This window comes from Rhizobium hidalgonense, from assembly GCF_002914525.1.
Taxonomy (GTDB): domain Bacteria; phylum Pseudomonadota; class Alphaproteobacteria; order Rhizobiales; family Rhizobiaceae; genus Rhizobium; species Rhizobium hidalgonense.
Genome location: NZ_LODW01000057.1, coordinates 1 through 87,266, shown reverse-complemented (window position 1 = coordinate 87,266; position 87,266 = coordinate 1). Strand labels below are relative to the sequence as shown.

Below are 87,266 nucleotides of genomic sequence, written 5' to 3'. Positions count from 1 at the left end.
TATCTTTTGGTGGACACTTCATGCCTCAGAGCACTGCGCTTCAGAAGGCGCACGGAAATTCGCGCTTACATCAAAGGAGAGGGCGCTTAGCGCCTCTCCCCCTGCTGCGATCTGGGATCAAGCTTGCCGGCGTGGCACTAGTCGCAGGAGATGACACTTTCATAGCGGGATCATCTCCCATCGGCAGATTGAGTGCGACGTCCCCGAGTAATGCTCGCGCTCTGAACATGAGGCCCGTCGGCAATCGCCGGCGATCTCGACCGCATCAGTCTAGGAAAGCGTCCTTGCCTTCCGCCTTGAGGCGCGTAAGGCCATCCTTCTTCTGCCGCCGCCGTTCAGCCGAGTGGGTTGCCAGTTCGTCACATCCCGATGCCGCCGACAATGTGGCTGTTCGGCCATCGCGCGACTATCGGTTCGGTTTGCCAATGAGCTGACGAACTCGTTGTGGGCATATATCCGCTGCAGTTGAGCGGATTTGAACCCACCACTCCGGCATCGGTAAGATTTTGGCTCAATGTGACGCAATGTTGACGACCGACTGTCATCACCGGGTACAAAATCATTAGGGCAAGCACATCGTCTTTTCGGGTGAACTCCGCGGCCCAGGGAAATACACGGGAGGTGGATTTGGAAGAGGCGCAGCTTCAACTCGACGGCAAACGGCAAGCAGGGCCCGCACCGACATCGAGCCTCACCAGTTGACAGATATCCTACAAGTATATAAGTAACGCACTAATCTACGACACCAGAAAGTGACCGCATGACATTGAAATCGATGAAACCGTTGACGCGCGCGCCGCTGCTGCATGTCTCCGTGCAGGAAAGTCTGCGCGCCTATATCGACGACAATGGCCTTGCGCCCGGAACCCTGCTTCCGGCGGAAGGAGAGCTTGCCACCCAGCTCGGCGTCAGCCGCAACTCGCTGAGGGAAGGCATCAAGGCATTGGAATCGCTCGGCGTGTTGGAGACGCGGCGCGGCGTCGGCATCTTCGTGAAGGCGTTTTCCTTCGAGCCGCTTCTCGACAACCTCGCCTACGGGCTCGGCGGCGCTCTGCGGCAGATCGAGGAGGTGCTCGAAATCCGGCGTACGCTTGAGGTGGGGTTGATCGGCAAGACGATCGACGTGATCGGCGAGGACGACATCGCCGAACTGCGCGCCACCGTCGGGCGAATGCGCGCCCATGCCGAGCGGGGTGAAACCTTTGCGGCCGATGACCAGCTATTCCACCGGCTGCTGTTTCGCTGCCAGGACAATGAAACGCTCGTACGGCTGATCGATGTGTTCTGGCTCGCCTTCTACAAGGCCTCGGATTTCGTCAATCTTGAAAATACCGATCCGATGGCGACATGGCGCGACCACGCGGCGATCGTCGATGCGATCGAGGCAAAAGATCTGGAGGAGGCGCGCCGGCGCCTGGATCGCCACTATGAGGGTATTGCCCGGGTGATTGCCAACAACAAGACAAATTCAAACATGGGAGGAACACATGAAAAGACTGTCTAGATTATCCGCTATCGCGCTTGCCGCCCTGCTGTCGACGGCCGCCGTTCCGGCTCTCGTCTCGGGCGTCGCCATCCAGGCCCGGGCGGCCACGCTGTCTGGCGGTTTCGATGTCGGCCCCGGCGGCTTCCAGGGCAACTTCAATCCGCTTGCCGCCACCGCCGGCTTCACCTGGCTCAGTATCTACTACGAACCGCTGATCACCTATGACGAGAAGCTGCAGAAGGTCGTAGGCGCGCTGGCAAGCTCCTACGAGGTCAGCCCGGACCAGATGACCTACACGTTCAAGCTGACGGACGCCAAATGGCATGACGGCAAACCGTTCACCGCCAAGGACGCGAAATTCACCATGGGCCTTGCGATGGATGCAAAGACCGGCTCGGTGCTCGCGGCTCGGCTGAAGGGCATATCGTCCGTCGAGACGCCGGACGATCACACTGTTGTCATCAAGCTCAGCGCCCCCAGCAGCAGTTTTCCCGACACGATGACCAAGGTGATGATGCTGCCCGAGCATGCGCTCGCCTCGATTCCGGCCGACCAGTTGGCAAAGAACACGTGGTGGTCCACCGCGCCGATCGGCACCGGGCCGTTCAAATTCACCAAATATGTCTCGGATCAGTATGTCGAACTTGCCGCAAACACCGATTATCGCGGTGGCAAACCGGCACTGGAGCGCGTCATCAATCGTTACTTCGCCAACCCGGCCGCAGCGATCGCGGCGCTGAGATCCGGCGAAATCCAGTTCACCTATGTCGATTCCAACGACGTGCCGACCTTCAAGGGCAACAAGGACTTCAAGGTCATCGAAGGTAACTCTTTCGTCGTCAACTATCTGGGCTTCAACCACGATTCCCCGCTCTGGAAGGACGTGCGCGTCCGCCAAGCGGTGATGTATGCGATCAATCGCGATGCCATCATCCAAAGCCTTTATGGCGGCGCTGCCAAGCCGGCCAACTGCGCCTATGTCGCCGAACAGCTGATACCCCAGGGCATCGACACCTATGCCTATGATCCTGAAAAGGCCAAGAAGTTGCTGAAGGACGCCGGCTGGGACGAGATCAACGGCGGCAAGCCGATCACGCTTCTGACCTATTACACCACGCCGCTTGCCACCAACGTAATTGCCGCTGTCCAGGCGATGCTTGCCCAGGTCGGCATCAACATCGTCCCGCGCGCCGTCGATGCGCCGACCTATAACAGCATCGTGCTTAATGCGACGCCGGATATCGCCCAGTTCCAGATGGTATACGCCGGGCTGCAGAACGGGCCGGATGCCGGCAGCATCAATGTCGGCCTCAACGAAAAGCAGATCCCTCCGGCCGGGCCGAACGTCGCCAGAGTGCGTATGCCCGATCTGACCAAGGCACTCGACAGCGCGCTTGCCGAGCCCGACAGCGCCAAGCGGGATGCCGCCTATCAGAACGTCTGCAAGGTGATGAACACGGAGCTGCCCTGGGCGACACTCTGGGTGGCAAACCGCTATGGCATCGTCTCGACCAAGCTGAAGGATTTTGTCTGGACGCCGGCGCCGGGCGGCGGACCTTATCAGGCCGGCCCGCAGAAATGGTCGATCGCCGAATAGGCGTTTCAGCAAAGCCTTGAGGGTGGCTTCGGCCACCCTGACAAGACGGCCAGATAGATGGGCCAACAGACGGATTGACGATGCTCCGATACAGCCTCAGACGCCTGATCATAGGAATAGGCATGCTCGTCGCCCTGAGCATGCTGATTTTCCTGCTGCTGCGCCTGACGCCCGGCGATCCGATCGATGCCTATATCGATCCGAACCTGCCGATGTCGCCATCGGATCTTGCCGATCTGCGCAGACGCCTCGGGCTCGACCAGCCGCTGCCCGTTCAGTATCTCGGCTGGCTGCAGCAGGCGCTGACTGGCAATCTCGGCTATTCGATCAAGCGTCTCGATCAGCCGGTTCTGGGCCTGGTGCTGTCGCGGATCGGCCCGACGGTACTGTTGATGGGCACCGCACTGGCCTTTGCCATCGTCCTCGGCATCGCCTGCGGGGTGATCGGCGCCGTCCGCCGGAATTCCATTGCCGATCTCTCCTTGTCGGTGGTTGCGCTTGCCGGCATTTCGAGCCCGGCATTTCTGAGCGCACTGATCGGCCTTTATATTTTCTCCGTCCGTCTGCACTGGATGCCATCGGGTGGCATGCTGACGCCGGGCGAGGAATTTTCGGTGAGCGACCTCCTCCATCATCTGATCCTGCCCGCCGCCCTTCTCTCTGTCGCGCAAGCCGCATTGATCATGCGGTACATGCGCGCTTCGCTGCTCGAAGTCCTGAACCAGGATTACGTGCGCACGGCCCGCGCCAAAGGCGTCCGCGAGTTCTGGGTCATCAGCAAACATGCCTTGCGCAACGCGCTTCTTCCGATCGTCACGCTGATCGGCTCCACCATCGGGCTTGCAATCGGCGGCGCGATCTTCATCGAGAGCGTCTTCAATTGGCCGGGCATGGGTCTTTTGCTCGTCGATGCCGTTCAGACCCGCGACTACCCCGTCATCATGGGTGCGACGCTCGTCATCGGCACCTGCGTCATCGTCGTCAATCTTCTGACCGACATCACCTATGCGGTCGTCGATCCGCGCATCAAGGTGGGCTGACCATGCTGGCACGCTCCCCAGAACATCGCAGCCCGGGGCCGCTTACCCGCGCGCTCAGTCGTTTTCTGATCAACCGCGCAGCCGTTGCCGGCGTCTGCATTGCCACTCCCATGCTGCTGGTGATCCTCTCCTATCCGCTATGGTGGGCATTCCAGCCAAACGATATCGATCTTCTGGCGATGAACAGCGGCCCGACGGCAACGCACTGGTTCGGAACCGACGGCGTCGGTCGCGATGTCTTCGCCCGCGTGCTCGAAGGCGGCCGGATTTCGCTGCTGGTCGCCGTCACGTCGACCGCGCTTTCCACCGCCATAGGTTTTCTCTTGGGGGCGATCTCGGCGCTTGGAGGCCGCTGGACGGACGCCGTCTCGATGCGCTTCGTCGATCTGGTGATGACGCTGCCGCCCGTCATCTTCTTGCTCGTGCTCGCCTCGATTGCCGGCACCGGCATCTGGCCGACAGTGCTCGTCATCTCCCTGCTCTCCTGGCCGCTGCTGGCGCGCATGATCCGCTCGCGGCTGCTGGAACTGCGTGAACGCGATTTCGTCATGGCCGCCCGTGGCATGGGTGCCGGCATCCGACATCTGCTCATGCGCCATGGCCTGCCGAACTCGATCGATATCCTCGTGGTCTATGCAACGCTGCAGATTGCCAATGCCATTCTGCTCGAGGCGGGGCTGTCCTTCCTCGGGCTAGGCATCGCGCCGCCGGCCGCAAGCTGGGGCAACATGCTGAACGCCGCCCGCTCGACCGCCGTGCTTGAACAATATCCCTGGCAATGGCTCTTCCCCGGCGCAGCGCTGATCCTCGCCGTGCTTGCCATCAACTTCATCGGCGATGGCCTCAGAGATGCCTTCGATCCGCGTGCCGAACTGAACTGACAATCGAAAGAAGCGAACATGACCAAATTCAAGGGTGTCGTCCCCCCCGTCGTAACGCCGCTCAACCCGGATCTCACCGTCGACTATCCCTCCTATACACGTGTGCTCGAGCATCTGATCGGTGCCGGCTGCCACGGCGTATTCGTGCTCGGCTCGACGAGCGAAGTCATCTTCCATGACGACAAGACCCGGCGCGAAATCATCGAACATTCGGCCAAGGTGGTGAATGGCCGCGTGCCGTTGATCGTTGGCGTCATCGATCCGACCACGGATCGCGTCATCGCCCATGCCAAGGTCGCAAAGGCAGCTGGCGCCGACGCGGTCGTGGTGACGGCGCCATTCTATACCGTCACCGGCCAGTCCGAGATCCTCGATCATTTCCGTTATGTCAGAGATGCGGTGGACGTTCCGTTGGTCGCCTACGACATTCCGGTCTGCGTTCACGTCAAGCTGCAGCGCCAGACGGTCGTCACGCTTGCGAGCGAAGGCGCGATCATCGGCCTCAAGGATTCCAGCGGTGACGACGGCAATTTCCGTTATGCGCTCCTCGATCTTGCCGAACACAAGGACGTCTTCCTGATGACCGGCTCCGAAATCGTCGTCGACACCGCCCTGCTGATGGGCGCTCACGGCGTCGTTCCCGGCATCGCCAATGTCGATCCGCACGGCTATATCAGGCTTTGGAATGCCGCCCAGCGTGGCGACTGGGGCGCCGCGAGGAAGGAACAGGAGCGTCTCTGCCGCCTCTTCGAGATCGTTCGGGTCGCCCAGGGCCGCGTCAGCGGCGGGGCGGCAGGCATCGGCGCCTTCAAGGCCGCCATGCAGAGCCTCGGCATCATCGACACAGCCGTCATGCCGCGACCGCGTGCCAGCCTCAACGATGCGGAAACGACGCGGATCGACGAGATCCTGCGCGCAACCGGCCTGCTGAACTGAGCGAACCGATGGAACAGGCAGCCGAACCGGTACTCGATATCAGGGGATTGCGAACGATCTTCTGCATCCGCGGCGGCGAGATCACGGCGGTCAACGATATCGACCTGACCGTCGCCGCCGGCGAGACGCTGGCGCTCGTCGGCGAATCCGGCTCCGGCAAGTCGGTCACCAGCCTGTCGGTCATGCGGCTGCTCACCCGCAACATCGGTGTGATCGCCGCAGGCAGCATCCGCCTGACGACGAGGGACGGCGCGGTCCGGGACCTTGTTTCTCTCGACGAACAGAGCATGCGCAGGATCCGGGGCGACGACATCGGCATGGTGTTCCAGGAGCCGATGTCGAGCCTCAATCCGGTTTTCACCATCGGCGACCAGATCGCCGAGCCGATCCGCATCCATCGCCGGGCGAACCGCAAGGCGGCGATGGATGCAGCCGTCACGCTGCTTGAAAGCGTCGGCATCCCGGACGCCCGGCGCCGTGCCGGCCAATATCCGCACGAACTGTCGGGCGGCATGCGGCAGCGTGCGACGATCGCCATGGCGCTCGCCTGCGATCCGGCGCTTTTGATCGCCGACGAGCCGACCACGGCGCTCGACGTGACGATCCAGGCGCAGATACTCGATCTGCTGCTCAAGCTGCAGCGTGAGCGCGGCATGGCCATGCTCTTCGTCACCCACAATCTCGGCGTGGTCGCCGAAATCGCCCATCGCGTCGCGGTGATGTATGCCGGCCGCATCGTCGAAGAGGGGCCAGTCGGCGCAGTTTTCCGCCATCCGAAACATCCCTACACGATAGGCCTTCTCGCCTCCATGCCGCGCCTTGGCGACGCCGCGCGGATGAAGCAGGCCGGCGAAAAACTCGCCGCCATTCCCGGCATGGTTCCAAGCCTGATGAACATGCCGAGCGGCTGTGCATTTTCGCCGCGCTGCACATTCGCGATCGAAGCCTGTCGCGCTGCCGTTCCCGCGCTGGAACAGGTCAATCCGCAGCACCGCAGCCGCTGCATCCGATGGCAGGAGATCTAGATGAGTGCGCCGCTGCTCTCCGTCCGCGACCTCTCGAAACATTATACCTCCCGCGGGACGCGGCTGAACATTCTTCAGGGCATCTCCTTCGATATCGGCAACGGCGAAGTCGTAGGGCTGGTCGGCGAATCCGGCAGTGGAAAGACCACGATCGGGCGTTCCGTCCTCCGCCTCGTCGAGCCTTCGTCCGGCAGCGTCTGCTTCGACGGCAATGAACTGACAACACTGACCGCCTCGGCGCTCAGACGCCAGCGGCCGCGCATGCAGTATATTTTCCAGGATCCGTTCGCCAGCCTGTCGCCGCGCATGACGATCGGCGAAATCCTGACGGAGGGCCTGAAGATCCAGGGAATCGGCAGCACCCCAGACAGGCTGGAACGGGCGCGGTCGGCCTTGGCCGAGGTCGACCTGCCCGCAGATGCGATCAATCGGTATGCGCATGAATTTTCCGGTGGCCAGCGCCAGCGCATCGGGATCGCCCGGGCATTGACGTTGTCGCCCGAATTCATCGTTGCCGACGAGCCGGTCTCGGCGCTCGACGTGTCGATCCAGGCACAGGTGATCAACCTGCTTCGCGACCTGCAGCAGCGGCTCGGTCTGACCATGCTGTTCATCTCGCATGATCTCGCCGTCGTCGAATATATCTGCGACCGGGTGATCGTGCTTTATCTCGGCCGCATCATGGAAGTTGCGCCGAGTGCCGATCTCTATGCGCGGCCGCAGCATCCCTATACGCGCGCACTGCTGTCGGCCATTCCGTCGCCCGATCCGGATGCCCGCCGTAACCGGCAAATCCTGAAAGGCGATATTCCAAGCCCGGCCAATCCGCCCAGCGGATGCGTTTTTCGCACACGCTGCCCGAGCGCGCTTGATGCCTGCGCCGGCGCCGTTCCGCAATTGCGTGAAGTCGCACCCGGCCACCTCAAGGCCTGCATCCGCGACGACCTGAATTGATCCGCCATCCACCGGGGACAAACAGATGACCGCCAAGACGCCGCATGCCGCTATCGGCGGAAACTGGGCGAGCCTGCTTCTGCCGATCGCAGCCGATGACGGTATCGAGTTCGAGAAGCTCTGCGAAGAGCTCGATATCCTCATCGATGCCGGCGTCGATGGCATCTATTCCAACGGAACTGCCGGCGAATTCCACAATCAGACGGAGGAGGAGTTCGACAGGATCCAGGCTATGCTGGCCGAGCGCTGCAAGGCTTCCTCTGCGCCATTCGTGATCGGCGCCTGCCAGCCCGACCCACTGATCATGCTCAATCGCGTCCGGCGCGCCGCAGCGCTCGATCCCCGCGCCATTCAAGTGATCTTGCCGGATTGGTGGCCGCTCAGCGATGCCGAAGCAGTGGATTTCCTGAATCGCGCGGCCGAGGCTGCCGGAGGCATTCCGCTCATCCTCTACAATCCGCCGCATGCAAAACGGGTGCTGACGCCAAAGGAGCTGGGCATGGTCTGCGCTGCTGTGCCTGCGGTAATCGGCATCAAGCTCGCCGATGGCGACGACAGCTGGTACGCCGAGGCGCGCCGGCATCTGTCCGGGCTTTCGCTCTTCGTCCCCGGCCATCATCTCGCAACCGGCATCGAGGAGGGCGTCGCGGCCGGCGCCTTTTCCAATGTCGCCTGCCTCAGTCCCCGCGGTGCTCAGGCCTGGACGGTCTTGATGCGAAACGATATCGACGCCGCACTCGATCTGGAACGACGCATCTGCAGGTTTATGGACGCGCATATCGTCCCGTTTCGCCAGGAATTTGGCTATTCAAACGCCGCTCTCGACAAGCTGTTGAGTGCTATCGGCAATTGGGGACCCGTGGGCACCCGTTTGCGGTTTCCCTATCGTTCGATAGACACGACAGAAGCGATCAGGTTGCGACGCATCGCACGCTCCGAACTCCCCGATCTTTTCCCTTGAGTTTTTGCTTAAAGAGCGGGCTTGGCACGAAACTAGTCGCGTTGGCTCGCCTTGATGGGCGTCGAACCGAAGAGTCAAGATCCGATATGGCGTAGAACGAAAAGCTCTACCATCCCAGCCGGGCCGATATCTTGCTCGAGGCCTCCTTCAGCAGAACGATGAAGCGGTCGACATCGCTTTTTTGCGTGCGGAAGGCCGGGGCGCCGACATTCACCGCGGCGATCACGGAACCGTCGAATGCCAGAACCGGCACTGAGACGGAGACGAGTTGCTCGCTGACTTCACCGTAGCTCACACAAAATCCCTGGCGGCGGATTTTATCCAATTCAGCAATCAGCTTGCTGCGATCCGTGATCGTGCGCTTGGTCAGCCGCGGCAAAGTCTCGGGGATCATTTGCAACTGCACCTGAGGTTGGAGATAGGCGAGAAGCACCTTGTAGGAACCTGCCGTGAGCGGTCGTCTTCGGCCGATCATTGCCTGCACCCGCAAGTCGCGCATCGGTTCGAACTTTGCGATGCATAGGGATTCCCCATTGTCGATGATCCTGAGCTGTGTCGTTTCGTTCGCCTTCTGGCCTACTTCTTCAAGAATAGGATTGGCTATTCGCACCAGATCAACCTGTGTCGAGGCAGCGGTGCCGAGAATGATCGCAGTCGTCCCCAGCCGGTAAGTGCCTGTATCGCTCTTGCGGACCAGGCCGCGTCGTTCCAGTGTGCGTAACATGCGCAAAATTCTCGGCTTGGTTTCCCCGATGTTCTGCGCTACCTCAGTCAGTCTGACATCCGGGTTTTTGGCGACATTCAGCAATACCTCGATGCAGACGTCAACAGATTGCACGATATCGTTTTTTTGTGGTTGTCTTTTGTCCATGGGACCAGAATTTTCTCCGCGACCAAGGCTGAAGCGTTGGCGTAGTTTCAGGTTACGCCTATCGTAACGCCCTCGTTTTCCGTTTGACAGCCCCCTTGAGGCCCCCTTACCAATTTGTGCCAAGAGTGGACGGGAACCTGCTCGTACCGACCAAGCAAGGTCGGCCCAAAAACGCTAAACCGGGATGGAAGAAATGGCCGCAAAAATATTGACGCGGGCAGCGATCGGGCTGCTTGGCACGATTGCTATTCCTGCAATGGTCGCCGCACAGGAAACCCCGCTGACGATCGGAATGTCGACAACGCCGACGACGCTGGACCCTCATGAAGACAGTTCGGCGCCAAACAATGCGACTTCGCGCCATATCTGGGACAGCCTCATAAACCTCACCGGAACGTCGGCAAATGCGCCGGAGCTCGCCACCGAATGGAAGGTCGTCGACCCTACCCACTGGGAATTCAAGCTGCGGAAGGGCGTGAAATTCCATGACGGCAGCGAGTTCAACGCCGATGATGTCATCGCTTCGCTTCTGCGTGCCCGCGACAAGCCCAGCCAGAGTTTTGCCTCCTACACCCGCAATATTGTCAATGCCACGGCCACGGATCCCTATACCATCGTCGTCGAGACAAAGGTTCCGGATCCGATCCTGCTGAATTCCGTAAGCCGAATTCGAATTATCAGCGCCGATTGCAAGGAGGCGCCGGTCCAGGATTTCGACAACGGCAAATGTGCAATCGGAACCGGGGCCTATTCCTTCGTCTCCTATTCGCCAGGCAGCAACCTGACTTTGAAGCGCAATGACAGCTATTTTGCTGGCCCCTCGCACTGGTCGAACGTCACGCTGCGCTTCCTGCCCGATGACGGCGCCCGTCTGGCATCGCTTCTTTCCAACGAGATCGACATTGTCGAAACCCTCCCTGCCGATGGAATGGCACGCGTGGAAGCGAGCGACAATCTGCAAGTCATCAATGGCCTGTCGTCCCGCTTCGTTTATCTTGGCCTCGACGTCAGCCGCGATGTTTCGCCTTTCGTGAAGGCTGCCGGCGGCTCCGATCTCGACAAGAACCCGCTCAAGGATGGACGGGTGCGTCGCGCGATGCTGATGTCGATCAACCGGCCGGCAATCGTCGACCGCGTCATGCAGAAGAACGGCACGGTGGCCGACCAATTCGTCACCCAAGGCTATGCGGGCTATTCCGAAAAAGTCGAGAAGGTGGGCTATGATCCTGCTGCGGCGAAGGCGCTTTTGGCTGAGGCCGGTTATCCCGATGGCTTCAGCCTGACCCTGCATGGTCCCTCCGGCCGTTACGTCAAGGATGCCGAAGTTTTGCAGGCGGTCGGCCAGATGTTCACGCGCATCGGCATCAAATCGAAAGTCGAGGTCCTGCCCTGGTCGATGTATTCGGAAGCCTATTCAAAGGGCACCTACAGCACCTATTTCGGCTCCTGGGGTGTGAACACCGGCGAAACCACAAACCCGACCGTTGCGCTCGTCGCCACGCGCGACGAGAAAAAGGGGACCGGGAGATATAATGGCGGCGGCGTGTCCGATCCGAAGATCGACGAGGTGCTGGCCAAGGCCAGTTCGACGCTCGATGAAGCTGCACGTGCGCCCCTTCTCGAGGAACTGTCGACGGAAACTTTTAACAACCTCTGGCTTCTCCCGATGCATTACGAAAACGTCGTGCTGGGTGCAAGGAAGACCGTGTCCTACACCCCGCGCGGCGACAAATATACGCTCGCTTACGACGTGAAGCCGGCGGACTAATGCATGTCGTCCAAAAGCGTGAAGCGGTTTTGGGACAAATAAAGATTTGAAGTTCGTCGCATCGATCCATTCGATGCGGCGCGGTTCAAAAAAGCTCCATTGGGCGGTATCAGGGCCGTCCCTTTCTTCATCTCCCAGGAGACATTCATGCAGGAACTTGGAACGGGCGAAGCCGTCGCCCGGGCGAAGGCCATCTATGACTATGGCCAGACGGCCATCTTCGCCTCTCGGGCCGATCCCCGCCTCCATATGGTGCTTTATGTGCCGCCGACGGCGGCAGACGGCCGCAAGCTCGACCTCCTGGTCGCGGTCCACGGGACCGGGCGCACATCGGCCATCGACTTTCGCGACGGTTTTGCCGAATTCGGACTCTATAACGACTGTGCCATCCTTTGCCCGATCTTCCCGGTTGGCGTTCTCGGCGATGGTGCGCGTTCCGGCTACAAGTTTCTTGAGGAAGGCGACATCCGTTACGATCAGGTCGTCCTGGCCATGGTTGCGGAGATGGCCGACAAATACCGCCAGGACTGGTCCAAATTCGCCATGTTCGGCTTCTCCGGCGGCGGGCATTTCGTGCACCGTTTCGCCATCCTGCATCCGGAAAAGCTATGGGCGGCATCGATCGGCGCACCTGGTTCCGTCACCCTTCTGGATCCGACGCGTGACTGGTGGGTCGGCATTCGCGATCTGGAGGCGCGCTTCGGCAAGGCCTTCCGGCCCGAAGATCTCGCCAAGGTGCCGGTCCACATGATCGTCGGCGACGCCGATCTGGAGACTTGGGAAATCACCCACAAGCCGGGTGGGAAATATTATATGGACGGCGCAAACGAAGCCGGCAAAACTCGGCCCGAGCGCCTTGCCACCCTGGCGAGCTCATTCCGCAAAGCGGGTGTCGATGTGACATTCGATCGTGTTCCGGGCGTCTCGCATGACCGGATGAAGGTTCTCGGTCACGTCAAGGCCTTCCTGGCAAAGGTGCTGGAGGGCCGTCGCGCAAAATGAGAAATGCAACGATCGTGGCGCCTCAGACGGAGGCAGTCGAAGCCGGCGCGGAAGTTCTCGAACGCGGCGGCAATGCCATCGACGCAGCGCTCGCCTGTGCCTTCGTCCAGGGCGTGGTCGACCCGCAGATGGCCGGCATCGGCGGCTTCGGCTCCATGCATGTCTACATGCCGAAAAAGGGCGTGCACGAGATCCTCGAATTTTATGCGCGCGCGCCGTTGAAGGCTGCGCCGGACATGTGGCTCGACAAGATCAAGCACCAGAGCCGCGACGGCTTCGGCTATGTCCTTGAAGGAAATATATCCGATATCGGCTACCTTGCCGTCTGCACTCCCGGCTCGCTCAAGGGTTATGAGACCGCGCTGCGCGATTACGGCACCTTCGATTGGGCCGATCTCATCAAGCCGGCCATTCGCCTTGCCCGTAATGGTTTCATGATCCGAAACCACATGTATTGGTATTGGGCCAAGGACCAGTCGAATGACGGTTTTGCCAACACGCTCGACAAGCTGCGCTTTTCTGCAACGGGACGGCGAACCTATTTCCACGACGACGGCACGCTCAAGAATGTCGGCGACCTGCTCTTCAATAAGGACATGGCAGAGACCCTCGAACGTATCGCCCGAAGCGGCGGCGCTGACATCTTCTATCACGGCGAACTGGCCGAACAGATCGCCGGCGATTTCAAGGCAAACGGCGGCCTGATTGATCGGGAGGATCTGGCGCGTTACCGATTGTCGAAGGCAGAGCCGGTTTGGGGCGACTACCGCGACAACCGCATCGCTACCTCGCCTCCGCCAGGCTCGGGCTTCCCGATGCTGGAACTCTTGCATATCATGGAGCAGTTCGATGTTTGCTCGCTGCAGCATGGCAGCGCCGAACATGTCCGCATCCTATTCGAAGCCATGAAGCGGATGACGATCGACAAGGACGCGCATATGGGCGATCCCGCCTATGTCGACGTGCCCTATGAAAAGCTGCTGTCGAAAGAGCATGCAAAGGCCCATGCCCGCGCGATCAAGGCGGGCGAGATCGCCAGTGTTTCGCGTCTTGATAGCTCGCAGCGCGACACCACCCACATCTCGGTGATCGACAAGGACGGCAATGCAGTCGCCATGACCCACACCCTCGGCAGTCCCTCGGGCGCGATAACCGACGGCCTCGGCTTCATGTACAATGGCACGATGAGCCGCTTTAATCCGCTTCCCGGCAAGCCCGGCTCGATCGCGCCCGGCAAGCGGCGTCCCAGCTCGGCGGCACCGACGATCGTCTTCAAGGGCGACGAGCCCAGCATCGTCATCGGAGCACCAGGCGGCAGCTATATCGCGCCGGCCGTTGCGCAATGCCTGATGAACATGATCGATTTCGACATGTCCGTGCTCGAAGCCGTCTCGGCGCCTAGGATCGTAGGCGTGTCAAACACGATCGACATCTGCAATCGCATTCGCCACTCTGTCGAAGACGAGTTGCGGGCGCAGGGCTACCAGGTGGCGCGGTCGCCGCAGACCTATGCGTTCGCGGCAGTCCACGCGATTAAGATTGACGGCGGCATCTCGAAAGGCGCGGCCGACCCGCAACGTGACGGGATGGCGATCTCCGTCGCTTAAAGCATGTCGCGCAAAAGTGTGCAGCGGTTTTGCGACAACGACATGCGTAGATTTAAGGTGTTACAGCGTCCTTTGCGGCTCTCGAAAAGATGCGCGGCGCTGGGAGAGGTTCAATGGTCACATCCATTATCAGGCGGTTGCTTCAGGCGTTGTTCGTCGTTGTCGCGATGACGATCATTGTCTTCATCGGCGTCAATGTGATCGGCAACCCAGTCGACATCCTCATCAACCCGGACGCCAATCAGGCGGAGCGGGCTCTCGTTATCGCCCATTACGGCCTGGATCAGCCGCTGTGGAAACAATATCTGCTGTTTCTCCAAGGACTTCTGCACGGGGACTTCGGCAACAGCTTCGTTTATGGCCGGCCGGCGCTGGGTCTGATCCTCGAACGTCTCCCCGCAACACTCGAGCTGGCGATCACGGCTCTCGGCATCGCGCTGCTGTTCGGTCTTCCGCTTGGGCTGTATGCAGGGCTCTACCCCAATCGGATCTCCTCCAAGCTCATCATGAGCGGCTCGATTCTGGGCTTCTCGCTTCCGACCTTCTGGGTTGGTCTGATGCTGATCATGGTCTTTTCCGTCGAGCTTGGCTGGCTGCCGACGAACGGCCGCGGCCCGACGCAGGAGCTGTTTGGCGCACAATGGTCGTTTCTGACCGGGGATGGCATTCGGCACCTTTTATTGCCGGCCTTCAACCTGGCTCTGTTCAAGACGTCGCTCATTCTTCGGCTGACCCGCGCCGGCGTGCAGGAGGTCCTTCCTCAGGACTATGTGAAGTTCGCCCGCGCCAAGGGATTGCGAGAGCGGCGGATCATTTCCGTGCACGTTCTCAAGAACCTGATGATCCCGGTGGTGACCATCATCGGTCTCGAGTTCGGCTCACTCATCGCCTTTTCGGTCGTCACCGAAAGCATCTTTGCCTGGCCGGGCATGGGCAAGCTCATCATCGACTCGATCAACCTTCTCGATCGCCCGGTCATCGTCGCCTACCTGATGATGATGGTGCTGCTCTTCGTCGCCCTCAATTTCATCATCGATATCTGTTATACCCTTCTGGATCCGCGGGTCCGGCTGGAAGGAAAGGCTTGACCCCATGGCCGAACCACAAACGCAAGACACCAGTGCTCCAACGCCCGAACCCAGTCGCCTGTCGAAAGGGGTCACGGATTTCTTCAGCTCTCCGGCAGCCGCGATCGCCTTCCTCACGCTGGTGATCATCTGTTGCCTGGCGCTGTTTGCGCCATGGATCTCTCCGCAAAATCCCTATGATTTGATGCAGCTCGACATCATGGATGGACGACTGCCGCCGGGTTCCGAATCCATGACCGGGCTTGTCTATCACCTTGGCACCGACAGCCAGGGCCGCGATATCCTGTCCGGCATCCTCTATGGGCTGCGTACCTCGTTGCTGGTGGGCGTTCTGTCGGCTTTCGCTGCTGCCATCATCGGAACCTCAGCCGGATTGTTCGCCGCTTACGTGGGAGGGCGCACGGAAACCGCGATGATGCGGCTCGTCGACCTGCAGCTGTCGTTTCCCACCATATTGATGGCGCTCATGATGCTTGCCGTGCTCGGCAAGGGCGTGCCCAATGTCGTGATCGCACTGATCATCGCCGAGTGGGCGACCTATGCGCGAACCGTCCGCGGCACCGCTCTGGTCGAGCGCGAGAAGGAATATATCGAGGCGGCCCGGATGCTGCGCCTGCCCGGATGGCGTATCCTCTTCAGGCACCTGCTGCCGAACTGTCTTGCGCCCGTCATCGTCATCGCCACCATGCAGGTCGCCCGGGCAATCGGTCTTGAAGCAACCTTGTCCTTCCTCGGTCTTGGTGCCTCCGTGACCGAACCCTCGCTCGGCATGCTGATCTCGACAGGCTACCAGTATCTTCTGACCGGCCTCTACTGGATCAGCTTCTTCCCCGGCATTGCCCTTCTGGTCACGATAGCGGCGATCAATCTCGTCGGCGACCGGCTGCGCGATGTCCTCAACCCCAGGAACATATCATGACCCCGTTGCTGCAAGTGAGCAATCTCGTCACCGAATTCGGCGGCGGCAGGGGACGCCCCAGCCTTTGCGCCGTCAATGATGTGTCGTTCACGGTGGAGCGCGGCATGGTCCTTGGTCTTGTGGGAGAATCCGGATCCGGAAAGTCGGTGACCGGCTTCTCGATCATGCGGCTCCTCGATAAGCCCGGCAGGGTTGCCGGCGGCCGGGTCATCTTCGATGGCGCCGATATCGCGAAATATTCTGACGAAGAGATGCGGCAGCTGCGCGGCAAGCGGATCGCCATGGTATTCCAGGATCCCATGATGACGCTCAATCCCGTCCTGACGGTCGGGACGCAGATGGTGGAAGCCGTCCAGGCACACGAGCGAGTCTCGAAGGATGCCGCCCGGCAGCGGGCGCGGGATGCTTTGGCGCTGGTCGGAATACCAAGCCCTGAAGAAAGGCTTGCCGCCTACCCGCATCAGTTTTCCGGCGGAATGCGCCAGCGTGTGGCGATTGCCATTGCGCTTCTTCATAAGCCGGACCTTATTATCGCCGATGAACCGACAACGGCGCTTGATGTGACGATCCAGAGCCAGATTATTTCCGAATTCCAGAAGCTCACCGAACAGGGAAATACGGCGGTGATCTGGATCACCCACGATCTGGCGATCGTCTCAAGATTGGCCGACGAGATCGCCGTCATGTATGCCGGCCGCCTCGTCGAGACCGGACCGGTGGGCAAGGTTCTGACCGATCCTCACCATCCCTACACGGCCGGTCTGATCGCGTCGGTTCCTTCGCAAAACAGACGCGGAGAGCCCCTTCACCAGATCCGCGGCATGACGCCGGCGATCAACCGCCTCCCACAGGGATGCAGTTTTCGTACGCGCTGCGATCGGGCAACCGACGGCTGTCTGGTCATGCCCGCGCTCATGCCGGAAGGCGATCGCTCCTTCCGTTGCATTCATCCCGTAACGAAAGAGGTAGCATGATGACGGCGACCGCCGCGCCCCTGATTGAAGCGAGGAACGTGTCGCAGCGCTTCGGAGCCAAACCCGATCTCGCCGCCAAGATCGCGCTCAAGCTCAAATTGGCTAAGCCGGCGCCTGTCGTTCACGCGCTTGATAATGTCAGCCTCAGCATTCGGCCCGGAGAGGTTGTCGGCCTTGTCGGCGAAAGCGGCTGCGGGAAGTCGACGCTCGGCCGCGCCATTGCAGGGATCACCTCGCCAAGTCAGGGCCACATTCTCTGGAAGGGGATGGACCGAAGCGCCATGTCGAAAGGTGAGCAGCATCAGTTCGGTCTCGCCAGCCAGATGATTTTCCAGAACCCGATGGCGGCTCTCAATCCGCGCATGACCGTCGAGCAGCTTATCTGGGAGGCGCCTCGAGCGCATGGGCTTGCCCGCTCGACGGAACGCGACGCCTATGTCGACAAATATTTGATGCTGGCCGGTTTCGACCCGGCCATGAAAAAGCGATACCCGCACCAGTTTTCCGGTGGCCAGCGGCAGCGCGTCAATATTGCGCGCGCGCTCGCCGTGCAGCCGAAATTCCTCGTCTGTGACGAAAGCGTCGCCGCACTCGACGTTTCCATTCAGGCCCAGGTGATCAACCTGTTCATGGAACTTCGTGACAAGCTCGACCTGACCTATTTGTTCGTCAGCCATGATCTCGGCGTTGTGGAACATATTTCCGATCGCGTTGCGATCATGTATCTTGGCCGCATCGTCGAAGAGGCGCCCGTCGAGGAGGTTTTCAGGCGGCCCAATCATCCTTACACGAAAGCGCTGTTGGCCGAGGTGCCGCGCATCGAACACGGCAAGCAACAGTTCAAGCCCGTCGATGGCGAACTGCCCAGCCCGATAAACCCGCCGACAGGCTGTCACTTCCATCCGAGATGCCCATTTGCGATGGACCGCTGTCATATGGAAGTGCCGGTGAGAAAGGAAATTGCACCGGGGCACCTGTCGGCTTGCCACCTCAACGATGAATGATCTCAAACGACAAGATCGCTGATTGCTTCAGGCCTAACGTTACCCCTGTTCTAATGTGCATGTGCGCCGCCCGGGCGGGACACTTTTTTCAATCCGGCTCCCGCTGCAGCAGTGTCCGCCAGGGACGCATCGCCGAGCGAGATGACGCCGGTAAGCCGTTTGTCACGATTGACGACGGGAAGGCGGCGGACCTGGACCTGCCCCATATTGCGGGTCACGTCGTCGAGATCTTCGTCTTCGAAACAATATTTGACATCGCGCGACATGACTTCGCGCACCTTTGCATCGCCCCCGAGTCCGTCGGCAAGCCCGCGCACGACGAGATCGCGGTCCGTGATGGTTCCGACGAGCCGGTCGTTGTCGCCGACCGGCAGAAAGCCGATCTGCCTGTCGGCCATGCATCTCGCGATCTCGGCAATCGTCTGATTAGGGTTAGCGATTTCTACATCGCGCGACATGATCTCTGACACTTTCATGGTCTTTCCTCCTGCCTTTTGCGGTTAGTGGACGTCGAATGATCCGGTGAGAGTCGTTTCCGTAACGGTGCGGTTGCGGCTCCTGCCACTCTCTCGATGGGCCTCCAATGGCGCATATCCGGATCCGGCCAGGGCGCCTGGACTTCTGCCGGCAGTCCGTGGCGCACTTTCGGCACCTCGCCCGGATCGATAGAGTGGGAAAGCACCCGGAAAACCGACCGCACCGCCTCCTTCGCGTCTACCGGACGCGTCGATGAAAGCTCGTCGTTCACCTGCTCCAGGAACTCATCCAGGGAACGGGAGCGGACGTTGAAAGGATCGTATCGATCGCAATAGGCGCCGCGCGCAAGGAGCGGCAGCTGCGCAGCCGGCAGACGATCTCGCAGCGTATGAAAAACCGCGCCGAGTACATGCCAGACGAGTTGCCTTTCAGGTCCCTGCTCGGCCATCAGATCGTCGTACCGCATATTTGTGGTTTCCAGCATCTTATCGAAGACGGCGACACCCCAAGCGCTCATGGCTCCACCCCCCATGATGATGCTTTGAATCTATCAAACCAGTCAGGGAGACGAAAGTTCCAGAAGCCATCGTTAAATGCTCCGGCCGCATCGTCAGGAATCCGACGTGCCCTCCTCCTCCACGAATATCCCCCAAGCGGCGATGAAGAGAGCGGCTATCAACGGGCCGATCACGAAACCATTGATGCCTACGAGAGAAATGCCGCCAATGGTGGAAATGAGGACAACATAGTCGGGAAGCTTGGTCTCCCTGCCAACCAAGAATGGCCTCAGAAGATTATCGACAAGACCAATGACGAGGCCGCCGACGGCAACCAGCACAATCGCCTTTACCCAAAAGCCGGCCAGGGCCAGGTAAATGGCCGTGGGCACCCAGATCAATGCGGCGCCGACCGCAGGCAGCAGCGACAGGAAGCTCATCAGCACGCCCCACAGCAGGGCTGGCTCGACGCCGAGGGCCCAGAAGGCAATGCCGCCAATCGAACCCTGGATGATGGCGATGATAATATTGCCTCGAACGGTCGCGTGAACGACCGAAGTGAATTTGGAGGTGAAGCGAAGGGTATGAGAATCGCTGAGAGGCAGCGCTCTTCTGATGGCGCGGGCAAGGGCGCGCCCGTCCCGGAACATGAAGAACAGGAGATAGAGCATCACGCCGAAGGTGACGAAGAACCGTAGGGTGTTCTGACCGAGGCTCAAGGCGCGTCCGGCAAAAAAACTGCCGCCCTGCATCAATGCCGAGGAAACGCGATCCTGAAACGTGTCGACGCCGTTCAGCTCGATGCTCCGGAGCCAGTCGCGAAGGAACAAGGGCAATGCTTCCTGCAGGTTATGTATAAAGCTCCGGACGTCGATCTCGCCAGTGTCCATACGTTGGTAGAGATGGTTGCCCTGCTGGACGAGTGAACTGAGGACGATCAGCCCGGGAATGATAACGACGCAGAGACAGATCAACACAGACAGCGCCGCAGCAAGGTTTCCCCGACCACCCAGCCGAGCCTCTATACGGGCGTGAAGCGGGAAGAAGATGATAGCGAGGACGACTGCCCAGAATATCGCCGAATAGAACGGTAGCACGACGGCGACGAACGCAATGGTCACGAGTACCAGAAGCACATAGAAACTGACACGCTGACGGAGCATTCGATCTTTCCGCTTCGAGACCGCGATAATGGTAGCACAGATAAGGCGGCAACGCTGGGCCTGCCTTCCATCCTACTCCAACGGCTTATTGCCGTAGGCGCCGTCCCGCAACCGGTCGGAACTTCTTCTTCTGATTTTTGTTATGCGGTTCATGTCAGCGAAGCCACTCCAGCCGACGCTCGGAACAACGATTCACGTTGAAGATCAGGATGTTCACATCCTTGACGGTGGCAACTCACACGGCATACCAGTCGTCCTCCTGCATGGCTGCGGCAGCCTTGCGCAGGAAATTTTGCTTCCCTTCGACAACAGCGATTTCCGGATCATTGCACCCGATCGGCCTGGCTATGGACTGAGCACGCCGCTTGCACCGGCTGAACGTGGACCTGAGGGACAGTCCTTCTGGCTTGAACGCCTTCTCGCGTCTCTTGACCTGCCGGAGGTGAGGATCGTGGCGCACTCGATCGGCAGCGCAGCGGCGTTACACCTTGCTGCAAGAAGACCAGGCCTCGTCAGCGGACTTTTTCTCATTTCCCCATGTTGCGCGCCTATGCCATCGAGGCCATTGATTGTGCTTAGATCGGCGGTCGCTCCGGTGGTCGGGCCGTTGATCCGCCAGCACGTCATCAGCCGGTGGCCAGCATTCTTTCTTGATCGAGGTCTGAGGTCGTCCTCTTTTCCCAATCCCCTGCCTTCTCATCTCTCGTGCCTGCCGGCCTCTCAAGTGATCAATCCCATTAACATCCGCACGATGGCAGACGAGTTGCGCGCCTTCAACCGAGACATGGAGCGCCTTCCAGATCTGCGTGGCGATCTTCCCCTGCACGTTCTATTCGGGATGGCGGATCGCGTGATTTCACCGAACTGGCATATTGATTGGCTTTGCAGGAAGCATCCGGGGCCGATTGTCAGATTGCTGGAAGGTGTCGGGCATTTGCCCCATCATGTGATCCCTGGCGTTGCGCGAGAGATGCTTTGTGATCTTGTGGAGGCATTCGCACAAGAAACGGAACTGCCGCGTGTGAGGAGCATCGGCTTACAGGCGGTTGCGGAAAGAGACATGCCGATTTCAGAGGAGACGAATGCCCGGCCCTTTAACTCGAAGCGCCGTGGTATTCCAGAGTAACGATGGGGCAATACCAGACACAGGAGGCCCGTGACCCGATCTGCGCCTTTAGGGAGGAGATGATTTTTCTGTTGTGGCAAATGAAAAATCTGCTTTACTGACGCTTCGCTGCTTGGCTTTAAGGGGGATATTGCCGATGCCGTGGACTCGCAGAAATATTGTGCTGGGTGGTTTGGCGTTACTTGGCGCCGGTGCGGTCGCGAAACCGGCCTTCGCTGCGGCGTCCTCCTATTTCGACGGAACCATCGTCGACAACGGCGTGACGTTCCGAAGGACCAACTTCACCAAGATCGAAAAGAAGTGGCACCGCCAGGTTGTCAAATATTTCAGCAGCGAGCCGATCGGCACCGTCGTCGTCGATACCAGGCATCACTTTCTCTACGTGATCATGGAGAACAAGACGGCCATTCGCTATGGCGTCGGCGTCGGCCGCGAGGGGTTCAAATGGTTTGGCCGCGCCACGATCGACGCCAAATCGCTTTGGCCGCGCTGGACGCCGCCTCCCGAGATGCGCAAGCGCCATCCCGAACTGCCCGAATTCGTGGAGGGAGGCTCACCGAAGAACCCGCTTGGCCCCCGCGCCATGTATCTGCATCGCGACGGCGTCGACACCGGCTATCGCTTCCACGGCACGCTTGAGCCATGGAGCATCGGCAAGGATGCTTCCAGCGGCTGTATCCGGATGTTCAACGAGGATGCCATCGACCTTTACCAGCGTTGCCCCATCGGCACGGCGGTACAGGTTCTGCCGCATATCGCCGACCAGGCCGAAAGCGCCACTCAGGTCAGCCAGACAACCCCGGTCGAATAAGGACGATCACCTGATGTCTGCTACAGCAGAATATACGAGGCGCCTTTTCGCCGCGGCCATGCTCCTGGCGCTTGCCGCCTGCTCCACCACCGAGATCGCTTCCCTGGAAGAACCGACGGCCGCGCCGATGACCGGCCAGACCAACGATCCAGCGCCTGGTTTCGAAAACGTCGCAGCGGGCAGCGAAGAGGATTTTATCCTCAATGTCGGCCGGCGGATCTACTTCAAGCAGGACTCCGCCACGCTCGATTCCGTAGCCATGGCAACCTTGGACAACCAGGCCAATTGGCTCAACAGGAACCCGTCTTGGCTCCTCAAGCTTCAGGGATTTGCCGATGATTCCGGTTCCGCATCCAAAATGGAGACGTTGTCGCAGAAGCGCGCCGACGCGGCGATGGCCTATCTCGCCTCGAAAGGCGTGGACGCCAAGCGCATGTGGGCCAAGGGTTACGGCAACGACCGCGAAGTCCGCGACTGCACCGAACGCTCCTGCAAGGTGCAGAACCGGCGCGTCGTCACCAATCTCCGCACCCAGCCCGACGCGGTCTGATCGCACGTCGAATGCGCCTCGTTTTAGAGCGGCCCGTCGTGAAGCCATGCGTGTTGCCCAATGCGGCCGACTCGATGGCACGGGGGATGAGGAACCCAGACCAGGGAAATCTTGCGCGAAGGGGCCGGCCACCCAGCCAGCCCCCTACAACGTCAAGGCCGTTTTTTTAGGATCGTGTTATCGGAACTGCGATTCCGGGGCGAAGCTTGCCCAGCAGCTTTGAAAGCGTTCGTTTTCCTGCGTCTTTCGCCCTGCTGCGACGTTTCCTGATTTCGACGGCAAACGGCTTTTTCTGGGACTTCATCGAGAAGCGCTCCTTAAGCCACCTGGCGCTCGGCTTCAATCTGCAGAGGCGCCTGCTGAAAGGAACCGCCTCCAATGGCGATTTTGCGCGGCTTCATGGCTTCCGGCACCTCACGCTTCAGCGCGATCACGAGAATGCCGTTTGTCAGGGAGGCGTTCTCGACTCTGACGTGGTCAGCGAGTTCGAAGCGGCGTTCAAACGCGCGCCCGGCGATGCCACGATGCAGGTACTCGCCATCCTTTTCTTCGGACTTATGGCCTTTTACCACAAGCACGTTCCGCTCCTGCGCGATGTCGAGGTCGCCCTCGGCGAAACCGGCGACTGCCATCTGGATACGATAATCGTCTTCGCTCGTCTTGACGATGTCATAGGGTGGCCAAGCGTCGATCGCCTGCAGCCGCTGCGCATTGTTCAAGAGGTTGAAGACCCGGTCGAAGCCAATGCTGGACCGATAAAGGGGTGCGAAGTCAAGTTCGTTTCTCATAGCCATATCCTCCGTAAAGCAACATGGAGAGACGCGGGCAAAACCGCGCCTCCGGTCAGGTCGGCCCGCCTTTGCGCCGCCGACGAAAATCATCTGGTTTCGAGTTATTTTCGATTCAAGAGGAGGTTCAAAAAAAATTTGCCGTGGTCTCCAAGGACGGTTCGAGGACTATTGAACGCTGTTTTCCTTCACCTAAATCGGATGGTGACTGACGATGTTCTTCGCTTGTGTGGAAATTTCGGAAACGTTCTCATGGCCGACAATCACCACGACCATTCCTGATAATGTTGTCGAGCTCTCTGCCTCGCACATTCCACCTCTCCAAACGAGATTCTCGCCGCTGACATCCCTGCGCAGGAGAAGAGAGCGATCCTTGCGACTTGGGCTTCGGACGCTATTCGGTGGAGTCCGTTCCGGAATTTCTGCTGCCGCCCGGTAAACCGTCTCCGGTTCGTTATGCCGACATCCTCGTTGCGCTCAAAGCTCTGGATGGGGGGACGATCCGACAGACATCCTCGGTCGAGCGCGAGGCTTGTCGATGGAATCGGACGGACGGCCAGCCTAGCGGTTTATCCGATGAGGCTGGTCGCTTGATGCGAAGGCGAAAGCACATAAGCGGATGGCGACGGTTGGTCGATGATGAACCTGATATCCGCGGCATTCGCCGCCACGATCAGTTGGTAGTTGCCAGGTTCGGCACGGAAGGCGCCGCCCTCGACATCGAAATATGCCAGATCGCGCGGGCGAATCTTCATCACGGCCGTGCCGGTCTCGCCGGGCTGTAGCGAAAGCTTTGCGAAGGCGCGCAGCTCCTTGTCCGGCCGCTCCACCTTGGTCTTCGGCGAACTGATATAGAGCTGCACCAGTTCCGAGCCCGCCCGGTCGCCGATATTGGTGACATCGACGCTGACGGTCACGCCGTCAGGCCCCATTTCGTAAGATGAAAGCTTCGGCTCGCCCCAGCTGAAACGAGTATAGCCAAGGCCGAATCCGAAGGGAAAGAGCGGTTCGACGGCGCGTGTGTCGTGGTGACGGTAGCCGACGAAGACACCTTCTTCGTAGTGTACATGGCCGTCCTTGCCGGGATACACGGCGGCATCGCCTGTGATGGCGGAATTGTCGGCCAGCGCCTTCGGGAAGGTCTGCGGCAGGCGCCCGCCGGGCTCGACATCGCCGAACAGCACGTCGGCGACGGCATTGCCGAGTTCCTGGCCGGGATACCAGACCTGCATCACTGCGCGGACCTTGCCGAGCCAGGGCATTTCCACAGGGCCGCCGGTCTGCAGCACGACGACGGTATTGGCATTGGCGGCGGCCACCCGCTCGATCAATTCCTCCTGCCGGCCCGGAAGCCGCATGTCGGGCAGATCAAGTCCCTCGGCATCCCATTCACCGTCGCGACCGACGAAGAGAAGCGCCACATCGGCATTGCGGGCTGTCTCGACGGCCGCCGCGATATCGGCCTCGCCGAGCGGCTTTTCAACACCGAAACGAACGGCGATAAGGTTGATGCCCTCCCCGTTCGCGGTGGACGGCTCATATTCGACGGTGACCGCATAAGCCTTGCCGGCTTCGAGCCTGGCCGCGCCGCGCTGCTCGGCATTGGCGGTGCCGAAATAGTTTTCGCCGCGCGTCCAGCCGTCATGGCCGTCAACCGTCAGCGCACCGTCTACGAAGAGCCGCGCCAGACCGGCATTGGTCATGCCGAAGACATGATCGCCGCTCTCCTCGGGCACGAATTGCATGGTCATCCTCGCCGAAAAATGGGCGGGATCGAGATCGCCCGACGGCAGCTCGAACCAGAAGAACTCGCCCTTTTCGACGGTCTCGACATGCAGCGGATGGCCCTTGCAGCCGCGACCCTTGAAATATTCGACCGTGATCTTTCCCTTGAACACGTCGATCAGCCGGTTATGGCGGCAGCCGACCGCATGGCTGATGCTGTTGGCATTGGCAAGGGCGGCGCGAATGCCTTCGAGCGGGCTCACCGTATAATGCGCCGCGATCTGGGCGCTGCCGCCGCCCATGACGCGCGCGGTGGCGGCATTCGGTCCGATGACGGCAATACGGTCGAGCGAGGTCTTGGCAAGCGGCAGGATGCTGTCGTTCTTGAGGAGGACCGCGCCCTCCGCGCCGAGGCGCCGGATCAGCGCCCGGTCTTCCGGCAGGTCGATTGCCCGCTCGGTGAGGGCAGGCGTCTTCTCGAATGCGCCGACCCTTTCGAGCAGAAGCAGCATGCGCCGCGCCGCCGCCTTCACCGTCGCAGCCTCGACCTTGCCCTCGCGCACGGCGGCAACCAGTTTCTCGCCGCGATCACGCGCCGGACCCGGCATTTCGAGATCGAGACCGGCATTGATCGTCTCAGCCGTCGAATGCGAGCCGAACCAGTCGGACATGACGATACCGTCGAAACCCCATTCCTGACGCAGCACCTTGGTCAGCAGCCAGTAATGTTCGCTGGTATAGGTGCCGTTGAGACGGTTATAGGAGGACATGACGGCCATGACGCTGGCGCGGCGGACGGCCTGTTCGAAGGGCGGCAGGTAGATTTCGCGCAGCGTCCGCTCGTCGATATCGGACGACATGGTCTGCCGCTCGATCTCGGATTCGTTGCCGGCGAAGTGCTTGATCGTCGCCGCGATCCCCTCGCCCTGCACGCCGTCGATATAGGCGACGGCAAGCTCCGCGGTCAGCATCGGATCTTCGGAATAACATTCGAAATTGCGACCATTGAGACCGGAGCGATGAATGTTTACCGTCGGCGCCAGCAGCACGGCGGCACCTTTGCTCTTTGCCTGTCGCGCTAGGGCTGCGCCCATTTGGCCGACGAGTTCAGGGTTCCAGGTGGCGCCGAGCGCGATGCCGACGGGAAAGCAGGTCGCCTTTACGCCGGCGACCAGCGAGCCGGCACCGCGCGCGCCGTTCGGCCCGTCCGTCACCTTGATCTTCGGCACACCGAGACGCTCGACGGGAACCGTCGTCCAGAAATCGGCGCCGGATAGCAGGGAGACCTGCTCCTCGAGCGTCATCTGGTCGAGAATGGAATCGATCATCCAAACCTCCCAAGGAAAACCTTAAACCTACCGATTACTTGGTATTTTTAAGATGTCAATCGGGCAGGCGTGATGTATGTAGGCAGCATGGGAGAAATCGGCCGAGGCGCGTGCCGATAGCCGCTTCACAGGGCAGAGGAGAGGCAGAATTGTCGGGACAGAAGGCCGGAGAGAAGCGAGAACGCCGATCCCTCAAGGGCGAGACGCGCCGCGCGGAAATCCTGATGGCGGCAATGCGGCGCTTTGCCGAAGACGGCTACCAGAATGCGGCGATCGGCGACATTGCCCGCGATGTCGGCCTGTCGCTGCCCGGCCTGCTGCACCACTTCCCGACCAAGGTCGATCTGCTGCTTGCAATCCTCGCCAAGCGCGATCTCGACAGCGCGGATTTCATCGGGCTCCACGGCTCCGATCTCCGCGGCCTGCTGAAGGGCATGGTCACGGTCTTCCGCCGCAACGCCGAAATGATCGAGGTCGTCAGAGCCTTCGCCATCCTCAATGCCGAAAGCCTGATGAAGGACCACCCTGCCAAGGCATGGTTCCTGAATCGCGCCGCCGAGATGCAGGATAACCTCGCCTCGTCATTCGAACGGGCCGGCGCCGACGGCTCGATTGATCGCGGGATCGACGGCAAGGCGATGGCAGCCGAACTGATCGCCGTGATGGATGGGCTGCAAATGCTCTGGCTGCGGGACCCCGATCGCTTCGACATGGTCGGCGGCCTGGAAGCCTATGTCGGCCGGCTGCTGGCGAGCCTCGGTTTGGAAGGCTGATTGGTTCCCTCTTCAAAGCGCTCCAGCCAAATCATCATGCGGCTTACGGCTTCGCAATATCTTTGCCCGACCAGCAGACCCGTATGGGTGGTCCCTTCAAGACCCAGATTTTCACCGCCAATATGTCTAGCCGTCGCCCGGCCGCGGCGATCATCGGCTTCATCGTTGACGGCTGAGATGACGAGGCTCGGGCACATGATCTTGCCGCCTTCGATTGAAACCCCCTCCGCCCCGAAGTGAAAGGAAAATGTAGCGAATGCCTTTGCGGATTCCATCGACAGGTATTTGCGCTGGAATTCGATATCTTCGAGCGTTTCATCGGCACTGCTTTGCTCGTCGCGCGCCGGCCCCGGCACAACGCTGCGCGCATCGCTGGCGTTTCGCCATCGGCGACGGGCGGCGGCGCGATGCGTGAAATCGCCGGCGACCGCCGCGGTGATGACCGAATCGACGCTCTTTTGAATTTCGGCAGTCTTCAGCTGCTTGTCTGCTCCGGCTGCATCGACTCCTTCTCGCGCCGCCGCATCGAAGCAGCGGCGGCTCTCAAGAATGGCGCGTCAGGCCTTTTTCAGCTTCCAGGTCCGGATCTCAAACGGCATGATGTCGGCAGGCCCTTTCCGCTCCATCGGCTCCTCGAGAATGTTCAGCGGCTGCGATGCCGCCCATCCGGAAGGCAGGGCAAGAGAGAGGCGACCGCGCCGGCCGGCAGGTTCGTAGAGGCGCAGGATCAGGCCGTCGCCCTCTTCCGCCGGTTTCAGACCCGAAAAGGCGACGGGAGTGCCATCGACGGCGAGCGGCGCGAAAGTGCCCGTAGAGAGGTTTTTGGCTTCCGCCGTGACAAGCGGCTGATTGAGGTCGAGCGCCTCATCGAGCACTCCGCCTTCATGCCAGGCGCCGTCATGCGGCATCAGAGCATAGGTGAAGCTCTGCTCGCCTTCATCGGCCAGCGGATCCGGATAGATCGGCCCCCGCACCAGGCTCATGCCGATCACATTGCCGCGAGCGCTGTGGCCGTATTTGGCGTTGTTGAGCAGCGCCACGCCGAAACCCGGCTCGCTGATATCGACGAAACGATGGGCGACGGCCTCGAACATCGCCTGCTCCCAGGAGGTGTTCGTGTGCGTTGCCCGCTCGACAATGCCGAAGGCGCATTCGAACGTTGCCTTTCGGGCTCTGACGTCAACCGGGTTCACGGTGCGCAGGAGGGTGCGGCGATCATGCCAGTCGATCGTCGTTTCGATGTCGAGCCGGCGGGCATTGGCCGTCAGCACATAAGTCTGCGTGACGCTCGAATTTCGGTAGCGGTGAACGACGCGGATCGCCGCACGGTGCGGGCCGCTTTCGATGAGGCTGATGCTTTCGGGGGCTTCGAGGCGGACCGCCTTTTCGGCATAGTCCGCATCCATATCCCAGGCGTCCCAATTGCGCGGCTTGTCGCCCGGGTAAACCCAGAGCTGGTTGGCAGAGCCATCGACCGCTTCGCGGCCGCTCGCCTTGTGAATGAGGCTCGCAACCGCCCCGTCCTTGCCAATGGTCACAGCAAGATGATCGTTTTCGAGGCGATCGGCGCTGGCCTTCAATCCGCCGGCCGGCTGGAGTGCCTGCCGGTCGAAGACTGCTACGGACAACGGGGCGACAATATCGGCGGCCGAGATCGCCGTGCCGTCGGCAAGCGAGGCGCTCACCGGCCGCGGCGAAAGCGACGGATTGACGACGACGAGCGCATTGCCGACCCCGCCCTTCGGCAGATTGGCCGACAGCGCCTGAAAGGCCTTTGCCTGCTCGCCCTTGGCGTTGTCGATGACGCCGCCGAGTTCCTGCTCGGCATCCTGATAGACTTCGCGGATGCTCGAGCCCGGCAGGATGTCGTGGAACTCGTTCTTCAGCACCACGCGCCAATCCGCTTCAAGGCTTTTCGGCTTGTCGGCGCCGAGCAAGTGGGCCAGCGAGGCGAGCGTTTCGGCGGTGATCAGCGCGCGTTCGGCCTGGCGGTGCTTGCGCTTGACGCCGCTTTGGGTCGTCAGCGTGGCGCGGTGCAGTTCGAGATAGATTTCGCCGTCCCAGACGGGAAGTTTCTTCTCCCCAGCGGTTTTGTGCGCATGCTCGTAGAAGCTTTTGACGGTGCCCCAACGTGCCTGCGGGATCGCCGGGAAATCGCGCAGTTGCACTTCCCGCTCCACCATTTCAGGCGTCACGCCACCGCCGCCATCGCCGTAGCCGACGGCGAGAAGCGAGGTATCGTGCTGCACCTTGCCGCGGAAATTCTTCCATGTCGGCACATAGCAGTCGGCCTGCACGAAGCCGTTATATCCCTGCATCGGATTGTCGAAGGTGTGGGTCAACACCTGGCTGCCATCAAGGCCCTTCCACCAGAAAAGATCGGAAGGAATATGGTTGGTCTCGCTCCAGTTGACCTTGATGGTGAAGAAGCTGTGTATGCCGCCCTGTCTCAGGATCTGCGGCAGCGCGCCGGAGAAACCAAAACAATCCGGCAGCCAGCACACCGTATGGCGCGTGCCGAAGGTCTTTTCGAAATAACGCTGGCCATAGAGAACCTGGCGGACGAGGCTTTCGCCGGTGGGCATGTTGGTGTCGGGCTCGACCCACATGCCGCCGACGGTTTCCCACTTTCCTTCCGCGACCTTCTCCTTGATGCGATCGAGAAGCTCCGGATCTTCCTCTTCCATCTGCGCGTAATAATGGGCGGTCGACTGGTTGAAGCGGAAATCGTCGGAGCGCTCCATCAGCGACAGCGCGGTATTGAAGGTGCGCCGCATCTTGCGCCGCGTCTCGCGATAGGGCCAAAGCCAGGCAAGGTCGATATGGGCATGGCCGGTCAGCAGCAACTCGCCATTCGGGGGGAAGCGCTTCTGCAGTTCCTTCAACCGCGCCGTCAGCGCCTGGAAGGCGGAAGCCGCCGAAGCGCTCTGCTCGTCGGAGAGGCCCGCCGGGTTTGCCTCGAGCTCCGGCAGTTCCCAGATCTTCTGCTGCATGACTGCGCCCGACGTGCGGGAGATGTAAGCCGCCGTGTCCGACGGCCAGTCCAGGCTGCGCAAGGCCCGCTCGGCCACATCGACCAGATGTGGCACGACCTCATGCTCCCCGAGGACGCTGATCGCCTCGGCAACCTGTTTCAACAGAAGATGCAGGCGATGGGCGGGGCCATCGAGCCAGATAAACCGGGCCTTGTTCAACCGCGGCGCCCGGTTCGGCTCGCCGAACGGAAAGCGGGCGACGCTTTCCGTCGCAATCGAGAAACGGCGGCCCTTCACCGGGAATTCCTGATGATAAGGATCAAGGCCGAATGTTTCGCTCTTGCCATCGGGATAGCTCAGCGTGATCAGGCTTTCACCGCCGAGATCGAGCTGGAGGCGAATATCGTCGAGTGGCCAGTTCTGGGGCGCCTCGGCGCTTGCGGCAAAATGCACCACGCCTTGGCGATGCGGCCAGTCCTGGTGAAGGGCGATCGGTTCACCCTCGAACGTCCAGCCATCGATCGGGCTGCTATGCCGGTCCCGCCAATGCGCGAGCTCGGCGATACGGACCTTCAGACTATCGAGGCGTTGGGCAATGGTGAGCGGCATGGCTTATCCTGTTGAAAATCGGCGGCGCGATCCGGAATCATGGCTTCGGGAGATGAAGATGGTGCGACAGCTATCGCGATTGCCGGCCCCTTCTCCCAACGGGTGCGGCTGGCGCTTAGATTAAGTAACTTTGATTTGGCGTCAAGGGAGGAGTTCTCGTGCGAGGCGCCTTTTCACTATCGCAATCACGGCTCTACCTGGGGCAGGAGCGCGCTGCGCCTAATACCAATTCCCCGCCGCTCCTATTGCGAAATACACTCCATCCCTATCGCGAATTCTACGCCAAATATAATACCAATTCTACGCCATCCCTATTGCGAATTCCACGCCGTTGATGTAAAAGATGATCATGACTTCGTACGTGGATGGAAATGATGAGCGAATTGCTACCGCGTCATTTAGAATCAGAGTTGGAGCATGCGCTGAGATCGGCTAAAGTCGTGAACATTGTTGGTCCGCGACAGGTAGGCAAGACAACTCTCGTACGAGACCTCTTAAAGAAGGGAAATTTCATAACGCTTGACGACGAGAACGTCCTCGCCGCACTCGAAGCTGATCCGAAGGGGCAGCTAGATGCTTTGATTGGTGAAATGCCTTCAGGCCCTCTGATCATCGATGAAGCCCAGCGATCGAAGAAGCTGGCGCTCGCCATAAAACGGACAGTCGACGAAAATCGAAATATGGGTCAATTCGTCCTGACGGGCTCCTCCAATATTTTCACATCCTCACAGGTAGCCGACTCCCTTGCGGGCAGAGTTCAGACGATGACGATGTTTCCATTAAGCATGGCGGAAACAAGACGCATGGGACCTGCGCGAATCCTTGATTGGGCATCCGCCGAGGATGGCCCCGATCCGGCAGCTCTACCAAAACCAGAGGCAAAGTCCCGAGCGGACTACATTGAAATGATTTTAGCAGGAGGATTTCCAGAAATACGGAACTTAGACGCACCGCAAAGGAGGCGTCGGTATCGCAACTACATCGACAGTGTGGTGGAACGTGACGTCGCTGATGTACTGAAGATCAGAAAGTCGGACACCATGCGGCGACTAATCGATCAACTTGCCGCCCGTGTTGGAAACGAGCTGAATGTCGAGAGCCTTAACAACCAGTTTAATGGGGTACAGAGAAAAACAATCGAAACCTACATGGATATTCTAACCAAGCTATCACTCTTGCAGCGACTTGCCGCGTGGACCTCTGGCGAGACAGGAAGGGACATCAAACATCCTAAGGTCCATCTTGTCGACACGGGTATCGCGTCTGCGCTGAGGAGCATGAACTCGCAGAGCTTCAATATCGATGCGAACCCGACGGCCTTGGGAGGGCTGTTTGAAAATTACGTCCACAACGAACTGGCTAAATCTCTCCCGTTCCAAAAACAGGAATGGCGGCTCTACCATTGGCGATATGATAAAGGACGTGAAATCGACATCATCGCCGAGGCAGACCGGACGATCGTAGGTTTCGAAATGAAGACCTCTACATTGGTCGAAGAAGATGATTTCCGACATTTGCGGTGGTTCAGAGACAATGGACCAGGCAAAACCTGGAACGCAATTGGGATTGTAGTTTACATGGGGGATCGACTACTCTCTTTCGGGAAGAATATGTTTGCGCTGCCGCTCTCCGCCTTTTGGTCTTTCCCCGCATAGCGATTGGCCGCGAAAGAGGCTGCGCTTGGTGGTTTTGCCACATAAGTCCGCAAAAAAACGCCGCGCCGCCGGAATTCACCGACCCGCGCCTCTCAGGCACGCGCGCGCATTTCCGCCGAAGCGTTGTCCTCGAGCCATATGTTTTCGAGCCACAACTTGAAGGCGCTTACCTTTTCTGACCTCGGGCGCGATCGAACGTACGTCAGTGTGTGACACCGCAGGTTTGGCCCGGTCATTCCAAAGGGAAGAACCAGGGTCCCCCTCCCGACGTCGCGTTGCGGTAGGCGATAGCTTTCAAGGCAGAGCCCCGCCCTTCCAAAGCCGTCGCAACCGACATAAACGCGTCGCGGAACCGCGAGCCGCGGTTGAGGTCGATCATCAGCCCGTGGTCCTTCGCCCACTGCTGCCAGCTGTAAAGCGTTTGCTCGGACTTGATGAGGGTGTGACCGACGAGGTTCAGATGGCCTGCGGATTGGCCCTTCTCCGTTGGCGACCTCCGGCGAACACGCCGCCTCGATCCAGCCAATCAGGATCACGACGTGACCTGCTACAAAGAGTTCCCTGGCGATCAGTCGTCGTCCACCATGGATGATTTCGATGTTGAAGTTAAGCATGGCGACCGGTCCATCGATGAAAGTATCCCGTGCCCGGACATCTCGGTGAACAATCGCAATGCCTCCTCTGCGCGGAAGTCATCGAACGTTTCCGTGATATCGTCGGCGATGAACGGAATGGCAGGGGCCGTCCTATAAGAATGACTACCGTATATGTGGATCGCCCCGGAATTTAAGGGAAGGTTCGGCAGATCGAGCGGGACAATCGGATAGGCTCTGGTGACGCAGTTCTTGTTCCTATCGCAGGGGCATCGCCACGCGCCGCCGGCAGAAGAAGCTGTCTCAGCCGGACGAGCAGGTGGTGACATGACCTATACGTAGCTCGGTAGCTCTATTCAAAAAACCCCGTCGGGTTTTTTTGTGCCTTGCACCTATCTTTTCTTTAGTTGGTTACGGAACATTCTGAATTTCGTTTGGGCCAAAAACCGTTATCGCTCTAATGAAAACAATATATTAGGGGAAGATCTTTTAACTTAGGTGGGTGCATCGGCACTCGCGGCTCGGACCGGAACTAATGTTAAACAATAACGAAATCTTGATCGTCAACGCGGTTACCGGATCCCACATCGGCCCTATTTCCCACCAACTGCATCGAAATTCGGGCCTCGATGAGGAGGGTAGGATGCTTCAAATGCGCAAATCACTGGCGGCGGCCGCTGCCGTTATTCTGGTTGCCGGTTCGGTATCATCGTGTACGATGAGCTCGAGTGATACGATACACACCGGCTCGGTCGGATATACCAGCGCAGACTATGGGCTCAGACCTGCCTGCCGCGATGGCTTCGGCAACGATCGTCCTTGCAGCTATTAGGGGCACCAGCCGCTCGACGAGGACTGCGGCGATACACTTGCGCTCAAGGGAAAGGGTCCGCGGTGACCCAGGGTACGGCCGACAGCCGTCGCCTGATCGGAGGCGTCAGCTATCGGCCTGGGCAACGATGTGAGGCCTATGTGTCTCCTTGAGCAGATAGAAAGAACCGGCGTTGGGCGGGTTACTGTTCAGCCGGTATGGATTGCCAGCAGATCGGCATAGACCGTCCGATTGCTTGCCAACACCGGATGGCCCTGCAGCAAGGCTTCACCTTCAGCCGGGAAAGCCAGATGGGTTCCACCCGCCTCCTTGACGAGGCAATAGCCGGCCATGCAGTCCCAGGCACGCATATGGGGCTCGTAATAGCCGACAAGCCGGCCAGCGGCCACATAGGCCAGCATCAGGGCGCCGGAGCCGTTGCGGATGAAATTCCCACCTTTGCCGAGCAGAGCAGCAACAATAGCGCCTACCCGTTCCGGAGTGACATGGGTGTTGCAGCCGATGCCGGTCATCGCATTCTGCAAAGTCCGTGACGGATTGAGGCTCAGGCTTTTGCCGTTCAGGCTTGCACCCATGCCCGCCGCGGCTGCGTAGAGTTCATCATCGCATGGAACGTGGATGACGCCGATCACCGGCACGCCGCGGTGTAGAACGGCAATCGATACACACCATGTCGGCATGCCATTGACGAAGGGCGCGGTTCCGTCAATCGGATCGACCACCCACGTCAATCCCGACTGCCCTTCCTGATACCCGTATTCCTCGCCGAGAAACCCGTCTGTCGCAAAAGCTTCCGCCACGCGCTGCCTTATCAATGTCTCGACGTTGCGGTCGGCAATCGACACGACATCCTGCAGATCCCTCTTCGTCTCGATCACGAGCGTTTCGCGCCTGTAGAAATAATCGAGCGCCATGGCGCCCGCCTCCTGTGCCACCGCTTTGGCGAGGGCGAAGCGTGTATCATGTTCCGTTTCGTGCGACATGGTGCCGGTACTCCCTTATGATTGTTCTGGTCGTTGGCTGTTTCAGGGGTCGGCACCGCAATCGAAGGCGAGCGAAAGCGACTGCACCGACCGAATTCTCAGGCATTCATCTGGAAGCTGTCGCCTCTCTTCATCTCGCATTGCTGCTCATGGAAATCGATGCGGTTTACATCTATGGCGCTCATACCCGCCCGTCGTGCCGATTCAAGGCCCTGTTCGCTATCTTCGAATACGACGCACTGGGCTGGCCCTCTTCCCAACAAGGCGGCTGCCTGCAGAAACAGGTCCGGCGCCGGCTTTGGATTTACCACATCATCGATCGTGACGATGTGGTCGAAATACGTTCGCAGGCCCGTTGCTTGTAGCGTCGCCGTCACGATTTCTCGCGACCCGCCGGATGCAACAGCCATGGGGAGCAAGCCGGACAACCGGCGAGCGGTTGCAGCAACCGCGCGAACTTCGCGCACCTTGTGAACATTCTGGAGAAAGTGCGATCGCATGGCAGCGATGACGCATTTGCGATCGAGCACAATATCGAATTCCCGCTCGAAGGCGTCCATAAGAACCCCTTCTGACATCCCTGCCCGCAGCAAATACCAGGCCTGGTTCATCGCTTTGCCGGAAAGTGAAAAGCCGGCCGACCATGCGTCGGCATAGATCGGCGGCGTGTGGACAAGTGTGCCGTCGCAATCAAAAATCACAGCCTCGAAATCATTTTCGAGCGACAGAATATCAATCATAAGTACTCCTTCAGGCGAGCAGGACATCGACTTGTGGGTTCCATACAGGCGCAGCCTTCCTGCAGACCGGCATCGAGCGCCGGCCCGACCAGAGATCGCCTCATAAGCTCTCACGTGCTGATAAGGGCGATGCCGCGATTTCGGAAGCCGAGCGTGGCGTCGGAGGCGACCGGCAGAATGCGGTCGACGGCGTGGTCGACGATGAAGAGCGTGCCGACGTCGGTTTCAACCTCGTATTCGACATGATCTCCAAGGTAGGCCGAATGCAGGATACGGCCGGCAAGCCCCTGCCCGCGTCCCTCGGAAAGCGCGATGGCCCCGGGACGAACGGCAAGACTTGCCGCACCTGGCGTCGCCCTGCCTGCCGGCACGCGATGCTTGAAACCACCGATGCGGATCTCGGCATCGGCGCCCTCGATGCCGAGCACCTCGCAGGGGATGACATTTGCCTCGCCCATGAAATCCGCGATGAAGGCCGAAGCCGGCGCTTCGTAAAGATCGCGCGGGGCGCCGGACTGGGCGACTTCGCCATCCTTCATGATGATGATGCGGTCGGACACGGCGAGCGCCTCGTCCTGATCGTGCGTGACGTAGACTGCCGTGAAGCCGAGGCGCTGCTGGAGTTCGCGAATATCGGTGCGCACCTTGCGGCGCAGGCGCGCATCGAGGTTGGAGAGCGGCTCATCGAGCAGCAGCACTTGCGGCTCCAGCACCAGCGCGCGGGCGACCGCAACGCGCTGCTGCTGGCCGCCGGAGAGTTCGGCTGGAAGGCGATGGCCCATGCCGGCAAGGCCGACGAGCGCCAGCCCCTCCTCAGCCTTCTCGCGCGCCTGCTTGCGACTGAGACCGGAGGATTCCAGACCATAGGCGACATTGTCGCGCGCATTCATATGCGGAAACAGCGCATAGGATTGGAAGACCATCGAGACGTCGCGTTCATTGGCCGGCAGCATGGTGACGTCCTTGCCGCCGATCAGGATTTTTCCGGCCGAAGGATGTTCGAGACCGGCAAGCATGCGCAACGTCGTCGTCTTGCCGCAGCCGGAAGGGCCAAGCAGAGTGACGAGCGTGCCGGGCTCGATGGTGAGCGAGAGGTCGGCAATGGCGGTGAAGGCGCCAAACGTCTTGCGCACGTTCTGGAAGACGACTGAACCGGCTTTCTGGTTGATCATGCGATTTTCTCCTGACGAGATTAAGCGGGGGTGGCGAGGCCGGCGACGCGGTTTTCACGGCGCAGGCGCCGTTCACCCACGATGAGCTGGAAGCCGGTGATGACGGTGATCATCACGACGATGAGCATGGAGGAATAGGCGATCGCCACACCGTATTCGCCATTCTCGACGAGGCCGACGATGTAGGACGTCGCCATGTTGTACTCAGCGCTGACGAGGAAGATGACGGCGCTGATGGAGGTGATGGCACGCACGAAGGAATAGACGAGCGCGGCGGTGATTGCCGGACGCAAGAGCGGCAGAATGACCTTGCGGATCGTGCGGAAGCTGTTGGCCCGGAGCGTTAGCGATGCTTCGTCCAGGCTCTTGTCGAGCTGGCTCATCGCCGCAATGCCGCCGCGCACGCCGACCGGCATGTTGCGGAAGACGAAGCAGGCTATCAGGATCAGCGCCGAGCCGGTCATTTCGAGCGGCGGCAGGTTGAAGGCCATGATGTAGCTAACGCCGATGACCGTGCCGGGAATGGCAAAGCTCATCATCAAGGCGAATTCGAAGGCATTCTTGCCTGCGAATTTCTGACGCACGATGATATAGGCGGTCAGCAGACCGACGGCGGCCGTCAGCGGGGCGGCAATCAGCGCGATCTCCATCGTCGTCCAGAACGAGTTCCAGGCGACGCCCGTCCAGGCAATCCCGTTTTCGAAGCTGATCGAGAAGGCTTTGACGTAGTGGTCGAGCGTCAACGAATTGTCGAGGCCCCAGGTCTTCACGAAGCCGCCGATCAGGATCATGCCGTAGATGACGAGTGTGAAAAGAATCCACGGGATGACGACGGCGTGAACGCCGATCGATAGGCCGCGCGGCAGAGCGATATGCGATCCGCTATCACCTTTGCCGGTGACGGTGGCAAAGTTCTTGCCCGATAGCCAGACGCGCTGGGCAAGGAAGGCGGAGAGCGTGAAGGCGAGCAGCACCATGGCAAGCACGGCAGCCCGCGAGGGATCATTCTGCGAACCGACGACGGCGAAGAAGATTTCCGTCGAGAGCACGCCATGGCTGCCGCCGAGCACCAGCGGATTGCCGAAGTCGGCCATGCTTTCGATGAAGCCGATAAGGAAGGCATTGGCGAGGCCGGGCTTCATCAGCGGCAGCGAAACCCGCCGGAAGGTGCGCCAACGGTCGGCGCGCAGTGTCGTGGAGGCCTCCTCCATCGACGGGCTGACGCCTTCGACGACGCCGATCAGCACAAGGAAGGAGATCGGCGTGAAGGATAGCACCTGCGCGATCCAGATGCCGGTGAGGCCGTAGAGCCAGCGGCCGGGCTCGAGGCCGAACAGTTGCGACAGCCCCTGCGTGACGACACCGGCGCGGCCGAAAAGCAGCGTCAGCGCCAGACCGATGACGAAGGGCGGCGTAATGATCGGCAGGATCGTCAGCAGCCGCAGGCCCTTCTTGAAGGGAAAGCGCGTGCGGGTGGCGACGAGCGCGAAGGCAAGGCCGAGCAGGGTCGAGCCGAGGCCGGTCATGATGGCAAGCCACAGCGTGCGCCACGCGACGCCGCAGCGGCCAGCAGCGATCACGCAGTTGAGGCTCCAGATGCTTGGATCCTGGATGTTGCGGATGAAATTGGCCGCATTGAACGAGCCGTCGAAATCCTGCACGGCACCGATGAACATGCTGCCGATCGGGTAGAAGACGAAGACCGTGACGAGGAAGACCAGCAGTGCGATCGCGCTGACGACGAAGGCGTCGCCTTTCATCACGCCGCGCTCGGCAAGGCCGAAGGCAAAGAGCAGCACGAAGGTGATGGAAGAGAGCACCGCACCGGCGCCCATGGCGGGCTGGCCGTTTGAGAGCGGGCCGAAGAGTGTCTCGCTGACCGTCCAGTTCCAGCCTGAAAAGCCGATGGCGAGGCCCTGGAGCGACAGAAACAGGACGCCGGTCGCGCCGGTCCAGGCGAGCACGGCGCCGCGGAGCATTGGGTCCGCTATGCCGCGGGCCGCGACCGCCAGGAGAAAGAGCACGAGCGCACCGTCAAGCCACAGGCGGCCATGCGCGAAGATCTGTACGAGGCCGGGGGCGGCCTCCGTGGAAAAGGGGAAACCGGCCAGCCAACCGAGCCCGAAGAAGCCGTTCTCGATCCGATACCAGGGCGATAGGGTCAATGCGACCGCGCCCAGAATCAGGACCACGTCCAGCCTGCGATTGCCATGTCTCATGGCTGACCTCGCTGTCTTTGAGTGTGGGAGGCGACGCCTGGGGAACAGGCGCCGCCGTTCAGGACATCAGTTGGCGGCTGCGCCGATTTCGCGATCCCAGCGTTCCAGCAGAGCCTTGCGCTTTGCCGGATCGCCATAGGTCTTAAAGTCGTAGTCGATCAGTTTAATGTCCTCGAAGCGCGGCGCCTCCTTCGGAATGACCGCACTCTTGTTTGAAGGCAGTTGGAAGGACTTTGCATCCTTCATGCGAGACTGGACTTCTGCCGTCAGCGCCCAGTCGTACCAGACCTTCGCATTGTCGAGATTGTGGGCGCCCTTGATGATCGACATGGAGCCGATCTCATAGCCGGTGCCTTCGCAAGGCGTGATCGACTTGACCGGGAAACCTTCCGCCGTCTGCGCCACCGCGTCGTGCACGAAGACGATGCCGAGTGCCGTCTCGCCGCGGGCAGCCGCCTTGACGGGTGCCGAGCCGGACTTGGTGTATTGCGAGATGTTGCCGTTCAGCTTCTTCAGATAGTCGAAGGCCTGGTCCTCGCCCATGATCTGCACCAGCGAGGCGAGCGCTGTATAGGCGGTGCCGGAAGAATTCGGATTGGCGATCTGGATCTCGCCCTTCAATTCCGGCGCCAGGAGATCGGCCCAGCAGACCGGCTCCTTGTACCCCTTGGTTTTGAAGATCTCCGTGTTGTAGCCCCAGCCGAGAGCGCCGGCATAGACGCCGACCGTCTTGTAACCGGAGCTTTCGGCCTGCTTCTTCGCCCAGTCGTTGAGTTCATCGAGCTTCGGCGACTTATATTCCAGCGTCAGATTTTCCGATGCTGCCTGAAGATGCGGGTCGCCCGTGCCGGCCCACCAGATGTCGGTCTTCGGGTTACGCGCCTCGGCGCGCACCTTGGCATAGGTTTCGCCGGACGAGAGGCGAACCATGTTCACCTTGATGTCGCTATGCGCCTTCTCGAAATCGCCCTTCATCTGCTCGCAGATGACCACGTCGGCCGAGCAGATGAGATTGAGTTCGCCAGCCGCCTGCGCCGGTAGCGCCCCGAGCGCCGTGCCCGCGAAGAGCATGAGGGAAAGGGTCTTCGTTTTCATAGTGGCATCCTCCTGTTGCCTGGGTTTGATTTCGCATGAACAAGACACAGCGGGGCCATCGGCCTGCTTGCGGCGGCGCGTTCACGATTTCGGATTGCGGTTTGTCTAAAGGGCTCGATCAGTTCGTTGCGGCGATTTCCGCATCGAACCTGCGGAGCAGTCGACTTCGTTCTTCCGGCGAGCCGAAGGTAGCGAAGTCATAGTCCACCATCTTGATCATCGAAATGTCGGGGGCTGCGAGCGGCAGGCCGGATTTCGCGTTGGATGGCACCTGGTTCTGGCCGGATGCCGCCCCCGTCCCCTGCCCTTCCGGGCTCAGCGCGAAATCGACGAAGCGCTTCGCTTCCTCGATGTTCCTCGCACCCTTGACGATGCTCACGGCGCCGATCTCGTAGCCGGTGCCTTCGCAGGGTGCGACGATCACAAGCGGATAGCCCGCCTGCTTCTGCGTCACAGCGTCATGCATGAAGGAAATGCCGATCAGCGTTTCTCCGCGCGCCGCCGCCTTGATAGGCGCAGCTCCGGAGGGGGTGTATCGCTCGATATTGCGGTTGAGCGCGGAGAGATAACGAAAAGCCTCGTCCTCGCCGAAGAGCTGCACGAGCGTCGCAAGCGTCGTGAAGGCGGTGCCGGACGAATTCGGATTCCCACTCTGGATGCGGCCGCGATAGGCGGTATCGGTCAGGTCCTTCCAGCAGGTCGGAGCTGGCAGCTTCAGCTCGCGCAGCAGATCGGCATTGTAGGCAAAGCCGAGCGCCCCGGCATAGATGCCGGCCGAGCGGCCGCCGGACATGGCGAAGAAATTCTGCGCCCAGGGCAGCATGTCGCGCTCGTGGGCCGGCTGGTAGGGTTCGAGGAGATTTTCAGAACCGGCCTGCAGATGGGTGTCGCCCGTGCCGCCCCACCAGACGTCGACGGTCGGCGCTGCTTTCTCCGCGCGGATCTGATTGAGGATATCGCCCGTGCTCTTGCGGGTTACCGAAATTTCGTGCCCGCTCTTCGCCTCATAGGCCGTCTTCATCGCGGCACACCACATCTCGTCGACACCGCACAAAACGGTCAGCGACGAGGCAGCTATGCCGGAGCCGGCGCTCGCCAGCCACAAAGCCGCGACCGCGCTGAAAGCGGTGATGCCCCTCACGATTTCCTCCCATTGGACCTTGCGTCCCAATCTCCGCAGTCAGGATGTCACATCTGCTGCCTTGCGCAATCAAAGAATGGTTACGGTTCTTACAGCTTTATCCGCGACGAACCCTCAAAAATGACAAAGGTTACAATTGTGACAAAGCCCATAATACGAGCCCGCTTTGAAGATCGCGACGGCCCTGCCTATAATGAATGCGGGAGGACGTGCATGTGTTGAATGAGAGGATCAGCATTCTGATCGTCGAGGACGATCCGGACATGGCGGAGCTTATCTCCGACCTCGTGGAAGCGGAGGGCTGGACGCCGTTGACTGCGCCGTCGGCGGAGGAGGCCGCGATCGTGCTTTCGCGCGAAACCGTGCACCTCGTGCTCGTCGACCATAACCTGCCCGGAACCTCCGGCCGCACCTTTGCGCAACGCCTGCGGGCGCAGACCAATATCGGCATCGTTATGGTGACGGCTGCCGGCAGCGCAGCGGACCGGGTGCTCGGCCTCGAGACGGCGGCCGACGATTATGTCGTCAAACCCTTCGAGCCGATCGAGTTGACGGCTCGCATCAAGGCTGTATTGCGCCGGACGATCCCCTCGCTCAAGCCGGAGCGGGAAAGCGAACGGGACCACGAGCCCACGTCCCTGAAGCTCGGTGACTGGTCGGTGGATCTGAAGAGCCGCTTTGCCATCTGCCGCACTGATCCTGCCAAGTCGCTGACAAGCGCCGAATTCGCGCTGCTCGAAATCCTCGCCGAAACGCCGAACGCACCCGTGAGCCGCGCCCATATCCTCGATCGGCTGGGCGCCGAAAGCGAGCGTTATATCGACCGCAATGTCGACGTGCTCGTGCTGCGTCTGCGTCGCAAGATCGAGCGCAATCCGGACCTGCCGCGCCATATCAAGACGCGCCGCGGCAAGGGCTATGTTCTCGACACCGACGATGGCGAGATCGTACCTTGATCAGTCGCCCCTTCCTCTCCTCCATCGCCTTTCGCCTGCCCTTTGCCATCGCCTTCATCTGCGTGCTCGTCTTCAGCCTGGCGACCATCGCCGTCTACGGCCTGCAGCGGGCGCGCCAGGAGATGGCCGCCTATGGCCTGCAGGCGTTTTCGAGTCTCGCCAAGGCCTCGCTTGTCTCGCGACAGGTTTCCGATCTCGTCTCCAGCGCGCCCTTCCTGATGAATGCGACCTCGCCCTACCGGGTCTCCAGCGAAAGCCGGTCGGTTGTCGTGCAGGTCGATACGCTATTGCGCGCCATGCAACCGGAAAACGACGGGGCTACCGTGAAGGGTTTTGCCGGCAGCCGCATCGTCGAGCTGCTGGATACGATCCGCACGCAGACGACGACGCTTGCCGGCGACGCCGAATCCGCTCAGCAGCACAAGGCGGAGGCTGCGGCAGCACTCGGCGAAATCGCGACCGGCAGCGGGATTGCTGATGCCGATTTCCGCAGTCGCCTGAACGCCATCGTCCAATCGGCATCCAATTCGGACAGCCTGTTCCAGCTTGGCGAATTGCGCCGGCGCTACGTCTCCGAAACCGCCCCGCGCCTCGAACGGGCCGCGCCGGATATTCGGATTTCCGCCGCCGAGCTTGCCCCTTACGAACGGGTCTTCGAGGCACAGACACGCTATCTCCTCGAAATGTTCGCCATCCGCGCCGCCGTCTCGCGCCTGCATACGGTCTCGCGCGATCTGTCGCATGCGACGGAAACCCAAAGCGAGGCCGTTGCCCGCAGCCTCAGCGACGACCTCGTCTCCACCTCCGATGCCTTGAGCCGCATCCTCGTCATCGTCGCCGTCGCCTCGTTGCTGGTCCTGGCAATGGCCGTCGTCTCGATCCGCTCGGTCATGCGCGTCTCACGCGGCATCGTCGCGCTTTCGAACGGAATGAACGCACTGGCGGAAGGACGCAAGGATGTCGATGCGCCGCGCTATGGCGGCACGGAGACCGAACTGGTGCGGCTGCTCGAGGCTTTCCGTGCTTTCCGGGAGAGCGTCGAGCGCGTGAGCCGGCTGCGGCGCACGGCGGAGGCCGCAGCCCGCACCATCCGCTCCACCTTCCGCAGTATGAACGAGGGCATCGCGCTGTTCGATTCGCGCGGCCGGCCGATCACCATGAACCGGCGCGTCATCGAGCTGGTCGGCTGGTCCGGTTCGGCCAGGAAACTGCCGCTCCGCAGTTTCGTGACGCCGCTGCCGGAGATCGATCCGACACTCCTGCCGGCCGAGAACGACGCCGGCCTGCTCTCCGACCGGTCCGTGCTACGCCACCGCTCCGACGCCGGCCAGGTGACGGAGGTGTCGCTATCGCGCCAACCCGACGGCGGCATCGTGCTGCTGGCGCGCGATATCACCGATATGGACCGGCAGGAGGCGGAGGCAGCAAAGATCCAACGCCTCGACGGCATCATGCGTATGACCCACCAGGTGAGCCACGAGGTCGGCAACATGATCGGCATCATCACCGGCAGCCTCGGCCTACTGGAACGCGACACCGGCTTCAATGACCGGCAGAAGCGGCACCTCGCTCGCATCCGCAAGGCAGCCGACCGCGGCAGGTCCTTGGCCGGGAGCATGCTTTCCATTGGCAGCCAGCAGCCGATCCATCCGGACGCGGTGGAAATCGGCGTGGTCCTGCGAGGCATGGCCGACGTGCTGGAAATCGCAATCGGCGAAAAATGCCGGCTTGCCTTCGACATAGGTGACGACCTGCCGACCGTCCTCATCGACACGGCACTCTTCGAGCAATCGATCCTCAATCTCTGCCTCAACGCCGCCGCGGCCATGCCGGCGGGCGGAACGATCCTCATCCGTTGCGCCCGCAGCGAGGCCGGCGTGACCGTCAGCGTGACCGATGACGGTATCGGCATGTCGGCCGAAGCGGTCGACAAGGCCTTCGAGCCCTATTTCACGACGCGCGACGCCGAAGGCGGCGCGGGCCTTGGCCTCGCTGTCGTCTATGGCTTCGTCCGCCAAAGCGGCGGCGACGCTCGTATTGCCTCGGCGCCGGGCAAGGGAACGGTCGTCGAACTTCTGTTTCCGGCGTGAATTGCGTTCTTGGCCCGCTCGTCAGGAACCGAATTGCGCCGCAACTCCTGAATATGAAGAAGGTCACAACCCAATCAAAACGGCTGGCGGACACACCAAGACGATCCTCGCAGGCGGGTCTGCACAGCAGTAGGGTGCTTTCGCCCAATCGCCGACAACGGGTGTCGAAGCTCTCCTGGTCACGACCCGTGAGACGGGGTTCTGGACGATACCCAAAGGGTGGCCGATTGAGCTCCCCAGCAAGTTGCAGAAAGAGAAGCGTGGGAAGAAGCTGGTGTGAAAGGTCGGGCAAGGAAGCGGATCAATCAGCCATCTCGTCTCGGAGTTCATTCTACTAAAGCCCTCGCCGGCAGTCGCAAGCACCTGCAATTTGCAGCTCGTGTGAAGAGGACCGACCGCGATGACTCCCGATAATTCAAATCTCGAGGCAAGTGATCTTTTCCATCGCACGTCAGTCGTTTATGACGGTTTTATGACAACCCAGATTGGGAAGATTTATGATTAGCGTATTCAAAAAACTCATGCCACGCGAAGACAAGTTCTTCGATCTCTTCGAGCAGCATGCGCGCACCGTCCAGGGCGCCGCTGACGCAATGCGTGAGATCTTCGGCGGCCACGGCGACCTTGAAGCCCATTGCCAGAAGATCGTCGATCTAGAGAACCAAGCTGACGACATCACCCGCGAGGTGCTGCTCGCCGTGCGCCGCAGCTTCATCACGCCCTTTGATCGCGGCGATATCAAGGATCTTATTCAGTCGATGGATGACGCAATCGACATGATGCACAAGACCGTGAAGACGCTTCGCCGCTTCGAGCAGAAGACCTTCGATCCCGGGATGAAGGAAATGGGTGTCCTCATCGCCGAAGCCGCGCGCCTCATCTGCGAAGCGATTCCGCTCCTCGACAAAATGGGAAGCAACGCTCAACGGCTGACGGCAATCGCCGAGGAGGTGACGCGTGTCGAGGGCCGTTCCGACGAACTCTATGAGCAGGGCCTCAAAGATCTCTTCCGGGCGCACGGCAATGGCAACGCGATGGCCTATTTGATCGGCAGCGAGATCTATTCCGAGCTCGAGAAGGTGGTCGACCGCTTCGAGGACGTGGCCAACGAAATCAGTGGCATCGTGATCGAGAACGTCTGATGGAAGCCACGCTTGCCTTTCCCCTGCTGGCCGGCCTGATCGGCGTCGCACTGTTCTTCGACTTCCTCAACGGCTTGCATGATGCAGCCAATTCCATCGCCACCATCGTCTCGACGCGTGTGTTGAGGCCACAATATGCCGTATTCTGGGCGGCCTTCTTCAATTTCATTGCCTTCCTGTTCTTCGGCCTGCACGTCGCCGAAACGATCGGCAAAGGCATTATTGACCCTGCCATCATCACGCCGCCGGTGATATTCGCCGCGCTGATGGGCGCGATCATCTGGAACATTGTCACCTGGATCTTCGGCATCCCATCGAGCTCGTCGCACGCACTGGTTGGCGGCCTGATCGGTGCCGGCGTCGCCAAAACCGGCGTCTCGGCAATTGTCTTCTCAGGCGTCTTCAAGACGGTCCTCGCCATCTTCATGTCGCCGATGATCGGCTTTCTCCTGGCGCTTTTTCTCGTCCTCGTCGTCACCTGGCTGTTCGTCCGCCAGACGCCCTTTGCCGTCGACAAGAGCTTTCGCATCCTGCAATTCGTCTCGGCCTCGATGTATTCGCTCGGCCATGGCGGCAATGACGCGCAGAAGACCATGGGCATCATTGCAGTGCTGCTCTACTCGCAAGGCTATCTCGGCAGCACTTTCCAAGTCCCTCTCTGGGTGGTGATTTCCTGCCAGACGGCGATGGCTCTCGGCACGCTGTTCGGCGGATGGCGCATCGTGCATACGATGGGTTCGAAGATCACCAAGCTCAATCCAATGCAGGGCTTTTGCGCCGAGACAGGTGGTGCGCTTACGCTCTTCGGCGCGACCTGGCTCGGCATTCCGGTCTCAACGACGCATACGATCACCGGCGCCATCGTCGGCGTCGGCGCGGCCAAGCGCGTCTCGGCCGTTCGCTGGGGGCTGGCGAGCAATATCCTGATCGCCTGGATCATAACGCTGCCGTCGGCCGCCTTGATCTCGGCCGCGTTTTATTTCGTCACGTCCTTATTCTAAATCCTTGGCCCTTTGGCAGAGGATAGCTCGGGGAAGCGATGCCGAGCGAGCAGGACCCGGTCATCTGAGATCCGGCGAGTTGATGGGAAGCAAACGGGCATCGCGGTGCAACGATCCGCAAACCGGCAAATTCGCTGGAAATTTTCGACTCCAGATCATCAGCTTATCGATATGAAGTTTGGCGTGAGCACATCTAACCCGTACCCTTCGCCGATTTCTTTCGCGAGAATTCGGCTTCTGGGAAAGCCGGTCCGAGCCCCCAGTCGGCGCTCAAATATTGAGCAAAATGCCGCAAGTGTACACAATTCCACATCACTCAAGGAACGGAGATCAAAAACATCAACAGGTTACAAGCTGGCACACCTCTTGCAAGAAGTGTGCTGAGTTGGTGGCTAGGGTTCCGGCGCTTCTTAGAAGTGCGGCTGGTCCGAGAGCCACCACCGACGGGGGAGAAATCCCGTCGGGTGCACGGCGGGACAAAAGCCCGGGAGACCTCGTAAGCCAAGGGATTGGTGGCACGATGGTCTTTGCCGATCCCTTTTGAAGAAAAGCAGAAGGGGAATTTCAATGCAGACTTTTTCGAAGATTGTTTCCACCACGGCGCTGGCGGTATCGCTGATACTTGGGCTGGCTTCCGTCGCAGAGGCGGAACAGAAGACCGAATTCAAGGTGGCCTGGTCCATCTATGTCGGCTGGATGCCCTGGGGTTATGCGGCCGATCACGGCATCGTCAAGAAATGGGCTGACAAATACGGCATTAAGATCGATGTCACGCAGTTCAACGACTATGTGGAGTCGATGAACCAATACACGGCCGGCGCCTTCGACGCCGTGACGCTGACCAATATGGACGGGCTGTCGATCCCGGCCGCCGGCGGCGTCGATACAACAGCCGTGATCGTCGGCGACTTCTCGAACGGCAATGACGCCGTCATCCTGAAGGACAAGGCGGGCCTTTCCGACATCAAGGGTCAGAACGTCAATCTCGTCGAATTCTCGGTCTCGCACTATCTGCTTGCCCGTGCGCTCGAAAGCATCAAGTTGACGGAACGCGACGTGAAGGTGGTCAATACATCTGATGCCGACATGGTCGCAGCCTACAAGACGCCTGACGTCACCGCCCTCGTCACCTGGAACCCGCTGGTTTCCACCATTCTCGAAGATCCCTCGGCCAAGAAGGTTTTCGACAGCTCGCAAGTGCCGGGCGAAATCATCGATCTGATGGTCGCCAATAGCGGCGTGCTGAAGGACAACCCGAACTTCGGCAAGGCGCTCGCCGGCATCTGGTATGAGACGGCCGCCCTGCTGCGGGCAGACACCACCGAGGGCAAGGCAGCCCGTGAGGCCATGGGTTCGGCTTCGGGCACCGATCTTGCCGGCTTCGAAGCCCAGCTTGCCGCCACCAAGCTCTTTGACAAGCCGGCTGATGCCGTTGCCTTCACCTCTTCGCCGAATCTGCCGAAGACCATGGATTTGGTGCGCAACTTCCTCTTCGAGAAAGGCTTGCTCGGCAACGGCGCGCCGTCGGCTGACGTCATCGGCATCGAAATGCCTGATGGCAAGGTGCTGGGCGATACCGGCAATGTGAAGCTGCGCTTCACCGAGACCTATATGAAGGCCGCCGCCGACGGTTCGCTCTGATCACGACGGAGGCGCGGCTTGACCGCGCCCCTCCCCTTCATCAGCGGAGCATTCCCATGCGTTGGATCAATACGAGGCCGAGCCGGGGCGCGCAATTCGCCTTGACGATGCTGCCCTTCGTGCTTCTCGCCCTTGCTTATGCCTTCGGCTCGGCCGCGCGACTGGCAGAAAACGCCAATGACAAGCTTCTGCCGAGCCTTGCCGGCTTTGCCGATGCGATCAACCGTCTGGCCTTCGTCGCCGACCCGCGCACCGGCGAGTTTCTGCTCTGGTCGGACACGGGCGCGAGCCTGGTCCGCCTGCTTGCCGGCCTCGGCATCTCGACGGCCATCGCGCTCGCTTTGGGCATGCTGATCGGCATGCTGCCCTATCTCAGAGCACTGCTTTCGCCCTTCGTCGCCGTCATCTCCATGGTGCCACCGCTGGCGCTGCTGCCGATCCTGTTCATCGTGATGGGCCTCGGAGAAACGTCGAAGATCGCCCTCATGGTCATCGGCGTCGCGCCGACGATGATCCGCGATCTGGCGCTGAAGGCGCTGGAATTGCCCCGCGAACAGATCGTCAAGGCCGAGACGCTCGGGGGCTCCTCCTGGCAGATCGGTCTGCGTGTCGTGCTGCCGCAGATCCTACCGCGGCTGATCACTTGCCTCAGACTGCAGCTCGGTCCTGCCTGGCTGTTCCTGATCGCGGCCGAGGCGATCTCGTCGGATTCCGGGCTCGGCTACCGCATCTTCCTCGTCCGCCGCTATCTCTCGATGGACATTATTTTTCCCTATGTCGTCTGGATTACCCTGCTTGCCGTTGTCATGAACGCTCTGCTCGATCGATTGCGCATCGCCGTCTTCCCCTGGTCAGAACTGGAGAAGCAGGCATGAGCGAGTTGAAGATCGAAAGGGTCCGGAAGGAATATGGCGACCAAATCGTCCTCGAGGATGTGTCACTGACCGTCGCTTCGCGTGCCTTCGTCGCGCTTGTCGGCCCCTCCGGCTGCGGCAAGACCACCTTCCTGCGCATGCTGCTCGGCCAGGAACAACCGACGAAGGGCAAGATTTTGCTCGACGGCGAGCCGCTGCCGTCGGAGCCGGGACCGGATCGCGGCGTCGTCTTCCAGCGCTATTCCGTCTTTCCCCACCTGACGGTGCTCGGCAACGTTCTGCTCGGCAAGGAATTTTCCGCCGCGCGCTACAAGGCCAAACTCTTCGGCGCCGAACGTCGCAACGCGATCGAAGACGCGCGCAGGCTGATTGCCGAGGTCGGGCTCGCTGGTTCGGAGGGCAAATATCCGGCCCAGCTTTCCGGCGGCATGCAGCAGCGCCTGGCGCTTGCCCAGGCGCTCATCATGAAGCCGAAGGTGCTGTTGCTCGATGAACCCTTCGGAGCGCTCGATCCGGGCATCCGCGCCGAAATCCACACGCTGATGAAGCGGCTCTGGCATGAAACGCAGATGACCGTCGTCATGGTCACCCATGACATGCGCGAGGCTTTCACGCTGGCCAGCCGCGTCGTCGCTTTCGAACGCCGCCGCGACCGGCCTGAAGAGAAGGAGCGCTACGGCGCCACCATCACCAAGGATATTGCCATCTGGCCGCCACGCCTTGCCGGCGAGCCATCGATTTTCAGCCCTGACCGGGACGGCCCGGTCTCTTCCCTGGGGCACAGCCGGGACGACCTGGCATCATCAGGAGAGACGCTATGATGCATGTGAGACGCTCGCCGGAAGAGATCGCCGCCAATCGTGCGCGCTACGAGGAGCACCAGAAGAAGGGTCTGGAATTCGCGCCCAAGGCGCTTCCCTGCCCAAGCCCGCTGCCGGCACCGGCCATCGATGCCGCTGCCGTCATCCACCAGGAGACCATTGCCGGCGGCTGGTACTGGTCGACGAAACTCGCGTGCGGCGAGGCGATCCGCATCGATCAGGGCGAGAGCAATTCGACCGTGGCGCTCGTTGCCTGGAATGCCGAGGATACGAGCGAGCGGATCAATCTCGTTGATACCGCCAAAGTCCAGTGGACGACGGCGCTCAGTAAAGGACGCGTGATCTTCTCCGATATGGGCCGCGTCATGTTCTCGATGATCGAAGACAGTTCCGGCGCCCATGACTGCCTGATGGGCGGCTCGACGGCTGCCTCGAACGCCGCGAAATATCCGGGCGAGAAGACACGCAATACCCGCGACAACCTGATCCTCGTCGCCGTCAAGCTCGGCCTCGACAGGCGCGATATTCCCGGCATCCTCAACCTGTTCGCGCCCGTCCGCCTGGCCGAGGGCGGAGGGTTTGGCTGGCAGGGCAAACGTTCCAACAGCGGCGACTATGTCGAACTGCGGGCCGAGATGGACATGCTGGTCGGCTTTTCCACCTGCCCGCATCCGCTCAATCCGGATCCGACCTACCAACCGAAGCCTGTCGTCATCACCCGCTACCGGGCAACCGTCTCTGCTGCTGACGACCTCTGCCGCACGGCGACTGCCGAAGCCGCGCGCGGTTTCGAAAACAACGCCCTGATGCAGGCCTGAGGAGACGACGATGTCCGATTTCATCCAGACCTCCCCTGTCCGTAACCTGCAGAATGCCGCGCAGGATCATTTCATCGCCGCCGAAGCCCCATGGTCCGGCCTCGTGCGCAAGGGCCAGACGATCCGCATCGAAGACAGTCTTGGCCAGCAGGCGATCGATACGCTGTTTTACCGTGCCGATGATTTTTCCGAGCGCTATTCCAATCAGGATACGATGCGCATGCAGGGTGCCGCCTATATCGGCATCGGCACGAAGATCATGTCGAATGAAGGCAATGTCATGCTGACCATGACGGCTGATAGCTGCGGCCGCCATGACACGTCCGCCGGCGCCTGCTCCTGCGAAAGCAACACGGTGCGCTTCGGCCATGGGACGAAATACCTGCATGCATGCCGTGATAACTTTGTCCTCGAGGTCAGCAAACACGGAATGGGCAAGCGCGACATCGTGCCCAACATCAATTTCTTCATGAACGTGCCGATCAGGCCGAATGGCGAAATGACGATCGTCGACGGCATTTCGGCGCCGGGCGACTATGTGGAACTCGTCGCGGAAATCGACGTGCTTTGCGTCATCTCCAACTGCCCGCAGATCAACAACCCCTGCAACGGCTTCGATCCGACGCCGATCCGGGTGCTGATCTGGGACGGCGAGGACTGAGCATGTTTAAGAAAGTCCTGATCGCCAACCGGGGCGAAATCGCCATCCGGGTTATCAAGACGCTGCGAGGGATGGGTATTGCCTCCGTCGCCGTCTATTCCGATGCCGACCGCTTCGCCAAGCCCGCAATGATGGCGGATGAGGCGATCCGCCTCGGGCCGGCGCCTGCCGCCGAAAGCTACCTCAATGTCGATGCGGTCATTGCCGCCTGCAAGGCGACAGGGGCCGAGGCAGTCCATCCGGGCTACGGCTTCCTGTCGGAAAATATCGGTTTTGCAGAACGCCTCGCTGCCGAAGACATCACCTTCATCGGCCCGCGGCCCGAACACCTCTCGGCCTTCGGCCTGAAGCATACGGCCCGCGAACTCGCCAAGGCAAGCGGCGTTCCGCTGCTGCCCGGCACCGGCCTGCTGTCGAGCGCCGACGAAGCGCTTTCGGCGGCAGAGACGATCGGCTACCCCGTCATGCTGAAAAGTACGGCCGGCGGTGGCGGCATCGGCATGCAGCTCTGCGCCGATGCCGAAAGCCTGAAGGCGTCCTTCGACAGCGTCCAGCGCACCGCGCGGGCAAGCTTCGGCGATGCGCGCGTCTATATCGAGCGTTTTGTCGCTGAAGCCCGTCATGTCGAAGTCCAACTTTTCGGTGACGGCAAAGGCAGGGTGATCGCGCTTGGCGAACGTGATTGCTCGCTGCAACGGCGAAACCAGAAGGTGGTCGAGGAGACACCCGCTCCCGGCCTTTCCGCCGCAACCCGCGCCCGCCTGCACAAGGCGGCTGTCGATCTTGGTGCTGCGGTCTCCTACCAATCTGCCGGTACCGTCGAATTCATCTATGATCCCCTGCGCGAGGAATTCTATTTCCTCGAGGTCAATACCCGCCTGCAGGTCGAACATCCCATCACCGAAGCCGTCTTCGGGATCGACCTGGTCGAGTGGATGATCCGCCAGGCCGCAGGCGAGGATGTGTTGTCCGGTACGGAGGCTCTGCAGCCGAAAGGGGCCGCGATCGAAGTGCGCGTCTATGCCGAGATGCCGCATGCCGATTTCCGCCCGAGTGCCGGCCTGCTGACGCAGGTGGCATTCCCCGAGGACGCACGCATCGACGGCTGGATCGAAACCGGCACCGAGGTCACACCCTTCTACGATCCGATGCTCGCCAAGGTGATCGTGTCAGCCGAGGATCGTCCGGCGGCAATCGAAAAACTGAAGGCGGCTCTTGCTCACACATCGATATCGGGCATCGAAACCAATCTCGACTATCTCAGGACCATCGCCAGCTCCGAACTTCTGGCGGGGGGCAAGGTGGCGACGACCGCGCTGCGCGATTTTTCCTTCGTGCCCGACGTCATCGAGGTGATCGCGCCGGGCGCGCAATCGAGCATCCAGGAACTGCCGGGCCGGCTTGGTCTCTGGCATGTCGGCGTGCCGCCGAGCGGCCCGATGGACGAGCGTTCCTTTCGTCACGCCAACCGTCTCGTCGGCAATGGCGACACGGTCGCAGCCCTGGAGCTGACGGTCTCCGGCCCGGTGCTGAAGTTCCATACCGACATAGTGGTCGCGCTTGCCGGGGCCGGCATGGCGATGAGCATCGACGGGACGAAACTGCCGCATGACAAGGCCGTGACCATTCGCGCCGGACAGATCCTCGCAATCGGCAGCATCGAGGGACCGGGGCAGCGGGCTTACCTCGCCGTGTCTGGCGGCTTTGCCGCCCCCGTCGTGCTCGGTTCGCGCGCCACCTTCGGGCTCGGTCAATTCGGCGGCAATGCCACCGGTACGCTGAAGACCGGCCATGTGCTGCATCTTGCCCGTCAGGCGACCGCCGATGCCGCGAAGCCGGCAACCGAGCCTGCGGAACTGACGCGCGAATGGCAGGTCGGTGTCGTCTACGGTCCGCATGGGGCGCCTGATTTCTTCCAGGATGGCGATATCGAGGCGCTGTTTTCGACGGACTACGAAGTACATTTCAACAGCGCCCGCACCGGCGTTCGCCTGATCGGCCCGGCGCCTAAATGGGCGCGCAGCGATGGCGGCGAGGCCGGTCTTCATCCCTCCAACCTGCATGACAATGCCTATGCGATCGGAGCGATCGATTTTACCGGCGACATGCCGATCATCCTCGGACCCGACGGGCCGAGCCTCGGCGGTTTTGTCTGCCCGGCGGTCATCGCCCGCGACGAGCAGTGGAAGATGGGCCAGTTCAAGCCGGGTGATCGCATTCGCTTCCATCCCGTTGAGCGGCCCGAAGATCCGGTCGCCGGCCCAACGGCGCATCGGGCGAAACAGGACGCAGGCTCGCCTATCGTCGGTAAACGCGACGACGGGCCTGTCTCTGTCGTCTACCGCCGCCAGGGCGATGACAATCTGCTGGTCGAATACGGGCCGATGACGCTCGATATCGCCCTGCGGCTGAGGGTGCACCTGCTCATGCAGGCCGTATCCCAGGTCCGTCTGCCCGGTATCATCGATCTCACACCCGGCATCCGCTCGCTGCAGATCCATTATGATGGCACGACGCTGACCCGCAACCGCCTGCTCGGCCTGCTGGCCGAAATCGAGGCGAGCCTGCCGGCAGCCCTGGACGTGACGGTGCCGAGCCGCATCGTGCATCTGCCGCTTTCCTGGAACGATCCGGACGCGGAACTTGCCATGCGCAAATATCAGGAGCTCGTGCGGCCGAATGCGCCCTGGTGCCCTGATAACATCGAGTTCATCCGCCGCATCAACGGGCTGGCAGACGAACAGGCCGTGCGCGACCTCGTCTTCGATGCGAGCTACCTCGTGCTCGGCCTCGGCGACGTCTATCTCGGCGCACCGGTCGCAACGCCGATCGATCCGCGCCATCGACTGGTGACGACGAAGTACAATCCGGCCCGCACATGGACGCCGGAGAATGCCGTCGGCATCGGTGGGGCCTATATGTGCATCTATGGCATGGAGGGTCCCGGCGGCTACCAGCTCTTCGGCCGCACTATTCAGGTATGGAATACCTGGCGCCAGACGACGGTTTTTGCCAAGGACAAGCCGTGGCTGCTCGATTTCTTCGATCAGATCCGCTTTTTCCCGGTCAGCCATCAGGAATTGGCGGAAGCCCGCAGCGCCTTCCCGCATGGCGGTTATCCCGTCCGGATCGAGGAGACGGAATTCTCCTACGCCGCCTACGAGCTGGAATTGCAGGCAAATGCCGCCTCGATTGCGACCTTCAAGGCACGTCAGCAGGCCGCCTTTGAGACAGAACGCCAGCGCTGGAAGGAGGCGGGGCTCGACAGCTTCGTCACCGACGAAGGCACCGGCGAAAGCCCCGCTGGAGATATCCCGGAAGGCTGCTTCGGTGTTGCCAGTGCCGTGCCCGGCAATATCTGGAAACTGCTGGTTGAGCCGGGCGCACCGGTTGCAGCCGGCGACACGCTTGCCATTATCGAATCCATGAAGATGGAAATCAACGTCACCGCACATGCGCCGGGCCGCGTCCGCGACCTGCGCGCCGGCCCCGGCCGCAATGTCAAAGCGGGCGATATCATTGTTGTTCTGGAGGAATGCTGAACCATGCTGCCGACCATTCTCGATCTGACCAGCCTTCGCGCAGCCTATGAAGCCGGCCAAACCCCGCTCGACCTTGTCGAGACCATCATTGTCCGTCGCGCAGCCTCGGAGGATCCCGCAATCTTCATCACGCCGACGCCTGACGAAGCGCTTCGAGCTGAAGCGCGCGCCCTGATGGAACGGGCTCCCGAGCCGAACAGCTTGCCGCTCTGGGGCGTTCCCTTTGCGGTCAAGGACAATATCGACGTGGAGGGGCTGCCGACGACGGCCGCGTGCCCCGCTTTCGCCTATGATCCCGAAAGCGACGCAACCGTCATTGCCAGGCTACGGGCTGCGGGCGCGATCGTGATCGGCAAGACCAACCTCGATCAGTTTGCCACCGGCCTCAACGGCACGCGCTCGCCTCACGGTGCGCCGCGCTCGGTCTTCGACAGGAACTATGTGTCGGGCGGCTCGAGCTCCGGCTCGGCGGTTGCCGTCGCCTCGGGCCTGGCAAGTTTTGCGCTCGGCACCGACACGGCCGGGTCAGGACGCGTACCGGCAGCCTTCAACAATCTCGTCGGCATCAAGCCGACGCCGGGACTGGTACCGAATGTCGGCGTCGTGCCTGCCTGCCGCAGCGTCGATGTCGTCACCGTCTTTGCTGCAACGGTCGGCGACGGCGTTGCGATCCGCAAGGTGATGGAGGGCTACGATGCCGCCGATCCGTTCTCGCGCAAGGCCGTTCCATCCAGCCTGCCAGCCGCCGGCTTGCGGGTCGGTGTGCTCGACGGAGCAGAACGGGAATTCTTCGGCAACAGCGACGTCGAGGCTCTCTATGATGCCGCAATCGATAGAGCGCGCGCACTCGGCGCCACGATCGTTGCCTTCGACTACGCGCCGTTCCGGCAGGCAGCAGAGCTGCTCTACAACGGCCCCTGGGTCGCCGAACGGCTGGCGGCGGTCAAGGATTTTCTTGCCACCAATGCGGCCGACTTCGACCCGACGGTTCGCACCATCATCGAGGGCGCGAAAGCCTATGACGCGGTCGCCGCTTTCGAAGGCCGATACAAGCTCGAAGCGCTGCGCCAAAAGACCGGGAAGGAATGGGAAAAAGCCGATATCCTGATGCTGCCGACCTCACCGACCACCTGTACGGTCGAAGAAATGATGGCGGATCCAATCGTGAAGAACGGCCAATTCGGCCGGTATACCAACTTCGCCAATCTGCTTGATTGCGCCGCGATCGCCGTTCCAGCCGGCTTCGACGCCAACGGTCACCTCCCGGCCGGCGTCACCCTGGTTGGCCCGGCTTTCACCGATGACGCGCTTGCCCCCTTCGCCGACGCCATGCACCGGGCGGCGAGGGCCGGCATGGGGAAGGACCGCGAGGCCGCCTTGCCGGAGGCAGGTCGGGTGGTGGCTCCAGCCGATGACTTCGTTCCGATTGTGGTCGTCGGCGCGCATTTGACGGATATGCCGCTGAACCATGAGCTGACGCGAGCGGGCGGATACAGGTTGAAAACAGGACGGACGGATGGCAGCTACCGGCTCTTTGCCCTGCATGGCACGATCCCGCCCAAGCCGGGGCTGGTCCGTGATCCAAGCTTTACGGGCAATGGCATCGAAATCGAAGTCTGGGCCCTGCCGCCGACCGCATTCGCCCGTTTCGTGCAGAATATTCCGGCTCCGCTTGGTGTCGGCAAGATCACCCTTAGCGATGGAAGTTGCCTGACGGGATTTCTCTGCGAGGGTCATGCCGTCGCCGGTGGACGAGAGATCACCGAGTTCGGCGGCTGGCGCAACTATATCAGCGCAACCGGTCCGGCGGCCTGAAGGGATGCAAAAACTTCTGTCAAAGGCCGCTCAATTCGTCCTCAGGGGTCTCATTGCCAGAACCGGCGCGATATGGGCGGGTAAGCGATCGTGATAAATCGACATATGTGTCGCGCTTACGCCGCCTCACGCTTCAGAGAGCGGCAGCTGCTTTACCAGCCTCTAAAAGGCATCGGTATGGGCGCAAATTGATGCTTTTCGCGCGCAGTGATTTTCCCTACTCCTGCTTGAAAAGCAACGAGAGGCGCGGCGATGGCACTGCCATTCTACTGGAACGAACTAAATAGCTCCGACTTCGCCGGACTTTCGCCCGACACAACCATCGCCATCCTGCCGATCGCCTCGACGGAACAGCACGGCCCGCACCTGCCGATCGCGACCGACGTGGCGATCGCCAACGGCATGCTGGCCGAACTGAAAGAGCAGAAGCCGGACGGCCTCGATTTCCTGGTGCTGCCGACGCAGGAGATCGGCAAGGCGAACGAACATATTTACGGGCCGGGGACGTTGTCACTCGCTGCGGAGCTGCTCATTCCGGTCTGGACCGCGATCGGCGCCAAGGTTGCCGAAGCCGGCATCCGCAAAATGGTGATCGTCAATTCACATGGCGGCAATGTCGATATCATGAGCATCGTGGCACGCGAGCTTCGCGTGCGCTACCGGATGGCCGTCGTCTCGACGCAATGGGGCCGCTTCGGCCATCCTCAGGGGATGATCAGCGACCATGAAACGAAATACGGCATCCATGGAGGCGAGGTGGAAACCTCGCTGATGCTCCATTTTCGTCCCGACCTGGTGCGGATGGAGAAGGCGGAGAATTTCACCTCCAAGGCGGAATGGATGCGCGGGCAATCGAAATACATCCAGCCGCTACCGCCGCATTCGCTCGCCTGGATCGCCCACGACCTCAATCCCAACGGCGTCGTCGGCGACGCCTCGCTCGGGACAGCCGAAAAGGGCGAAGCGATCTGCCGCCACCAGGTCACCGGTTTCGTCGAGCTGCTCCATGACCTGAAGCGCTATCCGCTTTCCAATCTTTATTCGGAGTAGGCCCATTCGCAGAAGGGTTCAGATCGCGACGGACCTTTCCATCGCGATATGCCCCTTTGCCTGCAGTTCCTGTACCAGGCCGGCGAGCTCGGCCAGGAGATACTCGACGAACAGGCTGGTGGCGGAATCAAGCGGGGTGCGCGCGCGGGCGAAAAGTTTCATCGTCTGGTGGCGCGCATGCGGCTCGGCGATCGGCCGGAAAACAAGTTCGCCCTGTCGGCATTCGGTGATCACGTCGAGCGGGTTCAGCATCGTCACACCGGCCCCTGATTTGACCAGCTTCTTCAGCATCTCCGACGCATTGGTTTCCAGCACGGGCTCGATGTGCACGTCGAGGCGGGCCATCGCCAGATTGATCACGTCGCGCAGGCTGGTGCCCTGCTGCGCCAACACCAGGCGCTCCTGGACGATATCGGCAAGGTTGATCGGACCTGAAGCGATCAGCGGATGGCCGGGAGGCAGCACAACGCCGATCGGGATGTCGAAATTGCCGAGCGTGCGGATGCCGGGCGTCGCCGGAATGTTGAAGCCGAGGCCGATATCCACCTCGCCCGACAACACCGGGTTGACCGTCATCGTCCCCGCATCATTGCGCAACTGCATGAAGACGCGCGGATGCTCGGACTGGAACCGGGCGATAATTTCGGGCAGCGGGCCGGCGGCCAGGCCCACCGTCGTCACCAGGCGGATCTTGCCAGCCTGTTGCGTCCTGAGGCTGCGAATGCGGCTCTCCAGCCGCTCGTAATTTTTCAAGACCTCGCGAATATGCTCGATGCAGAGTTCGCCGGCCGCCGTCAGACGCAGGCCGCGTGGCAGGCGCTCGAAGAGCGGCGCGCCGATTTCCTCCTCCAGCGCCAGGATTTGCCGGTTGATCGCCGAAGACGCCACATTCAACCGCGCCGCCGCCTTGCGGATCGAGCCGGCTCGGGCGATCTCGTTGATGTAGAGAAGCTTTCTGGAATGCAGCATCGCAGCAACCTCATTGCATAAAAACAGAGCAGACAGCACAAATTAGGCACAAGCTTTCGGAGAGATGCCGAAAAGGCATCATTGCGCACGAAATTTGATGCTTTTCAAAGAGCAAAGCAATCGCTCCTATGAAGAAAATCCGACGCCGCCACGGGCGTTGCGAACTTAGAAGGGGAACATTGATCATGCGCATTGCACGGAAGAATACGGTCTTTTCCGCACTCGTCGGCCTTGGCGGTGCGCTTGGCGCTGCCGTCTCGGCGCAGGCGGCAGACAAGGTCAGCTATGGCACCAACTGGCTGGCACAGGCAGAGCATGGCGGCTTCTACCAGGCGGTTGCCGACGGCACTTATGCCAAACATGGCCTCGACGTCACCATCGTGCAGGGCGGCCCAAATGCCGCCAACAGCGCCCTGCTCATCTCCGGCAAGATCGATTTCTACATGGGCGGTCCGCAGGGCGAAATCTCGGCGGTCGAACAGGGCATTCCGCTCGTCGACGTCGCGGCGATCTTCCAGAAGGATCCGCAGGTTCTGATCGCCCATCCTGATGCCGGCATCGACAAATTCGAAGATCTCGCCAAGCTCAAGACCCTGTTTCTCGGCAAGGACGGCTATCTCACCTATTTCGAATGGATGAAGGCGAACTTCAAGGGCTTCAAGGACGAGCAGTACAAGCCCTACAATTTCAGCCCGGCGCCGTTCCTCGCCGACAAGGAGTCCGCACAGCAAGGTTACCTCACATCCGAGCCCTACGAGATCCAGAAGCAGGCCGGCTTCGAGCCGAAAGTCTTCCTGCTCGCCGATAACGGCTATTCCCCCTATTCGACGATGATCACCACCACCCAGACGATGATCGACAGCAAATCCGACGTCGTCCAGCGCTTCGTCGATGCCTCGATCGAGGGCTGGTACAACTATCTCTACGGCGACAACAGCAAGGCGAACGCGCTGATCAAGAAGGACAATCCCGAAATGACGGATGGTCAGATCGCCTATTCCATCGCCAAGATGAAGGAATACGGGATCATCGAATCCGGCGACAGCCTCGACAAGGGCATCGGCTGCATCACCGATGCGCATTACAAGGCGTTCTTCACCGAAATGGTTGATATCAAGGTCTTCAAGCCGGAGACGGACTACACCAAGGCGTTCACGACGAAATTTGTCTGCAAGAACACCGGCGTGGCGCTGAAGAAATAGGCTGGCCGATGCCGGCGAGCATCCGCCGCAGATGCGGCGGATCGCATCCTCTCCCCAGTGAACGAGACAGGCAATGCCTTTAGCAGAAGCCCAGGCCCTATCCCCGAAAGAGGCGCGCACGCGGCCGCTGGTCGTCATGCGCTCGGTCTCGAAGGTCTTTTCCAGCGGAACGGTAGCGCTTTCAGACATGTCGCTCACCGTCGAAAGCGGCGAATTCGTCAGTCTGCTCGGCCCGTCCGGCTGCGGCAAGTCGACGGCGCTGCGCATCATCGCCGGCCTCGGCGACGTCACCTCGGGTGCAATCGATTGGCCGAGCTCGCGCATCAATGCCAGCGGCCTTCCGGACGGCGACATCGGCTTCGTCTTCCAGGAGCCGACGCTGATGCCGTGGAAGAACGTGTTCGACAATGTCCATCTGCCGCTGAGGCTGAGGCGCGTTTCGAAGGCTGCGGCGCATGACCGGATCATGGAGGTGCTGACCACCGTCGGCCTCCAGGATTTCGCCAACGCCTATCCGCGAGAACTGTCCGGAGGCATGAAGATGCGCGTCTCGATTGCCCGGGCACTGGTGACGAGACCGAAGCTGCTGCTGATGGACGAGCCCTTCGCGGCGCTCGACGAAATCAGCCGGCAGAAGCTCAATGACGACGTGCTGCGGCTCTGGAAGACGACCGGCATTACCGTCATTTTCGTCACCCATTCGGTCTTTGAGTCCGCCTATCTCTCGAGCCGCATCGTCGTGATGAAGGCAAGACCCGGCCGCGTGCATGCCGACGTTCCGCTCGCCACCAGCCTCGAACGCGACGCCCATTACCGCACCTCGGAAGAATATCGCAAAGCCTGCGAAACGGTGTCGCATTCGCTGATCGGCGCCATCAACGCGGCAGGAGATCAGTAATGCGCGACGAAACCGATGCACCGCCGTTGCGTCCTAAAGGCGCAGCCAGCGCCAGGCGCCGCGATCTGGCGCTGCGCATTTCCATTCCTTTCCTGGTCATCGCCCTTTTTATCCTGTCCTGGTCCATCTACGTCAAACTGTCGGGCGTCCCGCCCTACATCCTGCCCGGACCGGCCGCCGTCGCCAACGCCCTGGTGACCGACTGGGGCACGCTCGCCCCCGCCCTCTGGGTCACCACCAAGATCACCTTCCTGTCGCTGATTCTGGCGCTTGTCGGCGGCGTTGGTTTTGCGATCTTCCTCGTGCAGTCGCGCTGGATCGAACTCGCCTTCTATCCGCTCGCGGTCATCCTGCAGGTAACACCCGTCGTGGCGATCTCTCCGCTGATTCTGATCTATGCGCCGTCGACCCAGGTGGCGTTGCTGATCTGCGCCTTCCTTGTCGCCTTTTTCCCGATTCTTTCGAATATGGTCCAGGGGCTGAAAAGCGTCGACCACAACCTCATCAACCTGTTCGAACTTTACGGCGCCTCCCGCTGGCAGACGCTGTTCTTTCTCAAGCTGCCGGCCGCGCAGCCCTATTTCATGACCGGCCTCAGGATCGGCGGTGGCCTTGCCCTGATTGCCGCAGTCGTCGCGGAATTTGCCGCGGGCTCGGCCGGCGCCGGCTCCGGGCTCGCCTTCCGGCTCCTCGAAGCACAGTATCGGCTGAACATTCCGCGCCTCTTTGCGGCGCTGCTGATGCTCTCCCTGCTCGGCGTCGCGATCTTCGCCGTCACCTCGTTCATTTCGTGGCTTGCCCTGCACCGCTGGCACGAGAGCAGCCTGAAACGGGAAAACTGATGAGCTATTCCTTTATTTCGCCGCCGAATGCCGGCCGCTTCGTACTGAGCAACGCGACGCTGCCTGCCGCCGCCGTTGCCGGTTACGAAGCGCCCGCCGCCGAAGGGCTCGTCAGGGCCGATATCGTCATCGCCGACGGCATGATTTCCGCCCTGCTGCCGCCGGGCGAAGCGCCGGTCGAACTGGCGAAGTCCGACCTCAAGGAAGGCATGGTCTGGCCCTGCTTCACCGATATGCATACGCATCTCGACAAGGGTCACATCTGGCCGCGCAACGCCAATCCGGACGGCAATTTCCAGGGAGCGCTGGAGGCCGTGCGCGCAGACCGCGAAGCGCACTGGTCGGCTGGCGACGTGAAGAAGCGCATGGAGTTTTCCCTGCGCTGCGCCTACGCGCACGGCACCAGCCTGATCCGCACTCATCTGGATTCCCTTGCGCCGCAGCACCGCATCTCCTTCGAGCTCTTTGCCGAGATGCGCGATGTCTGGAAGGACAGGATCGCGTTGCAGGCGGTAGCGCTCTTTCCGCTGGAGAACATGGCGGACACGGCCTATTTCGCCGATCTCGTCGGCCTGGTCCGCAAAAAGGGCGGGCTGATCGGCGGCGTCACCCGAATGAGCGCCGATCTCGAGAGCCAGCTCGACGCGCTGTTCAAAGCCGCGACCGATAACGGCCTCGATGTAGACCTTCATGTCGACGAGACCGACGATCCGGCGGCAGAAACCCTGAAGGCGATCGCGCAAGCGGTGCTGCGCAACCGCTTCGACGGCACGGTGACGGCCGGCCATTGCTGCTCGCTTGCCCGCCAGGACGGGGAAACCGCAAAACGCACGGTCGAGCTCGTCGCCGAGGCCCGTCTTGCTATCGTCTCGCTGCCAATGTGCAACCTCTATTTGCAGGACCGCTATCCAGGCCGCACACCGCGCTGGCGCGGCGTGACACTTTTCCACGAATTGGCGGCAGCCGGCGTCGCAACCGCCGTTGCCTCCGACAATACCCGCGATCCCTTCTACGCCTATGGCGATCTCGACCCGGTGGAAGTGTTCCGCGAGGCGGTCCGCATACTGCATCTCGACCATCCGCTGGATACGGCCGCACGCGTCGTCACCACCTCGCCCGCCGATATTCTCGGCCGGCCCGATATGGGCCGCATTGCTGTCGGCACTGCTGCCGACCTCGTGCTCTTCAGCGCCAGGCGCTGGAGCGAATTTCTTTCCCGTCCGCAGTCCGACCGTGTCGTCCTTCGCCGCGGCAAGGTGATCGACCGCAGCCTGCCGGACTATCGTGAACTCGACAGCATCGTTGGAGCCTGACATGCCGGATTATCAAACGATCAGACAAGAACTCGAGGGCATCGCCATCGAAGACAATCCGGCGCTGGTGCGCCAGAAGAGCCGCGATTTTTACTGGTATTCGCCAATACTGAAAGCGCAGCTCGACAATGTGACGGCCGATCTCGTCGTCACGCCGAAAAACGAAGACGATGTCATCCGGACGCTGAAGGTCGCCTTCGCCCACGGCGTGCCGGTCACGCCCCGCGGCGGCGGCACCGGCAATTACGGCCAGGCGATGCCGCTCTCCGGCGGGATCGTGCTGAACCTTGCGGCCATGGACAAGATCAAGGAGATCCATCCCGGCCGAGTAATCTGCGAGCCCGGCATCATCATTGCCCAGCTCGACAAGCAGACCAAGGCCCATTCCGGCCAGGAGCTGCGGTTCCATCCCTCGACGGCGCAAATGGCGACCGTCGGCGGCTTTATCGCCGGCGGCTCCGGCGGCGTCGGCTCGATCACCTGGGGTGGCTTGCGCGATCTCGGCAACATTCTGCGCCTGCGCGTCGTCACCATGGAAGCCGAGCCGCGCGTGCTCGATCTCACCGGCTGGGACCTGCAGAAAGTCAGCCATGCATACGGCACCAACGGGATCATAACCGAAATCGAGATGCCGCTCGCGCCTGCCTATGACTGGGTCGACGTTCTCGTCGGTTACGATGACTTCATGGCGTGCGTGCGCTTTTCGGATGCGCTTGCCAAATGCAACGGCATCCTCGTCAAAGAGATCGCGCCGATCGCGGCGCCCATTCCGCACGACTATTTCACTCGCCACAAGCCCTATATCCGCAAGGGCCAGTCGGTGGTGGTGTTGATGATCGCGCCGCATGCGATAGATGCCTTTCTCGCCTTCACCTCGGCCCACAAGGGCGAGGTCATCTTCCGCTCCGACAAGGTCGAGAGCATGAAGGGTATTCCGCATGCCTATGAGCTTGCCTGGAACCACACGACGCTGCGGGCGCTGAAGGTCGATCCCGGCTTCACCTATCTGCAGGTCCAGTACCCGGGACCAGATCACGTCGCCAAGGTCGCCAAAATGGTGGAAATCTTCGGCGACGAGGTCCCTGGTCATCTCGAATTCATTCGGTTCGACGGGCAGATCCAGTGCTCCGGCCTGCCGCTGGTACGCTACACTAGTGAGGCGCGGCTCGAGGAGATTATCAAGATCCACCAGGATCACGGCTGCCCGATCTTCAATCCGCACCGTTACACGCTGGAGGAAGGCGGCATGAAGCGCACCGACAAGGTGCAGCTCGCCTTCAAACACGAAACCGATCCCAAGGGGTTGCTCAACCCCGGCAAGATGATCGCCTGGGAGAACCCAGACTTCGATTTCGATGCCGGCAAGAACTATCTCTTCCCAGGGCTTGCAAGCGTCATGGAGGCCTGATGAGGGTTCTTGTGCTGCATTCGCACCCGGTGGAGGAAAGCTACGGCAAGGCGCTCTACCAACAGTCGCTGGAAAGCCTGCGCAAGGCCGGCCACGAGGTGGATGCCTGCGATCTCTATGCCGAGAATTTCGATCCCGTGCTCTCTCGCCACGACCGGCTCATCTATCACGATTATCCCGGCAATACCGAGCTGGTGAAACCTTATGTCGAGCGACTGAAGCGAGCCGAAGGGCTCGTGCTGGTGACGCCGGTCTGGAATTTCGGTTTCCCGGCGATCCTCAAAGGCTATTTCGACCGCGTCTGGCTACCGGGCGTCTCCTTCGAACTCGTCGACAGCAAGGTGGAATCGCGGCTACGCCATATCAGGAAGCTTGCCGCGGTGCTGACTTATGGAGCAACGCCATTCCGCGCCTTCGTTGCCGGCAATCCGCCGAAGAAGATCGTCAAGCGCGTGCTGAGAGCACAGATCAATCCGCTGCGGCCTGTCACCTTTCTCGCTCATTACGACATGAACAACTGTACGCCTGAAACGCGGGAGAGGTTTCTGGCGAAGGTGAAGACGTCGATGGAACGGTTCTGAAGCGCATCGCGCCGCCGGACATCATAATATCTTGGCGGCTGTGACCTCGACTTCGACAAGGAAATCCGGCCGGGTGAAGCCGCCGACGATGATCAGTGTCGAGACGGGCTTCGGGTCGAGCGTATAGCGATCGCGCACCGCCATATAGGCTGGGAAATCCTCCCGTTTCGTCACGAACCCGGAAATGCGGATAACGTCCGCAAAACTCATCTCCGCATCGGCAAGGATGGCCTTGATCGCTTCGAAGCATAGCTCGGCCTGTTTGCCGATCTCCTCCGGCACTTCGTCGTCGAGACCAATTCCGAGCTGGCCTGAGGTGACGAGCAGCGACGCGCCCGGCGGCACGAGCAGCCCATGATTATAATTACCGAACGGACGGCGGACAGAGGGCGGATTGAAAGTCTTCTTCATCGGCATGTCCTGCTCCAACCAGAGTACAGCGTGTCATATCGAGTTTCTCCCCATTTCGCCACCGTGTGCGGTGCACAAATAGAACGCTGTTGCAAATGCAGGCGCAATACAAACGCATAAATCATGATCACATTTTCTCTTCGTCCAATAAATAGGCAATTCCTGTTTTCGGCATTTCGTCATTCTGTTCATGAGGTTATCCGAGCTTTGGAAATTGGCACGCTGATTGCAGGCCTTCACAATGCATCGGTCAACGGCGATCGGTGCAGATAGGCGCGACATAAGCGCTTACACAAGACACCGACGTCGCAAGGATTGCCATCCGGGGTTCTCCCCTCCGGTGAACGCATTCCGGCGGCGTTTTTTTGTGTCCAAATTCAGCCAGCAGAGGGAACCTGCGCATGACAAAAAATTCGAAACCCGGCATCACCCGCCGTACCATGCTGAAGACAACTGCAACGGCCGCCCTCATCGGCGCCGTCAAGACTGCCTTTCCGTCCGGCGCCTTCGCCGCTGGGCCAGGTCCTGAGGTGAAAGGCGTCAAGCTTGGGTTCATTGCCCTGACGGATTCCGCACCGCTGATTATCGCCAAGGAAAAGGGGCTTTTCGATAAATATGGCCTGCCCGAAACGGACGTCGCCAAGCAGGCCTCGTGGGGCGCGACCCGCGACAATCTCGTGCTCGGCGGCGCTGCCAACGGCATCGACGGCGCGCATATCCTGTCGCCGCTTCCCTATCTCATGCACACCGGCAAGGTGACGCAGAACAACAAGCCGGTGCCGATGGCGATCCTGGCCCGGCTCAACCTCGACAGCCAGGGCATTTCCGTCGCCAAGGAATATGCCGACACCGGCGTGCAACTCGATGCCTCGAGGCTGAAGGCGGCCTTCGAGAAGAAGAAGGCCGAAGGCAAGGAAATCAAGGCGGCGATGACCTTCCCGGGCGGTACCCACGACCTCTGGATCCGCTATTGGCTGGCCGCCGGCGGCATCGATCCGAACAAGGACGTTTCGACGATCGTCGTGCCGCCGCCGCAGATGGTGGCCAACATGAAGGTCGGCAACATGGACGTCTTCTGTGTGGGCGAGCCGTGGAACGAGCAGCTCGTCAACCAGGGTATCGGCTTTACCGCAGCCACCACCGGCGAGCTCTGGAAGGGACATCCCGAAAAGGCGCTGGGGCTGCGCGCCGAGTGGATCGAAAAGAATCCCAATGCCGCCAAGGCGCTGCTGATGGCCGTGATGGAAGCTCAGCAGTGGTGCGAAAGCATGGATAACAAGGCGGAGATGGCCGACATTCTCGGCAAGCGCCAATGGTTCAACGTCCCGACGAAAGATGTGCTCGGCCGCCTCAAGGGCGACATCAATTATGGTAACGGCCGAGAGGTCAAGGCCACCGACCTCTATATGAAGTTCTGGAAGGACGGCGCCTCCTATCCGTTCAAGAGCCACGATAGCTGGTTCATGACGGAAAACATCCGCTGGGGAAACCTGCCAGCGACGACGGATGTCAAGGCGTTGGTCAACCAGGTGAACCGCGAAGACATCTGGCGCGAGGCCGCCAAGGATCTCGGCGTCGCTGCAGCCGATATTCCCGCATCGTCTTCCCGCGGCAAGGAAACCTTCTTCGACGGCAAGGTCTTCGACCCCGAAAACCCCTCCGCCTATCTCGACAGCCTTTCGATCAAGGCCGTCGCCTGACCCCGCCTCCGGCGCGCCATCGGTGCGCCGGCCTTTCATTCCTGTGAGGAGCGCGTCGATGTCCGCCCTGGCAAATAAACAAAATCCCTCCCCGGTCGCCTCCGCCCAACCGGCAGCAAAGATCGTGCCGTTTTCCGGCAAACATGGCTCGCGGTTCAACCTTCGACAGGCGGGGTTGACCGCAGTTTGCAATGTCGTTCCGCCGATTGCCGTTCTCGCGCTCGTTCTGCTCGTCTGGCAGGTGCTGTGTTCCTCGGCGGATGCATCTTTGCCCTCGCCGCATCAGGTCTGGCAGGAGAGCTATGATCTGATCGCCTATCCCTTCTTCAACTACGGTCCCCAAGATATCGGGCTCGGCTGGCGCGTGCTCGTTTCGCTGCAGCGCGTCGCTTATGGTTTCGGTCTTGCCGCGGTCGCCGGCGTCATCATCGGTGCGATCATCGGCCAGTCGGTCTGGGCGATGCGCGGCCTAGATCCGATCTTTCAGGTGCTGCGCACGGTCCCGCCGCTCGCCTGGCTGCCGCTGTCGCTCGCAGCCTTCCAGGATTCCAGTCCTTCTGCGATCTTCGTGATCTTCATCACCTCGATCTGGCCTGTCATCATCAACACCGCCGTTGGCGTCCGCAACATTCCACAGGACTACCGCAACGTCGCCGAGGTGCTGCGTCTCAACCAGCTCGAATTTTTCTGGAAGATCATGCTGCCTTCGGCAGCGCCCTATATCTTCACCGGCCTCAGAATCGGCGTCGGCCTTTCCTGGCTCGCGATCGTCGCGGCCGAAATGCTGACCGGCGGCGTCGGCATCGGCTTCTTCATCTGGGACGCCTGGAACTCGTCGCGCCTTCCAGACATCATCGTCGCGCTCGCCTATATCGGCATCGTTGGCTTCGCCCTCGACAAGCTGGTGGCAGCGCTCGGCAAACTCGTCACCCGCGGCGCCATGGCCAGCTGAGGAGCGCATCTATGAACGCCTATCTCAAACTCGACCATATCGATAAACATTTCGATCGGGGCGGCGTTCGCGCCGAGGTGCTGAAGGACATCAACCTGACGATCTCAGAGGGTGAATTCGTCTCGATCATCGGCCATTCCGGCTGCGGCAAGTCGACCCTGCTCAACCTCATTGCCGGCCTGACCCCGGTTTCGTCAGGCGCCGTGCTGCTTGAAAACCGCGAGGTCAACGAACCGGGTCCGGAACGTGCCGTCGTCTTCCAGAACCACTCGCTGCTGCCCTGGCTGACGGTCTACGAGAACGTCAATCTCGCCGTCTCCAAGGTCTTCGGCAGAACAAAGACCAAGGCCGAGCGGCACGACTGGGTCATGGCCAATCTCGATCTCGTACAGATGGCGCATGCGAGAGACAAGCGGCCTTCGGAAATATCAGGGGGCATGAAACAGCGCGTCGGCATTGCGCGTGCGCTTTCGATGGAGCCGAAGATCCTGCTGCTCGACGAGCCCTTCGGCGCGCTCGATGCGCTGACCCGCGCCCATCTTCAGGACGCAGTGATGGAGATCCATGCCCGGCTTGGCAACACGATGGTGATGATCACCCATGACGTCGATGAGGCGGTGCTGCTGTCCGATCGCATCGTGATGATGACCAACGGCCCGGCGGCCCGCATCGGCGAAGTACTCGATGTAACGATGCCTCGTCCCCGCCATCGCATCGAACTCGCCTCCGACCGGACATATCTGAAATGCCGCGAAGCCGTGCTGAAGTTCCTCTATGAACGCCATCGCTTCATCGAGGCTGCGGAGTAAATGCAAAGGCAGCCGCGGCGGCTGCGGCCGCCGGGGCTTTCGCCTTGTCGCGGACGGACCGCGCGTGATGTCAGGTGCTTCGCGCGCTCGGCTCGCCGGTTGCGGCAAAGACCGCGCTCGCATCGCTGACCATCTCCACATGGGAATAGGCTGCCTGTGCGGCAGCAGTACCGTCCGCTCGCATGATCGCAATTACGATCCGGCCATGCTCCTCGTAGGATTTTGCCAGGCGGCCGGGCAGCCGAAACTGCGCTCGTCGAAAGGGTGCGAGCCGTGCCCGTGTCTGCGTCACCGTCTCGTAGATATGATCATTATGCGCGCCGCGATAAAGGCGGGAATGGAATTCGGTATTGTGCGCCGCATAGTCCTCTTCCGCGCCGGTATGCACCAGCTTCATCGATGCCTTGTGTTCCAGCTCCAGCGTGCGCCGCTCATCGACTGTCATGCGCTCGGCCGAGAGCCTGGCGCAGATCGCTTCGAGTTCCGCCATCGCCTCGAACATCGAATGCAGATAGGTTTCGGTCACGGTGGTGACGACGGCGCTGCGGTTCGGCTCTCGGTCGACAAGCCCCATCGCCCCAAGTTCACGGAGCGCCTCGCGCACCGGTGTGCGCGAGACTTCGAAACGAGCAGCGAGCGAGACTTCATCAAGCTTCTCGCCGGGCAGCATCTGCCCGGTGACGATCATGTCGGCGATCGCCCGCACCATCTGCTCGACGGTCGTCCCTGCCCTGATGATTTCTCTGCGCCTGACTTGCTTCAAGGACTGATTCTACATTGCTAGGATTGCATACACATGCCCGCTAACTCAGGCCAAGTCAAACATCAGTATATATTACTGATGACACTCGCAAAAATGCATTTTCACCGAGGGCTTAATCAGCATTTTAAGCCCAGCGACGGCGGTGTCGGACAATTTTATAGGCGATGCATATTTTTTCATCGTATGCCAAGTGAAATTGCATGCACTTCTTGCATTCCGTCTGCAGACAGAAAAATTTCATTCATGAAATCAATAGAATAAAATCTGGCATGACCATTGCATACACTTTCCTGTAACCAATTAAAACCGGCAGAACCGCCGTCAGGGGAGCATTTCGATGACCAGACTCCTTTCCATGAAACGCCGCCATTTTCTTCAGGCTTCCGCCGCCGCCACGCTCGTCGGCGCGGCGCCCGGTCTCCTCTCCTCGCGCGCATTTGCGCAGACGGCTCTCACTGTCGGCTTCATCTATGTCGGCCCCAAGGATGACTATGGCTACAACCAGGCGCACGCCGAGGGGGCTGCTGCCATCAAGGCGATGCCTGGCATCACCGTCGTCGAAGAAGAGAACGTGCCTGAAACGGTCGACGTGCAGAAGACGATGGAATCGATGATCAATCTCGATGGCTCCGCCCTGCTCTTCCCGACCTCCTTCGGCTATTTCGATCCACACATGCTGGCCATGGCCGCCAAGTATCCCGATATCCAGTTCCGGCATTGCGGCGGGATGTGGCAGGAGGGCAAGCACCCGGCCAATACCGGCTCCTATTTCGGTTATATTTTCCAGGGGCAATATCTGAATGGCATCGCCGCCGGCCATGCGACGAAGAGCAAGAAGATCGGCTTCGTCGCCGCCAAGCCGATCCCGCAGGTCCTGCAGAATATCAACGCATTCCTCCTTGGCGCGCGCGCGGTCGATCCTGGTATCACCTGTCAGGTGATTTTCACCGGCGAGTGGTCGCTCGCCGTCAAGGAGGCGGAGGCCACCAACGCGCTGGTCGACCAGGGCGCCGATGTCATCACCTGCCATGTCGACAGCCCGAAGGTGGTGGTCGAAACGGCCGCCGGCCGCGGCGCCTTCGTCTGCGGCTACCACGCCAACCAGAGCCCGCTTGCGCCGGAGAAATATCTCACCGGCGCCGAATGGGCCTGGGGCAATGTCTATGGCGACTTCGTCAAGAAGGCGCAGGCCGGCGAAAAGCTCGGCAACTTCATGCGTGGCGGCCTGAAGGACGGCTTCGTGAAGATGAGCGCGCTCGGCCCCGGCGTTTCCGAGGCAGGCCGCAAGGCGTTCGAAGCGACCCATGCCGACATGATGAAGGGCGGCTTCTCGGTCTTCAAGGGGCCGCTGAAGGACAACAAGGGTGACACTGTCGTGGCTGCCGGCAAGGCCTATGCGGAAGAAGCGATCGAGCTTGAAAGCATGAACTACCTGGTCGAGGGTGTCGTCGGGTCGACGGCGTAAAACCGCGAGAGGGGAGAAGCGCCATGACCGTTCAGGCCGATGACCCCGCAATACCAGTCGTCTCCGGCAACCGCGCCTCGCTGCGTCCGCTGTTCGAATGGATGGCGCGCAGGGCCGAACCCGTCATCATCGGCCTTGCCGCCATCCTGATCGGGCTCGGGCTCTTTTCCCTCTTCATCCTGGCGATCGGCAAATCGCCGGCCATGCTCTTCCACCTCATGTACACCGGCGGCTTCGGCAGCTGGTTTTCGGTACAAAACAGCTTAAGCCGTGCCGCACCCCTTCTCCTGACGGCACTCTGCGTCGCCCTGCCCGCCCGCCTCGGCCTCGTCATCATTGGCGGGGAAGGAGCGGTCGTGCTGGGCGGCGTTGCTGCCGCCGCCATGGCCATGCCGCTTGTGAACTCTGTCCCTGTATTTCCCACTCTCATTCTGATGGCGATGGCCGCCATGGTCGTCGGCGGCGTCTGGATCGGCTTTGCCGGCTTCCTGCGCCACTACCGCGGCGTCAACGAGACCATCTCCTCGTTGCTGCTTTCCTATATTGCCATCGCCCTGATGAACCAGTTCGTGGAAGGGCCGCTGCGCGACCCCGCCAGTCTGAACAAGCCCTCGACCAGGCCGTTACCGGCCGACTACATGCTCGGCAACATTTCCGGCATGGATGTGCATTGGGGCCTCGTCATCGGCATCCTCGCCTGCATCTTCTCCTGGATCCTGATCGAGGTTACGAGCTACGGTTTTGCCGCGCGCATCGCTGGCGGTAACGTGCGCGCCGCCCAGATCCAGGGCTTGCCGGTCGGCAGGCTGATTGCCGGCTTCACAGCGATCGCCGGTAGTTTCGCCGGTCTTGCCGGCATGATCGAGGTCGCCGCCGTCCAGGGCAGCGCCAATGCCTCGCTCGCCGCCGGTTACGGCTATACCGGCATCCTCGTCGCCTTCCTCGCCCGACACAATCCGCTGGCGATCATCCCCGTTGCGATCCTGCTCGGTGGCATAGAGGCCTCGGGCGGCCTGATCCAGCGCCGCATGGGCCTGCCCGATGCCACCGTATTAGTGCTGCAGGGCACGCTCTTCATCGTCATCCTCTTCTGCGAGACCTTCTACGGGCGCCTCAGGATCTTCAATCCCGACCTCTGGAAAAGGAGCCTCTGATGGATGAGACGGGCATCGGCATCTGGGGCGTGCCACTCGCGATCCTGGCGGGCGCCATCCGCGTTTCCACCCCCTTCATCTTCGTCAGCCTCGGCGAGACGATCACCGAGCGCTCCGGCCGCATCAATCTCGGCCTGGAAGGTACGCTCGTCTTCGGCGCGATGACGGCCTACGCCGTCGCCGTCATGAGCAATTCGCCCTGGCTCGGCGTGCTTGCCGCCATGGCGACCGGAGCCACGTTCGGTCTCGTTCACGGCTGGATCTGCAAATGGCCGAAGGTGAACGACATTGCGATCGGCATCGCCATGATGCAGTTCGGCCTGGGCCTCGCCTTCTTCCTCGGCAAATCCTTCATCCAGCCGGTGGCGCCGCATCTGCCGTCCATCCCGTTCGGCTTCTGGTCGAGCCTGCCGCAGATGCAGGCCGCGCTGAACATCAATGTGCTCTTCATCCTCGGCGCCTTGCTTGCCTTCGCGCTCCGGTGGGGTTTCATGAATACGCGGGTGGGTCTCATCCTGCGCGTCGTCGGCGACAGCACGGATGCAGCCCGCGCTATGGGCATCAACCCGGATCGAGTGCGTCTGCTGGCCACCGCCGCGGGCGGCTCGCTGGCGGCGATCGGCGGCGCATATCTCTCGCTCTATTATCCCGGCTCCTGGAACGAGGGTATTTCGTCAGGCCAGGGCCTGATGGCCGTGGCGCTCGTCATCTTCGCGCGCTGGAACCCGATCGGCTGCTTCCTGGCATCCCTGCTCTTCGGCGGCGCAGGTGCGCTCGGTCCGGCACTGCAATCTATCGGCGTGACCCACGGCTACTATCTCTTCTACGCCGCGCCCTACGTGCTCACCCTTATCATCATGATCGCGACCTCCTCGCCGACACGCTCGCTTGCCGGTGCGCCGGGCGCGCTGTCGCTGACAAAATGACGAGGGAGCAGCTGACGTCCAGCCTCGGCGCATCGAAAGGACCACAGCGGTCCAACCGCGACGGCAAAACATTCAAACTTGCGGGCAAATAGGAGAAGAAGCCGATGGACGCCATGGTCGAGACCAAAGGACATTATATCGACGCCGATCCCTATCCCTGGCCCTATAACGGCGCCTTGCGGCCGGACAATACGGCCCTCATCATCATCGATATGCAGACCGATTTCTGTGGCAAGGGCGGCTATGTCGATCACATGGGTTACGACCTGTCGCTGGTTCAGGCGCCCATCGGGCCGATCAAACGCGTGCTGGCCGCCATGCGCGCCAAGGGCTATCACATCATTCACACCCGCGAGGGTCATCGGCCCGATCTCGCCGACCTGCCGGCCAACAAACGCTGGCGTTCACAGCGCATCGGCGCCGGCATCGGCGATCCAGGCCCGTGCGGGCGCATCCTCACACGCGGCGAACCAGGCTGGGACATCATTCCGGAACTCTATCCGATCGAAGGCGAGACGATCATCGACAAGCCCGGCAAGGGTTCTTTCTGCGCCACCGACCTGGAGCTGATCCTCAATCAGAAGCGCATCGAGAACATCATCCTGACCGGCATCACCACCGACGTCTGCGTCTCCACGACCATGCGCGAGGCCAACGACCGCGGCTTCGAATGCCTGCTGCTGGAAGATTGCTGCGGCGCGACCGATTACGGCAACCACCTCGCCGCCATCAAAATGGTGAAGATGCAGGGTGGCGTCTTCGGCTCCGTCTCCAATTCCGAAACGCTCGTGAGCCAGCTGCGATGAGCACGATCCGCGACACGCCACTCCCGCAAGCCGGCAGGGCCGTCGGCATCGACACGATCGACATGACGATGCGCTTCGGCAGCTTCACCGCGCTCGAGCATGTCTCGATCAAGGTGCCTGCGGGCAGCTTCCATGCCCTGCTCGGCGAAAACGGCGCCGGCAAGTCGACGCTCGTCAAATGCATCATGGGTTTCTATCACGCGACATCGGGCTCGCTCTCCGTCGATGGTCGCGAAGTGGCGATCGCCTCGCCCAAGGACGCTGCGACCTATGGCCTGGGCATGGTCTATCAGCATTTTACGCTGGTTGCTTCGCTAACGGGTGCCGAAAACCTCGTCATCAGCCGGGCCGAAGTCCCCGCTATCATCAATTGGGCGAAGGAGCGGAAGGATCTTGCAGCCTTCATGGAGCGAATGCCCTTCAAGATCCCGCTTGACCGGCCGGTGAGCGAGCTTGCCGCCGGCGAGAAGCAGAAGCTCGAAATCGTCAAACAGCTCTATCTCGGCCGCTCCTTCCTGGTTCTCGACGAGCCGACCTCGGTGCTGACGCCCGCAGAAGCCGATGAGATGCTCGGCCTCGTGCGCGCGATGACGCAGCGTGGCGAGCTGACCGTGCTGATGATCTCCCACAAGTTCCCCGAGGTGGCGAAATTTGCCGATGCCGTCTCGATCCTGCGGCGCGGCAAGCTTGTCGGCACTGGAAAAGTCGGCGAAGTTTCCACAGCCGAGATGGCGGCGATGATGATTGGCGACGTCAAACTCGCCGAACTCGATGCCCGCGTCCCCGTCCCGGAAACCGCAAAGCCGGTCCTCGAAGTGGCGCAGGTCAAAGCGCCGGATCGGTCCGGACTCAAAACCATCGAGATCGACAATCTCATGGTGCGCGCCGGCGAGATCGTCGGTATCGCCGGCATATCGGGCAATGGGCAGAAGGAACTGACGGAAATCCTTGCCGGCCAGCGGCCGACCAATATCGGCCGTGTCAGCGTCAAAGGCGCGGCTTATAGCGCAACACGTCGCGAGACCCGCAAGAACAATGTGCGCTTCATCCCGGAGGAGCCACTGCAGAATGCCTGCGCTCCGAAAATGACCGTCAGCGAAAACCTCGCCTTCCGCACTTTCGACCTGAAAACGGGCGGCAAGAACGCGATCTGGCTGAACAAGGGCGAGATGAAGAAGCGCGCCACGGCGCTGATTTCCGACTTCAAGGTGAAGACCGCTTCCGCCTCATCGCCGATCGCGGCACTTTCGGGCGGTAATGTGCAGCGCGCGGTGCTCGCCCGCGAGCTCACCGGCGAGGTGGACCTGCTGATCGTTTCCAACCCCTGCTTCGGTCTCGATTTCTCGGCCGTCGCCGAAATCCGCGCCCGCATCATGAAGGCGCGCAATTCCGGCACTGCGGTCTTGCTGCTTTCCGAGGACCTCGACGAGTTGCTGGAGATGTCCGACCGCATCATGGTCATCTCCGAAGGCAGGCTGGTCTACGAGACACCGGCGCGTTCGGCCGACATCGGCGTGATCGGCGCCCATATGGCGGGGCATCACTGATGGCGGAGATCAAGGCAGAACCCTTCGCCTTTCCGGTGAAGCATGACCAGCTCGCGCTTATCGTTATCGACATGCAGCGTGATTTCGCCGAGCCCGGCGGCTTTGGCGCCAGCCTCGGCAATGACGTCAGCCGCATCACCAGGATCGTTCCCGATGTCAAACGCTTGATCCAGGGCTTCCGATACGCCGGATTGCCGGTCATCCACACGATGGAATGCCACAGGCCCGATCTTTCGGATCTGCCACCGGCAAAACGCGACCGCGGCAATCCCACACTCAGGATCGGCGACGAAGGCCCCATGGGCCGTGTCCTCATCGCCGGCGAGCCCGGTACCGCGATCTTGCCGGAACTTGCGCCGGTCAAGGGTGAAGTCGTGATTGAAAAGCCGGGCAAAGGCGCCTTTTACGCAACCCAGCTCGGCGAGGTATTGCAGCAGAAGCGCATGAAGCAGCTGGTGTTTGCCGGCGTGACGACGGAGGTCTGCGTGCAGACGACAATGCGTGAGGCGAACGACCGCGGCTATGAATGCCTGCTCGCGGTGGAGGCGACGGAAAGCTATTTTCCGGAGTTCAAGGCTGCAGCCATCGCCATGATCCGCGCCCAAGGCGCAATCGTCGGCTGGACGGCCCATGTCGACGACATATTGGAGAGCATCGCCCATGCCTGAAACGACCCGCGAGCTGCTGACCTCGGGCGGCTGGAAGGATCTGGAGTTCGGACCTTTCCGCGATCAGGTGACGATCCACTGGATCCGGCCCTTCGAGGGCGACCAGCCCGGCGTGGCGCTCCTGAAATACGAAGCCGGCGCCGGCGTTCCCCGCCATCGGCACCAGGGGCTGGAAACCATTCTCGTGCTCGACGGAGTGCAATCGGATGAAGCCGGCGATTACGGCCGCGGCAGCTACATCGTCAACGCCCCTGGCAGCGAGCACTCGGTCTGGAGCGACACCGGCTGTGTCGTGCTCATCCAATGGGACCGACCTGTGACAATATTGGAGGAGCGTGAGCGTAACGCCTGAGCGCCAGGCAAACACATGGCGTTAACGGAGCCCCTGCTCCGGCCATCAGAGCTCCAGCTCCGCGGTTGAGGAAACGTCAAAACTATTGCAGGTCCACCATGCGCTCCTATTGCTCTCTAATCCAATCTGGAAGAAATTTTCAATGGCAGGTCATGGGGGCTGAATCAGAGAGCTGCTCTCCACCTCTGGCGCAGTCCAAGGGAATCGAATTATTCACCCCTATCCTCGGCCACGTGGCATAAAGACATCCAAAAATCGGCATTCGCAGACTGAAGTACAGGCGTTCGGCGCGATGGAGACGGCGGAGGCCACATGGCCGAACGCGGGAACTTTCAGAGGTACAAACTCAAGAGACGTCAAATCGCTCGAGCATCTTTCGAAGCTGCAGGTTCTCTTGGTGTAGTTGCCTGATCAGCAATACCTTGAGCCGTCGGTTTTCCGTATCAAGCACCGCCAACTCGTCAATTGGTGCTTCAACCTTTGCGGCGGATGCCTGGCCGCGCTCGTCACTTTCACCATGTAAGGAATGTTCCAAGCGGCTCTCGTCCATGCGGGGCGCCGCTCCTCGAGCCCGCCGTTTGACTGCATGTTTTGTCGATCTTGAGATGGCGCCAACGGAGCCTTGATCGGTTTTCAAGGAAGGTATCTGCACGGCGTCGGTCAATGACGGCGCAAGCTGTTTTTGGTTGCTGGCGTTATCCCTCTCATCGAGATGATTTCCCGACCGCTGCTCCTGCGGCATTTCTCCAGGCTGATTTGAAACCGCCAATCCCATTTTCGATTCGAATAGGTGCGGCGCGTCCGTCTCGGCCTGACGGGCAAAAGCCTTGAGATCGGTATTTCCCCAGATTGAATCCGGCTGCGTCGTTGATCGCCGGCGGCCCGACTTGAATTCGACGACGAACTTTCGCTGCGGTGTTTTCATTTGTATTCGACCTCTACTTCTTTACCAAGCTCACGAAACGTCGAACCGCTTCAGCATCTTCTTCAGTTGAGCGTTCTGCAGTTGGAGCTTCTGAGCAAGCTCGCTTTTCAGCGTTTTGATGTCCTCATCAAGGCTCGCCACTTCGTCGAAGAAGGCACCCCGAGAGGATGACGGCTGCACGCGTTGAGTTTCCTGCGCGGCGATAGTGCTTCGCGCGACCACGTCTGCCTGGGTTCTCTTTGCACGTTCACGGTGCTTCGTCGGAGCATTTCTTTGAGACTTTAAACTTGTCCCGCTGATCGGCGCCGGTACATCAGACCTGCCATCAGAGGGACTGGCCTCCTTTGCCGAGGCTGCCCGCGCCGCCTCATCGCTCCGCCGCACCAATGCATGCCCGGCTTCGGGACCGGCTTCCCTCTCATCCGAGCCCGCCGGAACGTGAAAGGCCGGGACAGCCTCATTGCGATCTGCGGAAGCGGAACTTTCGGAGGGGAGTTTCTGCGTCTGCTGCGTGTCGTTATCGTGAGCCTCGGGATCGGAGGCATGTCCGATCGCGCTCTCCTGCCCCTTTGCCGGTCGCCGCCGCGACGTCAATTCGACAAGGAATTTCCATGGTGTTTTCATGGGCACTTCACCTCAATCAACCCCGACTGCTATTCGGCGGCAGTTGCTCTAACCTCACTGGCCGTCCGGCTGGGCACGAGGACGTGCCCAGCGACTATTTCTCCTGCCGAAGATGCCGTGGCTGGGGCCGCCGTCGCGGCCGGATTACATGTGTGCTCTGATCAACCAAGCCCGAGCCGTTTGCGAAGATCGGTATTTTCCTGGCGCAGCTTTTCAGTCAGTAATTTGCGCAGCCGCTTGTTCTCTTCTTCAAGCTGGATCAAATCTTCCAACTCGTCTATTGCGGGTGCCGATACCTCTGCTTTTCGCTCGGCAGACTTCGCCGACCTTCTCCTCGAAACGCCCTTGAGCGCGCTCTTGCTCTCGGAGACTTTCGCCTCGGTCGACTTCGGCTTTCTTCCCCTGCCCCGTCCGCCAGGTTTTGCCACACCTGCCGCCGACGAGGGTCCGGTCACCGCCTCCGATGCGGCAGGAGCCGGTTCGGCAGCTTGCTTTTGACGACGCGGCGCGCGCTGTTTCTTAACGTCCGTTTTTATCGGCGCATCGGTTTCCGCAACTCCGGTAGCGGTGCCTGTATTATTCTCTTCAGCCATCGGTCATCTCCTTTATAGCCAAGTTTCTTTTCAACTGACTGAAAGACGGAGTCAACAATGGCGCTATGGGATCGTGGACGAGCGGTGGCAGCAGTGCGCCATTCTCAGGCCTAAAGGAAGGCCGAACGTCCGTCGCTCGTGAAGGGATCTGAACCAGCGTCGACTCATTCAAATGACCTGAGCATTGTCAAAACCGACCTTTGACGCGTGAGGCCTATGATGCCGGGACATCGGCGATAGAGACGATCGGCTAATTCAGCTTCCGCAAAATCGCGCGGTAGAAGTCGCACCCGTAAGCGCGCCGTGACGGGCCGATTTGACAAAGAGTTCGTGGAACGACTGGCTGGATCAGGCGCCGGCGGTCTCCATATCCGCGCCGCTGAAAGGAGAGCCTGCTGTGGAAAATGGTGTCACCGCAGGCAAATGAGCTCCTCAACATCGACGCCGCACTGCTTCATCTTCGGCCAGTGGTGTTGACGATCGCTGGTCGAGCCTCACGACATTGGCAGCGATGCGACGGCCTGCGTTGCCGCCGCCGCCGTGCGCTGGTGAAGATTACAATGATCGCGCCTTTCCAAAAGGTGATGGCGCGGGTGATCACGAAGAATGTCAAGCAAGACCGCCTGCTCCGTCGCAGCCATTCAGAAACAAGTTTTGAACTCCGGCCCGTTGAGGTATTCGTCACAGATCCCAAAGCGCGTCTTGTGCTTCGACGCGTCAATCCCCGGAGTTGCATCATGAAAATTGCGCCGCAGCAGCGGATCTATGTCTGCTTCTTTCTCTTCGCCGTGTCGCTGGGGGCGCTGCTGTCGAGGATGCCGGATTTGCAGGTTTCGCTTGGAGTCGATAAGTCCGAGCTTGGGTTGACGTTGATAGGGGCTGCGATCGGCGCCTTGATCTCGTTGACTTTGTCTTCGCGCTTGATCGCCCGGCTCGGTGCACGGACGACGGCGTTTATTACAGTTCTCGGCACGTCTGCGCTGCTGTCGCTGGCGCCATGGATCGGTGCTGCGCCGGCCGTGTTCTGTTTGCTTTTCTTCGAGGGACTGCTCGCCGGAGCGCTGGAGATCAATCTCAACGTCGAGATCGACCGCATCGAAGCGCAGCTAGGACGCGGCGTAATGAACAGAGCGCATGGTTTCTGGAGCCTCGGCTTCTTCGTCACGGCGCTTGTCTCTTCGGTCGTCCGCCAAGCCGGTATTTCGATGCAGCTCCATCTCGCCGTGACCTTTATCGCGGTCCTTGTCATCGGCATCTGGGCAATCGCCGGCATGCGCAATGCGCCAGCCCGTATTAGGTTGGACGAGGGCAAGGCGCCGCCGGTGGCGCTTCCTACGTGGGGACTAATGCCGCTCTGCGTAATCGGCATTGCCGCCTTTCTCGTCGAAGGTGCCGGAATCGACTGGTCGGCGATCTATATGCGCGACGTGTTTTCAGTCGAACCTTTCATCGGCGGGCTGGGACTGACACTCTTTACCTTTTGCATGGCGATGGCGCGCCTGTTCGTTGATCCGCTGGTCGATCGGTTTGGCGCGCGCGCCGTCGCCACGATGCTGCTTGTTCTTTCGGCAACCGGCATCTGCGCCGTCTGGGGCGCGCCCCATGCCTATGTCGCACTGACGGGCTTTGCCTTGATGGGCGCCGGCTGCAGCGCGGTTTACCCCCTCGCCGTCTCGGCGGCTGCCCAGCGCACTGACCGCGCGGCGTATCTCAACGTCGCCGCTCTCGGCCAGATGACCTTCGTCGTCTTCTTCCTGGCGCCGCCGCTGCTCGGTTTCATCGCCGAACATGCAGGCATCAGGACATCCTATCTCGTCTGCCTTCCGCTAATCATCTACGCGCTCCTTTCGGTCAAGGCGCTTGCCCCGCGCCGCGCTGCCGGCGGCGGTAGCGCTACCGCTGTTCGGAGTGTCAACCGATGACCGATCGTGGTGCCGGTTCCCTACTGCGGGATTGATACAGCTAAAGAATAGGTGATGACGCCGGGCTCTATTGACTACTTGGTGTCTACGGCCTCCCTCGCCATGTGTTCTTACATGAGGGCGGAACTAAACTGATCGGTAAACGGTTGTTTAGTAACCCAAACCGCGATTTCGGCGCGTTCTTCAAAAGGAGCGCATCTTGACCCATAATTTTCCGGCGCGCACCTCCTCTACCCGTGACAGACGAGCGCCGAAAACTCGCGACGTCGCACTGGCCGGCGACACGGCAGATGCAGGCCAAGGTCACGTTCGCGTCGTTTCACGAAGAAGGGTGAAACGAAGTCCGGGGTGGTCGAACAGAGCGTTATCTGCGGTTCTATTGCTGTCACTCGTCTCCTGTACGAACAAGGATGAGCAGTCTCACAAGCAAATGCAGGAAATCCTCCTGTGGAGCGCCAGCGCCGAGATGATCCTTGATGCCCGCCTTGGCGGACGTGTTCCAGAAGGCTTTACCGATCTTGCCGTGCAACGATGCCATAGGGAGATATTGCAACTTTCATCGCAGCTGCCGCAAACCTCGAGATATGACGAAGCGAGAGCGGCTGTCGTTAGGCTCAATGGATTGATCGCCGCGGCGCACGACGAGATCGGACAGGGACGATTCGACCAGGCCCATCAAGATCTTGTCGAGCTTCACAGCTACGAGGTCGACCAGCGTATACTCCTTGGTGCAGGCGGATGAAAAAGCTGCTTCAAATTTCGCTGGGGATAGTCACCAGCGTCGGGGGATTTATTGAAACCGGCCAGATCGCAACGTCGAGCCAGGCGGGGGCAGCCTATGGGTTCAGCTTGCTTTGGCCCATTGTCATCGGCACGGTATGTCTCATCTTCCTGATTGAAATGTCGGGGCGATTTGCCATTGCGAGCCGTCACACCGTCGCCGATGGGATGAGGGAACGTTTTGGAGCGAATTACTTCCTGGTCACTTTATCGATCATTTCGATCGTCAATCTGCTCGTCCTCGCGTCAGAGATTGGCGGGATTGCGCTAGCACTGCAATTTGTCAGCGGCGTCGGTTTTCAGTGGTGGGCCTTGCCGGTAGCCTTGACCGTATGGCTTCTGCTCTGGAAGGGCACATTCGGCATGATCGAAGATGGTGTAGCCCTCATGGGCTTGGTGGCGGTATGCTTTGTGGTGGGTGTATTTGTTATGGATCCGCCCTGGCTGGAGGTGGCAAAAGGGCTGGTGCCGATGCTGCCGGATAAAGAGCCGCTGCACTATGGTTTCATTGCTGTCAGCATTCTCGGCGCCGTGATAGCCCCGTTTCTGTTCTTGTTTTACTCGTCAGGCGCGATCGAGGAAAAATGGGATAAGAGCTTCCTCGGCGCCAATCGGGTAATCGCGACGGTGGGGATGAGCTTTGGCGCCGTCATTGCAGCGTCAATCCTGATCGTGGCAGCACTCGTCTTTCCGCCGCGCGGCATCACCGATATCGAAGGATATGACCAGATTGCGCCGATATTGACCCCAGCATTGGGCAAATGGGGTTTTTACCTTTTCGCGGCAACGCTTGGAATCAGCTGCTTCGGCGCTGCGCTCGAAGCAAGCCTTGGTCAGGCATACCTGGTTGCGCAGGGTTTTGGCTGGAATTGGTCGGAAGATGCCAAGCCCCAAACCGATCCAGCATTCTCCCTTGTTTATACAGGCTTCATCGGTATCGCCGTCCTGCCGATCGCGATTGGCGTCGATCCCCTGCAGCTGACGATTTTCTCGATGGCGATCACTGCGTTGGCCTTGCCCTTCGGCGTAATTCCGTTTCTGTTTTTGATGAACGATCGCAATTTTGTTGGGAAGCACCGTAATGGATGGATCAGCAATACCGCCGTGTTAGTGATTATCGGCCTGTCGTTCATCGTCGCCCTCATAACTCTTCCCCTGCAGATCTTTGGAGGATGATATGCTTCTGATCCGCGAAGTGCTTGACAAGCAAATGGTCGACAAGAAGCAAAACCGTATCGGCAAGGCAGACGGCGTCGTCCTCAGCCTTTCTGACGGCGACGCTCCCAAAGTCGCGTTCATCGAAATGGGTAGTCTGACGCTGTCGCGGCGGATGGGCCGCCGGCCGCATCGCTTCCTTCTTTGGCTTTTCCGAGCAGCTGGAATAGATGAGAATGCCACGGCATTCCGCGTGCCCTGGGAAAAAGTGAGGGACGTTGGGATCAACATCGAAGTAAATGTGGATCGTCGCGAGACGCCGTTGGAGCAGTGTCAGGATTGGCTGAAGCGCCACGTGATCACGTGGATCCCGGGAGGATAATAATGAACGAGGTTCGGCTCGAACTGCTGCTGGGAAAACAGGTCTACGACCTCGACGGCAAGGCCATTGGCCGTGTGGAAGAGGTCAAGGCTGAAGCATGTGGCGCGGATCTCTGTGTCGTGGAATATCACCTCGGCGTCTACAGTCTCTTCGAGCGACTGTCGGCCCTAGCCATCGGTCGCGCGGTACTGACCGCGATAGGGGCGGCAAAATCCGGCAGCAAAAAAGCGGTTCCATGGGACAAGCTCGATATGCGGGATCTCAAGTACTTGCGAGTGACTTGCCGGGAAACCGCCCTGCAGACGCTCGATTGAAGCAGCCTTTCCAGATGTCGCACGCCTCGCCGTTACAGCTCCTCGCCCAACATCACTAGCGACGCCACGTCAGCCTCCCGCCCATCACCGAGTGCCTTCGCGAGGACCGGTGTCGATGGACCTGGCGCATGGACGTTGACGCGGCGTGGGGCCAGTTCCAATGCCAGCCCTCGGCTAGCGGCGCTCTTCTGCGCTTCGGAGAAATAATAGCCGGCGACCTCGAGTGCGTGATGACGCATTGGGAGGCCGCCGCCAATCTCGGCGACCTCGAGGGCCTTTAACCGAACCGAATCCGCTCGATCGTCGCTTCTCTTACACTATATCTGCCCGGATCGAAGAAATGGGAGCCGAGGATGCAGGAGGAAGGAACAGGAAACCGTGAGCAGCTTGCGGGCCGTCGCGAATGGATCGGCCTTTACGTTCTGTCTATCGCCTGTCTGATCTATTCGATGGACCTATCCGTCCTCTTTCTTGCGATGCCAGCGATTGTCGCTGATCTCGACCCATCCGCATCGCAGCTTCTGTGGATCAACGACATCTATGGTTTCATGGTTGCCGGTTTTCTCGTCACTATGGGTACATTAGGAGACCGGGTCGGGCGTCGGCGTGTGCTGTTGTACGGCGCTGTCGCCTTCGGCGCCGCCTCCGCTTTGGCCGCTTTTTCAAGCTCAGCCCAACAGTTGATCATCGCCCGGGCGCTCCTCGGGATTGCAGGTGCAACGGTTGCTCCCTCGACCTTGTCGCTCATTGCCAACCTCTTTCAGAACGAAGCGGAACGAAATCGGGCCATCGGCGTCTGGGGTAGCGCTTTTGCTCTCGGAGGCCTCGTGGGGCCGTTGGTCGGCGGCGTGCTGCTGCAATATTTCTACTGGGGTTCGGTGTTTCTGATCAATATTCCGGTCATGCTGACACTGCTGATCGTCGCCCCGCTCCTGTTGCCGGAATACAAGAACGACGAAGGCGGCGAGCTTGACCTGCTCAGCGTCCTCTTGTCGCTGGCGACCGTCCTGCCGATCATCTATGGCTTCAAACATATGGCGGCTGATGGTTTCGAACCGATTCAGCTGGTCCCGGTCGCCATCGGGCTGGTGATCGGCGCTCTATTCGTGCAGCGCCAAAAGCACCTCGTCCATCCACTGATCGATCTCAGCCTTTTCCGCATCCCAGCCTTTACCGCTTCCCTGATGGTCAATCTCGCCGCGATGTTTTTCGTTTTCGGCGTATTCCTTTTCCAGAATCTGTTTCTGCAGCTCGTGCTTGGTCTGTCGCCGCTCAAAGCCGCATTGTGGTCCATCCCACCGTCGCTCGTCTTCACCATCATGTCTTTTCAGGCCTATCGCTTCACCAACCGTTTCGGACCGGTTCGTACGGTTTTGACGGGCCTCGTCATCAATGCTGCCGGAGTGGCTGCGATGGCCGTCGCGGCCTATAATCAAAGCCTGCTCGGCGTTCTAGGTTCGAGCATGCTGATTGCCCTCGGTTTCGTGCCTGTCGTTCTCACCACGACAGGCCTCATCGTCGGCACCGCCCCGCCCGAGCGCGCAGGCTCGGCCTCGGCAATATCGGAAACCAGTGCGGAATTCGGCGGTGCCCTCGGTGTCGCCGTCCTTGGCAGTCTCGGCACCGTCGTCTACCGGATGACGATGGGTGACGTGAACTTGAGCGGCCTCGATGCCATGCAGGCATCGGCAGCCTCCGCCACGCTTGCCGGCGCAGTCGAGGTCGCAAAGACCCAGACCACGACCCCAATATGGCTCGAAACGGCAAAAATGGGCTTCTCGCTCGGCTTCGCAGTCTGTTGCGCCCTTGCCTCTGTCACGCTGCTGTTTCTCGCGATCGTCGCCCGCAAAATATATGTGCGCGCCCACATCGACGAAGACGGCGTGCTTCCGCATTGAACTCTCGCTCGCGGGCCGTCCCTTTTAAGAGCGCACTTCGAGGAGGAGAATGCGGGGACGGGCAGACAGACAATCGAGTTCCGAGCATCTAGGCCTGCCGCGATCCAGCGGTCGGGAATGTCGGTCCTGAGATCAGGACTGCTGTCGCGCAACGCACTCAGCATTGATGGAACCTCGTCAGATGTCCGATGTTTCCCCAGGCAAGGAGATGTCACCATGCATTTGGTACAGATGTTTATTCCAGCGGCATCGCAAGTAGGTATCGATGCCGAAGAACTCATTGCCACTGTCCAGCACGAGATGACGGAGCGGTTCGGTGGGGCGACGGCCTATCTCAATTCCCCCGCAGAAGGACTTTGGTCGAACGGTGCGAGAGAGGAGGAGGATGTGGTTGTTGTGATCGAAGTCATGGTGGACGATCTCGACCGGACGTGGTGGCATCAGTATCGACGTAAACTCGAACAACTGCTCAAGCAGAAAGAACTGCTTGTTCGGGCGCTTCCTGTCGAAACGCTATAACAGAGGCAACCCGATGGACATGCAATTCCGCCATTTTGAAGTTTATCGCAAACCCGGCGAGTTCGCGGGCTGGCCGGCGAACTATGGGTTATGGTCTTGGGGTGACGAAACGGTCGCCGTATTCGCACGCGGAAAACTCGGACCGAAAGGGGAGATCCACGAACTAAACCATAATTTCCCATTCGTACCATGGCAGGCGCGCAGCTTAGACGGAGGCCTGTCATGGACGAGCGAACCGTTCTCAGGCCATGTGCCGGGCGGACGTTCGCTTTCGGCAGATGAACACTTGAGTTTCGATCTCAAGGTTCGCCCGCATCTGTCGATCGATGATGACCTTCGTGGTCTGGATGATCCCATAGACTTTCAAGACGATGAGACGATCGTCATGTGCGCCAGAACCGATGTGTATGGCGATGCTATGAGCTGGTTCTATGTCAGCCGGGATCGCGCGCTGACGTGGCAGGGCCCATATCGCTTCACCGGTTTGGACCTTCCGATCTCAGCGCGCACCGATATTGTTGCTCTTGGCACGGACGATGCCCTCTTCCTGCTGGGTACCTCCAAATACGATGGGTCCGAAGGCAGGGTTTTCTGCGCACGCACACAGGATGGCGGGCGCAACTTCGTCATTCAAGGCTTTCTCGATGCGGCACCTGCCGGATATTCGATTATGCCGGCATCGACGATGCGCTCAAGCGGGGTAATCTTGACCCTGACGCGCTGCATGGGAACGGGCTGCGACAAAGGCTGGATAGAAGCCTTCGCTTCAACCGATCATGGCAAGAGTTGGACCGCCAAAGGCTCTATCGTCGACACTGGCAGCAATGGCAACCCGCCGGCCCTCGTGTCGCTCGCCGGCATGCTCGTCCTCGTTTATGGCTACCGTGATCCACCCTTCGGCATCAGGATGCGCGCCAGTTCCGACCAGGGTAGAACATGGAGTGCCGAGACGATCATCCGGTGCGACGGCGGCACGCCTGATCTCGGCTATGCTCGTGCCGTGAAGACTGGCGAGGGCTCTATCCTGGCAGTTTACTACTTCAACGATGGTAGTGGCGCTGAGCGCTACATCGCCGCCTCCGCCATTACACTGACCAGAGACTGAAAAAGGTAATTTTTGTTCATATCGTTGATTTCTGGAACTTCATGACGATTAGGCGAAGATGTCGTTACGGAGTGCATGCCGTCCAATTCTGCCGGTTGCCGATCAGGTCGTCGACAACAGCCGGATCGGCGAGCGTCGAGGTATCCCCAAGCGCACCGAAATCGTCTTCGGCGATCTTGCGCAGGATGCGGCGCATGATCTTGCCGGAACGGGTCTTCGGCAGGCCGGGCGCGAACTGGATCTTGTCGGGTGCGGCGATCGGGCCGATTTCGGCACGCACATGTTTCACCAGTTCCTGGCGAAGCGTGTCCGTCCCTTCGTGACCGGCCATCAGCGTCACGTAACAATAAATGCCCTGGCCCTTGATCGGGTGTGGATAACCGACGACCGCGGCTTCCGAAACCAGATGGTGCGAGACAAGTGCGGATTCCACCTCTGCGGTGCCCAGCCGGTGGCCGGAGACGTTGAGCACATCGTCGACGCGTCCGGTGATCCAGTAATAGCCG

At 60.6% G+C, this 87,266-nt stretch carries 79 protein-coding genes, 1 pseudogene and 1 riboswitch; of the genes and pseudogenes, 57 read left to right on the top strand and 23 right to left on the bottom strand.

Features of this window, described 5'->3' with window-relative positions:
* The first annotated feature begins 760 nt into the window (after positions 1-760).
* The 8 genes from ATY29_RS17010 (at position 761) to ATY29_RS16975 (ending at position 8,880) form a co-directional block, all read left to right on the top strand.
* Positions 761-1,504 carry a FadR/GntR family transcriptional regulator gene (locus ATY29_RS17010; protein ID WP_097537002.1) on the top strand — a complete coding sequence of 248 codons (744 nt, stop codon included), beginning with the start codon at positions 761-763 and terminating at the stop codon, positions 1,502-1,504.
* Positions 1,488-3,083: an ABC transporter substrate-binding protein gene (locus ATY29_RS17005; protein ID WP_097537001.1), complete on the top strand. Its 1,596-nt coding sequence runs from the start codon at positions 1,488-1,490 to the stop codon at positions 3,081-3,083. The genes ATY29_RS17010 and ATY29_RS17005 overlap by 17 nt, the downstream gene beginning before the upstream one ends.
* 80 nt (positions 3,084-3,163) lie before the next feature.
* Positions 3,164-4,123 carry an ABC transporter permease gene (locus tag ATY29_RS17000; RefSeq protein ID WP_097537000.1) on the top strand — a complete coding sequence of 320 codons (960 nt, stop codon included), beginning with the start codon at positions 3,164-3,166 and terminating at the stop codon, positions 4,121-4,123.
* Between the two features lie 2 nt (positions 4,124-4,125).
* Entirely contained in the window at positions 4,126-5,004 is an 879-nt protein-coding gene (locus tag ATY29_RS16995; RefSeq protein WP_097536999.1) for an ABC transporter permease, read from the top strand.
* An 18-nt stretch (positions 5,005-5,022) separates the two neighbouring features.
* Positions 5,023-5,940: a dihydrodipicolinate synthase family protein gene (locus ATY29_RS16990; RefSeq protein WP_097536998.1), complete on the top strand. Its 918-nt coding sequence runs from the start codon at positions 5,023-5,025 to the stop codon at positions 5,938-5,940.
* Between the two features lie 8 nt (positions 5,941-5,948).
* A complete protein-coding gene (locus tag ATY29_RS16985; RefSeq protein WP_097536997.1) occupies positions 5,949-6,965 on the top strand; it encodes an ABC transporter ATP-binding protein in 1,017 nt (338 codons plus the stop codon).
* Positions 6,966-7,919, top strand: a complete 954-nt coding sequence (locus tag ATY29_RS16980; RefSeq protein WP_097536996.1) for an ABC transporter ATP-binding protein — start codon at positions 6,966-6,968, stop codon at positions 7,917-7,919.
* Positions 7,920-7,944: 25 nt separating this feature from the next.
* Positions 7,945-8,880 (top strand): dihydrodipicolinate synthase family protein, encoded by a 936-nt coding sequence (locus ATY29_RS16975; protein ID WP_097536995.1) that lies wholly within the window; start codon positions 7,945-7,947, stop codon positions 8,878-8,880.
* Between the two features lie 106 nt (positions 8,881-8,986).
* Here the strand turns inward: ATY29_RS16975 and ATY29_RS16970 are convergent, their stop codons facing one another.
* Positions 8,987-9,751: an IclR family transcriptional regulator gene (locus ATY29_RS16970; RefSeq protein ID WP_003568651.1), complete on the bottom strand. Its 765-nt coding sequence runs from the start codon at positions 9,749-9,751 to the stop codon at positions 8,987-8,989.
* A gap of 193 nt (positions 9,752-9,944) precedes the next feature.
* Between ATY29_RS16970 and ATY29_RS16965 the strand changes: the two genes are divergently transcribed.
* The 7 genes from ATY29_RS16965 to ATY29_RS16935 all read left to right on the top strand — a co-directional run bounded on the left by ATY29_RS16965 (position 9,945) and on the right by ATY29_RS16935 (position 18,113).
* Complete coding sequence (locus ATY29_RS16965; protein WP_003568649.1) at positions 9,945-11,519, top strand: ABC transporter substrate-binding protein; 1,575 nt, start codon at positions 9,945-9,947, stop codon at positions 11,517-11,519.
* 147 nt (positions 11,520-11,666) lie between these two features.
* Positions 11,667-12,521, top strand: a complete 855-nt coding sequence (locus ATY29_RS16960) for an alpha/beta hydrolase (RefSeq protein ID WP_097536994.1) — start codon at positions 11,667-11,669, stop codon at positions 12,519-12,521.
* Positions 12,518-14,128, top strand: coding sequence for a gamma-glutamyltransferase (ggt, locus tag ATY29_RS16955; RefSeq protein WP_097536993.1), 1,611 nt, complete (start codon positions 12,518-12,520; stop codon positions 14,126-14,128). Before ATY29_RS16960 ends, ggt begins: the two co-directional genes overlap by 4 nt.
* A gap of 113 nt (positions 14,129-14,241) precedes the next feature.
* Positions 14,242-15,216 (top strand): ABC transporter permease, encoded by a 975-nt coding sequence (locus tag ATY29_RS16950; RefSeq protein ID WP_003568645.1) that lies wholly within the window; start codon positions 14,242-14,244, stop codon positions 15,214-15,216.
* Between the two features lie 4 nt (positions 15,217-15,220).
* Positions 15,221-16,135 carry an ABC transporter permease gene (locus ATY29_RS16945; protein WP_025418572.1) on the top strand — a complete coding sequence of 305 codons (915 nt, stop codon included), beginning with the start codon at positions 15,221-15,223 and terminating at the stop codon, positions 16,133-16,135.
* Positions 16,132-17,109, top strand: a complete 978-nt coding sequence (locus tag ATY29_RS16940; RefSeq protein ID WP_097536992.1) for an ABC transporter ATP-binding protein — start codon at positions 16,132-16,134, stop codon at positions 17,107-17,109. The genes ATY29_RS16945 and ATY29_RS16940 overlap by 4 nt, the downstream gene beginning before the upstream one ends.
* Complete coding sequence (locus tag ATY29_RS16935) at positions 17,109-18,113, top strand: ABC transporter ATP-binding protein (protein WP_097537006.1); 1,005 nt, start codon at positions 17,109-17,111, stop codon at positions 18,111-18,113. Before ATY29_RS16940 ends, ATY29_RS16935 begins: the two co-directional genes overlap by 1 nt.
* A gap of 50 nt (positions 18,114-18,163) precedes the next feature.
* Here the strand turns inward: ATY29_RS16935 and ATY29_RS16930 are convergent, their stop codons facing one another.
* From ATY29_RS16930 to ATY29_RS16920, 3 genes are all read right to left on the bottom strand, one after another.
* Positions 18,164-18,589, bottom strand: a complete 426-nt coding sequence (locus ATY29_RS16930) for a CBS domain-containing protein (protein WP_003568641.1) — start codon at positions 18,587-18,589, stop codon at positions 18,164-18,166.
* Entirely contained in the window at positions 18,586-19,107 is a 522-nt protein-coding gene (locus ATY29_RS16925) for a DUF2267 domain-containing protein (protein WP_097536991.1), read from the bottom strand. Before ATY29_RS16925 ends, ATY29_RS16930 begins: the two co-directional genes overlap by 4 nt.
* Before the next feature lie 93 nt (positions 19,108-19,200).
* Positions 19,201-20,250, bottom strand: coding sequence for an AI-2E family transporter (locus ATY29_RS16920; RefSeq protein WP_003568639.1), 1,050 nt, complete (start codon positions 20,248-20,250; stop codon positions 19,201-19,203).
* A 142-nt stretch (positions 20,251-20,392) separates the two neighbouring features.
* On the opposite strand from ATY29_RS16920, the gene ATY29_RS16915 reads away from it, so the two are divergent.
* From ATY29_RS16915 to ATY29_RS16905, 3 genes are all read left to right on the top strand, one after another.
* Complete coding sequence (locus tag ATY29_RS16915) at positions 20,393-21,376, top strand: alpha/beta fold hydrolase (protein WP_244597414.1); 984 nt, start codon at positions 20,393-20,395, stop codon at positions 21,374-21,376.
* A gap of 136 nt (positions 21,377-21,512) precedes the next feature.
* A complete protein-coding gene (locus ATY29_RS16910) occupies positions 21,513-22,187 on the top strand; it encodes a L,D-transpeptidase (protein WP_097536990.1) in 675 nt (224 codons plus the stop codon).
* A 13-nt stretch (positions 22,188-22,200) separates the two neighbouring features.
* Positions 22,201-22,737 carry an OmpA family protein gene (locus ATY29_RS16905; RefSeq protein ID WP_003568635.1) on the top strand — a complete coding sequence of 179 codons (537 nt, stop codon included), beginning with the start codon at positions 22,201-22,203 and terminating at the stop codon, positions 22,735-22,737.
* Between the two features lie 317 nt (positions 22,738-23,054).
* Here the strand turns inward: ATY29_RS16905 and ATY29_RS16900 are convergent, their stop codons facing one another.
* Entirely contained in the window at positions 23,055-23,525 is a 471-nt protein-coding gene (locus ATY29_RS16900) for an Hsp20 family protein (protein WP_003568633.1), read from the bottom strand.
* A gap of 569 nt (positions 23,526-24,094) precedes the next feature.
* Positions 24,095-26,578, bottom strand: a complete 2,484-nt coding sequence (locus ATY29_RS16890; protein WP_097536989.1) for a glycoside hydrolase family 3 C-terminal domain-containing protein — start codon at positions 26,576-26,578, stop codon at positions 24,095-24,097.
* Positions 26,579-26,727: 149 nt separating this feature from the next.
* On the opposite strand from ATY29_RS16890, the gene ATY29_RS16885 reads away from it, so the two are divergent.
* A complete protein-coding gene (locus ATY29_RS16885) occupies positions 26,728-27,351 on the top strand; it encodes a TetR/AcrR family transcriptional regulator (RefSeq protein WP_097536988.1) in 624 nt (207 codons plus the stop codon).
* On the opposite strand, the pseudogene ATY29_RS16880 reads toward ATY29_RS16885, so the two are convergent.
* Together ATY29_RS16880 and ATY29_RS16875 are read right to left on the bottom strand one after the other, a co-directional pair.
* A pseudogene (locus ATY29_RS16880) lies at positions 27,309-27,713 on the bottom strand (alpha/beta hydrolase); the annotation flags it as partial. The gene ATY29_RS16885 and the pseudogene ATY29_RS16880 sit on opposite strands and share 43 nt — an antisense overlap.
* Before the next feature lie 195 nt (positions 27,714-27,908).
* The gene (locus tag ATY29_RS16875; protein WP_003568627.1) at positions 27,909-30,935 is read right to left on the bottom strand and encodes an alpha-mannosidase; all 3,027 of its coding nucleotides are present in this window, start codon (positions 30,933-30,935) and stop codon (positions 27,909-27,911) included.
* A 374-nt stretch (positions 30,936-31,309) separates the two neighbouring features.
* Here ATY29_RS16875 and ATY29_RS16870 point away from each other — a divergent pair, with 374 nt between their 5' ends.
* Positions 31,310-32,590 (top strand): ATP-binding protein, encoded by a 1,281-nt coding sequence (locus ATY29_RS16870; protein ID WP_244597413.1) that lies wholly within the window; start codon positions 31,310-31,312, stop codon positions 32,588-32,590.
* A 232-nt stretch (positions 32,591-32,822) separates the two neighbouring features.
* Here the strand turns inward: ATY29_RS16870 and ATY29_RS37735 are convergent, their stop codons facing one another.
* The gene (locus ATY29_RS37735) at positions 32,823-32,969 is read right to left on the bottom strand and encodes a hypothetical protein (RefSeq protein WP_244597412.1); all 147 of its coding nucleotides are present in this window, start codon (positions 32,967-32,969) and stop codon (positions 32,823-32,825) included.
* 857 nt (positions 32,970-33,826) lie between these two features.
* On the opposite strand from ATY29_RS37735, the gene ATY29_RS37730 reads away from it, so the two are divergent.
* Positions 33,827-34,015 (top strand): hypothetical protein, encoded by a 189-nt coding sequence (locus ATY29_RS37730; protein ID WP_097536986.1) that lies wholly within the window; start codon positions 33,827-33,829, stop codon positions 34,013-34,015.
* Positions 34,016-34,203: 188 nt separating this feature from the next.
* Here ATY29_RS37730 and ATY29_RS16850 read toward each other — a convergent pair whose 3' ends face one another.
* The 6 genes from ATY29_RS16850 to ATY29_RS16825 all read right to left on the bottom strand — a co-directional run bounded on the left by ATY29_RS16850 (position 34,204) and on the right by ATY29_RS16825 (position 41,365).
* Positions 34,204-34,998 carry an inositol monophosphatase family protein gene (locus ATY29_RS16850; RefSeq protein WP_097536985.1) on the bottom strand — a complete coding sequence of 265 codons (795 nt, stop codon included), beginning with the start codon at positions 34,996-34,998 and terminating at the stop codon, positions 34,204-34,206.
* A gap of 98 nt (positions 34,999-35,096) precedes the next feature.
* Positions 35,097-35,738 (bottom strand): HAD family hydrolase, encoded by a 642-nt coding sequence (locus ATY29_RS16845; RefSeq protein ID WP_046154812.1) that lies wholly within the window; start codon positions 35,736-35,738, stop codon positions 35,097-35,099.
* Between the two features lie 110 nt (positions 35,739-35,848).
* Complete coding sequence (locus ATY29_RS16840) at positions 35,849-36,910, bottom strand: ABC transporter ATP-binding protein (protein ID WP_003568619.1); 1,062 nt, start codon at positions 36,908-36,910, stop codon at positions 35,849-35,851.
* Positions 36,911-36,930: 20 nt separating this feature from the next.
* Positions 36,931-39,129, bottom strand: a complete 2,199-nt coding sequence (locus ATY29_RS16835; protein ID WP_097536984.1) for an ABC transporter permease — start codon at positions 39,127-39,129, stop codon at positions 36,931-36,933.
* A 66-nt stretch (positions 39,130-39,195) separates the two neighbouring features.
* Entirely contained in the window at positions 39,196-40,224 is a 1,029-nt protein-coding gene (locus tag ATY29_RS16830; protein ID WP_025418558.1) for an ABC transporter substrate-binding protein, read from the bottom strand.
* 118 nt (positions 40,225-40,342) lie between these two features.
* Positions 40,343-41,365 carry an ABC transporter substrate-binding protein gene (locus tag ATY29_RS16825; protein WP_025418557.1) on the bottom strand — a complete coding sequence of 341 codons (1,023 nt, stop codon included), beginning with the start codon at positions 41,363-41,365 and terminating at the stop codon, positions 40,343-40,345.
* Positions 41,366-41,580: 215 nt separating this feature from the next.
* Here ATY29_RS16825 and ATY29_RS16820 point away from each other — a divergent pair, with 215 nt between their 5' ends.
* The 12 genes from ATY29_RS16820 to ATY29_RS16760 all read left to right on the top strand — a co-directional run bounded on the left by ATY29_RS16820 (position 41,581) and on the right by ATY29_RS16760 (position 57,777).
* Positions 41,581-42,321, top strand: a complete 741-nt coding sequence (locus ATY29_RS16820) for a response regulator (protein WP_097537004.1) — start codon at positions 41,581-41,583, stop codon at positions 42,319-42,321.
* A complete protein-coding gene (locus ATY29_RS16815) occupies positions 42,318-44,411 on the top strand; it encodes an ATP-binding protein (protein WP_025418555.1) in 2,094 nt (697 codons plus the stop codon). The genes ATY29_RS16820 and ATY29_RS16815 overlap by 4 nt, the downstream gene beginning before the upstream one ends.
* Before the next feature lie 497 nt (positions 44,412-44,908).
* A complete protein-coding gene (locus tag ATY29_RS16805) occupies positions 44,909-45,553 on the top strand; it encodes a DUF47 domain-containing protein (RefSeq protein WP_003568608.1) in 645 nt (214 codons plus the stop codon).
* On the top strand, positions 45,553-46,554 hold the full coding sequence (locus ATY29_RS16800; protein ID WP_097536983.1) for an inorganic phosphate transporter: 1,002 nt from the start codon (positions 45,553-45,555) through the stop codon (positions 46,552-46,554). The genes ATY29_RS16805 and ATY29_RS16800 overlap by 1 nt, the downstream gene beginning before the upstream one ends.
* Positions 46,555-46,935: 381 nt before the next feature.
* A riboswitch (guanidine-I (ykkC/yxkD leader) is annotated at positions 46,936-47,047 on the top strand.
* A 74-nt stretch (positions 47,048-47,121) separates the two neighbouring features.
* Positions 47,122-48,195 (top strand): putative urea ABC transporter substrate-binding protein, encoded by a 1,074-nt coding sequence (locus ATY29_RS16795; RefSeq protein ID WP_097536982.1) that lies wholly within the window; start codon positions 47,122-47,124, stop codon positions 48,193-48,195.
* Between the two features lie 56 nt (positions 48,196-48,251).
* The gene (locus ATY29_RS16790) at positions 48,252-49,070 is read left to right on the top strand and encodes an ABC transporter permease (RefSeq protein ID WP_097536981.1); all 819 of its coding nucleotides are present in this window, start codon (positions 48,252-48,254) and stop codon (positions 49,068-49,070) included.
* Positions 49,067-49,891, top strand: coding sequence for an ABC transporter ATP-binding protein (locus ATY29_RS16785; RefSeq protein ID WP_097536980.1), 825 nt, complete (start codon positions 49,067-49,069; stop codon positions 49,889-49,891). Before ATY29_RS16790 ends, ATY29_RS16785 begins: the two co-directional genes overlap by 4 nt.
* Positions 49,888-50,709, top strand: coding sequence for an urea amidolyase associated protein UAAP1 (locus ATY29_RS16780; protein WP_097536979.1), 822 nt, complete (start codon positions 49,888-49,890; stop codon positions 50,707-50,709). Before ATY29_RS16785 ends, ATY29_RS16780 begins: the two co-directional genes overlap by 4 nt.
* 10 nt (positions 50,710-50,719) lie before the next feature.
* On the top strand, positions 50,720-51,370 hold the full coding sequence (locus ATY29_RS16775; protein ID WP_003568601.1) for an urea amidolyase associated protein UAAP2: 651 nt from the start codon (positions 50,720-50,722) through the stop codon (positions 51,368-51,370).
* A gap of 2 nt (positions 51,371-51,372) precedes the next feature.
* On the top strand, positions 51,373-54,912 hold the full coding sequence (gene uca, locus ATY29_RS16770; RefSeq protein ID WP_097536978.1) for an urea carboxylase: 3,540 nt from the start codon (positions 51,373-51,375) through the stop codon (positions 54,910-54,912).
* Between the two features lie 3 nt (positions 54,913-54,915).
* On the top strand, positions 54,916-56,727 hold the full coding sequence (atzF, locus tag ATY29_RS16765) for an allophanate hydrolase (RefSeq protein WP_097536977.1): 1,812 nt from the start codon (positions 54,916-54,918) through the stop codon (positions 56,725-56,727).
* 252 nt (positions 56,728-56,979) lie between these two features.
* Positions 56,980-57,777, top strand: coding sequence for a creatininase family protein (locus ATY29_RS16760; RefSeq protein WP_003568597.1), 798 nt, complete (start codon positions 56,980-56,982; stop codon positions 57,775-57,777).
* Between the two features lie 18 nt (positions 57,778-57,795).
* On the opposite strand, the gene ATY29_RS16755 is transcribed toward ATY29_RS16760, so the two are convergent.
* Positions 57,796-58,746, bottom strand: coding sequence for a LysR substrate-binding domain-containing protein (locus tag ATY29_RS16755; protein ID WP_025418548.1), 951 nt, complete (start codon positions 58,744-58,746; stop codon positions 57,796-57,798).
* Between the two features lie 185 nt (positions 58,747-58,931).
* On the opposite strand from ATY29_RS16755, the gene ATY29_RS16750 reads away from it, so the two are divergent.
* The 6 genes from ATY29_RS16750 to ATY29_RS16725 all read left to right on the top strand — a co-directional run bounded on the left by ATY29_RS16750 (position 58,932) and on the right by ATY29_RS16725 (position 64,990).
* A complete protein-coding gene (locus tag ATY29_RS16750) occupies positions 58,932-59,948 on the top strand; it encodes an ABC transporter substrate-binding protein (protein WP_097536976.1) in 1,017 nt (338 codons plus the stop codon).
* A gap of 73 nt (positions 59,949-60,021) precedes the next feature.
* Positions 60,022-60,846: an ABC transporter ATP-binding protein gene (locus ATY29_RS16745; RefSeq protein WP_097536975.1), complete on the top strand. Its 825-nt coding sequence runs from the start codon at positions 60,022-60,024 to the stop codon at positions 60,844-60,846.
* Entirely contained in the window at positions 60,846-61,688 is an 843-nt protein-coding gene (locus tag ATY29_RS16740; protein ID WP_097536974.1) for an ABC transporter permease, read from the top strand. Before ATY29_RS16745 ends, ATY29_RS16740 begins: the two co-directional genes overlap by 1 nt.
* Positions 61,688-63,001, top strand: a complete 1,314-nt coding sequence (locus tag ATY29_RS16735) for a cytosine deaminase (RefSeq protein ID WP_097536973.1) — start codon at positions 61,688-61,690, stop codon at positions 62,999-63,001. Before ATY29_RS16740 ends, ATY29_RS16735 begins: the two co-directional genes overlap by 1 nt.
* Position 63,002: 1 nt before the next feature.
* The gene (locus ATY29_RS16730) at positions 63,003-64,409 is read left to right on the top strand and encodes an FAD-binding oxidoreductase (RefSeq protein ID WP_097536972.1); all 1,407 of its coding nucleotides are present in this window, start codon (positions 63,003-63,005) and stop codon (positions 64,407-64,409) included.
* Positions 64,409-64,990: an NAD(P)H-dependent oxidoreductase gene (locus tag ATY29_RS16725; protein WP_003568590.1), complete on the top strand. Its 582-nt coding sequence runs from the start codon at positions 64,409-64,411 to the stop codon at positions 64,988-64,990. The genes ATY29_RS16730 and ATY29_RS16725 overlap by 1 nt, the downstream gene beginning before the upstream one ends.
* A 21-nt stretch (positions 64,991-65,011) precedes the next feature.
* On the opposite strand, the gene ATY29_RS16720 is transcribed toward ATY29_RS16725, so the two are convergent.
* Positions 65,012-65,401, bottom strand: coding sequence for a RidA family protein (locus ATY29_RS16720; protein ID WP_025418544.1), 390 nt, complete (start codon positions 65,399-65,401; stop codon positions 65,012-65,014).
* Positions 65,402-65,802: 401 nt separating this feature from the next.
* On the opposite strand from ATY29_RS16720, the gene ATY29_RS16715 reads away from it, so the two are divergent.
* From ATY29_RS16715 to ATY29_RS16705, 3 genes are read left to right on the top strand one after another with little or no spacing between them, the layout of a single operon-like run.
* The gene (locus ATY29_RS16715; RefSeq protein ID WP_097536971.1) at positions 65,803-67,101 is read left to right on the top strand and encodes a CmpA/NrtA family ABC transporter substrate-binding protein; all 1,299 of its coding nucleotides are present in this window, start codon (positions 65,803-65,805) and stop codon (positions 67,099-67,101) included.
* A 58-nt stretch (positions 67,102-67,159) separates the two neighbouring features.
* Positions 67,160-68,053 (top strand): nitrate ABC transporter permease, encoded by an 894-nt coding sequence (gene ntrB / locus ATY29_RS16710; RefSeq protein ID WP_097536970.1) that lies wholly within the window; start codon positions 67,160-67,162, stop codon positions 68,051-68,053.
* Between the two features lie 11 nt (positions 68,054-68,064).
* A complete protein-coding gene (locus ATY29_RS16705; RefSeq protein ID WP_003568586.1) occupies positions 68,065-68,862 on the top strand; it encodes an ABC transporter ATP-binding protein in 798 nt (265 codons plus the stop codon).
* Between the two features lie 70 nt (positions 68,863-68,932).
* Here the strand turns inward: ATY29_RS16705 and ATY29_RS16700 are convergent, their stop codons facing one another.
* The gene (locus tag ATY29_RS16700) at positions 68,933-69,625 is read right to left on the bottom strand and encodes a GntR family transcriptional regulator (protein ID WP_003568585.1); all 693 of its coding nucleotides are present in this window, start codon (positions 69,623-69,625) and stop codon (positions 68,933-68,935) included.
* 337 nt (positions 69,626-69,962) lie between these two features.
* Between ATY29_RS16700 and ATY29_RS16695 the strand changes: the two genes are divergently transcribed.
* From ATY29_RS16695 to ATY29_RS16665, 7 genes are all read left to right on the top strand, one after another.
* Complete coding sequence (locus ATY29_RS16695; RefSeq protein ID WP_097536969.1) at positions 69,963-71,090, top strand: BMP family ABC transporter substrate-binding protein; 1,128 nt, start codon at positions 69,963-69,965, stop codon at positions 71,088-71,090.
* A 23-nt stretch (positions 71,091-71,113) separates the two neighbouring features.
* Positions 71,114-72,244: an ABC transporter permease gene (locus ATY29_RS16690; protein WP_003568583.1), complete on the top strand. Its 1,131-nt coding sequence runs from the start codon at positions 71,114-71,116 to the stop codon at positions 72,242-72,244.
* On the top strand, positions 72,244-73,170 hold the full coding sequence (locus tag ATY29_RS16685; RefSeq protein ID WP_025418540.1) for an ABC transporter permease: 927 nt from the start codon (positions 72,244-72,246) through the stop codon (positions 73,168-73,170). Before ATY29_RS16690 ends, ATY29_RS16685 begins: the two co-directional genes overlap by 1 nt.
* A gap of 104 nt (positions 73,171-73,274) precedes the next feature.
* Positions 73,275-73,976, top strand: coding sequence for a biuret amidohydrolase (gene biuH / locus ATY29_RS16680; protein ID WP_025418539.1), 702 nt, complete (start codon positions 73,275-73,277; stop codon positions 73,974-73,976).
* A complete protein-coding gene (locus ATY29_RS16675) occupies positions 73,973-75,523 on the top strand; it encodes an ABC transporter ATP-binding protein (RefSeq protein WP_097536968.1) in 1,551 nt (516 codons plus the stop codon). The genes biuH and ATY29_RS16675 overlap by 4 nt, the downstream gene beginning before the upstream one ends.
* Entirely contained in the window at positions 75,523-76,191 is a 669-nt protein-coding gene (locus ATY29_RS16670) for a cysteine hydrolase family protein (protein WP_097536967.1), read from the top strand. The genes ATY29_RS16675 and ATY29_RS16670 overlap by 1 nt, the downstream gene beginning before the upstream one ends.
* Positions 76,184-76,543, top strand: coding sequence for a cupin domain-containing protein (locus ATY29_RS16665; protein ID WP_097536966.1), 360 nt, complete (start codon positions 76,184-76,186; stop codon positions 76,541-76,543). Before ATY29_RS16670 ends, ATY29_RS16665 begins: the two co-directional genes overlap by 8 nt.
* A 346-nt stretch (positions 76,544-76,889) precedes the next feature.
* Here ATY29_RS16665 and ATY29_RS16660 read toward each other — a convergent pair whose 3' ends face one another.
* The 3 genes from ATY29_RS16660 to ATY29_RS16650 form a co-directional block, all read right to left on the bottom strand.
* Positions 76,890-77,468: a hypothetical protein gene (locus ATY29_RS16660; protein ID WP_097536965.1), complete on the bottom strand. Its 579-nt coding sequence runs from the start codon at positions 77,466-77,468 to the stop codon at positions 76,890-76,892.
* A gap of 30 nt (positions 77,469-77,498) precedes the next feature.
* Positions 77,499-78,092, bottom strand: coding sequence for a hypothetical protein (locus ATY29_RS16655; protein ID WP_097536964.1), 594 nt, complete (start codon positions 78,090-78,092; stop codon positions 77,499-77,501).
* 161 nt (positions 78,093-78,253) lie between these two features.
* Positions 78,254-78,685 carry a SyrB2 regulator gene (locus tag ATY29_RS16650; RefSeq protein ID WP_097536963.1) on the bottom strand — a complete coding sequence of 144 codons (432 nt, stop codon included), beginning with the start codon at positions 78,683-78,685 and terminating at the stop codon, positions 78,254-78,256.
* Between the two features lie 737 nt (positions 78,686-79,422).
* Between ATY29_RS16650 and ATY29_RS16645 the strand changes: the two genes are divergently transcribed.
* The 5 genes from ATY29_RS16645 to ATY29_RS16625 all read left to right on the top strand — a co-directional run bounded on the left by ATY29_RS16645 (position 79,423) and on the right by ATY29_RS16625 (position 83,238).
* Entirely contained in the window at positions 79,423-80,607 is a 1,185-nt protein-coding gene (locus ATY29_RS16645) for an MFS transporter (protein ID WP_097537003.1), read from the top strand.
* 199 nt (positions 80,608-80,806) lie between these two features.
* Complete coding sequence (locus ATY29_RS16640) at positions 80,807-81,349, top strand: hypothetical protein (protein ID WP_097536962.1); 543 nt, start codon at positions 80,807-80,809, stop codon at positions 81,347-81,349.
* A complete protein-coding gene (locus ATY29_RS16635; protein WP_097536961.1) occupies positions 81,346-82,563 on the top strand; it encodes an Nramp family divalent metal transporter in 1,218 nt (405 codons plus the stop codon). Before ATY29_RS16640 ends, ATY29_RS16635 begins: the two co-directional genes overlap by 4 nt.
* Before the next feature lies 1 nt (position 82,564).
* Positions 82,565-82,924, top strand: a complete 360-nt coding sequence (locus tag ATY29_RS16630; RefSeq protein WP_003568566.1) for a hypothetical protein — start codon at positions 82,565-82,567, stop codon at positions 82,922-82,924.
* A gap of 2 nt (positions 82,925-82,926) precedes the next feature.
* Complete coding sequence (locus ATY29_RS16625) at positions 82,927-83,238, top strand: PRC-barrel domain-containing protein (protein WP_097536960.1); 312 nt, start codon at positions 82,927-82,929, stop codon at positions 83,236-83,238.
* A gap of 32 nt (positions 83,239-83,270) precedes the next feature.
* Here the strand turns inward: ATY29_RS16625 and ATY29_RS37195 are convergent, their stop codons facing one another.
* Positions 83,271-83,477 carry a hypothetical protein gene (locus tag ATY29_RS37195; protein WP_193550363.1) on the bottom strand — a complete coding sequence of 69 codons (207 nt, stop codon included), beginning with the start codon at positions 83,475-83,477 and terminating at the stop codon, positions 83,271-83,273.
* Positions 83,478-83,591: 114 nt separating this feature from the next.
* Here ATY29_RS37195 and ATY29_RS16615 point away from each other — a divergent pair, with 114 nt between their 5' ends.
* The 3 genes from ATY29_RS16615 (at position 83,592) to ATY29_RS16605 (ending at position 86,760) form a co-directional block, all read left to right on the top strand.
* The gene (locus ATY29_RS16615; protein WP_097536959.1) at positions 83,592-85,136 is read left to right on the top strand and encodes an MFS transporter; all 1,545 of its coding nucleotides are present in this window, start codon (positions 83,592-83,594) and stop codon (positions 85,134-85,136) included.
* Positions 85,137-85,352: 216 nt separating this feature from the next.
* The gene (locus ATY29_RS16610; RefSeq protein WP_097536958.1) at positions 85,353-85,655 is read left to right on the top strand and encodes a hypothetical protein; all 303 of its coding nucleotides are present in this window, start codon (positions 85,353-85,355) and stop codon (positions 85,653-85,655) included.
* Positions 85,656-85,668: 13 nt separating this feature from the next.
* The gene (locus ATY29_RS16605; RefSeq protein WP_097536957.1) at positions 85,669-86,760 is read left to right on the top strand and encodes a sialidase family protein; all 1,092 of its coding nucleotides are present in this window, start codon (positions 85,669-85,671) and stop codon (positions 86,758-86,760) included.
* Between the two features lie 64 nt (positions 86,761-86,824).
* Here the strand turns inward: ATY29_RS16605 and ATY29_RS16600 are convergent.
* Positions 86,825-87,266 (bottom strand): AMP-binding enzyme (locus tag ATY29_RS16600; protein ID WP_425299330.1); only part of this gene is annotated, 442 nt, incomplete at its 5' end.

Coding starts and splice junctions, on each gene's coding strand:
- ATY29_RS17010 (WP_097537002.1), top strand. CDS start 761: ATGACATTGAAATCGATGAAACCGTTGACGCGCGCGCCGCTGCTGCAT.
- ATY29_RS17005 (WP_097537001.1), top strand. CDS start 1,488: ATGAAAAGACTGTCTAGATTATCCGCTATCGCGCTTGCCGCCCTGCTG.
- ATY29_RS17000 (WP_097537000.1), top strand. CDS start 3,164: ATGCTCCGATACAGCCTCAGACGCCTGATCATAGGAATAGGCATGCTC.
- ATY29_RS16995 (WP_097536999.1), top strand. CDS start 4,126: ATGCTGGCACGCTCCCCAGAACATCGCAGCCCGGGGCCGCTTACCCGC.
- ATY29_RS16990 (WP_097536998.1), top strand. CDS start 5,023: ATGACCAAATTCAAGGGTGTCGTCCCCCCCGTCGTAACGCCGCTCAAC.
- ATY29_RS16985 (WP_097536997.1), top strand. CDS start 5,949: ATGGAACAGGCAGCCGAACCGGTACTCGATATCAGGGGATTGCGAACG.
- ATY29_RS16980 (WP_097536996.1), top strand. CDS start 6,966: ATGAGTGCGCCGCTGCTCTCCGTCCGCGACCTCTCGAAACATTATACC.
- ATY29_RS16975 (WP_097536995.1), top strand. CDS start 7,945: ATGACCGCCAAGACGCCGCATGCCGCTATCGGCGGAAACTGGGCGAGC.
- ATY29_RS16970 (WP_003568651.1), bottom strand. CDS start 9,751: ATGGACAAAAGACAACCACAAAAAAACGATATCGTGCAATCTGTTGAC.
- ATY29_RS16965 (WP_003568649.1), top strand. CDS start 9,945: ATGGCCGCAAAAATATTGACGCGGGCAGCGATCGGGCTGCTTGGCACG.
- ATY29_RS16960 (WP_097536994.1), top strand. CDS start 11,667: ATGCAGGAACTTGGAACGGGCGAAGCCGTCGCCCGGGCGAAGGCCATC.
- ggt (WP_097536993.1), top strand. CDS start 12,518: ATGAGAAATGCAACGATCGTGGCGCCTCAGACGGAGGCAGTCGAAGCC.
- ATY29_RS16950 (WP_003568645.1), top strand. CDS start 14,242: ATGGTCACATCCATTATCAGGCGGTTGCTTCAGGCGTTGTTCGTCGTT.
- ATY29_RS16945 (WP_025418572.1), top strand. CDS start 15,221: ATGGCCGAACCACAAACGCAAGACACCAGTGCTCCAACGCCCGAACCC.
- ATY29_RS16940 (WP_097536992.1), top strand. CDS start 16,132: ATGACCCCGTTGCTGCAAGTGAGCAATCTCGTCACCGAATTCGGCGGC.
- ATY29_RS16935 (WP_097537006.1), top strand. CDS start 17,109: ATGACGGCGACCGCCGCGCCCCTGATTGAAGCGAGGAACGTGTCGCAG.
- ATY29_RS16930 (WP_003568641.1), bottom strand. CDS start 18,589: ATGAAAGTGTCAGAGATCATGTCGCGCGATGTAGAAATCGCTAACCCT.
- ATY29_RS16925 (WP_097536991.1), bottom strand. CDS start 19,107: ATGAGCGCTTGGGGTGTCGCCGTCTTCGATAAGATGCTGGAAACCACA.
- ATY29_RS16920 (WP_003568639.1), bottom strand. CDS start 20,250: ATGCTCCGTCAGCGTGTCAGTTTCTATGTGCTTCTGGTACTCGTGACC.
- ATY29_RS16915 (WP_244597414.1), top strand. CDS start 20,393: ATGCGGTTCATGTCAGCGAAGCCACTCCAGCCGACGCTCGGAACAACG.
- ATY29_RS16910 (WP_097536990.1), top strand. CDS start 21,513: ATGCCGTGGACTCGCAGAAATATTGTGCTGGGTGGTTTGGCGTTACTT.
- ATY29_RS16905 (WP_003568635.1), top strand. CDS start 22,201: ATGTCTGCTACAGCAGAATATACGAGGCGCCTTTTCGCCGCGGCCATG.
- ATY29_RS16900 (WP_003568633.1), bottom strand. CDS start 23,525: ATGAGAAACGAACTTGACTTCGCACCCCTTTATCGGTCCAGCATTGGC.
- ATY29_RS16890 (WP_097536989.1), bottom strand. CDS start 26,578: ATGATCGATTCCATTCTCGACCAGATGACGCTCGAGGAGCAGGTCTCC.
- ATY29_RS16875 (WP_003568627.1), bottom strand. CDS start 30,935: ATGCCGCTCACCATTGCCCAACGCCTCGATAGTCTGAAGGTCCGTATC.
- ATY29_RS16870 (WP_244597413.1), top strand. CDS start 31,310: ATGAGCGAATTGCTACCGCGTCATTTAGAATCAGAGTTGGAGCATGCG.
- ATY29_RS37735 (WP_244597412.1), bottom strand. CDS start 32,969: ATGATCGACCTCAACCGCGGCTCGCGGTTCCGCGACGCGTTTATGTCG.
- ATY29_RS37730 (WP_097536986.1), top strand. CDS start 33,827: ATGCTTCAAATGCGCAAATCACTGGCGGCGGCCGCTGCCGTTATTCTG.
- ATY29_RS16850 (WP_097536985.1), bottom strand. CDS start 34,998: ATGTCGCACGAAACGGAACATGATACACGCTTCGCCCTCGCCAAAGCG.
- ATY29_RS16845 (WP_046154812.1), bottom strand. CDS start 35,738: ATGATTGATATTCTGTCGCTCGAAAATGATTTCGAGGCTGTGATTTTT.
- ATY29_RS16840 (WP_003568619.1), bottom strand. CDS start 36,910: ATGATCAACCAGAAAGCCGGTTCAGTCGTCTTCCAGAACGTGCGCAAG.
- ATY29_RS16835 (WP_097536984.1), bottom strand. CDS start 39,129: ATGAGACATGGCAATCGCAGGCTGGACGTGGTCCTGATTCTGGGCGCG.
- ATY29_RS16830 (WP_025418558.1), bottom strand. CDS start 40,224: ATGAAAACGAAGACCCTTTCCCTCATGCTCTTCGCGGGCACGGCGCTC.
- ATY29_RS16805 (WP_003568608.1), top strand. CDS start 44,909: ATGATTAGCGTATTCAAAAAACTCATGCCACGCGAAGACAAGTTCTTC.
- ATY29_RS16800 (WP_097536983.1), top strand. CDS start 45,553: ATGGAAGCCACGCTTGCCTTTCCCCTGCTGGCCGGCCTGATCGGCGTC.
- ATY29_RS16795 (WP_097536982.1), top strand. CDS start 47,122: ATGCAGACTTTTTCGAAGATTGTTTCCACCACGGCGCTGGCGGTATCG.
- ATY29_RS16790 (WP_097536981.1), top strand. CDS start 48,252: ATGCGTTGGATCAATACGAGGCCGAGCCGGGGCGCGCAATTCGCCTTG.
- ATY29_RS16785 (WP_097536980.1), top strand. CDS start 49,067: ATGAGCGAGTTGAAGATCGAAAGGGTCCGGAAGGAATATGGCGACCAA.
- ATY29_RS16780 (WP_097536979.1), top strand. CDS start 49,888: ATGATGCATGTGAGACGCTCGCCGGAAGAGATCGCCGCCAATCGTGCG.
- ATY29_RS16775 (WP_003568601.1), top strand. CDS start 50,720: ATGTCCGATTTCATCCAGACCTCCCCTGTCCGTAACCTGCAGAATGCC.
- uca (WP_097536978.1), top strand. CDS start 51,373: ATGTTTAAGAAAGTCCTGATCGCCAACCGGGGCGAAATCGCCATCCGG.
- atzF (WP_097536977.1), top strand. CDS start 54,916: ATGCTGCCGACCATTCTCGATCTGACCAGCCTTCGCGCAGCCTATGAA.
- ATY29_RS16760 (WP_003568597.1), top strand. CDS start 56,980: ATGGCACTGCCATTCTACTGGAACGAACTAAATAGCTCCGACTTCGCC.
- ATY29_RS16755 (WP_025418548.1), bottom strand. CDS start 58,746: ATGCTGCATTCCAGAAAGCTTCTCTACATCAACGAGATCGCCCGAGCC.
- ATY29_RS16750 (WP_097536976.1), top strand. CDS start 58,932: ATGCGCATTGCACGGAAGAATACGGTCTTTTCCGCACTCGTCGGCCTT.
- ATY29_RS16745 (WP_097536975.1), top strand. CDS start 60,022: ATGCCTTTAGCAGAAGCCCAGGCCCTATCCCCGAAAGAGGCGCGCACG.
- ATY29_RS16740 (WP_097536974.1), top strand. CDS start 60,846: ATGCGCGACGAAACCGATGCACCGCCGTTGCGTCCTAAAGGCGCAGCC.
- ATY29_RS16735 (WP_097536973.1), top strand. CDS start 61,688: ATGAGCTATTCCTTTATTTCGCCGCCGAATGCCGGCCGCTTCGTACTG.
- ATY29_RS16730 (WP_097536972.1), top strand. CDS start 63,003: ATGCCGGATTATCAAACGATCAGACAAGAACTCGAGGGCATCGCCATC.
- ATY29_RS16725 (WP_003568590.1), top strand. CDS start 64,409: ATGAGGGTTCTTGTGCTGCATTCGCACCCGGTGGAGGAAAGCTACGGC.
- ATY29_RS16720 (WP_025418544.1), bottom strand. CDS start 65,401: ATGAAGAAGACTTTCAATCCGCCCTCTGTCCGCCGTCCGTTCGGTAAT.
- ATY29_RS16715 (WP_097536971.1), top strand. CDS start 65,803: ATGACAAAAAATTCGAAACCCGGCATCACCCGCCGTACCATGCTGAAG.
- ntrB (WP_097536970.1), top strand. CDS start 67,160: ATGTCCGCCCTGGCAAATAAACAAAATCCCTCCCCGGTCGCCTCCGCC.
- ATY29_RS16705 (WP_003568586.1), top strand. CDS start 68,065: ATGAACGCCTATCTCAAACTCGACCATATCGATAAACATTTCGATCGG.
- ATY29_RS16695 (WP_097536969.1), top strand. CDS start 69,963: ATGACCAGACTCCTTTCCATGAAACGCCGCCATTTTCTTCAGGCTTCC.
- ATY29_RS16690 (WP_003568583.1), top strand. CDS start 71,114: ATGACCGTTCAGGCCGATGACCCCGCAATACCAGTCGTCTCCGGCAAC.
- ATY29_RS16685 (WP_025418540.1), top strand. CDS start 72,244: ATGGATGAGACGGGCATCGGCATCTGGGGCGTGCCACTCGCGATCCTG.
- biuH (WP_025418539.1), top strand. CDS start 73,275: ATGGACGCCATGGTCGAGACCAAAGGACATTATATCGACGCCGATCCC.
- ATY29_RS16675 (WP_097536968.1), top strand. CDS start 73,973: ATGAGCACGATCCGCGACACGCCACTCCCGCAAGCCGGCAGGGCCGTC.
- ATY29_RS16670 (WP_097536967.1), top strand. CDS start 75,523: ATGGCGGAGATCAAGGCAGAACCCTTCGCCTTTCCGGTGAAGCATGAC.
- ATY29_RS16665 (WP_097536966.1), top strand. CDS start 76,184: ATGCCTGAAACGACCCGCGAGCTGCTGACCTCGGGCGGCTGGAAGGAT.
- ATY29_RS16660 (WP_097536965.1), bottom strand. CDS start 77,468: ATGAAAACACCGCAGCGAAAGTTCGTCGTCGAATTCAAGTCGGGCCGC.
- ATY29_RS16655 (WP_097536964.1), bottom strand. CDS start 78,092: ATGAAAACACCATGGAAATTCCTTGTCGAATTGACGTCGCGGCGGCGA.
- ATY29_RS16650 (WP_097536963.1), bottom strand. CDS start 78,685: ATGGCTGAAGAGAATAATACAGGCACCGCTACCGGAGTTGCGGAAACC.
- ATY29_RS16645 (WP_097537003.1), top strand. CDS start 79,423: ATGAAAATTGCGCCGCAGCAGCGGATCTATGTCTGCTTCTTTCTCTTC.
- ATY29_RS16635 (WP_097536961.1), top strand. CDS start 81,346: ATGAAAAAGCTGCTTCAAATTTCGCTGGGGATAGTCACCAGCGTCGGG.
- ATY29_RS16630 (WP_003568566.1), top strand. CDS start 82,565: ATGCTTCTGATCCGCGAAGTGCTTGACAAGCAAATGGTCGACAAGAAG.
- ATY29_RS16625 (WP_097536960.1), top strand. CDS start 82,927: ATGAACGAGGTTCGGCTCGAACTGCTGCTGGGAAAACAGGTCTACGAC.
- ATY29_RS37195 (WP_193550363.1), bottom strand. CDS start 83,477: ATGCGTCATCACGCACTCGAGGTCGCCGGCTATTATTTCTCCGAAGCG.
- ATY29_RS16615 (WP_097536959.1), top strand. CDS start 83,592: ATGCAGGAGGAAGGAACAGGAAACCGTGAGCAGCTTGCGGGCCGTCGC.
- ATY29_RS16610 (WP_097536958.1), top strand. CDS start 85,353: ATGCATTTGGTACAGATGTTTATTCCAGCGGCATCGCAAGTAGGTATC.
- ATY29_RS16605 (WP_097536957.1), top strand. CDS start 85,669: ATGGACATGCAATTCCGCCATTTTGAAGTTTATCGCAAACCCGGCGAG.